The organism is Nocardiopsis sp. NPDC006938, assembly GCF_042869555.1.
Taxonomy (GTDB): Bacteria; Actinomycetota; Actinomycetes; order Streptosporangiales; family Streptosporangiaceae; genus Nocardiopsis.
Genome location: NZ_JBIAGA010000013.1, coordinates 56,401 through 171,743, shown reverse-complemented (window position 1 = coordinate 171,743; position 115,343 = coordinate 56,401). Strand labels below are relative to the sequence as shown.

The following is a 115,343-nucleotide window of genomic DNA, read 5'->3' as shown; positions in this document are numbered from 1 at the left end:
CCAGCAGCAGCCGGGGCGCGGTCGCGCCGCGCATCTCGGTCAGCCCCTGGTTGAGGATCTCCGCAGCCCGGGAGAGCGTGGCCGGACCCAACCGGGCGGCCTGGTCCCGCATCTGTTCCACGGACTCTGGCGAGACGTTCACCAGGCCCTTGTCGAGGGCGTCCGGGACGGCGGCCAGCACCACCAGGTCGCGGAAGCGCTCCAGCAGGTCCGTGGTGAAGCGGCGCGGGTCGTGCCCGCCCTCGACCACCCGGTCGACCAGGCCGAACGCGGCGGCCCCGTCGCGGGCGCCCAGGGCGTCGACCATCTCGCCGAGCAGGCTGGAGTCGGTGTAGCCAAGCAGGGAGACGGCGCCCTCACGGGTGATGCCGCCCTCGTCCGACCCGGCGATGAGCTGGTCCAGGACCGACAGGGTGTCACGGGCGGAACCGGCGCCCGCGCGCACGACCAGGGGCAGGGCCGACGGGTCGTAGGAGACCTCCTCCTGCTTGAGGAGGTCCTCCATGAGCTCCCGGAGGGTGCTCGGCGGGATGAGCCGGAAGGGGTAGTGGTGGGTGCGGGAGCGGATCGTGCCGATGACCTTCTCGGGCTCGGTCGTCGCGAACACGAACTTCAGGTGCGGCGGGGGTTCCTCCACCAGCTTGAGGAGCGCGTTGAAACCCTCGCGGGTCACCATGTGCGCCTCGTCGATGATGTAGATCTTGTAGCGCGAGTTCACCGGCGAGAAGAAGGCGCGTTCGCGCAGGTCGCGGGCGTCGTCGACACCACCGTGGGAGGCGGCGTCGATCTCGATCACGTCGATGCTGCCGCCGCCGTCGGGGGCGAGCGCCACACAGGAGTCGCAGGTGCCGCAGGGGTCGGGGGTCGGGCCCTGCTCGCAGTTGAGGGACCGGGCGAGGATGCGCGCGCTGGTGGTCTTGCCGCAGCCGCGGGGACCGCTGAAGAGATAGGCGTGGTTGATGCGCCCGCTGCGCAACGCCTGGCGCAGCGGGTCGGTCACGTGCTCCTGGCCGCGCACCTCACCGAACGTCGCGGGACGGTACTTGCGGTACAGCGCGATGCTCACGGTGTGATCACTCCCCTGGGTCCCTGCCTCGGTCCCATTCAACCCGCTGGCGGTGACAACTCGCACGTGGTCGGGGAAACCGGGAAGGGGGCGGCGCTGGGGCGAGGTTCCCCCAGAAACAAGAAAGGACCCCCCGCGCACCCGCCAGAGCCCACTTATCCTTGCTGCCTTCCGGCCCTGGGGAGGTTCATAGGGTGACGCCGCACGAGGGGTCTGCCCCGAGTGTATCCGAACCCGGGACCCCCGCAACCCGCCCCGCTCACCCCCGTACGGCCCGCTGCGGGCACGCCTCCGAGCGCCCCGGAGCCCGTTCGAACCACTGCCGTGGAGCCTGTAGAGTTGTCCACGGAGGATTCGCCTAGTGGCCTAGGGCGCACGCTTGGAAAGCGTGTTGAGGGCAACCTCTCAGGGGTTCGAATCCCCTATCCTCCGCCACAGAAGCGAGGGCCCCGACCGGGAGACCGGTCGGGGCCCTCGTCGTTTCCACCCCCTTCCGCGCCGGGGGACGCGGTGAGACCGGACGGCCCCGTCAGTCGAAGGGCGGTCCGGTGTGCGAGACCAGGTGCTTGAGTACCTGGTCGTTCTCGATCTCGATGGGCACCGAGGGGCTCGGCGCCATCGCCCGGAAGGCGTCGAGGGCCTCCCGCGACTCCCAGTGCTCGAAGTTGTTCACCCGCCCCGGTTCGATCGGGTCGGGGGAGATGGACAGGTCGAGGCAGCCCGGTTGGCTGCGAGCGGCCTCCACGACGGGACGGAGTCCCTCGACGAAGCGGTCCCTGTCCTTGGGGTCCACGTACAACTTGCCGGCGACGATGACCGTCACGCCGACCTCCCTCTCTCGTTCGTCCCCTGGGGGACGTCCTCCCGGGTTTCCGGATGGGCCCGGTCCCTGTGTGTGGACCGTCGCCGCCCGCCGAACTCATCGCCCCTATCGCCCCCATCGCCCGTGCCGTGATCGGGCGCGACCGGGGCGGCGGCTCCCGGCGGCGCCGAGGGATCGGGCGGCGGCCGGGCGTGGTTCGTCTCCCACGCGGTTCCGCCCTCCCCACGCCGGGACCGACTCGGCGACATGTCGACACGTCGATGCGCCGACGGGTCGACTACGGCCGGGGGATGTTGCGCAGGTTGGAGCGGGCGAGGTCGATCATCGACCCCACCCCGCCGCGCAGGACCGTACGGCCCGCCGAGAGGGCGAACCCGGTGACCTGATCGGCGGTGATCCGGGAGGGCATCGAGAGCGCGTTGGGATCGGTGACCACGTCCACCAGCACGGGTACGTCGGCGGCCAGGGCGTCGCGCAGGGCGTCGCGGACCTCCCTGGGGTCCTCGACCCGGATCGCCCGCATGCCGACGGCCTCCGCGATCCGCGCGTAGTCGACGGGCGCGTGGTCGGTCTCGAAGGGCGGCATCCCGTCCACCATCATCTCCAGCCGCACCATGCCGAGCGACGAGTTGTTGAACACCACCGTCGTGATCGGCAGGTCGTGCTGGTGGACGGTGACGAGTTCACCGAGGAGCATGCTCAGTCCGCCGTCCCCGGACAGCGACACGACCTTGCGGTCCGGGGCCGCGTAGGCGGCGCCCACAGCGTGCGGCAGGGCGTTGGCCATGGTGCCGTGGGTGAAGGAGCCGATCACGCGGCGGCGGCCGTTCGGGGTGAGGTAGCGGGCGGCCCACACGTTGTTCATGCCGGTGTCGACGGTGAAGACGGTGTCGTCGGGCGCCAGGGCGTCGAGGACGCTCGCCACGTACTCGGGGTGGATCGGCGTGTGGTGTTCGATGTCGCGTGTGTAGGCGTCCACGACCTTGGTCAGGGCGCGTTCGTGGCGGCGGAGCACGTCCTTCAGGAAGGAGTCGTCCTCCTTGGGCCGGACCGAGGGGCGCAGGGCCCGCAGGGTCGCGGCGACGTCCCCCTGGACACCGAGCCGGAGGGGGACGCGGCGGCCCAGGCGGCGCGGGTCGCGGTCGACCTGCACCACGTTGTCCCGGGGCAGGAAGTCGTCGTAGGGGAAGTCGCAGCCGAGCAGGACCGTGAGGTCGGCCTCCTGGAGGGCGTCGTAGCAGGCCCCGTAGCCGAGGAGGCCGATCATGCCGACGTCGTACGGGTTGTCGTACTGAATCCACTCCTTGCCGCGCAGGGTGTGGCCCACCGGTGACGAGATCCGCGACGCGAGCTCCATGACCTCGTCGTGGGCGCCTCGGGTGCCCGCCCCGCAGAACAGCGCGACCGTGTCGGCCTCGTTGATCCGGCGGGCCAGCTCGCGGACGTCGTCCTCGGCGGGCCAGCAGGTGGCCCTCCCCGCGGTGACGGGAGTGGTGTCGGCGGGGCCGGTGGCCTTCCTCCCGGCGACGTCGCCGGGCAGGACCAGCACGGCGACGCCGGGGGTGCCGAGGGCGTGCTGGACGGCGATCCGCGCCAGCCGGGGCATCTGGTCGGGGTGGGAGACCAGTTCGCGGAACTCGGTGACGTCGCCGAAGAGCCGCTCGGGGTGGGTCTCCTGGAAGAAGCCGGTACCGATTTGGCGGGACGGGATGTGGGAGGCCAGCGCGAGCACGGGGGCTCCGCTGCGCTGGGCGTCGTAGAGCCCCTGGACGAGGTGGGTGTTGCCGGGCCCGCACGACCCCGCGCAGACGGCCAGCCCGCCGTCGATCTGGGCCTGGGCCGCGGCGGCGAAGGCGGCGGTCTCCTCGTTGCGGACGTGCACCCACTCGATGCCGTCGGTGGTGTGGACGGCGTCGACCACGGGGTTGAGGCTGTCGCCCACGACCCCGTAGATCCGGGTCACTCCCGCCGCGACCAGGGTGCGGACGAGCTGTTCGGCGACGGTGTTCCTGCTCATGGCGGACCCTCCCGGGGCACGGCGCGGGCGGGGGCCGGACGTGTCGCCCCCGGACCACGCTAGGAGCGGCCCGGCGGTCTGTGCCGGACCGCCACGCTCGTGGCCCCGTCCATGCCGAATCGGGACCGGTTCGGGAGGTTGATCCGCGCCTGGGTGGTGAACAAGGTGATTAGTCGTCTTTTTGAGTATTGGCCAGTATCCGGGAAAGGTGCGGGACATGAGGTTGGACGGGAATCTGCGGTACGTCGCCCTCGGGGACAGTCAGACCGAGGGGATCGGGGACGGCGACGAGGGGTCGGGGTACCGGGGGTGGGCGGACCGGTTCGCGGAGCACCTGGCGGCGACGGGGGCGCGGGTGGACTACGCCAACCTCGCGGTGCGGGGCCGCCTGGCCGGGCAGGTGCGCGAGGGGCAGCTCAAGGACGCCCTGGAGCTGCGTCCGGACGTGGCGACGGTCTTCGCTGGGGTCAACGACCTCCTGCGCCCCGGCTACGACGCGGGTGCTGTGGTGGGCCATCTGGAGGTGATGTTCGCCGAGCTCACCGGGGTCGGCGCCCGGGTGGCCACGCTGACCTTTCCCGACATCGCGCGCATCGTCCCGTGGGCGCGGCCGTTGGTGCCGCGCGTGCTCGACTTCAACGAGCGGGTCCGGGAGGCGGCGGGGCGGCACGGGGTCGCGGTGGCCGACACCGCCGCCCACGCGGTGGCGGCGGACCGGCGCCTGTGGGGCGCCGACCGGCTGCACTGCTCTCCGGAGGGCCACCGGCGGATCGCCGGGGCGGTGGCGCACGCTCTGGGCATCCCGGGCAGCGACCAGACGTGGGCCGACCCGCTGCCGGAGCGCCCCGCCCCCGGTGTGTTCCGGTCGGCGGCGTCGGAGGCGGTGTGGCTGGGGTCGTTCCTCGGCCCGTGGGTGGTGCGCCGCATCCGGGGCCGCTCCTCCGGGGACGGCCGTACGGCCAAGCGCCCCGTTCCGCTTCCGGTGGAGGTCTGATGAGGCCCCCGGTCGGCCCCGGGGCGCCCCGCGACCCATTGTGCAACTTGTTGCATAATGGGGGCGGGCGGCAGGACACCGCCCCCGAGGCACCCCGCGAGGAGAGGTCATGAGCGAGTACCCCCACCTTCTGGAACCCCTGGACCTGGGCTTCACCACCCTGAGGAACCGCGTGATCATGGGCTCCATGCACGTCGGCCTGGAGGAGGTCCCGGGCGGGTTCGAGAGGATGGCCGCCTTCTACGCCGAACGCGCGCGCGGCGGCGTCGGCCTCATCGTCACGGGCGGCATCGCCCCCAACCCCGAGGGCGCCACCTTCACCGGCAGCGCCAAGCTCACCGACGACGCCGAGGTCGCCCAGCACCGCGTCGTCACCGATGCCGTGCACCGCGAGGGCGGACGGATCGCCATGCAGATCCTGCACACCGGCCGCTACGCCTTCAGCGAGGACTCCGTCTCCGCGAGCGCCCTCCAGGCCCCCATCAGCCCCTTCGTGCCGCACGCCCTCACCGAGGACGAGATCGAGCGCACCATCGAGGACTTCGCCCGCTGCGCGGAGCTCGCCCAGCGCGCCGGGTACGACGGCGTCGAGATCATGGGCTCCGAGGGCTACCTCATCAACCAGTTCGTCGCGCCCGCCACCAACAAGCGCGAGGACCGCTGGGGCGGCTCCTTCGACAACCGCGTCCGCCTCCCCCTGGAGATCGTCCGCCGCGTCCGCGAACGCGTGGGCGGGGAGTTCGTCCTCGTCTACCGGCTGTCCATGCTCGACCTCGTGCCCGACGGCTCCACCTACGACGAGGTCGTCGAGCTCGGCAAGCGGATCGAGACGGCCGGAGCCGACATCATCAACACCGGCATCGGATGGCACGAGGCGCGCGTCCCCACCATCGCCACCTCCGTGCCGCGCGGCGCCTACACCTGGATCACCCAGCGCCTCAAGAAGGAACTGACCGTGCCCCTGGTGGCGGTCAACCGCATCAACACCCCCGAGATCGCCGAGCGCATCATCGCCGAGGGCCGGGCCGACATGGTCTCCCTCGCCCGGCCGATGCTCGCCGACGCCGACTTCGTCGCCAAGGCCGAGGCGGGCCGCGCCGACGAGATCAACACCTGCATCGGCTGCAACCAGGCCTGCCTGGACCACACCTTCAGCCTCAAGGTGACGTCGTGCCTGGTCAACCCGCGCGCCTGCCACGAGACCGAGCTGGTCCTCTCCCCCACGAAGACCCGCAGGAACGTGGCCGTGATCGGCGCCGGTCCCGCCGGTCTCGCCTTCTCGGTCTCCGCCGCCGAGGTCGGCCACACCGTCACCCTCTTCGACTCCGCCGCCGAGATCGGCGGACAGCTCAACATGGCCCGCCGCGTGCCCGGCAAGGAGGAGTTCGACGAGACCCTGCGCTACTTCCGGGTCCAGCTCGACAGACACGGCGTGGACGTGCGCCTGAACACCACGGTGACCGCCGCCGACCTCGACGGCTACGACGAGGTCGTCGTCGCCACCGGCGTCACCCCGCGCACCCCGGACATCCCCGGCGTGGACCACCCCAGCGTGGTGAGCTACGTGGACGTGCTGCGCGGCGGCGCGGAGGTCGGCGCGCGGGTCGCTGTCATCGGCGCGGGCGGGATCGGCTTCGACGTGGCCGAGTTCCTCACCGACGGCGGCGAGGGCACCAGCCAGGACCCAGGGGCGTTCTTCCGCCAGTGGGGCGTGGACACCGAGTACCGGGAGCGCGGCGGTCTGGGCGCGCCCGAGCGGAACGCCCCGCCCCGCACCGTGCACCTGCTCCAGCGCAAGGCCTCCAAGGTCGGCAAGGGGCTCGGCAAGACCACCGGCTGGATTCACCGGCTGGAGCTGCGCCACCGGGGCGTGGAGATGGTCGCGGGCGCCGAGTACCGGCGGATCGACGACGAGGGCCTACACCTGACCGTGGACGGCGAGGAGCGCGTGCTCGCCGTCGACACCGTGGTGCTGTGCACGGGCCAGGAACCGCGCCGCGACCTGGCCGACGAGCTCACCGCCTCCGGCCGCCGCGTACACGTGATCGGCGGCGCCGACGTGGCCGCCGAACTGGACGCCAAGCGCGCGATCAAGCAGGGCACCGAGCTGGCCGCCGCCCTGTGACCACCCCTACCTAGAATGCGCTCATGTCCCTGCCCCACGCGATCCTGACCGCCCTGCTGGAGAAACCCTCCTCCGGACTGGAGCTCACCCGGCGCTTCGACCGCTCCATCGGGTACTTCTGGTCCGCCACCCACCAGCAGATCTACCGGGAGCTGGGCAAGCTGGAGAAGGCGGGGTTCATCCGGGCGCTGCCGACCGACTCGCCCACCCGGGGCCGGCGCAAGGAGTACGAGGTGCTGGTCCCGGGCCGGGAGGAACTGGGGCGCTGGGTCGGCGAACGGGAGGAGCCGCGGGCCCTCCGCGACCCCCTGATGCTGCGCCTGCGGGCCGCGGGGGTCGTGGGGGTGGGCGACGACCTGGTCGAGGAGCTGCGGCGCCACCGCGAGCTGCACTCCGCCCGGCTGGCGGAGTACCGGGAGTTCCAGCGGCGCGACGCCGAACGGGGGCACGGGACCGAGCGGGACCGTGTGCAGGCCCTGGTGCTCCAGGGCGGGATCGATCTGGAGCGCTTCTGGGTGAACTGGCTGGAGGGGGCGCTGGCCGACCTGGCGGGTCCGGCTCCGGCCCCCGGGGCGGCCGCCCCGGGGGCGTCTCCCCCGACCGCGCCCTAAGGCGGGCCCTGCGCCGCCGCCTCGGCGGACATCCAGACGACCTCCCACAGGTGGCCGTCGGGGTCCACGAAGCTCCGGCCGTACATGAACCCGTGGTCCTCGGTGTCGCGCGCCCGGCCCGCGCCGTGCGCCAGGGCGGTGTCGACCAACCGGTCGACGTCCTCGCGGTCCTCCGCCGAGACGGCCACGATCACCTCGGTCGAGGCCGAGGCGTCGGCGACGGGTGTGAGGGTGAAGGTCGCGAAGAACTCCTCCACCAGGAGCATCACCGAGACCTCGGGGCCGACGATCATGCGCGTGGCCTTCTCGTCGGTGAAGTGCGGGTCGAACGTGAATCCCAGCCGCGTGAAGAAGTCCACGGAACGGTCCAGGTCCTTCACGGGCAGGTTGAGGAACATCTGGCGGCCCACGGGACGGCCTCCTCCGGTCGGTGTCGGTCCTTTCCTCCAGTGGACACGCGACTTCGACAAAGGGCCGTAGCGTGCGGGGAAAGACTCGGCACGGTTTCACGGCACGGCCCACCGGGCCCCTCCCGGGCGCGCGGGCACCCGCCGGGCACACTCCCCCGGGCACACCAAAAAGCCGCCCCCGGCTGTGCCGGGGGCGGCTGGTGGCGGTGGATGAGGGATTTGAACCCTCGAAGGGTTGCCCCTTACCCGCTTTCGAGGCGGGCGCCATCGGCCACTAGGCGAATCCACCGAGAGGTACTCTACCGGACGCGGCGCCGTGCGAAAAACCCGACGAGCAGTTCCGAGCACCGGTCGGCGATGTCCTCGCTGATCAGATCGGGTGGAACGACTTCGGGGCGGTGGTTCTGCCGGGGGTCCCTGACCAGGTCCCACATCGACCCGACCGCACCCGCCTTGGCGTCGCGCGCGCCGTACACCAACCGGTCCACCCGGGAGAGCACCGTGGCCCCCGCGCACATCACGCACGGCTCCAGGGTGACCACCAGGGTGCAGCCCGAGAGGCGCCACTCGCCGCGCGCCTCGGCCGCCGCGCGCAGCGCGAGCACCTCGGCGTGACCGGTGGGGTCCCCGGTGGCCTCGCGCTCGTTGCGGCCCCGCCCGAGGACGGCCCCGTCCGGGCCCAGCACCACGGCCCCGACCGGAACGTCGCCGGTGGCCAGAGCCCGTTCCGCCTCGGCCAGGGCGGCGAGCATCGCCTCGTCGACCGCGCCCCGGTCGAGTGCGGGCAGACCGCTCACCCGGTCACAACCGCATCGTGTCGAGGAGGTCGACGAAGCCGGAGCGTTCGGCGACCACCGCGATCATGTCGCCGGGCAGCACACCGCCGCCCACGGACAGTTCGGCGAGCTCGTCCTCGGTCACACCGAGGTCGGAGAGGATGTGCCCGTCGCCGACCGGCCGGGGGTCGGGACGCGAGCCCGCGCTCTCCTCTGGCAGCGAGGCGCCCAGTCCTCCGGCCTCGGAGAGCACACCGGCCAGCGGGTGGTCGTGCACCACCCTCCCGTCCGAGAGGTACACCCTCGGGTCCGGGCCCGACTCGTCCATCCGGACGACCGCGAGCCACTCGTCGTCCGCGTCCACGAACAGGAGGGTCAGGTCACTGCCCCAGTCCGTGGCGAGGTCCAGCATGAGGTCGGTGACGTCGTCGATGGCCCCGACGTCACCGAGATCGACCTCGGTTCCCCGCCACGTCCCGCCGTTCGGAGAGAAGACCGCTGCGAAGGTCGACACCGCGTGCCCCCCTGATCTCTACCCTGGTCGTCTTCCAGGCGTGCCCTACCCCATACCGTCGAGGACACGCTGAAAGGCCTGCGCGAATCCCAGCCGTTCGGAGACGCTCGCGAGCACCTCGTCCGGGTACAGGTCCAGATCGCCCGCGAGGGCGCCCAGCTCCATCTCGTCCAGACCCAGGTCGGCGACCACGGACAGGTCGCCCGCGGGCAGGACCTGGTCGAGGTCGTCGTCCTCGGGGAGGTCGATGTCCAGGTAGTCCAGGGCGTCCCGCGCGACCTGCCAGTCGACCGAGGCGGTCACGTCCGACAGGAAGAGGGAGACCTCCTCGCCGTACACCCGGACGATGATGAAGAAGTCGTCGCCGACCGACACCAGCCCCAGGGAGCCGCTGATGCTCGGCTGCTGGCGCAGGGCGTGGATGAGCCCCTTGAGATCGTGTGTCAGCGCGACGGGAAGGAGGTCGACGTCCCAGTACTCCTCTTCCCTGTACGCGACGGCCGCGAAGTCACCCGAGTCGTCGTCACCATGATCGAGCACTGTCATCGTCACCCCAACCCGGACGGTGTTTCGGTGCGGACGAGTGGCGCCCGGCCCGCCCGTGCGAGTGCCATGGTAACGATCACCCTCACTTCGCCGTAGACCCTCGTTCGCCGTGGAACGCCCTAACGCTCTCACGAGACACGGGTCTCCCGCGCCCCCGTGACCGAACCCGTGCGCTCCCGTTTCCCAGTCGACGCCGCCGAAGCGGCGCCCGCGGGAGCGCGGCGGCCGCGGGGAGCCCTGGTTCGGGTGATACGCGCGGTTAGACTCGGGCTGACCCCTCTCCCCATCCACCGTCCCGTTATCCCAGCTCACCCGGAGAACGCTTTGGAAACCCTGGTCGTCGACCACCCCTTGGTCGCGCACAAGCTGACCACCCTGCGCGACGTGCGGACCGACTCGCCGACCTTCCGGCGGCTGACGGACGAGCTGGTCACCCTGCTCGCCTACGAAGCGACGCGGGACGTCCGGGTGACGGAGGTCACCATCGAGACGCCGCTCGTGGAGACCACCGGCACCCAGCTGTCGCGCCCCACCCCCCTGGTCGTCCCGATCCTGCGCGCGGGGCTCGGCATGCTCGACGGCATGACCCGCCTGCTCCCGACGGCCGAGGTCGGCTTCCTCGGGATGGCGCGCGACGAGGAGACCCTCCAGCCCGCGACCTACGCCGACCGGCTCCCGCAGGACCTGTCGGGCCGCCAGTGCTACGTGCTGGACCCGATGCTGGCCACCGGCGGGACCCTGGCCGCGGCGCTCAAGCTGCTCGTGGACCGGGGCGCGGACCACATCACGGCGATCTGCCTGCTGGTGGCCCCCGAGGGTCTGGTCGCCGTGGAGCAGAAGCTGGCCGAAACCCTGCCCGACGACCACGGCGCCACGCTGCGTGTGGTGACCGCGGCGGTGGACGAGCGCCTGAACGAGAACGGCTTCATCCTGCCGGGGCTGGGCGACGCGGGCGACCGCCTGTACGGCTGTTCCTGAGCCGCACTCCGCAACACGCGTCACGAGCGCCCGACCGGATCACCGGTCGGGCGCTTTTTCGGTTCTTTTTCGGCCGGGGTGAATGAACGTCCGAAAATCGGGCATTGGTCCCTTCGTGCACACGGAACCGGGTGGGTCACCCCAGGTGGACGCAGCCAGGACCGGCGACCGAACGAGGCGGCGCTGCATTAGCCGAATTCGTTTCGAGATGGGAACGTAACAGAGGAGAGTGATCATGGTTCCTGACGGCCCGTAACTGGGCGCACTCGCAGGACCGAAACACCCCAAAGGGGCCCAGCCCACTGATATCCGAACTCCGTCGCCTTTCCGGCGCGGCGTTCCGGCAACCCTCCAGTGGCTACACAACGCCCCCGACCGCACACGCGCCGTGCTGTTCCGCCCCCGCAGCCCCAAGGAGTGAGATGCCCGAGAACACCTCCCCCTCGACCGCCCAGGCCGCCCGCGACCCGCGCTTCGGTCCCGTCGTGAACCGCCTGTCGTCGGAGTTCTCCGACGTGCACCACTCCTCCACCGTCTCGCGGTGCGTCGACGCGGCCAGACACGGCGCCCAGGACGTGACCGGCCGGGCCACCCCCGACCTCGTGGAGCGGATCGCCAGACAGCACCTCCAGGTCCTCGCCCTGGCCTTCGCGGAACAGCGCTAGACACCCAAGGCACTCCCTTACCGGTTTCGGGCCCACACTTGCGCCCTCTTCGGATAGCGAAGAACCGGGCCTCTCGCGGGCCGCGCCGAGCTCCCGGCCCGTGCCCTCCGAAACCCGGCCTCGGGCCGTCGTGCCCGTTCCACGACACCAGACGGGCCACCGCGAGCCCGATTCCACCGCCCTGACCTGCGCCCGAACGGAAACTCTTTCCGGACCACCCGTCACCCGGTTACCAACACCACCGAAACCGGACACAGCCCGCAAGGGGTGAAGGTCCGACATACCGCCACGCCGAGAGTGCGCTCCAGGCTTTACGGGCAAGATGCTCGATGCGACAATCGCAGCTGGGTTGGTGGGTCAGGTGGATTCCAAGGGGAGTCAGTCGTGGCGAAGTTGAAGAAATGGGGCGGTTACGCGCTCATCGGTTTCGTGGCGTTTTATCTGCTCACGCAACCGGAAAGCGCGGCCGGAGTGATCCAGAGCGGGCTGGATCTCCTGGTGGGCGGCGCTGAGTCGATGTCCCGGTTCGTCAACACGCTGCTGTCGTAGGCGGGGACGGGTCGGGTTTCATGAAGCTCGTAGCCTCAAGCAACGCGGCTCCGGCATCGGTGAACCGCTATCTCCTGCCCCACGAGCAGGACGTCGTGACCATCCGTCGGCACCCCGCTGTCCTCATCGGACCGGTGGGGGCGGTTCTGGTGGCCCTGGTGTTCGCGGCGATCCTGAGCAGGACGATCGGCGCCAACAGCGCCGCGACCCTGGCCCTCGTGTGGTGGCTCTGGCTTCTGGTGCTGGTGTGGTTCGTCTGGCGGGTCGCCGAGTGGTCCGTGGACTACTTCGTGATCACGTCGGCGCGGCTGCTGCTGACCACGGGGCTGATCACCCGGCAGGTGAACATGATGCCGCTGGGCAAGGTCACCGACATGCGGTTCGAGCGCACCCTGCTCGGACGGTTCCTCGGATACGGCACCTTCGTGATGGAGTCGGCCGGTCAGGACCAGGCGCTCAGCAAGATCGCCTTCATCCCGTACCCGGAGCAGCTCTACCTCGAGGTCGTCGGGCTGATCTTCAAGGAGTAGCGGAACGGCACCCGACCACGGACGTTCACGGAGCACCCGCCACGACGGCGGGTGCTTCTTCGCGTCCGGCGCCCGCCGAGTGAACCGGGCCCGGACCGGGTAGTACCGGGTTACCGGTTCGTTCACCTTCCGTTCACTTTGGGGCCTGAACCAGGGCGCGGGACCTGCGCCGCGAGCCCGACACTGGAGAAGGAAATTGACTCTAAGGTGAACATAGGGTTAACTTGGGTCATCTGCTAAGGAAACGAGGAGGGCTTCATGGCACGCAGGACCGAACACGGGCCGCACCTCTCTCGCTCCGCGACCCCTTCTCGGCGCACCCGATCCGCCTCGGCGAGCCGCCGCCTCTCCGGCCTAGCTCCCGAGCCCGCACTGGTCCCGCGCCCCCGCGCGGACCAGGATGACGCCGACACGACCACTTCGGAGCACCCGATCATGCACTGGGTCCTGGTCACCGACGACAACGGCCGCACCCGGCCCGAGGCACGCTGGCTCTAGGCCGCGACGCCGACAACCTTCCACGAAGGGCCGCTCGCACGACGCGGGCGGCCCTTCGCCGTGTCTGACCGGAGCCGCGCGGGCGGGACGCTCCAGGGCCGCAGGGGCCGCCGACGAGCCGCGAGCACTCACGCTCCGCAACCCCCTCATCGCTATGTCGACAAATCGGCAAGACCATAAATCTAAATGCGGACGTCTCTATTTAGCGCCAGCGTCGCCCCACTGCGGTGATCCGTGTCTCACACCACAGGCTCGACGGCTTCAACAACGAGACGTATCGTCTTGCTCATGAGGCTGTATATCCACCTGTGACCCGCGCTGGACGCCCGCGTTCCGAGCACCCGCCCCGCCGCGCACCGGCCCGGGCCGCTCCGTTGGCGTCATGACACCGCGGTCGCGCACGGGCAGCCTCTTTCTCGTTGGTTCTGGTCCCTTGATGCACCCATGTGCGCTGGACCGAAACCCCCTGGCTCTCCCTGCGCTCCGTGGCACCCAGAACCGCCGGAACCACGCAGAACGGGGCCCGCATGCTCCGAACAGACATCCGACACCGATCCCAGCTCGCCCTGAGCGAGGTCGGCAAGCGCTACGGCGACCACACCGTCCTCGACCGCGTCAGCCTCACCGTCGCTCCCGGAGAGCGTGTGGGCGTGATCGGCGACAACGGCTCGGGCAAGAGCACACTCCTCCGTCTCCTCGCCGGGCTGGAGGCACCCGACAACGGGGAAATCACCGTCCGGGCCCCCGGCGGGGTGGGATACCTGCCCCAGACCCTGAAAGGGGTGTCCGGAGGGGTCCCGCTCGGCACCGTCGCCGACGCGATCGACGACGCCCTGCGCGCGATCCCGCGCAAGATGGACAAGGCGGCCTTCGGCCACGGCGCGTTCCGCCTGCGCGGAGCGGCGCACGGCTCCATGGGGCGGGTTCGCAACGCCAAAAAAAGGACCGCCACCCGGTGGCCCCGCCACCGGTCCCGCTGCGGATGAGCGCGGAGTTCACCGGACCGGACGCCGGTCCCGCGACCGCCCCGGTCGCGGAGCTGGAGGGGGTCAGAGTCGACCACCGCCTGGAGGTGCGGGCCCTGGCCGGCCCCCGGCGAGCGGACCCTGCTCACCGGACCGAACGGCGCGGGCAAGACCACCCTGGTCCGGGTGCTCTCCGGGGAACTGGTACCCGACTCCGGTCGGGTGTCGCTGCCCTCGAGCATCGGAGTACTGCGACAGGAGGACGCCCCGGTGCCCTCCGGGCGCACCGTGCTCCAGGCCTACGCGGCCGGGCTCGGCGGACACACGGAGGAGCACCGGGAGGAACTGGCCTCGCTCGGGCTGTTCCGGGTCGCCGACCTCGACCGGCCGGTGGCCTCGCTGTCGGCGGGTCAGCGCCCCCGGATCGAGGTGGCCCGGCTGACCTCCGGCTCCCACGACCTGTTGTTGCTGGACGAGCCGACCAACCACCTCTCCCCCGGCCTCGTCGAGGAGGTGGAGGAGGCACTGTCCCGGTACACCGGCGCGCTGTTGTTGGTGACGCACGACCGGAGGGCACGCGAGCGGTTCTCGGGGCGTCGCTGGAGCTCCGCTCAGGGGCCCTGACCAGCGACTCCGCAGCGTGATGTCGACGTATCTCTTTGTCGACATTACGGCTAGCACATAAGTCGACTAATTGATGGACCGATACAACGGGGTGTGACCGATGCGGCCAGACGGCGCCATCACGGTCACGCCCCGTACACCTCCCCGCCCCACCAGGACACCACCCGTAGGCTGACCGCATGCTCGACGGCACGTCCTCGACCCACCTGGGCCGCCTCGTGCGCGACACCGCCCTGGTGGTGGTGAACCCCGGCGTACGGGTCGGGGCCCGCTCCACGCGAGGGCTCCGGCCCGTCGACACGGTGACACGTCGACAGGTCGACACGTCAGCCCGGCGCCATGTCGACGAACCGGCTGTAGTGGCCCTGGAAGGCGACGGTCACGTCGGCCGTGGGGCCGTTACGGTGCTTGGCCACGATAATGTCGGCCTCGCCCGCGCGCGGGGACTCCTTGTCGTGCACGTCCTCGCGGTAGAGCAGGATCACCATGTCCGCGTCCTGCTCGATCGATCCCGATTCACGCAGGTCGGAGACCTGCGGGCGCTTGTCGGTCCGCTGCTCCGGACCACGGTTCAGCTGGGACAGCGCCACCACGGGCACCTCCAGCTCCTTGGCGAGGAGCTTGAGCGAACGCGACATCTCGGAGACCTCCTGCTGGCGGCTCTCCACCCGGCCGGGCGAGCTCATCAGCTGGAGGTAGTCGACGATCACCAGCTTGAGGTCGTGCTGCTGCTTGAGACGGCGGCACTTGGCCCGGATCTCCATCATCGACATGTTCGGGGAGTCGTCGATGAACAGCGGCGCGCTGGCCACCTCGCCCATCCGTCTGGCCAGCCGGGCCCAGTCGTCATCGGTCATCAGACCGGACCGCATGGTGTGCAGCGGCACCCGCGCCTCGGCGGAGAGCAGACGCATGACGATCTCGTTGCGCCCCATCTCCAGGCTGAAGAAGACGGACGCCATCTCGTGCTTGATGGACGCGGCCCGCGCGAAGTCCAGGGCCAGGGTCGAGTTGTGCGTGGGCACCATGGAACGCGTGGCGAGGAAGAGGTGATCCGGGTGGTCGACCTGGACGCACCGCACGGGGACACCGTCGATCGGGCGAACGTCGGTGACGAACCTCGTTCCAACGCGGGAGTAGGCCCGCCCAGCGGACCGCTCCCGGTGCGCGGCCCGTTTGCGTTCGATACCGAAGACCTCCCGCTCGGAACCGAAGGTCACGGTGTGACAGGTCGAACTCTCCTCCGAGCGCCCCCTGACCCGCTTGGTCGACAGACCGGTGCGGTACCCCAGACTGTGGGCCAGCTCCCGGAAATCCGCCGCCAGGCGCTCGTTGGTGACGGCGAACTGGACCGACCCACCCGCGTTGACGGTTCCGTCGCTGTCCAGGAGCCCCGCCAGGAGTGCCCGGCGTTGAGCGAGCGACGAACGCAGGTACGCCGCGGGAATGTGCTTGTCGCCCAGAACGCCCAGGGTCCGCAGCAGGGCCTGGACACTCCCGTGGCCGTCCCGGCACTGACGGCACCGAACGCTGGAGAAGCAGGTTCGGCCACAGTCGGGGCAGCTGGTGTGCGGAGCCGGTTCCGACACGAAGCGGGCCCGCCCGCCACAGGACTGGCCGCACGTGCGCACGTGCGGCAACTTCGGGACGAAGCTGGCCCCGCAGACCACGCAGGTCTTCTCCGCGACCTCGACCTCCTCCGCCGGGAGGAAGACACCGTAGGTGCACGAAGCGTTCCCCACAGGCTTGGTCACCAGACCGTCGGCCTCGATGTTGGTGAGGACCTCCGGATCGACGGTGGTGATCCGCGCCGAGTGAGAGGCACCGTCCCCCAGCCATATGCCCAGGAAGTAGGGCGGCAGTGGCAGCCGCCGTTCCGGCAGTTCCAAGGGTTCGGTGTTGCTCACCGAGTGGTTCAGTCTCCGGTCCGCGGTCTCCAGACGCACGGTACGGGCGATCTCCTCCGTGGTCCGCACGCCCGGCAGCACCCGGGGGGCGCCACCCCTCGCCCGGGCCTCCTGCGCCGCTCGGCGCGAGGCTCGCGTGTCGGTCAGCCACTGGTGCTGGGCGTCCGCCACCACCACCGTGCCGTCGTCGAAGGTGACCTCGTAGCAGGGGCGGTCCCGCATGACGTCGGTGGCCGCCACCACCCGAGTCGGGGTCCCGTCGGCGGCGAGCAGTTCGTCACCGACACTGACCTCCCCCATGGTCGTCCACCCCTCCGGCGTGGGCAGGGGGGTGTCCAGGGCCAGGGCCTTACCCACGGCCGGACGGGCGGCGATGATCACCATCTGGCCGGGGTGGAGGCCGTTGGTGAGGGCGTCGAAGTCGGCGAAGCCCGTGGGAACGCCGGTCATGCTGCCGTCGTTGGCGCCGATCGCCTCGATCTCGTCGAGGGCGCCCGGCATGATGTCGCCGAGGACCACGTAGTCCTCACCGGTGCGCTTCTCCGCGACCTTGTAGATCTCGGCCTGGGCGTGGTCGACGAGGTCGTCCACCTCGCCGTCGCCCGCGTAGCCGATCTGTGCGATGCGAGTGCCGACCTCGACCAGGCGGCGCAGGACCGCGCGGTCGGAGACGATCTTGGCGTAGTAGCCCGCGTTGGCGGCGGTGGGGATCGCCTCGGTGAGCGTGTGCAGGTAGGGGGCGCCGCCGACCCGGGTGGCCTCGCCGCGCTTGGTCAGTTCGGCGTTGACGGAGATGGCGTCGACCGGCTCGCCCCGTGAGAAGAGGTCCACCACGCTGTCGTAGATGATCTGGTGCGCGGGGCGGTAGAAGTCCGCGGAGCGGATGATCTCGACGACCTGGGTGATGGCGTCCTTCGAGAGCAGCATGCCGCCCAGGACGCTCTGTTCGGCCTGGATGTCGTGGGGTGGGGTGCGCTCGTATCCGCCCTCTTCAGGTGGTTGCTCAGCGACACTCACGAACTTCTCCCCCACACCGGCCGCGTGCGCCGACCCGGATCGGGCCGACTCTTCCAGGATGCCCCATCCGGGGTGGCGAAGACGCCGCTCGGCGCGCCTGTGGACAACCCTCTACCACCACGAGCCGCGCCCTGTGGGGCATGGTGCACAGAGGTTATACACATCACCTGTGGACAACTGTGGACCCCACCCACGACAACCCTCTTGAACTGGGAAAACACGGTTCGCAGTCAAGAGATGCAAGATGTCTCACAGGGTGGCTTTCCACAGGTTATCCACAGGCTTCGCCACCTTCGGTGCCCGACGCCACAGATGCCGTCGAACGCCTGTCCGGTACTGTGGCTCCGTCATGGCACAACTCCTCTCGGCGGCCCCCTTCCGGCACCGCCACGACCGCGAGATCTTCGCCCTCGCGATCCCCACGTTCTTCGCGCTCATCGCCGAGCCGCTCTTCCTGCTCACCGACGCCGCGATCGTCGGCAGTCTGGGTACCCAGGCGCTGGGCGGGCTCGGAGTGGCCGGACAGGTCCTGCTGACCCTCGCGGCGGTGTGCATCTTCCTCGCCTACGGGACCACGGCGGCGGTGGCCCGCAAGTTCGGCGCCGGCGACATCCCCGGCGGCGTACGGGACGGGGTGAACGGGCTCTGGCTCGCGATCCTCCTGGGGATCGCCGCCATCGGTATCGGTTGGCCGCTGGGGCCGTGGATGATCGACGTGCTGGGCGCCTCGCCCGAGGTCGCCCCCTACGCCCTGACCTACCTGCGGATCAGCCTGCTGAGCACCCCGTTCCTGCTCGTCATCATGGCCGGTACCGGGGTCCTGCGCGGTCTCCAGGACGCCCGCACACCGCTGGTGGTCGCGGTCGCCTCCTACGTGGGCAACGCCGTGCTGTGCGCGACCTTCGTGTTCGTGTTCGACTGGGGGATCGCCGGTTCCGCCTGGTCCACGGTGATCGCCCAGGGCGCCGGGGCGTTCTGGTACGTGGCCACCATCGCGCGGTCCGCCCGACGCGAGGGCGTCTCGCTCGTGCCCTCGGTCGCCGGTCTACGCGCCTCGGCCTCGGCGGGGTTCGCGCTGTTCCTGCGCAGCGTGTCCATGCGTGTGGTCGCGCTGGTGACCACCGCCGTCGCGGCCAGGCTCGGGGACGAGTCCATCGCCGCGCACCAGGTCAGCTACAACATCTGGGCTCTGCTGGTGTTCGCGATGGACGCCATCGCGATCGCCGGGCAGTCCATCGTGGGGCGCTACCTGGGCGCCGGTGACGTGCGCGGCACCCGGGACGCCACCCGCCGGATGGTGGAGTGGGGGGTGATGTCCGGGCTGGTGTTCACGGTCGTGGTGTTCCTGGTGCTGCCGTGGGCGCACGTCCCCTTCACCTCGGACCCGAGCGTGGCCGCGCTCATCATGGCGTCGCTGGTGGTCGTCGCGCTCATGCAGCCCCTCAGCGGGGTGACGATGGTGCTGGACGGGGTCCTCATGGGCGCCGGGGACCAGCGCTACCTCGCCTGGGCCTCCCTGTGGACGATGCTGGCCTTCCTGCCGTTCGCGCTGGTCGTGCCCGGTCTCGCCAGCACGGAGACCGGAGGGCTGGTGGGCCTGTGGATCGCCTTCGCGGTGTGGATTCTCGCCCGCGCCGTCACCCTGGGTCTGCGCGCCCGGGGCGGGGCCTGGCTCGTCACCGGCGCCACCCGCCCCTGACCCGGGCCGGGGCGAAGCTCGGGCCCCCAACGAAACCGCCCCTGCCACTCCTGGCAGGGGCGGTGGGGCGCGGGCCGCTAGAAACCGGTGTCGAGGTCGCCGACGGTGGGCCCGTGGTAGAACGTCGCGACCCGCTCGGAGCTGGGGACCCCGGGGTAGCTGGGCAGCTGTTCCAGGGTGAGTTCCCGCCCGGTGTGCCTGCTCAGGTGGCTGAGCTGTTCACGGAGCTTGCTGCCCACGTCGTTGCGGAGTTGGGGCAGCATCGAGTACAGCTTGTCGCCGGGGCAGGCGGTGGAGTTGTAGTCGCGGTGGCCGACGATGGCCTTCTGCGGGTCGAGCCGGTACACGAGGCAGAGCCAGGCGCAGGTGTCGACCAGTGATGACATGAGCGCGCCGGGCGGGGTGGCCGAGGAGTAGGTTCCCTCGTTCTCGATACCGATGGTGTGCGAGTTGTGGTTGGCGGTGTGGGCGCCCACCACGTGCCGTCCGTCGCGGATGGCCTGGAGCGACTTGTCCCGGCCCTCCATGATGTGGCCGCCCCGGCTGATGGTGAGCTGCTGTCCGGTGTCGCTCCAGCCGTTGTTGTCCATGTGGTAGCGCTGGATGGAACGTGAGAGCGCGGCGGCGTGTGTGGTGGAGGTGTCGGACACGTTGGAGGTCGCGGTGTGGTGCACGACGATGTGGGTCGGCCCCTTCGAGAGCACCTCGATACTGCTTTTGGGGGCGCGGGCCTTCCAGTCGGCCCGGGTGTAGACCTTGGGTGTCGCGGCGGCGGAGGCCTGGCCCGCCGCCGACACGCCGAGCGCCCCGCTCAGGAGGACTCCGCCCGCGGTCAGGGCGGCCCCTCGGAGTGCGGTCCTGCGGTCCACCGCGAAGGGGTGGTCGGTCTCGGGTCGTCTCTCAACGGCCATCGGTATGCTGTCCTCTCCGTGCGGAGCGTCGCTGAACGCGACGCGACACAGAGAACACGCTAGATTACAAAGAGTGACCAAAGGGTGCTTATCGTCCCCTCGGCGTGTTCCTGGGACAGGAAGAACCCCGCCCCTCCGAGGAGGGACGGGGTCCGGAGACCGAACGGTCAGTGCGAACTAGGCGCCGACGATGTCCAGCTTGATCGTCGCGGCGACCTCGGGGTGCAGACGGACCTGGACCTTGTGGGCACCGACGGACTTGATCGGGTTCTTGATCTCGATCCGGCGCTTGTCCAGCTCGGGACCGCCGGTGGCCTTGACGGCCTCGACGATGTCCGCGGGCGTGACCGAACCGAACAGACGACCGCCCTGACCGGCGCGCTGCTTGAGGCGCACGTTCAGCGCACCGACGCGGCCGGCGACCTGCTGGGCCTCGTCCAGGGTGCGGATGTCACGCGCCTTGCGGGCGCGCTGGATCAGGTCGATCTGCTTCTGACCGCCGCGGGTCCACCGGATGGCGAACCCTCGGGGCAGCAGGTAGTTGCGACCGTAACCGTTCTTCACCTCGACGACGTCGCCGGGGGCTCCGAGACCGTTGACCTCGTGGGTCAAAATCAGCTTCACGACAAAGACCTCCCTCGGATATCGCCGCTAGCGAGCGGTGCTGGTGTAGGGCAGCAGGGCCACCTCGCGCGCGTTCTTGATCGCGGTCGCGACGTCGCGCTGGTGCTGCGTGCAGTTGCCGGTCACCCGACGGGCACGGATCTTGCCGCGCTCGGAGATGAACTTACGGAGAAGCGTGGTGTCCTTGTAGTCGATGTAGGACTGCTTCTCCTGGCAGAAGAGGCAAACCTTCTTCTTGGGCTTGCGCGCTGCCGGCTTAGCCATCGTGGTGCTCCTTCGCAAGAGCCCCGGGGTCTTCCCGGGGATGGGCTGGGACAAGGAAAAAAGGTGACGCGGCCCCGGGAGGGGCCGGGTCGGGTGTTACGTGGGGAGGCCGCTGTCTAGAACGGGGGCTCGTCGGAGAATCCTCCGTTGTTGCCGCCGCCGAAACCGCCGCCGCCGCCGTTGGTGGCCCACGGGTCGTCGGCCGGGGCGCCGCCCCGGCCACCCTGCTGGCCACCGAAGCCGCCGCCCTGGTTGCCGTAGCCGCCCTGGGACTGTCCGCCCTGGGGCTGGCCACCGCCGAAACCGCCGCCGCCCTGGTTGCCGCCGAAGCCGCCGCCACCCTGGCGCTGCGTCTTCGTCACCTTGGCGGTGGCGCTGCGCAGGGCCGGGCCGACCTCTTCGACGTCGATCTCGAAGACGGTCCGCTTCTCACCCTCGCGGGTCTCGAAGGACCGCTGCTTCAGACGGCCCTGCACGATGACGCGCATGCCGCGCTGAAGGCTCTCGGCCACGTTCTCCGCGTACTGACGCCAGACGGTGCAGGAGAGGAACATGGACTCTCCGTCCTTCCACTCCCCCGACTGACGGTCGAAGGTGCGGGGCGTCGAGGCCACTCGGAAGTTGGCGACCGCGGCTCCACTGGGCGTGAAGCGCAGTTCAGGGTCGTCGACGAGGTTGCCGACGAGCGTGATCTGGGTTTCGCCTGCCATGGATCGGCTCCGGTTCGAGATAGTTCGGGATCAGGCGGTTTCGCCTGCTCCCCGCATCATCCATGCCACCAGGGACAAAAGCGGACGGGCGGGGTCAGGGGGTCAGGGCACCGGGTGCCTAGTGAACCTCGGGACGCAGAACCTTGGTGCGGAGCACGGCCTCGGCGATGCCGAGCTGGCGGTCGAGCTCCTTGACCGTGGCGGGCTTGGCGGTCAGGTCGATGACCGCGTAGATGCCCTCGGAGTTCTTGTCGATGTCGTAAGCGAGGCGGCGCTTGCCCCAGATCTCCGTCTTCTCGACCGAGCCGCCGTCGTTGCGGACGACGCCCAGGAAGTTCTCCAGCGACGGGGCGACGGTGCGCTCGTCGAGGTTGGGGTCGAGGATGATCATCAGTTCGTAACGACGCATGAGCGTACGTTCCTCCTCTGGACTGTCGCGGCCATGGAATCTCCATGGCAGGAGGGCAGGAACCCGGCGTTCGGCCGCCCGGTCCCACCGGGGGCATCGCTCAGGCTCTGAGCCATACGGGAACCAAGATTACCAGCAGCGGAACACCGCCGCGGCTGTCCCGGGAAGGCCCCGCCACCCCGGACCGCCGCGACGACGGAAGGGCCGGTACGCCGGGGTCTCCCCCTTCCGCGTACCGGCCCCTGGCCGTGGCTCCCGCCGTCAGTCGGTCAGTCCCTGGGTCTGATCAGACTGTTGTTGGCGTGGTTGCTCTGGTCACCGCCACCGCCCGGCGGCCAGCCGATACCCGGGCCGTTCTCTCCCTCGTCGTCACAGCTGGGGGGCCGGTTGGGGTTCCCGGGGTCGCATTCGTCCGGGGGGGGACTCTGCTCGTCGTCGCACATGCCCGGCCACAGCTCGACGCATTCCTCCGGCGACTCCCCGTCCTCGCAGCCGGGCTCGCCGGGCTCGCACTCGGACTCATCGGGTGTCTCGCTGGCCTCGTCGCTGGCGTCCTCGCTCGGCTCCGGGCTCTCGCTCGGCTCCGGGGTCGGGAGGAACCTCTGTTCGTCACCCACCCACTGCGGGGCGGGGAACTGCTGGTGCTCCCTGCCCTCCATGGCGACCTCCATGAAGGCCTTCCACACCGTCGCCGAGGTCGTGCCGCCGTAGACGTCGCCGAACTCGGTACCGAAGTCCAGCGGGTCGCCCTGGGCCCGGCTTAGTCCCACCGCCGTGGACAGCTGCGGCGTGTAGCCGACGAACCACGCGGAGACCGCGTCCGAGGAGGTACCGGTCTTACCGGCCACGGGACGGCCGTCGTCGAGGGCCGCCCTCTTCGCCCCGCCCTCCAGGACCGCCTGCTGCATGGCGTAGGTGGCGTCGGCGGCGACGCCCTCCTGGAGGACCCGCTTGCCCTCCTCGATCTCCGTCTCGTCGTCCGGGGTGATCGGCGTGCCGTCGGCGCGCAGGACCTCGGTGACCATGTGCGCCGGGAAGTGCATCCCCTGGGCGGCGAAGGTCGCGTAGCCGCTGGCCATGTCGAGCGCGTTCACCTGGTGGGTGCCCAGCGCGACCAGGGGACCGACGTCGGAGGTGGTCTGTCGGGCCGGGTCGACGCCCATTTCCACGGCGAGTTCGTCCACGCGGCCGGGGTCGACCTCGATCGCCAGGTCCACGTAACTGGTGTTGACCGAGTCCGCCGTGGACTTGATGAGGTCCACCTCGCCGTAGTCGACGTCACCGGAGTTGATGACGGGGTTGGCCAGGCCGGGGAAGTTCAGACCGCTGTCGCCGTCGAACACGCTGCGCAGGCCGATCCCGTCCTCGAGCGCCCGGGCCAGCACGTAGGGCTTGTAGGCGGAACCCGCCTGGGTCTGGTGCACCATCGAGTTGTTGATCACCGTGGCGACGTCGGGCCCGCCGTTGAAGGCGACGATCTCACCGGTGTTCGGATCGACCGCGGTCAGCCCGTGCATGGTGTCGTCGGCGGCGGCCTCCGGCAGGACGTCGAAGGCCGCCTCGGCGGCGTCCATCAGCTCCGGGTCCAGGGACGTCTTGATGACCAGGCCCTCGGTGGCGATGACCGCGCCGGTCACGTTCGAGCCCTCGTACCGCCGCTCGACCTCGTTGATGACGGCCTGGCGGACGTAGCCCTGCTTGGGGTCGTCCACGTCACCCTGGGGCTCGAACTCGATGGTCTCGGGGACCTCGAGCTTCTCGGCCTCGGCCTCGGGCAGGCCGCGCTCCCCGCCGGTGTTCTCGTACATGGCGGCCAGTTGCCGCTGGACGTACGGCCAGCGTTCCTTGTCGAGGTAGTTGGCGGTCCAGGAGTCCGGTTCGGGGTTCTCGAAGTTGCTGGGCATCTGGATGATGATGCCCAGGTAGGCGCCCTCGGCCCGGTCCAGCTCGCTCACGCTCTTGCCGAAGTACCTCTGGGCCGCCATCTCGATGCCCGAGGCGCCTCGGCCGAAGTAGATCGTGTTGAGGTAGGTCGTCAGGATCTCGTCCCGCGGCACCTCCTGGCTCAACTTGATCGAGATGAAGATCTCGCGGATCTTGCGGGTCAGCGGCGGATCGCCGTCGAGGTCGCTGTAGTAGTTGCGGGCCATCTGCTGGGTGATGGTGGAACCGCCGCCCGCCTCGCCTCGGGAGAGGATGGCTCGGCCGATGCCCTTGATGTTGATGCCCGGGTCCTCGTAGAAGGTGGCCTGCTCGGCGGCGAGCACACCGTCGACGACCTCCTCCGGGATGTCCTCGCGCTGGATCGCGACGCGCTGGACCTCGCCGGTGGTGACGGCGACCTCGCCCTTCTCCGCGTCGCCCTGGGCGGCCCAGAGGATCTGGGTGGCGGAGGCGTCCTTCTCGGCGTTCCTCTTGAGGTCGTCCGGGTGGGGCGCCATCGCGTACAGGACCGCGAAGGCGGCCACGCCACCGATGATCATCAGTCCGCAGAAGGCCAGAGCGGGCTTCCACGCCTTGGAGAGGAAGCGTTTGAACCAGGGGCGGTCGTCCGGCTCGTCCTCGCGGGGACGGCGGCGGCCTCCGCCGCCACGGCCGCCACGGCCGCCGGAGGCGGCGGCACGGGAGCCGCGCCCGCCCGAACGGGCGCCGTGCTCGCGGTCGCGGGGGTCGCGGGGGCCGTCGGGGCGGCGTCGGCCGCCCGAGCGCGCGTCGTCCGGCCTGCGCCGGGGACGGTCGCCGTCCTCCGGGCGGCGCGGTCGCTGGCCGTCGGGCCTGCGGCGCGGGCGGTCACCGTCGTCCTCCGGGCGGCGCCTGCGCTGGCCGTCGGGGCGACGGGGCCGCTCACCCTCGGCTCTGCGGCGTCCGCCCTCGGGGCGGGGGCGCCCCTCGGAGCGCGCCTCGTCGCCCGGGGGGCGGGCCCTGCGGGATCTCGGCGCGGGCCGGTCGTCCCCCCGGATACCGTCCTCGGAGTCAGGTCGGCGCCGTCCGCCCGCACGTTCTTCCCGGGGAGGGCCGCCGGCCCTGCGCCTTCCGCCGTCGCCGCGCGGACCGTCGCCCGGGCCGTCGGCCCGGCGACGGCCGCCGTCGGCATTCCGTCGTCGTTCGGTACTCACGTGGTCCTCGATTGCCTCTCACGGCCGCTCGGCCTGACGATTCCTTGGTGGAAACGGGGGTCGGTCCCCCTGGGGGATCGGTGATTCGCGACCTGTGGTGGTGAGCGGCGCCGCTCGGGTGTGGTTCGACCCGGTCCCGCCGCATTCGCCCGTCGTTCAAGGCTTGATAAAGAGACGCCCACTCGGGGGTGAAGGTTTTCAACAGGTCGCGAAGTCGTGGGCCGCTACTTCCTCCTGATCGTTGGCCTGCGGGCGCGCTTCCCCTGCCGCGTCGGTGCTCTGGGCCGACGTCAACGTCGCCGCGGCGTGGCTCCGTTCGGGGGTCTGTACCGGCTTCGCACGCAAATCAAAGGTCACGTTAGAGCGATCGAACGATATAGCACAACCCACGCGCGCGAGTATCTCGCACTATGGAAGATCTCGTCACGGTCTGCCGGGAACCGCCGATCCCTGCGGTTCGGGGGTTCACGGCCCCGAAGGGAGAGCGTGTGACTGCGGTCACCGACGCGGGATCGGCCCGGTGTCGGCCCAGGTCGGAGGCGTTCGCGTGGATCGCTTGGGCATGCGCGCGTCCCGACCCCCGCCCGGGGGTCACGGAGGGTCACCCCTGGGTCTCCGAGACCGCCGACCGCCTGCGCCGCCGTCGCGGGACGCGGATAGAGTCATAGCAGAACAAACCAGCCAGACATGGACAGTTCTCCCCGATTTCGACGGCACTGAGGGGGAACAGAACCGCCGTGCGCGCTGCTGACCACATACGGAATACGAACGCAGGATGACGAGCCCCGGACCGCCGTCGGCGCGGGCCCGTCGCCGTGCGCTGTGGAATCCATGTTCGCGGAGAAGAAGGAGCAAGGACCAATGGGTTCGGTACGTGTAGCCGTCGTGGGTGTCGGCAACTGTGCGGCGTCGCTCGTCCAGGGTGTGCACTACTACAAGGACGCCGACCCGGAGTCCCGGGTCCCCGGCCTGATGCATGTCCAGTTCGGCCCGTACCACGTGAGCGACATCGAGTTCGTCGCCGCCTTCGACGTGGACGCGAAGAAGGTCGGGCACGACCTCGCCGACGCCATCACCGCGAGCGAGAACAACACCGTCAAGATCTGCGACGTCCCGCCCACCGGCGTGACCGTCATGCGCGGCCCGACCTACGACGGCCTGGGCAAGTACTACCGCGAGATCATCCAGGAGTCCCCCGAGGACGCCGTGGACGTGGTCGCCGCCCTGAAGGCCGCCAAGGCCGACGTCCTGGTCTCCTACCTGCCGGTGGGTTCGGACGAGGCCGACAAGTTCTACGCCCAGTGCGCCATCGACGCGGGTGTGGCCTTCGTCAACGCGCTGCCGGTGTTCATCGCCTCCGACCCCGAGTGGGCCGAGAAGTTCACCAAGGCGGGCGTGCCGATCATCGGCGACGACATCAAGTCGCAGATCGGCGCCACCATCACCCACCGGGTGCTGTCCAAGCTGTTCGAGGACCGGGGCGTGATCGTCGACCGCACCTACCAGCTGAACTTCGGCGGCAACATGGACTTCAAGAACATGTTGGAGCGCGAGCGCCTGGAGTCGAAGAAGATCTCCAAGACCCAGTCGGTCACCTCGCAGATCCCGCACGAGCTCAACGCCGGTGCGGTGCACATCGGCCCGTCCGACCACGTGCCGTGGCTGGACGACCGCAAGTGGGCCTACATCCGGCTGGAGGGGCGCGCCTTCGGTGACGTCCCGCTCAACCTGGAGTACAAGCTGGAGGTGTGGGACTCCCCCAACTCCGCCGGGATCATCATCGACGCCGTGCGCGCGGCGAAGATCGCCAAGGACCGCGGCATCGGCGGTCCGATCCTGGAGCCCTCCTCGTACTTCATGAAGTCGCCGCCCGAGCAGTACAGCGACGCCGAGGCGCACGCCAAGGTGGAGAGTTTCATCGCGGGCGAGTAGCCGTACCCGCCCGGGGCCCGCGCGGCCCCGGGCGCGTCGACGTGTCGACGTGTCGACCGGTCCCCCTGTCGACACGTCTCCTTGTCGGCTATCCGCCGACGCCCTGGGCGTGCGCCCCTTCCTCGGTGGTCTCCCGGTACAGGCGCAGCCCCCGGGCCCGGTAGTTGGCGAGCGCGTGCTCGCCGTCCAGGGAGCAGGTGTGCAGCCACACCCTGCGCGTGGGGCCGCGCTCGGGTCGGCGCTCCCCCAGGTCCCAGCCCCGCCGCAGGGCCTCGGTGAGCATGTGGCCGCCCAGGCCGCGCCCGAGGAACCCGGGCAGGAGGCCGAAGTAGACCACCTCCACCGCGCCCTCGGGCTGGGACTCCAGCTCGGCGTAGCCGGCCGGGGTGCCCCGGTCGTACAGGACCCAGGTCTCCACCGCCGGGTCCGCGACCCGGTCGCGCCACTCCTCCAGGGTCCAGGGGGCCCGGTCCGTCCACTGGTAGTCGCCGCCGACGGTCGTGTAGAGGAAGCGGGAGAGTTCGGCGCTGGGGACCTCCGCTCGGACGAAGCGCGTGTCGCCGTCCGGTTCTCGGCCGGGTCTGAGCTCGGCGGGGTCGGTCGTCTCCAGGTACCAGGTGGTGAGGGTCATCGCGCCATCCTCGCACCGGTGGGCCCGACCAGGCCGTCCGGGACTTCCCGGGGGTGGTACCCGGTGCCCGCGGTCAGGAGTCGACACGTCGCCATCTCTATGAGTAGGCAAAACATCACTTAAAGTAGCTACCCTTAGGTAGGCGCGACACCAGGGGACGGTACCCATGAGCGACGGTCACGGACCGGTTGGTTCCACGAACGGGTCCGGAAGGGTCCCCGGGCGCTCCTCGGAGCGCCCGGACGCCGGGGACGGGACGGTCGCCAAACGCGTCCGCGCCGTCGCCCGCCAGCTCCCCGCACGGGGCGACCGGCTCCTGGACGTGGGGTGCGGCGACGGGGAACACACCGTCGCGCTCGCCGGAGGGTATGTGCGGGTCGACGCCATCGACACCGACCCCATGCTGCTCGACGCGCTCGGCGGACGAATCGCCGGGACCGCGCTGGAGGACCGCGTGGGACTCCACAAGATGTCCCCCGAGTCCCTGGCGTTCGACACGAACACCTTCGACCGGGTCACCGCGTTCGACGTCATCGAGCACCTCGACGACCTGGACGGCGCCCTCGCCGAGATCCACCGCGTCCTGCGGCCGGGCGGCGCGCTCTCTGTGACCACCTCCAACCGGTGGTTCCCCTTCGAGACGCACGGGGTCCGCTGGGGCGGGCGCCGGCGCTCCGCCCTCACCGCTCCGTTCCTGCCCTGGGTGCGCCCTCTGCACGGACGGATGTCGGACACCCGATCCTTCACCAGCCAGGAGCTGGGCCGGCTGCTGCGCGGCCACGGTCTGCGCGTGCGCGCGATCGACTACCTCATGCCGACCCTGGGACGGGTCCCCTCGACCGCACGCGTGTCGGACGCCCTGGAGAGCACCCCGCTGCGGGTCTTCGGGGCGGGTATGGCGGTCACGGCGGTCAAACCCGGGCTCTGAACACCACCGGGCCCCGGCACCCGCGCGGGCCGACCGGGGGCGGACGCCCGGTGGGGCGCGCGGCTACGCGTCCTGGCGGCCGTCCTGCTCCAGGTGGTCGACGGCCCAGGAGCGCAGCTCCGCCACGACCTTCTCCTTCTCCATCGGACCGTTCTCCAGGCGCAGCTCCAGGAGGTACCGGTAGGCCTTGCCCACCAGCGGTCCGGGCTTCACGCCCAGGATCTCCTGGATCTCGTTGCCGTCCAGGTCGGGCCGGATGCGGTCCAGCTCCTCCTGCTCGGCCAGCTCGGAGATACGGCGCTCGATGTCGTCGTAGGAACGCGCCAGGGCCGCGGCCTTGCGCCGGTTGCGCGTGGTGCAGTCGGCCCTGGTGAGGATGTGCAGGCGCTCCAGCTGGTCACCGGCGTCGCGGGCGTACCGGCGCACGGCCGAGTCCGTCCACTCGCCCCGCCCGTAACCGTGGAACCGCAGGTGCAGCGCGACCAGCGTGCTCACCTGGGTGACGACGTCCTTGGGGAAGCGCAGCGCGGACAGCCTCTTGCGGCTCATGGAGGCGCCCACCACCTCGTGGTGGTGGAAGGTCACCCGGTTGCCGCCCTCGAAGGCACGGGTCCTCGGCTTGCCGATGTCGTGCAGCAGGGCGGCCAACCGCAGCACGAGGTCGGGCTCGTGGCCCCGCTCGCGCTCCAGGTCCATGGCCTGGTCCAGGACGGTGAGCGAGTGTTCGTAGACGTCCTTGTGCCGGTGGTGCTCGTCGATCTCCAACCGCATCCGGGGGATCTCCGGCAGGACGTGGTCGGCGATGCCCAGGTCCACCATGAGCTCGATGCCGCGCCTCGGGTCCGGGCTGAGCATCAGCTTGGTGAGCTCGTCCCGGACGCGCTCGGCCGAGACGATGGTGAGCCGGTCCGCCATGTTCCGGGCGGCCTCGGCCACCTCGGGGGCCAGGGAGAAGCCGAGCTGGGCGGCGAAGCGGACCGCGCGCATGATACGCAGCGGGTCGTCGCTGAAGGAGTCCTCCGGACGGCCCGGGGTGCGCAGCACACCGGCGTCGAGGTCGGCCAGGCCCCCGAAGGGGTCGACGAACTCGCCGCTCGGCAGGTGCACCGCCATGGCGTTGACGGTGAAGTCGCGGCGCAGCAGGTCGTCGTGGATGTTCGTGCCGTAGGCCACCTCGGGCTTACGGGACTTGGGCGAGTAGGACTCGCTGCGGTACGTCGTGATCTCCAGCTGGAGACCGCGCTTGCGCAGGCCCACGGTGCCGAACTCGATACCGACGGTCCACACGGAGTCCGCCCAGCCGTCGATGAGTTCGAGGACGCGCTGGGGGACGGCGTCGGTGGTCAGGTCCACGTCGTTGGAGGCGCGGCCGAGGAGGGCGTCGCGGACCGGCCCCCCGACGACGGCCAGCTCTTGACCGTGGGAGTCGAAACGCTCGCCCAACTCGTCGGCGACCGGTTGGATCGACTCGACCAACGCGGCGACCGCCGCTCGCCGAGCGCCGCTGAGCCCGCCCGAAGGCGGGTTCACCTCGGCGGACGGGTCCCTGTCGGCGTCGTTCTCTCGCGAAGGATCTGTGTTCGGCACACCACGCAGGTTAGGCGGCCACACGGGGTCACCGCGAATCGGTTTCACCCGCCCGAGGGCCTGTGGCGGCCCTGGTGTCGGGCCCCGGCGGATGAAAGGGTGGGCCGACCACGTCCGCGATCAACGGTCCGCACCAGAACCGGGGTTCGGGGAACGCGGTATCTTCGGGGGGAGTGGTGGCACGTCACGGTCGGCCCGCGGCCACCAGCCCCGCTGGGGCCGAGCGCACCGCGCGGGCACCCCGACCGACCCCGCCCCACCTTCCGTATCCCTGGCGGGACGGACACCTGGACCCGAATCAGGAAACCAAGCGTTGCGTCGAACTGCTTCCGCGGCCGCGGTCATGGCCATGACCGCCGCTCTGCTTCCGCTACCGGCCACCCTCTCCCCCGCGTCGGCCGAGCCCGACGAGGAGGGGGCCGCCGCCCCGCTCGTCGTGGACCGGATCACCCCGGACTCCGTGGACGAGGACAGCACCCTGCGGGTGGCGGGCGAGGTGACCAACACCACCGGGGAGACCGTCAGGGACGTCACCGTCCGTATGCGGTACTCGCGGCACCCCTTCACCTCGCGCGACGAGCTGGACGACTTCGCGGGCGGCGAGGACTGGCAGCCCAGTGCCAGCGGGCCGGACCAGGAGTTCGAGGGGAGGCTGGAGGCCGACGGCACCCTGGAGTACGCGCTGAGCACCAAGGCCGAGGACCTCGGCCTGACCGCCTACGGCGTGTACCCGATGGTCGTCGAGGCCCTCGACGGTGACGGCGACGTCCTCGGCGCCCAGTACACCTTCCTTCCCTACACGGCCGACGACGACGCGCCCTCCCTGGACCTGGCCTGGGTCTGGCCGCTGATGGCCGCCCCCCAGCGCGCCGACGACGACACCTTCCTCGGCGACGAGCTGCACGGTTCGGTCGGCGCCGACGGCCGCCTGGGGAGGCTCCTGGAGGCCGGTGCCCAGGTCCCGGTCTCCTTCGACCCCGGTGACGAGGACCTCGTCAAGGAACTCGGCCTGGACCGGGACGAGCCGTCCCCGGAGGGTTCGCCCTCACCCGGTGAGAACGCCACCGCCGAGGAGAGCGCGGACTCGGCCTCCCCCGAGGCCACCGACGAGGGCGGGGACGGCCCGGAGGAGGACTCGGACGACGCGGACGGGAACGGGGACGCGGACACCGCCGAAGAGGAGGCGCCGTCGCGCTCCGAGGGCGTCCCGATCGCCTGGGCCGTCGACCCCGGCACCCTCGACGACGTCCTGCGCATGGCGGCGGAGGACCACCAGGTCCTGGCCGACCTGGAGGAGGACCCCGCCCAGGAGCCGGTCCGCGTGGAGCGGGAGGCGGACGTGGCCGCCCAGGTGTGGTTGCGCGAGGCGCGTGAGGTCCTGGCCGCCGACACCGTCGTGGCCACCCCCTACGCCAGCGCCGACCTCGTCGCCCTGCTCCTGAACGACATGAACGGCGACGCCGAGGCCTCACTGCGGCTCGGGCAGGAGGCCACGGCGCGCGCGCTCGGCCTCGACGCCGACGACAGGTTCGCGCTTCCGCCGGGCGGGCTCATGGACGAACGGGTCCAGGAGCTCTACACCGAGCACGGCGCCCGGCGCTTCCTGCTGTCCGAGGAGGTGCTCCCGCCCGCCTCGTGGATCTCCACGACCCCGGGGGCGCAGGCACCGCTGCCCGCGAGCGGCGAGGACGAGGGTGAGGAGTCCTTCGCCCTGGTCACCGACCCCGGTCTGACCAGCGTGCTGTCGATGCCCTCGTGGGAACCGGGCGAGTCCGCCCTGGCCCTCCAGCGCTTCGCCGCGGAGACCGCGATGATCGCCGGGGAGAACGGCGGCGGCGACCGGGTGGTCGTCGCGGCGCCCGAGCCCGGGTGGGACCCGAGCCCCGAGTTCGCCGCCGGGGTGCTCGCGGCCACGGACGACCTGCCCTGGCTCTCCCCAGAGCGCCTGGACCGGATCGAGCTTCCCGACGCGGAGGAGCGCGAGGACACCCGCGAGGAACTCGACCTGGCGGACGACGCCTACGGGGAGGGGCTCAGCTCCACCTATCTCGGCCAGGTCGAGGACGTCAGCCGCGACGTGCGCCTGTTCAACAGCATCCTGGTCGGTGACCGGGACCCGTTCCGGCCTTCGCTGGTGCGGCTGGAGTCGGTCTACTGGCGGGACCGCGAGGCGCTGGCCGGGGCCACGCGTTCGCTGGTGGTCCGGGCGGTGCAGAGCCGCAGGGAGGACGTGCGCGTCATCCCGGGCGAGCCGGTCACGTTGGCGAGCAGCACCGGGACCACCGGTGTGCTGGTCGCCAACGACCTGGAGGACGAGACCGTCTACGTGTACCTGTCGCTGTACTCGGAGAACTCCGAGCGGCTGAGCATCGGTGAGTACACGCACCACTTCGAGATCGCCCCGGGCGCCAAGACCACCGTGTACGTGCCGTTGTCGGCCAGGATCAACGGCAGCACGAACGTGCACGTCAGTCTCCAGAACGCCGACGGCGAGCCGATCAGCTCGCAGGACACACTGATCCAGGTGAACGCCACGGGACTGGGCACGCAGGCCCTGCTGATCAGCGGGATCGGCCTGCTGATCCTGATCGCGGCGCTGGCTCCCCGGGCACTGCGCAAGTGGGCCCGCAAGCAGGCGGCGAAGGCCCGCGCGGCCGAGTCCGGCGACGGGCCCGGGGACGGGCCCGGGGACGGTGGAGAGGGCTCCGCGAAGGACGGCGGTACGTCCGCCGACGACGGCTCCGCGCCCGGTGACGACGCCACCGACGACGACGCGAACGGCGACACGGCCACCGACGAGGCGGCCGCCACCCGCGACGACGAGCCGCCTCACGACGGAACGGCCCCTTCGGACCCGCCCCCCGCGGACGACGCCCCCGCGGCCTCCGACACGTCGGACGGCACGGCGGACGACACCCCCTCGGCGGGGGAACGCCCCGACGACAGCGGCTCCGGAAAGTGACCGCCACCCCCTGAACCGCGGAGCCGTGCCCGCGGCGCCGCGGCCCGCCCCCTCCCCGTCAGACGAAAGGAACCCTGATCCACGGTGGTCACCGACTCCCCGAACGGCGACGAACAGTCCCCCCGTTACACGCCCCGGCACAGTAGGAACCCCCATGAGGGGCCCATGCCCGGTGACAGCGCCGTCCGGCCCACCGGCGGCCCGACCCCCTCCCACGAGGAGGGCGAACTCCCCGAACCGGACGGCCCCGCCCCGCAGGAGGGCTCCGACTCCGGTTCCGGTTCCGGTTCCGGGGGCATGATGCGCTCCAGCATGATCATGGCCGTGGGCACCATGGCCTCACGTATCACCGGGTTCGCCCGCACCATCGTGCTGGCCGCCGCGATCGGCACCCACCTGCTTGGTGACGCCTACCACACCGCGCACACGATCCCCTTCATCCTCAACGACCTGCTCATCGGCGGCCTAATGGCCTCCGTGGTCATCCCGTTCCTGGTCAAGCGGCGCAAGCGCGACGCCGACGGCGGCAAGGCCACCGAGGACCGCCTGTTCACCTCCATGGTGCTGGCGCTTCTGCTGGTGACCACGGTCGCGATCCTGGCCGCCGAGGCCCTCATCTGGCTGTACGGCTCCCGGTTCACCCCGTTGCAGTTCGAGGCGTCGGTCTACCTGGCCCGCTTCCTGCTCTCACAGATCTTCTTCGTGGGCCTGAGCGGCCTGCTGAGCGCCATGCTCAACACCCGCGGCAAGTTCGGGGCCGCCGTCTGGGCCCCCGTACTCAACAACGTCGTCATCATGGGCGTGGCCGCGATGTTCCTGGTCGTGGCGGGACCGGGCCGCACCCCGGAGACCGTCAGCACCGGCGAACTCACCCTGTTGGGCGCGGGTACCGCCGCCGGTATGGCCCTCCAGGCCCTGGTGCTGTTCGTCGCGCTGACCCGCACCGGTTACCGCTGGCGGCCCCGCCTGGACCTGCGCGGCTCCGGGCTCGGCGAGGCGCTGCGCACCGCCGGGTGGATGATGCTCTACACCCTCCTGACCCAGGCGGGCCTGTGGATCACCACCAACATCGCCAACGCCGCCAACGTGGCCAGCATCGAGCAGGGCCTGGACGTGGGCGCGGGTATCAGCGCCTACAACCTCGCGTACCAGCTCTTCCAGCTCCCCTACGCGATCATCGCGGTCTCGCTGATCACCGTCCTGCTCCCCCGCATGAGCGCGCACGCCGACGACCGCGACTGGGACTCCGTCCGCTCCGACTTCTCCCGCACGCTGCGGATCTCCGCTTTCGTCCTGGTCCCGGTCGCGTTCGCGGTCGCCCTGTTCGCCGAGCCCCTGTCGGTGCTGGCGTTCGCCCGGGGTTCGGTGTCGGTCGCCGACGCGGCCGCCATCGGCCAGATCCTGGCCGTGATGTCGCTCGGCCTGCTGCCGTTCACCGTCTTCCAGCTCATGCTGCGCGTGTTCTTCGCCATGGGCGACACCCGCACCCCGGCCCTGATCGGCCTGGCCAACCTCGCCGTTCACAGCGGTCTGGCCCTGGTCGCCTACCTGCTGCTGCCGCCCGACCTGGTGGTCGTCGGCGTCGCCTCCGGCTTCATGCTCTCGTTCGTCTCCGGCCTGACCCTCGCTGGTCAGATCCTCAGCCGACGTATCGGGGGACTTGACGGAAAGCACGTGATTGGCACATTGTTGCGGCTGCACCTGGCCGTCGTTCCCAGCATCGCGGCGGGCTTCGGTGTGCTCTGGTTCTTCGAGACGCGGGTCGGTCCCGGTCTGGCCACCAACGTCGGCGCGCCCCTCGCGGGCTGTGCCGCCGGTGCCCTGCTCTTCCTGGTCTGCGCCCGGTTGCTGCGCGTCCCCGAGCTGAGCGCCGCCGTGGAACTCGTCCGCGGCCGCCTGCGTCGATAGATGCCGTGACCCCTTCCGGCCCCGCCCCCGCCGGAGACCCCAGCCGTAAGAGTCGAAGAAAAGGACCACCCCACGGTGTCCAGCGATCACCTCCGTCAACACGCCGACGGTCCGGAGCCCGGACCCGAGGACACCCGCGAGGGCGCGTCCCGTCACCACCTGGTGATGCCCGAGGACGTGCTCGACGCCTACGAACGCGTCGAACCCCGGACCGAGCCGGAGCCCGGCCTGAAAACGGTCCGGGACCCGAGCGAGATCGGTGACGTCGGTACCGCCGACCGCGCGGGTCTGGAGGACGGCGACGAGATCGGCGGTGCCACGCACACCGGTCCCGGCAACATCGCCAGGTCGACGGCGATCATGGCGGTCGGCACCATCGCCTCGCGTGTGACGGGGTTCGTCCGCACCATCGTGCTGGCGGCCGCGATCGGCACCCAGCTGCTGGGCGACGCCTACCAGACCGCCGGCATGGTGCCGTACATGATCTACGACCTGCTCATCGGCGGGTTGCTGGCCAGCGTGTTCGTCCCGTTCCTCGTCAAGCGGCGCAAGCTGGACGACGACGGCGGCGACCGGACCGAGCAGCGGCTGGTCACGCTGATGCTGCTCGCGCTGTTCGTGCTGACCCTGGTGTCGGTGCTGGTCGCGGAGTGGTTCATCCGGATCTACGCGGGCGGGTTCAGCGGGGCGCAGTACGAGGTCTCGGTCATCCTCGCGCGGTACCTGGTGCTCCAGATCTTCTTCATCGGCGCCAGCGGCCTGGCCAGCGCGATGCTGAACGCGCGCAACAGGTTCGGTGCGCCCATGTGGGCTCCGGTGCTCAACAACGTCGTCATCATCGGCGTCTGCCTGTGGTTCCTGTCCGTGGCCGGTCCCGGCCGCACCCCGGACACGATCACCTCCGGCGAGCTCGCCCTGCTGGGCCTGGGCACCGCGGTCGGCCAGGTCGTCCAGGCCGCCGTGCTGGTGTGGGCGCTCGCCGCGGCGGGCTTCCGCTGGCGGCCCCGTCTGGACCTGCGCGGTTCCGGGCTGGGCGAGGCGGCCAGTGCCGCCTCGTGGATGATGCTCTACATCGTCGTGGCCCAGGTGGGCGCGCTCGTCTCCACCAACGTCGCCACCCGCGCCGGATCGATGGCGGCCGACCTCGGTTACGAGACCGGCTCGGGCATCGCGGCGTACAAGTTCGCGTCGATGCTGTTCCAGCTGCCGTACGCGATCATCGCCGTCTCGGTGATCACGGCCCTGCTGCCCCGGATGAGCGAGCACGTCGCGGCCGGGCGCAAGGACCAGGTGCGCAGCGACTTCTCCCGGGGCTTCCGGCTCTCGTCGGTCCTGATCGTGCCCATCGCGGTGGCGATGATCGTCTTCGCCGTCCCGTTCTGCGTGATGATCTACGCGCAGGGCAGCACCAGCGCCGAGGACGCCGCCGCGATCGGGCGCATCCTCATGGTCTTCTGCGTGATGTTGATCCCGTTCACGCTGTTCCAGCTCCAGATGCGCGTGTTCTACGCGCTGGGCGACACGCGCACCCCCGCCCTGGTGTCGATCCCCTCCGAGATCGCGCACGCGGTCACCGCGCTCAGCCTGCTGTACTTCCTGGCGGACCGCCCGCAGGACATCGTGGTGTGGTTGCCGGTGCCCTACGGTCTCTACTACGTGGTCGGTTCGGTCATCATGTGGTATCTCCTCAACAGGAGGCTGAACGGTCTCGACGGCCGCAGGACCGCGGCGACCCTCGTCAAGCTGCACGTGGCAACGGTTCCGGCGGCCGCGTTCGGCGTCCTGATGATCTACTCCCTCGACGGTCTCCCCGGCGACGTGTGGCCCGCGCTCGCGTCGATGGTGGCCGGAGGTCTGGTCGGTGCCGTACTGTTCGTTGTCGCCGCCAAGTTCCTCAAAGTGACAGAAGTCACAGCTTTCCTGGATGTGGTCAGAACCAGGTTGCGACGCCGCTGATCACCTGTAATGGATGATGTTGGGTACCCGCGCCCGGGTATGTCCCGGAAGATGGAGTGGCATCCGATGTCCTCCAAAGGGCCTGTTCACGCGTCCTAGCATGGACAGGCACCGCTTTACCGCCAGAGCATCGTTTATCCGAGCTGCCCGAAGGGAGGCTGGGGACAGCAGACAGGGCCGAACCCCCGCGCGTGCGTCCGCGACGGCGGCACGCGAACAACGGCACTGTCACCCGTCACTCCCATCATGAGCACCTTCCTGATCGAACCCGGGGCGAAGCTGGCCAACCGCTACCGACTCGACACCGTGGTGAGCGAGACCGGAGGCGCGACCCGCTGGAAGGCCACCGACGAGACGCTCGCGCGCCCCGTCGCGGTGTGGACCTTCGCTGAGGGTTTCCCCCGCACGTCAGAGGTGGTGCGCGCGGCCCGCGCCACGAGTCGTATCCCGGACGCCCGCGTCACCCAGGTCTTCGACGCCGACGACACCACTCCCGTCCCCTACGTCGTCGAGGAGTGGGTCATCGGCTCCTCCCTCGCCGAACTGCTGGCCCAGGGCCCCATGGAGCCCGAGCGCGCCGCGGGCCTGGTGGCCGAGGCCGCCGAGGCCATCGCCGCCGCGCACGCCGGCGGCCTGCACCACCTGTGCCTGACACCCGGCAAGCTCATGTGGAGCAGCGGCGGGGCCGTCAAGGTCACCGGCATCGGTGTGGACGCCGCGCTGCTCGGCAACAACGTCCCCAACCCCGGGGCCGTGGACGCCCAGGGCCTGGGCAACCTGCTCTACGCGGCCCTCACCGGGTACTGGCCGACCGGCCCGCAGAGCGGCCTGCCCGGCGCACCCCAGGGCCCCATGGGCCCCTACCCGCCCGGGCAGCTCCGTCAGGGGGTGGGCGAGCCCCTGGCCTCCATCACCACCCGCGCGGCCCTGCCCCAGCTCGTGGGGCAGATGGTGCCCGGCCCGCCCATCGCGACCCCGGCCGAGTTCTGCGCGGCGATGGCGGACGTGCCCCGGCTCATTCCGCTGCCGGTCTCACCCGCCGAGACCGCACCGCCCGAGCCGGGGACCTCCCGGCGCACGGGCGAGTTCGACGCCACCAACAACCAGCGGCGCACCAGCCGCACCTCCTCCGCGGCGGCGGCCGCACCGGCTCGCGCGGGCTCGCGCCCGGCCCCCTCACGCATGGACCAGCGGGAGGCCCGTGAGGGCGGCCTGTCCGCCAAGCGCGTCCTGGTGGGGGCGATGGCGCTGGTGGTGTTCGTGGCGGTCGTCGTCGGCGCCTGGACGTTCGGCTCGATGATGAACTCGGGCACGGACGGCGAGGCCGACCCCACCGCCAACGCGACCGACGAGGTCCCGGAGGAGGCCGAGCTGGTCGTCCTCGACATCGCGGGCTCCGACGGCTTCGACCCGCTCGGGGACAACACCGAGCACGGCCAGAACGCTCCGCTGGCCCATGACGGCGACCCCGGCACCGCCTGGAACACCGAGGGCTACAACGACCCCATGGGCACCAAGAAGTCCGGTGTCGGGCTGATCCTGGACCTGGGTTCCAGCCAGGAGGTGCGCGAGGTCGACCTCGCGCTCCCCTCCCGCGACTACGGGGTACAGATCAGGATCGGTGACAGCGACTCCGCCTCCGACGACGCCAGCCTGGACTCCAGCCTCCCCGCCGTCTGGGAGGGGCAGGTCAGCGGCGAGCAGACCGTCACCCTGGACGAGGCCGTGACCGGCCAGTACGTGGTGGTCTGGTTCACCGCCCTGCCCGCCGACGGTTCCAAGTACCGTGGGACGATTTACGAGGTCGAGGTTCGCGGGACCTAAGTTCTACTGTGTGGGGTATGTGATCAGCGCTGATGGACGCGGCCCAGGAGCTTCCTGACCGGGAGCTGTTGTCGAGGCACGCTCAGGGTGACGACCAGGCGTTCGCGGTTCTGGTTCGCCGTCACCGTGAGCGCCTCTGGGCTGTCGCCGTCCGGATGATGGGCGACCCCGAGGAGGCCTCGGACGCCCTCCAGGACGCGTTCATGTCCGCGTTCCGCGCCGCCGACCGGTTCCGGGGTGAGTCGCAGGTCAGCACCTGGATGCACCGCATCGTGGTGAACGCCTGCCACGACCGCCTCAGACGCCGCAAGGTGCGTCCGGCGACCCCGACCGAGGACGAGACCCTCGACGTCATCTCCAACGACCGCCTGAGCCGTTCCGGCGGCGGGCACGACCACGCCTCGCAGACCGAGGCCCGTCTGGACGTGCACGCCGCCCTGGAACTCCTCCCGCTGGACCAGCGGATGGCGCTGATCCTGGTGGACATGCTCGGCTACCGCGTGGACGAGGCCGCGCAGATCCTCGACGTGGCCGCGGGCACGGTCAAGAGCCGGTGTGCCCGAGGTCGCGCCAAACTTCTTCCCACACTCGCCCATCTAAGGAACCCTCAGCATCCGCGAGACGTCACATCTGGGAGAGGAGGTGCCAACCCATCGTGACGTCCCACCCAGACGTGGAGGCACTCGCCTTCTTCGCCGAGGACCTCCTGGACCCCGACGAGGAACGCTCCGTTGCCGCACACATAGAGACCTGCGCGACCTGTGCCACGGTCCTCGACGACCTCTCCGGGGTCACGCGCGTCCTCGCCGACGCGCCCGCCCCCGCGCTCCCACGTGACGTCGCGGACCTCCTCGACGACCGGATCGCCGATGCCGTGGCCGCCCGTGCCTCGGACCGGGAGACCGGGACGCCCTCCTCACCCACCGCCTCCGAACCCCCCGAGGGGACGGAAGACGACGACACCGCCGACGGGACCGGGGCACCCGAACGGGAGCGCCTGGCACCGGTGGTGCCCCTCACCGGACGGCGCGGGTTCGGCCTGCCGCACCTGATGGCGGTCGCGGCCGCGACCGTGTTCGTGGTCGGCGGCGGCGCCGCGATCCTCAACGGGCAGATGAGCGGGCACGAGGACTCCGGTGCCGCCTCTCCCCTGCTGGAGGAGAGCGCCCCCGAGTCCGCTCCCGACACCGCCCAGTCCTACTCCGCGACCTCGCTCAGCAGCGGAACCGTCTACACCGAGGACGGCCTCGCCGACCAGGCGGCGGAGGTCGCGGCCTCGGCACGGGCGTTGGAGGGCTCCGAGGGGGCGGGCGCCCAGGCACTCCCCCAGCTGAGCCCCGAGCTCCAGGAGTGCGTCACGGGATTCGAGAGCGAGAGCGGCCTGCGGGTCACCCTGGTCGACGAGGCCCTCTACGACGGCGGCGGGACACCGACGCCGGTGTGGGTCCTGTTCACCCAGGACACCAAGGGCGCCGGGGTGGTCGTCCTCGACCGCTCGAGCTGTTCCGGCGGCGCCCCCGTCGGCGACGGCGTGATCGCGCAGCGCCCCCTGTAGCGGACCTTTCTCCGGGGCGGCGCGCGGGCGTCGCCCCCTCGCCTTCGGCGCGGACACCGGCCCGACCTCTCAGCGGTTTCCCCCCGCGCGCACCAGACCGGTCTCGTAGGCCAGCACCACCAGCCCGACCCGGTCGCGTACCCCGAGCTTGGCCAGCAGACGGCCCACGTGGGTGCGGGCGGTCGCCGGGCTGAGGTGCAGTTCGGCGCCGATCTCCTGGTTGGTCAGCCCCCGGCCGACGAGCCCGAGCACCTCGCGTTCGCGGGGGGTGAGCCCGTCCAGCCGCTCACCGGCACCGGGCGGGGGGCCGGTCCCGGCCAGCCGCTCGATGACCCTCCGGGTCACCCCCGGCGAGAGCAGGCCCTCGCCCGCCGCCACGGTGCGGACCGCCTCCCGCAGCTCGCGCGGTCCGGCGTCCTTGAGCAGGAACCCCGCGGCCCCCAGGCGCAGCGCGGAGAAGACGTTGTCGTCCTCGCCGAAGGTGGTGAGGACCACCACCCGCGTGTCGACATGTCGGCGCCCCGACGTGTCGACACGTCGACGTTCCAGCTCCCGCAGCACGCCGAGGCCGTCCATGACGGGCATCTGGAGGTCCAGCAGCACCACCTCCGGCCGGAAGCGGTCGATCTCGACCAGCGCCCCGCGTCCGTCCCGGGCCTCCGCCACCACCTCGATGTCGCCGTCGCGCTCCAGCAGGGCGCGTACTCCGGCGCGGACGAGCTCCTGGTCGTCCACGAGCAGCACCCTCGTGGCCCCGTTCACGCGCCGCCACCGATCGGCAGTCGGACCCGTACCCGGAACCCGCCGCCGGGCACCGGCCCCGCCTCCAGAGTCCCCTCCACCATGCGCACCCTCTCCCTCATTCCAGCCAGCCCCGTTCCTCCTCGCCCGGTGTCGGGCGCGCCCCCGTCCGCGGTGTTCCCCGGCACCACCGACCCGTCGTCGGCGACCGTCACGATGAGTGCCTCCTCCGTGCGGACGAGCACGACCTGGGCGCGACGGGCCCGCGCGTGCCGGAGCGTGTTCGTGAGCGCCTCCTGCACCACCCGGTAGGCGGTCGCGTCCACCAGCCCGGGCAGGCCCTTGCCGCCCTCTCCGACGACCTCCACGTCCAGCCCGGCCGCCCGCACGGAGGCCGTCAGCCCGTCCAGGTGGGCGAGCCCGGCGACCCGGCCGGCCCCGCCTCCGTCACCGGCCCCGGTTCCGTCCTCCGGCTCACGCAGCGCCCGCACCGTGGCGCGCAGGTCCCGCAATCCCTCGCTCGCGGCCTGGGAGACGTGCTCCAGCTCGGCGCGGGCCACGGGGAGATCGGTCTCTCCCTCCTCCAGGGCCTCGGCCGCCACCGAGGTGTGCAGGGAGACCACCGACAGGTGGTGGCCGACCGCGTCGTGCAGGTCGCGGGCGATCCGGGCGCGTTCTCGGGCCAGCAGCTCGGCCGACTCCGCCTCCCGCGCCTGGGCGTCCAGGGCGGCGATCAGCGCGCGTTGGCGGGCGCCCTCCGCCCGCTGCCGGGCGCCGTCGCCGAGGGCGATCGCCGCACCCATGACGGCCATGGTCGTCACCAGCTCGTACCCGAGGAGGAAGGCCGGGTCCTGCCCCTCGGACAGCCGCGCGGTCGTGGAGACACCGACCAGCGCCGCCGCGACCCCGACCGCCCACCGGGTGCGGTCGAAGGCCGCGGCGGAGTACAGCGCGGCCGACACGGGCACCGCGAGCCCGATCACCGGCAGGTCCGCGACGTAGTAGGCCACGAGGAGGACGGCGGTGACCACGAGGACCGCCAGGGGCCAGCGGCGCCGGACGAGCATGAGCAGACCGAGCGCGGTCGCGAAGCCGTAGGCGACGGCCGGCGGGAGGTCGCCCCCTCCGATGCCCGCGCCGATGGCGATCGCCACCACCGCGAACACGGCGAACCCCAGGAGGGCGTCGACGACGACGGCCTGGCGGCCGGACGGTTCCTGTGGGCCGGGGCGCTCGGACATGCCGCGATTCTACGGAGACCGGACCGGCGGCACCCCGGTTCCCGGGCGCGTCCGCGTACGCGTCTCGACGTACCGCCCTGGGCCCGTTGGCGGACGCCCCGCCGGGGCGGGGCTCCGTAGCCTCCGGATGACCGGGCGGAGTCCGCCGTCCGGTGTCCGCCGCCGGACCTCCGCGAGGGAGCCCCATGAACCGCCCACCGTCCCCGGCCCCGGCGCCCCCGCCCGGTGTGCCCTGGTCCCTGGTGCTCAGCCTGGGCGCGCTCGCCCTGGTGCGCCCCCTGGCGAACGCCACGGGTGTCGCCGAAGCGGTCGGAACGCCCTGGGCCCAGGTGGGGACCACCCTGCTCGTGACGGCCACGTGGGTGGCGGCCGTGGTCGTGGCGCACGTACCGCGGCCCTTCGTCACCCTGGTGTGCGCGGGGGTGGCCTACGGCGTGCTCGCGATCCTGCTCGGCGCGGTGCTGTCGCCGCTCCTGGGAGAGGGGCTCCAAGGGCCGCTCGCCCGCCCCGTGGCCGTGCTCCCGGTACTGGCCCTGAACGCGATGTGGGGGGCCGCCGCCGGGGGCGTGGCCGTGGCGGTCGGCGCGGCCCTGGGCCGGGGGCGCGCCGGACGGCCGGGACGGGGCTGAGACCCATACCCCACCCCCGTACGCTGCGAGGATGTCGGACCGGGAATGGCGTGCGCCTACCATCGGTTGTGCTAACCATCTTTTCCCTGTCACAGCACTGTGGCCGGGCAGCGACTGTGTGAAGGGCCTAGAGCGTGAGTGACGTCCGCAATGTCATCATCATCGGTTCCGGACCGGCGGGTTACACCGCTGCCGTGTACGCCGCGCGCGCGGAACTGCGCCCGCTGGTGTTCGAGGGGTCCATCACGGCCGGCGGTGCGCTCATGAACACCACCGACGTGGAGAACTTCCCCGGCTTCCCGGACGGGATCATGGGCCCCGACCTCATGGACAACCTGCGCAAGCAGGCCGAGCGCTTCGGCGCCGAGCTGGTTCCCGAGGACGTCACCGACGTGGACCTGACCAAGCCGGTCAAGGAGGTCACCGCGGGCGGCGAGACCTTCCTCGCGCACACCGTCATCCTGGCCACCGGCTCCGGCTACCGCGAGCTGGGCATCCCCGGTGAGAAGGAACTGTCCGGCCGGGGCACCTCCTGGTGCGCCACCTGCGACGGCTTCTTCTTCCGCGACCAGGACATCGCCGTGGCGGGCGGCGGCGACACCGCCATGGAGGAGGCCCTCTTCCTCACCCGCTTCGCCAAGTCGGTGACGGTCATCCACCGCCGCGACGAGCTGCGCGCCAGCAGGATCATGGCCGAGCGCGCCCTGGCCAACGACAAGATCACCTTCCTCTGGAACACCGAGATCACCGAGGTCGTCGGTGAGGACCGCGTCAGCGGCCTGAAGCTGGTCAACAACAAGACGAACGAGACCAGCACGCTGGACGTCACCGGCCTGTTCGTCGCGATCGGCCACGACCCGCGCGTGGAGCTCTTCCAGAAGCAGATCGAGCTCGACGAGGAGGGGTACGTGAAGGTGGACGCCCCGTCCACGCGGACCAACCTCGAAGGCGTCTTCGCGGCGGGCGACGTCGTGGACCACCAGTACCGCCAGGCGATCACCGCCGCGGGCACCGGCTGCTCCGCCGCCCTGGACGCCGAGCGCTTCCTCGCCGCGCGAGGCAACTAGCTTCCGCTCCCCTCACCCGGTTTCGTCGACGCAAGGAGAACCAAGCAGTGTCCACCGTCAAGAACGCCACCGACGCCTCCTTCGAGGAGGTCGTCCTCAAGAACGACAAGCCCGTGCTGGTGGACTTCTGGGCCGACTGGTGCGGTCCCTGCAAGCAGATGGCCCCGGTCCTGGACAAGCTGGCCGCGAACCACGGCGACAAGATCGACGTGGTGAAGATCAACACCGACCAGAACCCCGAGACCCCGCGCGCCTACAACGTGCTGTCGCTGCCGACCATGAACGTGTACAAGGACGGCGAGGTCGTGAAGCAGATCATCGGTGCCAAGCCGACGCGCCTCCTGGAGAAGGAGCTCGCGGAGTTCCTGTAGCCCGGAGCGCCGCAGTCGCGCGAGAGGCCCCCAGGTCGCCCCTGGGGGCCTCTCGGCGTCCGGGCGGGCCCCGCCTCCACACGGACCCGCAACGCGGCGCAGCGGACGCCTGGGGACGCCGATGGCGGTGTTTCACGTGAAACACCGCCATCGCGCGTGAGGTGGAGGGGTCAGACCCCCCGGCCCATCTGGGCGATGATCCGCTCCAGGTCCTCCATCGTCGCGAACTCCACGACGATCTTGCCCTTCTTCCGGCCGATGTCCACCTTCACGGTGGTGTCGAGCCGGTCGCCGAGGCGCGTCGCCCACTCCTCGACCTGCGGGGGGTTGTCGACCCGGGCGGCGGCGGCCCGGGCGGGCCGCTCCGCGGCCGGAATCTCCCGGAGCGCGACGATCTCCTCCAGGGAACGGACCGACAGCCCCTCGTCGTTGACCCGCTGGGCCAGACGCTCCTGCGCCTCGGGGTCCTCGATCGCCAGCAGGGCCCGGGCATGTCCCGCGCTGAGCACCCCTGCGGCCACCCGCGTCTGCACCTTCCCCGGGAGGTTGAGCAGGCGCAGGGTGTTGGAGATGTGCGAGCGGGACTTGCCGACCTGCTGGGCCAGCTCCCCCTGGGTGGTGCCGAAGTCGTCCAGCATCTGCTGGTAGGCCGCGGCCTCCTCCAACGGGTTGAGCTGCTGTCGGTGCAGGTTCTCCAGGAGCGCCTCCCGGAGCAGTTCGTCGTCGTCCGTCTGCCGGACGATCGCGGGGATGCGTTCGAGCTCCGCGAGTTTGCTCGCCCGGAACCGGCGCTCCCCCATGATCAGTTCGTAGCGGGGCTCGTCCCCGCCCTCGACCCTGCGGACCACGACGGGCTGGAGCAGGCCGACCTCGATGATCGAGTCCCGCAGCTCGTCCAGCGCCTCGTCGTCGAAGTACGTCCTGGGCTGTCGGGGGTTGGGGGTGATCGAGGCGAGCTCGACCTCCTCCAGGTACGTCCCGTCAGGCATCTCCGTCGGCCCCTGCGCCGAGGGGGGTTCGGGGATGGACACCACCGTGTCACGGACGCTCTCCACCGGCGCGGGGACGGTCGGCCCCTGCGGGATGAGCGCCCCCAGCCCCTTGCCCAGTCCGCGCCGCTGCTGGCTCACCGGCAACTCCCTCCACACTCCTAGTGCGTCTCCGACCGCCCGGTCGGCCTCACGACCGGGCGGAGTGTTTCACGTGAAACAACCGCCGTCAGCCGGCGTTGAGCCCTTCGGCTCGGAAGGCGATCTCACGGGCCGCCTCCAGGTAGGCCATCGCCCCGGTCGACCCCGGGTCGTAGGTCATGACCGACTGCCCGTAGCTGGGCGCCTCCGACACGCGGACGCTCCTCGGCACCAGCGACTTCAGGACGAGTTCCCCGAAGTGCGAGCGCACCTCGTCGGCGACCTGCTGGGCGAGCCGGGTGCGGCCGTCGTACATCGTCAACAGGATCGTGCTGACGGACAGCCCGGTGTTGAGGTGGGACTTGACCAGTTCCACGTTGCGCAGCAACTGGCCGAGCCCCTCCAGTGCGTAGTACTCGCACTGGATCGGGATCATGACCTCGTCACAGGCGACCATCGCGTTGACGGTCAGCAGGCCCAGCGAGGGCGGGCAGTCGATGAGGATGTAGTCGAGGTCCGAGGTGTCGTAGGCGGCGAAGGCCCGCTTGAGCCGGGCCTCTCGCGCCACGAGGGAGACCAGTTCGATCTCCGCGCCCGCGAGGTCGATCGTCGCGGGAGCGCACCACAGGTTGGGGATGTCCGGAACCGGCTGCGCCAGCTTGCGGATCTCCTCGTCCTCGACCAGGCAGTGGTAGATGGACCGGGTCTGGTTGTCGCGCTCCATGCCGAGGGCGGTGGAGGCGTTCCCCTGGGGGTCGAGGTCGACCACCAGGACCCGCTGCCCGTTCATGGCCAGGGCGGCGGCGATGTTCACCGTCGTGGTGGTCTTACCCACGCCGCCCTTCTGGTTGGCGACGCTGATGATGCGACAGGACCGGGGGCGGGGCCACGGCTCCTCGTGACCGCGGCCCGCCATCGCGGCGCGGGCCGCCTGGGCGAGCGGAGTGTCGGGGACGCTGTCGGCGGTCGCCGCGCCGTTCCATGTTTCACGTGAAACAGGGGGCTGGCCCGCCGTGGGGTCCGCTGATGTCTCACCTGACACATCGAGCAGATCCCCATAGGCGCCTGCCGGTGTTTCACGTGAAACACCGGCGTTGTCGGCTGGGTTCTGGGGCACGAATGAGTTCACCTCTTCCGTCCGCGCTTCTTCTTGCCGTTCCGCGCCTTCTTCTGGGAGCCTCCCGGCGCGGGCGGACCACCGTCGGATGTCACCGTGACGCGAACGACCGTGGTAGCGGGATCGACTTTACCCCGCCCCACCCTGATCACATCGCTCACACCAGGACGCAGTTTCGAAACGTCCTTCTGGGCCTCGGCCAGTTCGGCCTCCGCCTGTTCCCCCTTGAGGGCCAACAGGCTTCCGTCCTTGCGCAGCAGGGGGAGCGACCAACCCGCCAGACGGGCGAGCGGTGCCACCGCGCGGGCGGTGACGAAGTCGGTGTACACCTCGCCGTGCGCCTCCTCGGCGCGTCCCCGGCGCACCTCCACGTTGGTCAGCCCCAGCGTCCGTACAGCCTCGTCGAGGAAGACCGTCCTCCGCAGCAGTGGCTCCAGGAGGGTCATGCGGATGTCCGGCCGCAGCAGACCGAGCACCAACCCGGGGAGCCCCGCGCCGGAGCCGATGTCCACCACCTCCGCGCCCTCGGGGATCAGCTCCTCGACGACGGCGCAGTTGATGAGGTGCCGCTCCCAGAGGCGGGGCACCTCGCGCGGGCCGATCAGCCCGCGACGCACCCCGTCGTCGGCGAGCAGCTCGGCGTAGCGGGTCGCCACGGGCAGGCTGTCGCCGAAAACCGCCACGGCCTGCGGGGGCGGGGCGGGGAGCGTAGCGCCGGGCTCCTCAGTGCCCGAGGTCATCGGTCACCACCTGTCGGAACTCGTCCATCGTCACTTCCATGAACCGTTGGGTCGCCATGTCGACCTGTCCACATGGGGACTGGTCGACGACGACGCGGAAAGCGCGCGTCGGATCGCGTCCGTCCGCGCGCACGGGGGTCGTCCCCTCCCCCACACGGGTCGCGTGGTTCGCGACTCCACTCGCGGAGCCGCCCTCGGGGACACCGGGGGCGGGACGACTCGTGGCGGGGAGGTCCCCGGAGACGATCCTACGCGGGGGGCACACCCGTGTTTCACGTGAAACACCCCCTGCGCCCGGGTCGGCTCCGTCGCGGAACCCGGACCGCCCGACGGGGTCTCCTTCACTCCGGGCATGACGAAGGGGCGGTGTTTCACGTGAAACACCGCCCCCGAACCTCCCGCGTTCCGACCTAGTCGGCGGGGTGGACCACCACGTAGCGGTGGGGCTCCTCGCCCTCGGACTCGCTGCGCAGGCCCGCCGCGGCGACCGCGTCGTGCACCACCTTGCGCTCGAACGGGGTCATCGGCTCCAGCGGGTGGACCTCACCGGACTGCTTGACCTTCTCAGCCGCCTCGGCACCGATCTGGAAGAGCACCTTGCGGCGGCCGTCGCGGTAGCCCCCGATGTCGAGCATCAGACGGCTCCGCTCACCGGTGGCCCGGTGCACGGCGAGGCGGGTCAGCTCCTGGAGCGCCTCCAGGACCTCCCCCTCCTCACCGATCAGCTCGTCCAGGGTCGCCCCGACGACGGAGACCATCGCGCGGTCGCCCTCGACGTCCATGTCGATGTCGCCGTCGAAGTCCGCGATGTCGAGCAGACCCTCGATGTAGTCCGCGGCGATGTCGCCCTCGTTCTCCAGGGCCTCGACGTCGATCCCGGCCTCAGGTGCGTCAGCCACAGCCACGCCACCGCCCTCTTCCTCGCTACTTCCCACAGCGATCCCGTCTCCTCAATCCGTCAGTCACTGGCCGCCGTACGCCTCAGGGGCATTCTCGCCTGCGCACTCGGAGGTCGTCGACGCCGACACGAAACCGGGAGGCCCTACTTGGGCCCGCCACCGCGCTTGGAACGCGTCTGCTTCTTCGGCTGTTTGCGTTCGATCTTAGGCTGTTCCTTCGGTTCCGGAGCGGATTCCGGAGCCTTCTTCCGGCCGAGCATGCCCTTGGCCGAACCCTTGGAGGAGGAGCCCTTCTCCGCGTCGGCGGTCTCGCCCGGGGCGGGCTGGTTCCGGTACAGGAAGTGCTGCTGCACCATCGTCCACACGTTGGAGGTGACCCAGTAGACCAGCACACCGATGGGCATCATGAGGCCGAAGAGCCCGAAGGCCGGCGCCATGTACATCATGATCTTCTGGGTCTGCATCATCGGGTTGTCGGGCTGCTGCGCGATGCTGCGCTTGATGCTCTGACGCATGGTGAGGAACGTCGTGACGCCCATGACCACACAGGCGATGGCGATGACGACCTTGGCCATGATGGGGTCGGTCGCGCCCAGGGCCCGCAGCTCCTCCGGCGGGGTGTTGAACTGCGCGGCGATCGGCGCGTGGAAGATCAGCGCCTCACGCGCGCTGTCGGCCAGCTCCTGGGTGAAGCCGAACTGCACCTTGCCCTCGGCGACACTGCGCAGCACGCTGAACAGGGCGAAGAAGACCGGCATCTGGAGCAGCAGCGGAAGACAACCCATGATGGGGTTGGTGCCGCTCTCCTGGTAGAGCTTCATCGACTCCCGCTGGAGCCGCTCCTTGTCGTGCTTGTAGCGCTCCCGAAGCTTCATGATCTTCGGCTGCACTTCCTGCATCTTGCGCTGCGTGTTCATCTGTTTGACGAACAGCGGCACCATCAGCAGACGCATCAGGCAGGTCAGCAGCACGATGGACAGGCCCCACGCCCACCCGCTGTCGGGGTTCAGGCCAACGATGGTCAGACCCTGGTGGATCCAGACCAACACGTGGCCGATGATGTTGTAAAGCCAGTCCAGCACCGGCCAACTCCTCGGTGATTCGGTTCAGCTACTGGTCCCCGGAAGCGGTGCCGGCGTGCCCGGTTCCGCCCGTAGACTCCTCGGACTCCTCGTTCCGGCGCCCCTTGGGCGGCGGAACCGGATCAAGACCCCCCGGGTTGAAGGGGTGGCAGCGGGCGATACGCCTGGCCGTCAGCCACAACCCGCGAAGTCCCCCGTGCACGCGCAGCGCCTCGACGCCGTACGCGCTGCACGAGGGGTAGAAACGACAGACCGGGGGGAAGAGCGGGCTGATGAAGCGCTGGTAACCGCGGATGGGCAGGATCAGCAACCGCGCGAACGACGTCGGTCTGTGCTCGGTCATTGCTTCGCCCACCGTTCTGCGCCCTCTGGGGGGCGACGGTCACCGTCTGCTTCACTCTTCGCCGACCCGACCGGATCGGGGCGCTGGCCCCCGCGGCCGCGTCGGCGCTTGTCGGCCCCACGGGGACGCTGCGCCGCGGCGATCGCGCTGTCGAGTTGTACCGCCAGGTCCTCCTGCCGCAGGTTCGCGGCCGCGGGCCTGGCCCGCACTACCAGCAGGCTACCGTTTGGCAGAACAGCCAACCGTGAGCGCATCAGGTGGCGCAGGCGGCGTTGGACGCGCTTGCGGACGACGGCGCCCCCGACGGCCTTGCTCACGACGAAACCGACGCGCGGCGGTGGCGGCGCGTCGGTGGTGTCGCTGTCGCGGGAAGGCTTCCGGGGGGCGAGGTAGACGACGCCCAGGGCGTCACGTGAGGAGCGCCGACCGGAACGCATGACCGTCCCGAACTCGGCGCTGTGGCGCATCCGGTTCTCCGGCGACAACATCGGGGTTCCTCCGGGAGAGGGGTGCGGCACGGCCCCCGGCTACCGGTTCCGTGCCCCACGACAAAGGGACCGACCGGCGAGAAGGCCGGACCGGTCCCAGTGAAGACTTGAGGCTTGACGTGGCCTAGTGGCTCACGGTCAGCGCGGCGCGTCCCTTGCGACGACGCGAGGCGATGATGGCGCGACCGGCGCGCGTACGCATGCGCAGCCGGAAACCGTGGACCTTCGCGCGACGCCGGTTGTTCGGCTGAAACGTACGCTTGCTCACTACTGGCTCCAGGGGCGTGTCAGGAAAGTACTACGACAGACCCCCAGGATATGCGGGGCCTTACAGTGCGTGCGACGGGGCCGCGACCTCGTGGTGGACACGGGTGCGGGCAGGATCGTCGGCATAAGCATAAAGAACATACGACCTGGTCGGGTCCTGGTCAAATCAGCCCTGCTGACCGTCCCCCGCGCGGGTGGAGCGGCCGGCACCGACCGTGTCGCCGCCACGGAGAGCAGTCTACCCGCGCCCTGTGGACAACTCGTTGTCCACAGCGTGTGAGACTTCCACAGGGAGTGGGAGCTGTGGATAACCTCAACCTGTGGATAACTCGCCCTCGGCGCTGTCCACAGCCACCGCCAAGCTGTGGAAAACCGCCGTACACACCCTGTGAACTGCGGATTGTGGATAACCTCCGGTCATACACAGGAAGCTGTCATCCTGTGGATAAACCTGTGGACAAGATGTGGACAACCTCCTGAAGCTGTGGATACCCCGAGGTAGTCAAACCCTTGGCCTCTGGCGGCCGCCCCGGTTGTCCACAGGCCGTGAACGCCCCGAACGACCGAACGCACACCGCTACCCCGGCCCGGCGCCTCCCCTGGGGGAGGACAATGGGGAGAAGGGGCCCCGCCGGGCCCTCCCTCCCCCCGCACGCCGGACCGCACTCCCCCGTCCCCTCACCGCCCCCCGACCGCACCGAACAGATCCGCACCGAAGGGACAGCAACCGTGGCAGGTCACCTTGGCTGAAGCACAGGTCAACCTCGCAATGGTCTGGTCGAGCGTGCTGGACGGGATCGACCACGACTCCCTCCCCGCACACCAGCGTGCCTGGCTGCCGCAGACCCGCCCGCTGGGTCTGATCGAGGACACGGCGCTGATCGCGGCGCCCAACGAGTTCACCAAGAAGGTCCTGGAGACACGCCTCTACCCGGCGATCAGCAAGGCGCTCTCCGCGCACCTGGGGCGGGAGATCCGTGTCGCGGTGACCGTCGACCCGACCGCCGTGCCCACCCCGCCCCCGACCCCCTCCCCGTACGGAGTGGGCAGGGACACCGGCGCGCACTCGGCGCTGTCGGCCCCGCCGGAGCAGCCCCCGTCGCCCGGTCGGCCCGAGCAGGCGACCGCCCACGAACCCCGGGGACAGCACGCGCGCCCGGCCGGACAGCACGTCCAGGCGCCGTCCCCGCAGCCCAGCGCACCGCACCCGTCGGAGGCGCTGGGCGCCCACCCCGACCACGTCCGCGCGCAGGAGGCCCGGGCCGATCTGCTCGGCCCCCCGCCCGCCTACCCGGAGCCGCGGGCGGACGGACGCGGCCAGGCGCCCCGGCAGCCGCTCCCCGGCCCCCCCGAGCCCGCCGAGCGACCCCGCGCCGGCCAGCAGGCCGCCTTCCCCGAACCCGCCGCGCCCGGCTGGGGCGAGCCCGCCCAGGGCCAGCTGTGGCAGCAGCAGAGCTGGGCCGACGCGTCCTGGGACGAACCCAACCGGTGGGAGACCCCGACGGCGCCCTCAGCGGCCCCCGCTCCGGAGCCCGCGCCCGTCCAGCCAGCTCCTCCGGCCGAGCCCGACTCCGCTCCGCCCTCCGTGGAACCGGTCGTGGAGCCCGCGGAGCGTCAGGAGGCCGTCCCGGAGGCGCCCGCCGCCCCCTCGACGGCCCCGGCCTCACCCCCGGGACGGTCGCAGGAGATCCCCCCGGGCGAGCACGCCCGCCTGAACCCCAAGTACACCTTCGACACCTTCGTCATCGGCTCCAGCAACCGGTTCGCGCACGCGGCCTCGGTCGCGGCGGCCGAGGCGCCGGCGAAGGCGTACAACCCGCTCTTCATCCACGGCGGCTCCGGGCTCGGCAAGACCCACCTGCTGCACGCCATCGGGCACTACACGCACCGGCTGTACGAGGGCTCCAGGGTGCGGTACGTGAGCTCGGAGGAGTTCACCAACGAGTTCATCAACTCGATCCGGGACGGCAAGGCGGACGGGTTCCGCCGCCGCTACCGGGACATCGACGTCCTCCTGGTGGACGACATCCAGTTCCTGGAGAACAAGGAGCAGACGCAGGAGGAGTTCTTCCACACCTTCAACACGCTCCACAACTCCGACAAGCAGATCGTCATCTCCAGCGACCGGCCGCCCAAGCAGCTGACGACGCTGGAGGACCGGATGCGGAGCAGGTTCGAGTGGGGCCTGTTGACGGACGTCCAGCCGCCCGAGCTGGAGACCCGCATCGCGATCCTGCGCAAGAAGGCCGCGCAGGAGGGGCTGGCCGCCCCGCCCGAGGTCCTCGAGTTCATCGCCAGCAAGATCTCCACCAACATCCGGGAGCTGGAGGGCGCGCTGATCCGCGTGACCGCCTTCGCCAGCCTCAACCGGCAGTCGGTGGACCTGGACCTGACCGGCCAGGTGCTGCGCGACCTGGTCCCCAACGCCGAGGTGCCCGAGGTCACGGCAGGAGCGATCATGTCCCAGACGGCGGCCTACTTCGGGCTGAGCCTGGAGGACCTGTGCGGGACCTCCCGTTCCCGGGTCCTGGTGACGGCGCGGCAGATCGCCATGTACCTGTGCCGTGAGCTGACCGACCTGTCCCTGCCCAAGATCGGGCAGCAGTTCGGGCGGGACCACACCACTGTGATGCACGCCGACCGCAAGGTCCGGGCGCTCATGGCCGAGCGCCGTTCCATCTACAACCAGGTGCACGAGCTGACCAGCCGGATCAAGGACCAGCCCTCGCTGAGCTGACCGGTGGCCGGTACGGACGACCGCGGAAGGGGCGGCCCCACGGGACGGTGGGCCGCCCCTCCGCCGTGTGCGGACCTGCGGAGCGCACCCCGCCCCGCGCCTTCCGCCCCGTGTCGACGAGGAGCTTGGTCGACCTGTCGCCGAGTCCGCCTGTCGACTTCTCTCCTCCCGGCTCTGGCCCCTACCGGGGTACCGCCCCGCCCGGACCCGGGCCCCCGGGCCGCTCCGAGTGGACGCCCCCGGATGTCCACAGGCTCCGAGGACCCCCCGGAACCGCCCGCACCGGGTTATCCACAGGCTTGTGGGGGTGTTGGCCCCCAAGAGCGGCGTACGTCCGTGTCGTACCCGCGCGGTAGCGTCCGTGCCGGACACGCACCGTTTCCCCTGCTTCACAGGGCCTTCGGAGGCTGTTGTCCTGACCACAGAGGCTCTGGTGGAGGTCGGTGTCGGCGACCGCGTGCGGAACGCGACCCCCGTTGGGGAGGGGCCTGTGGAAAACCCTGTGCACAGACTCTTTGTCCGTGTTCGCGAGGTGTGCGCCGTGCTCCGAAAAAAAGTTTCCGGGTTTCTCGGCGGAGTTATCCACAGGAGAGGGTCGAATTCTGTGGACAACCCTGTGGACAACCTGTGGACAACGGCCCCGATCCTGTGGGTAACCCAGGGTCGCCCTGTGGACACGGCTCCCCTTGGCCGGACCACCGAACCACAGGGCACTGTGGACAACATGGGGAAAACCTGTGGACGAACCTGTGGACGGCCTGTGGACACACTGAGGGCCCCTCGACTTGTCCACAGTGGGCCCGAGTTACACACAGGGTCATCCACAGGACCTGTGGACAAAAATTCGCAGTCTGACCTGCGAGAACAAGGGTTATCCACATTATCCACAGGCCCTACTACTACGACGCACCTTCATTAACCAAGATGTGGCGTCAAAACAGCTTCGCGGAAAATCTGTGGACAAACGGCTGAGATCGAGGTGACGGCTGGCCCGTGGCGAGCTGGCAGCGGCAGCGGGTGAATCCGGGTAACGTGTGGTCTCGCCCCTGTCCTCCGCCGCCCGGATCTGAGCGGTGACCCCTACGGAGTCCGAGACCGCTCCCGAGGCACGGTCCGCCCTCGCCGCGAACACCGTCCACACCCTGGGGACGGAACCCGCTGCGGACCCACGAGACACCCACGAGCTGCAACGTTGAGGCTGCGACCGGTCCACCGGTCGGGCGGAAAGTGAGTCGGAGAGTGAAGTTCCGGGTCGAACGCGACGTACTGGCCGACGCTGTCGCCTGGACAGCGCGCACACTGCCGACGCGCCCCTCCGTGCCGGTCCTGGCCGGCATCCTGCTGGACGCGGGAGAGACCGACGGCCGACAGCGCGTACGCCTGTCCGGCTTCGACTACGAGGTCTCCGCGCAGGTCTCCGTCGACGTCGAGATCGAGGAGCCCGGCCAGACCCTGGTCTCCGGCCGCCTCCTCGCCGAGATCACGCGCAACCTGCCGCCCCAGACCGTGGAGATCTCCACGGACGGCCCCAAGGTCGTCGTGAGCTGCGGTAGCGCCAAGTTCACCCTCAACACCATGCCGGTCGAGGACTACCCGTCCCTTCCGGAGATGCCCGGTGTCAGCGGCACCGTCGGCAGCGACTCCTTCGCCGCCGCCGTCAGCCAGGTCGCCGTCGCGGCCGGCCGCGACGACACGCTCCCGATGCTCACCGGCATCCGGGTGGAGATCGAGGGCGAGACCATCACGCTCGCCTCCACCGACCGCTACCGCCTGGCCGTGCGAGAGCTGAGCTGGAAGCCGGAGAACCCGGACCTGTCCGCCGTCGCGCTGGTCCCGGCCAAGACCCTCCACGACACCGCCAAGTCGCTCACCTCCGGCGCCGAGGTCTCCATCGCGCTCTCGGGCAGCGAGACCGGCGAGGGCATGATGGGCTTCGAGGGCGGCGGCCGCCGGACCACCACCCGCCTGCTCGACGGGGAGTTCCCCAAGTACCGCGCGCTGCTGCCGGACACCTTCAACACCGTGGCCGAGGTCAGCCGCTCCGAGTTCGTCGAGGCCGTCAAGCGCGTCTCGCTGGTCGCCGAGCGCAACACGCCCCTGCGCCTGGCCTTCTCCCAGGGCGCCCTGGTCCTGGAGGCGGGCACCGGCGAGGACGCCCAGGCCGTGGAGACCCTGGAGGCGAACCTGGACGGAGACGACATCCAGATCGCCTTCAACTCCGGGTTCCTGCTGGACGGGCTCGGCGCCATCGGCACCGACGTGGCCCGCCTGCACTTCACCACCTCGACCAAGCCGGCGATCCTCACCGGAAAACCCGCCGAGGAGGGTGCTGCCCCCGAGTACCGCTACCTGATCATGCCGGTCCGCCTCTCCGGCTGACCGGAGCGCCCGTCCCACCGGCGGGCGTCCGCCCCCGGCCCGTGCGCAGCGCCACGGGCCGGTCGGCTTCCACATGTCCACAGGTGCCCTAGGGGGAGTCCACAACATGCAACTCGGAATGATCGGCCTCGGCAAGATGGGCGGCAACATGGCCGGCCGCCTGCGCGAGAAGGGGCACGAGGTCGTCGGCTACGACGTCTCCCCCGGCGCCCGCGACGTCGAGACCCTGGCGGAGCTGGTCGACCGCCTCGCCGCGCCCCGCGTGGTGTGGGTGATGGTCCCCTCCGGTGAGCCGACCGCCACGATCGTCTCCGAGCTCGGCGACCTCCTCTCCGAGGGCGACGTCGTCGTCGAGGGCGGTAACACCCACTACGTCGACGACGCGCCGCGCGCCGAGGCACTGGCGGCCAGGGGCGTCGGCTACGTCGACGCCGGGGTCAGCGGCGGCGTGTGGGGCCGCCAGAACGGCTACGGCATCATGGTCGGCGGCCGCGAGGAGGACGTGGAGCGCCTGCGGCCCGTCTTCGACTCCCTCACCCCCGACGACGGCGGCGGCTTCGTGCACGCCGGAGCCGTCGGTGCGGGCCACTTCGTGAAGATGGTCCACAACGGTATCGAGTACGGCATGATGCAGTCCTTCGCCGAGGGCTACGAGCTGATGGTGGCCTCCGGGATCGTCAAGGACGTCCCGGGCACCTTCGAGAGCTGGCGCGAGGGCACCGTCGTGCGTTCCTGGCTGCTGGACCTGCTCGGCCGCGCCCTGGAGGAGGACCCGGACCTGTCCGAGCTGCGCGGGTACGTGCAGGACTCCGGTGAGGGCCGCTGGACCGTCCAGGCCGCCGTGGACCTCGCGGTCCCGGCCCCAGCGATCACCGCCTCGCTCTTCGCGCGGTTCGCCTCCCGCCAGGACGACAGCCAGGCCATGAAGGTCGTGGCGGCCCTGCGCAACCAGTTCGGCGGGCACGCCGTCACCAAGGCCGAGCCCCAGGACTCCGAGCGGGGCTAACCCCCTCGACTCCGCTCCCGGGGTCGGTCCGGGGTCCCCGGACCGACCCCGGGACCGTTGTCCGCGGTCCCTCCCCCACCGTTTCCGCTCCCCCGTTCCAGGAGGAAGGCCGGATGTACGTCGCCCACCTGCAACTGGCCGATTTCCGTTCCTACGAGACCGCTCAGCTGCGACTCCAGCCCGGCGTGAGCGTGTTCGTCGGCTCCAACGGCCAGGGCAAGACGAACCTGGTCGAGGCGATCGGCTACGTCGCCACCCTCGGCAGCCACCGGGTCTCGTCGGACACCCCGCTGGTGCGCCAGGGCGCCCCGCGCGCGATCGTCAGCGCCAGGGTCGTGCGGGACGGCCGCGACATGCTGGTCGACCTGGAGATCAACCCGGGGCGGGCCAACCGGGCCCGGGTGAACCGCGGCGCCGCCGGGCGCCCCCGTGACGTGTTGGGCATCCTGCGGACCGTGCTCTTCGCCCCCGAGGATCTGTCCCTGGTCAAGGGCGACCCCGGAGAACGGCGCCGGTTCCTCGACGACCTGCTGGTGGCGCGGACCCCCCGTATGGCAGGAGTGCGCTCGGACTACGAGCGGGTGCTCAAGCAGCGCAACGCGCTGTTGAAGTCGGCGTCGGCGCGGTTGCGCCAGCGCGCCACCCCCGACCTGAGCACGCTGGAGGTGTGGGACTCCCACCTGGCCGAGACCGGGGCCGAGCTCCTGGCGGCCCGGTTGGGCCTGGTGGAGGAGCTGCGTCCGCTGATCGCGCGGTCGTACGCGGGGCTGACCGACTCCGGCGGTCCGGCGGTGCCCGACTACCGGAGCGCGTCGGTCGAGGAGGGGGAGGAAATCCCGCACGACCGGCAGCGCCTGGTGGAGGTCCTGCGCGCCGCGATGGAGCGTACGCGCGACCGCGAGCTCCAGCGCGGCGTCAGCCTGGTCGGCCCGCACCGCGACGACCTGCACCTCCAGCTCGGGGACCTGCCCGCCAAGGGGTACGCGAGCCAGGGCGAGTCGTGGTCGTACGCGCTCTCGCTCAAGCTGGCCGCGTTCGAGCTGTTGCGGGCGGAGGGGGACGACCCGGTCCTGATCCTGGACGACGTGTTCGCCGATCTGGACGCCGAGCGGCGGCGCAGGCTGACCGAGCGGGTGCGCGACACCGAGCAGGTGCTGGTGACGGCGGCGGTGGCCGACGACATCCCGAAGGAGTTGGACGGCGCCCGGTTCGGGGTGCGGGACGGGGTGGTCGAGGATGCGTGAGGGTCGTCCACAGCCTGTGGATTCCCGCGCCGACCGGGACGCGCCCGGGCCCCGGGCCGAGGCGCCCCGTCCACACCCTGTGGACGACGCGGCCCCGTCCGCCCCCCGGACGCCCGCGACACCGGACGTCCCCCCGGTCTCCGGCGCGGACCTGGCACGCCAGGCTCTGGCCCGAGCCAGAGCCGAGGCGCGCGACCGCGGAGCGGTGCCCCGTGGCATGAACCGCAAGCGCGGGCGTGGCCGGTTGCGGTCACGCAACGAGCCGCAGCTGTTCGGTGACGCGGTGCGCACGTGGCTGATCGAGCACGGCTGGCAGGAACAGGTGGCCATCGGCGGGGTGTTCGGCCGGTGGGCCGACATCGTTGGCGACTTCAACGCCGAGCACCTGCGTCCGGAAAGTTATTCGGAAGGCGAGCTCGTAGTCGTCGCCGATTCGCCGACCATGGCAGCCCACGCACGAGCGATGGTGCGGGACCTGATGCGCCGCCTCAACGAGGAGTTGGGCGACGGCACCGTCATCGCCATCAAGGTGAAGGGGCCGGGTTTCCGGCGCCGGTGACCCCGTCCGGATCGTCCGGCTTCGTCCGGACACGGCTGTGACCTGGGGTCTCGTGGGACGTCCCGCGCCCCTCGGCGGATGCGGCTTTCCCGAGGGTGTCCCGCGTTCGGCGGGGGTGACGCGTCCGGCGGGCGGCGACGCCCCCTCGAAGGCCACTCAACCGCGCCGGGACTTGCGCAAGGGGTCGCCCGCGTGTAGGGACTCGGCTCCCGCCCCGAACGTTCGTTCTGGAGCGGCACAGCGCCGCCAATGCCACTTTGTCACACCGCTCGGGGTATCATGGAGACGGTTCTTCAGACGCCTGTAGCCGGTATCACGCTCCCATGTAGAGGGTGGGCGGACGGCCCGTGCGGCGAACGGTGATCCCCCAGGTGTCGCGGCACGTCGGCCCTCCGATCACCCTGCCGTGGGACGACCGTCGTTCGCTCGGCCGCTGCCGACAGGCGTCCCCAGCAGGAGGGTGTTCCCACTTGGCCTACGACGCAGGATCAATCACGGTTCTCGAAGGGCTCGAAGCAGTACGCAAGCGCCCGGGCATGTACATCGGCTCCACCGGTGAGCGGGGTCTGCATCACCTGGTCTACGAGGTGGTCGACAACTCGGTCGACGAGGCCCTCGCGGGCCACGCCGACGCCATCGAGGTGACCCTCCTCGCGGACGGCGGGATCAGGGTGGCCGACAACGGCCGCGGCATCCCGGTCGGCATCCACCCCGTGGAGAAGCGTCCGGCCGTGGAGGTCGTCCTCACCACGCTGCACGCGGGCGGCAAGTTCGACGGCAAGTCGTACGCCGTCTCCGGCGGTCTGCACGGCGTCGGCATCTCGGTCGTCAACGCGCTCTCCACCGCCCTGGACGTGGAGATCCGCCAGCAGGGGCACGTCTGGCGCCAGCACTACGAGATGACCGCCCCCACGGGCGAGCTCGTCAAGGGCGAGGCGACCGACGAGACCGGCACCCAGATCACCTTCTGGGCCGACGCCGACATCTTCGAGACCACCACGTTCTCGTTCGAGACGCTCGCCCGCCGGATGCAGGAGATGGCCTTCCTCAACAAGGGGCTGTCCATCACCATCCGCGACGAGCGGCCCGACCACACCGACGACGGTCCGGTGGTCAACACCTTCCACTACGAGGAGGGTCTGTCGGACTACGTCCGGCACATCAACGCCAAGAAGGAGCCGGCGCACGCGTCGATCATCTCCTTCGAGGAGGACGGCGACGGCATCGCGGTCGAGATCGCCATGCAGTGGAACCAGTCCTACACCTCGTCCGTGCACACCTTCGCCAACACCATCAACACGGCGGAGGGCGGCACGCACGAGGAGGGTTTCCGCTCCGCGCTCACCACGCTGGTCAACCGGTACGCCCGCGACCAGAAGCTGCTGCGCGACAAGGAGGACAACCTCACCGGCGACGACATCCGCGAGGGCCTGACCGCGATCATCTCGGTCAAGCTCGCGGACCCGCAGTTCGAGGGCCAGACCAAGACGAAGCTCGGCAACACCGAGGCCAAGTCCTTCGTCCAGAAGGTCACCAACGAGCACCTGCGCGACTGGTTCGAGCGCAACCCCGGCGAGGCCAAGGACATCGTCTCCAAGGCCAGCCAGGCCGCGCGCGCCCGCGTTGCCGCCCGCCAGGCCCGCGACCTCACCCGCCGCAAGACCCTCCTGGAGACCACCTCCCTCCCCGGCAAGCTGTCGGACTGCCAGTCCACCAACCCGGAGGAGTGCGAGGTCTACATCGTCGAGGGCGACTCGGCCGGCGGCTCCGCCAAGGGTGGGCGCAACCCGCACAACCAGGCCATCCTGCCCATCCGCGGCAAGATCCTGAACGTCGAGAAGTCGCGCATCGACCGCATCCTCAAGAACAACGAGGTCCAGGCGATCATCACCGCCCTGGGCACCGGCATCCACGAGGAGTTCGACGCCGAGAAGCTGCGGTACCACAAGATCATCCTGATGGCCGACGCCGACGTCGACGGCCAGCACATCAGGACGCTGCTCCTCACCCTGCTGTTCCGCTTCATGAAGCCGCTGGTCGAGGCCGGGAACGTCTACCTGGCCCGCCCGCCGCTCTACAAGATCAAGTGGGACCAGAAGGGCAGCGACGCGAGCTACGCCTTCTCCGACGCCGAGCGCGACCGGGTCATCGAGGCCGGGATCGCCGAGGGCAAGAGGGACCCGCGCCCGCGCGACATGGTGCAGCGCTTCAAGGGTCTGGGCGAGATGAACGCCAACGAGCTGTGGGACACCACGATGGACCCGGAGCGCCGCGTGCTCGACCAGGTCAACCTGGAGGACGCGGCCCAGGCCGACGAGATGTTCAGCGTGCTCATGGGTGAGGACGTCGAGTCCCGGCGCGCCTTCATCCAGCGCAACGCCAAGGACGTCCGCTTCCTGGACATCTAGGTCCCCCTTCCCGCCCGTGCTCCAGCAAGCTTCGTAGAAGGGATCGACATCCGTGACGGATGCGAACAACCCCGACGCCCCCGAGGGCGGTGACTCCAACGTCGAGTCGCTGCCGCGCCTGACCGACCGGATCGAACCCGTCGACATCCAGGTCGAGATGCAGCGCAGCTACCTCGACTACGCGATGTCGGTCATCGTCGGCCGCGCCCTCCCCGACGTCCGCGACGGCCTCAAGCCGGTCCACCAGCGCGTGCTGTACGCGATGTACGACGGCGGCTACCGCCCCGACCGCGGGTACTTCAAGTGCGCCCGCGTCGTCGGCGACGTGATGGGCAACTACCACCCGCACGGCGACAGCGCCATCTACGACACCCTGGTCCGGCTGGCCCAGTGGTGGTCGATGCGGATGCCGCTGGTCGACCCGAACGGCAACTTCGGCTCGCCGGGCAACGACCCCGCCGCCGCCATGCGCTACACCGAGTGCAAGCTCGCGCCGCTGGCCATGGAGATGCTCCGGGACATCGACAAGGAGACCGTCGACTTCCGGCCCAACTACGACGGCCGCTCCTCCGAGCCCGTCGTGCTGCCCGCCCGCTTCCCGAACCTGCTGGTCAACGGCTCCTCGGGCATCGCGGTCGGTATGGCCACCAACATCCCGCCGCACAACCTGCGCGAGGTGGCGGACGGCGTCAACTGGTACCTGGACCACCCCGAGGCCGAGGACGAGGAGCTGCTCGACCAGCTCATCGCCCGGGTCAAGGGCCCCGACTTCCCCACGCGCGGGCTCATCGTGGGCAAGCGCGGCATCGAGGAGGCCTACCGGACCGGGCGCGGCTCCATCACCATGCGCGCCGTGGTCGAGGTGGAGGAGGACGGCCGGGGACGCCAGACCCTGGTCATCACCGAGCTGCCCTACCAGGTCAACCCGGACAACCTGGCGCTGAAGATCGCCGACCTGGTCAAGGACGGGAAGATCACCGGCATCGCCGACGTGCGCGACGAGAGCAGCGGCCGTACCGGCCAGCGCCTGGTGATCGTGCTCAAGCGCGACGCCGTCGCCAAGGTCGTGCTGAACAACCTGTACAAGCACACCCAGCTCCAGGAGACCTTCGGCGCCAACATGCTGGCCCTGGTCGACGGGGTGCCGCGCACCCTGCGCCTGGACCAGATGATCCGCCACTGGGTCAAGCACCAGGTCGAGGTCATCGTCCGCCGGACGAAGTACCTGCTGCGCAAGGCCGAGGAGCGGGCGCACATCCTGCGCGCCCTGCTCCGCGCGATGGACCGGATCGACGAGGTCATCAGCCTCATCCGCAGCAGCGCCTCGGCCGACGACGCGCGCACCGGCCTCATGGGCCTGCTGGAGATCGACGACATCCAGGCCCGCGCCATCCTCGACATGCAGCTGCGCAAGCTCGCCGCGCTGGAGCGTAACGCCCTCACCGCCGAGTACGACGAGCTGATGGCGCTCATCACCGACTACAACGACATCCTCGCCTCCGACTCCCGCCAGCGGACCATCATCCGCGAGGAGCTGGGCGAGATCGTCGACAAGTACGGCGACGAGCGGCGCACGCACATCATCCCGTTCGAGGGTGACATGCGTATGGAGGACTTCATCGCCGAGGAGGACGTGGTCGTCACGATCTCCCGCGGTGGGTACGCCAAGCGCACCCGCATCGACAACTACCGCGCGCAAAAGCGCGGCGGCAAGGGCGTGCGGGGGGCCCAGCTCAAGCAGGACGACATCGTCCAGCACTTCTTCGTCACCACCACCCACCACTGGATTCTGTGCTTCACGAACCAGGGACGGGTGTACCGGACGAAGGCCTACGAGCTGCCGGAGGCCGCCCGCGACGCCCGGGGCCAGCACGTCGCCAACCTGCTGCCCTTCCAGCCGGGTGAGGAGATCGCGCAGATCATGGCGCTGCGCGACTACGAGGCGGCGCCGTACCTGGTGCTGGCCACCCGCGAGGGCCTGGTGAAGAAGTCGCGCCTGGAGGACTTCGACTCCGCGCGCGCGGCGGGCATCATCGCGATCAACCTCCGCGAGGAGGACGAGCTGATCGCGGCGCGCCTGGTCTTCCCCGACGACGACCTGCTGCTGATCTCCAGTGACGCCCAGGCGATCCGCTTCCCGGCCTCCGACGAGTCGCTGCGGCCCATGGGCCGCGCCACCAGCGGTGTGATCGGTATGCGGTTCCTGGAGGGCGACTACCTGCTCTCCATGGACGTCATCCGGCCCGACGACGGCTCCACGGACGTCCTGGTCGCCACCGAGAACGGGTACGCCAAGCGCACCCCCTCGGAGCAGTACCCGGTGCAGAACCGGGGCGGCAAGGGCGTGCTCACGGCCAAGGTCGTGGAGGCGCGCGGCAAGCTGGTCGGCGCCCTGATGGTGGACCCGGAGGTGGACGAGATCTTCGCGATCACCTCCGCCGGCGGGGTCATCCGCACCGGTGCCGCCGAGGTGAAGCGGTCGGGACGCACCACCATGGGCGTGCGGCTGATGAACCTGGACAAGGGCAACAAGATCGTGGCCGTCGCCGCGAACGCCGAGGCCGCCGAGGAAGCCGAGGCGGAGGCGACCGAGGCGACCGACGCCGACACGGTCGACGCGGTCGACGAGCAGGTCGCGGGTGAAGGCAACCCGGACGCCTAGACTGCGCGTTAAGCCCAGTACGTCCCGCGGGGAGCGTTTCGGCGGCCCCGCGGGACACCCGGATCGACCCGTCTCAACGAAAGTCCAGCGGTAGCGCTTCTATGTCTGAGAACCAGCGGAACACCACCAGCAACGAGTCCGACGCGGCTGCCACCGCCGGTGACGCGGACGTGGAGAACGCGGTCCCGACCGCTGAGGACTCCTCGGAGCCCGCGCGGGAGGAGCCCGAGGCGGCCGAGTCCCGGTCGGAGCCCGGGATGACGCCCCCGACCTCCGGGGAGGCGGCGGCCCCGACCGAGCCCTCCGCGGTCAAGGCGACCCTGTCGAGCCGCAAGGCCCACCTGACGGTCTCCCGCGTGGAGCCGTGGTCGGTCATGAAGTTCGCCTTCGTGGTCTCCCTCGTCTGCTTCATCATCCTGTTCGTCGCGGTCGCGGTGATCTACGCGACCCTGTCGATGCTGGGTGTGTTCGACGAACTGACCAACATGATCAACGCCCTGATGGAGGGCGACGGCGGGGACGACGAGTTGGGCCTGAACCCGGCCGCCTGGTTCTCCCCGGGCCGCGTCCTGGGCTACACGGGTGTGATCGGCGCGCTGAACGTCGTGCTCATCACCGCCCTGTCCACGGTGGGCGCGATGCTGTACAACCTGGTCTCCGACCTGGTCGGCGGTGTCGACGTGACGCTCTCCGAGGCCGAGTAGTCCCGAGCTCCCGTCCGGGCCCGGTTCCTCCGCGAGGGACCGGGCCCGACCCGTCCGGAGCACTCCCGAAACCCGCTAAAATAGGAGGTGAAGAGGGCGCTCGCAGGTCGGCGCACCCTCCTCCCCACCCCGAGGATTCCGGTTCGCTCCGCCCCACGGGATGCGGTAGAGTTCCACACGGAACGCGGGCGTATAGCTCAGTCGGTTAGAGCGCATCCCTGATAAGGATGAGGCCCCAGGTTCAAGTCCTGGTACGCCCACCAGCGAAAAGGCTCCCACACGGGGGCCTTTTTTCATGCCCGGACACGGGAACCCCATCCGTGGGCGCGGGCGACTCGTCTTCATGTCGACACCCCGCCGAATCGCCATGTCGACTCGGCGGGGCGCCCCGGCGGCACGCGACACCGTGCGGCGAACGCTCACCACAACCCGTCCCGGTCCTCCCCTCGAAGGACCCGGCTCGAGGAGTTGAGCGGATCGGTGAACTCCATCTTCCGCCCGTCTGCCAGCAGGGAGACGGCGACGTGCTCCCTGTCGGTCCCGCTGGGGACCGGGCAGGAGAACTCCAGGACCGCGGACGCGCCGAAGGCCCCTTCCGACGGGTGGAGTCCGCTCTGTGGGAGCTCCGCTCCCGCGGTCGCCTCGTGTTCCTCGCCGCCCGCTTCGCAGCGGACCTCGGGAAGCGTGTCCTCCCGGTAGTGGCTGGAGTCGTTGATGACGACGACCTCGAACTCCAGGTGGTCCCGGTCCCGCTGGTCCGACGTGGCCATGCGGGCCGCGGTGACCGTGTAGAGAAGGCCTTCGCGGGAGTGCCAGGAGTCCCTGTCTCGCGCGAGTTCACCGAAGTGGTGGGACGGTCCGAGGTTCGGGCTCGCCACCCCGGTCAGTGAGGCGACGAGCAGGGTGAGGAGGGCGGCCGCGACTCCGGAGCACACGGCGGTGTACTGACCGGGGACATTGATCAACCGCGTGAAGGGCGGCTGGTTGGCGCAGGCCGTGTGGGGTCGGTGATGGTTGTAGTGATGCAGCCATGACTCGAGAGCGTCGCGTCGTTCTGCCTCTGAGCAGTAGCAGCGGGCGTAAGCCCACCCGTCGGCCATTGTGCGGTGGAAGCGCTCGACCTTCCCGTTCGTCTGCGGGCGATATGGGCGCGTGTACCTCGGACGGATCGACAGCGCCTCGCAGGTACCGCGCCACAGATTCGACCGGTACGCACCGCCGTTGTCGGACAGTACTCGCTCGATCGTGACCCCACGCTCGGCGAACCAGTTGACAGCTCGTTGCAGGACGCCAACGGCAGTGACAGCAGTCTCGTCGTCGTGGATCTCGGTGTACGCGACGCGGGAGTGGTCGTCGATCACGGTGTGGACGTAGGCGTAGCCCAGCTTGGGTCCGCCGTGCTGATTGCGTGGCTTGTCCGGCGTGGCGACGCGGTTGCGGTCGCCTTGGCGTCGGCCGACGTAGCGCCAGCCACCGCCGTCGGGGATGTTCCCCAGCTTCTTCACGTCCACGTGCACCAGCGACCCGGGGTGCGCGTGCTCGTAACGACGGATCGGTTCGCCGGTCGCCCGGTCGACGTGCGACAGCCGATTCAATCGAGCAGTGGTGAGGATGCGGTGGACGGTGGAGGGCGCGATCCCGAGCCTCGCTGATAGTTGAACTGGCCCTTCCCGCAACCTGATCCGCAGGTTGACGCACCGCTTCGTGACGGGCTTGCTCGTCTTGTTCGGCGAGCTCTTCGGGCGCGAGGACCGGTCGTGCATGGGCTCGCCGGCGCGGTAGCGGTCGACCCAGCGTTTCACGGTCGGCCACGAGACCTGGAATCGGGCGGCGGCCTCACTGATCGGCCAGCCCTCCTCGACGACGAGTTGGGCAACCTTCAGACGGTGACGCGGTGTGAGGGCAGCGTTGGGATGGGACATAGCATCTTTCGGTACGGGACGGCGCCGCGGCATCCGCCGCTGTCAGGCCGGATGCTGCACGTGGATGCGCAGGGCGTTCGCGGCGAACTGCGCGGCTTCTGGGCTGCCGAAGGTTTGGTGGAAGTCGGGGTTGGTTTCGTAGAGGTCGGCCATGCCTTGCACCATTGCGGCGGATCGTTCGGCATCGCCGGCGTGGGTGGGTGTCCCGGGGATGTCAGCGAACCAGGCCACGTGGTCGGCAGCGTGCGCTTGAGCAACTGGTGAGCCGGGTGTGTGGCCGGCTTCGTGGATTTCTGCCCACCGCGTGAGCAGGGCCTGGGCGTTGGCCTGCCAGTCGCGTTGCTGTTCCACGGACTTGGCATGCCACCACCGGTTCGACGCGTCGAAGGCCTCGCGTCCCCACCGTCGTACGACCTCGGCCTCGTAGCGGTCGTTGAAGCCTTCGAGCATCACATCCATGCGCGGTTCGCGGCCCTCGCGGCGCATCTGCAGGGTGTGCTTGACCGCGCTGATGCGCCGGTCCAGGGCCTCGCGGTCCTCGGCGAGCTGTGTCAGGTGGGCCTCGAGCGCTTCGACCTCGGCGGTCGGCGTCTCGGGGGCGTCGAGCACTGCGGCGATGTCGGCCAGTGGCATACCCGTGTCGCGGAGCAGAAGGATGCGTTGCAGGCGAGCGACCGCGTCGGGACCGTAGTAGCGGTAGCCGTTGGACCCGACGCGATCGGGTTCAAGCAGCCCGATGCGATGATAGTGGCGCAGCGTGCGGCCGCTGATGCCTGCGCGTTCAGCGAGCTCGTGCACCGTCCATTCCATCACCGGGCTCCTGTCGATCGACGTGCTGCTCAGTGTGCCGCGTCTGTGGTCAGGCCCAGCCGTGGCAGCGCAATGCGCAGGATATCGGACGCGGGAGTGCGGACGTTTTGGGCGGCCGTGGCGGCCGTGGCGTCGAGGTATTCGCGGACAAGCCGAGCACCGGCTGCATAACCGGCCCCGGTCGGCAAGCCGACAGGCTCGGCACCGAACAGTTGTGCGCTCGAGTCGCCCAGCACCCAGGCGGCGAAGTCTGCCATTCCTGTGACGCCCAGGCCGCTGGCAACCTTCGCCAGGACCTGGTCGTCGGAGCGGGTTTCATCGCGCACGAAGTGGGTGTAGCCGGCGGCGCCATACAACTCGGACGCGAAAACGTCGGCGAGCCCTTCGGACACAACGTGCTCGCCAACCATCACCGTCTGTGGGTCCCACACGATCCCGCCGGGTGAATAGCGCACGTTGTGGTGCAGTTCGTGGACCGCGATCGCCTCGAGGCGATCGAGAACGCGCGAGGTGGGCCAGACGGTGATGGCGATGTAGCCGCTGATGCCGCCGAACCCTGACATCCCTTGCACCTCGTCGACGAAGTGCTGGCTGGTCGGATCTCCCAGGACGAGCAGCACGTTCAGGTCGGGGATGGTCACACCCGGATCGGCAGACGTCAACGCTGCGACCCCGTCCTCGAGGGCCTTCTCGATGCGGGTCCACGCATCGGCCGCGACAAGGGATTCCAGACCTTCGCGGACCTGCTCGATCGCGGAGTCCGGACGGAAGCCGAAGTTCTGCTGGTGCACGGTGGCCATGTCCACGCCGCCGGGGATGAAGTGGTACATCCCGGCCATCGGAGCCCACATGTCACGGATGAGGTCGGCGCGATCCTTCGCGTCCGCCGTCAGGACTCGGTTCATGCCCGAGGCACTGTCAATCATTGAAATGGTCATGACAAGCGACCGTAAACATTGCCGCTACGACAAGGTCAACCGTTTCCTCGATCAATGTCCCCGGTCAGTACAGCTAGGGGGATGGTCCACGTGATCCTTCTGGTCATGGGGTGTCCGTCTCCGTTGAGGGGGCGGGCGCGTCGTCTCGGTCGAGGGCGCCTCACCGGGAGCGGTGATCCCGTGAGTGACTCGTCCGCGTTCCGGCGGGTGATCCTCCGCCACGTCCTGCGGCGGTTCGGTGACGTCGTCGATCGCTCCACATGTTCGGGGGTCGTTCACGGTATCCGGGAAGCCCGTGGTCCGGGGCGCCCGGACCGACGGAGACGGCGCGCCTACCCGGAGCCGCCTGTACCACCGCTCCCTTCCGGGGGACCCGCCAGTGGCAGCCGGAGTGTGAAGGTCGTGCCCTCCCCCACCGTGCTGCTCGCCGTCACCGTTCCGCCGTGCAGCTCCACCATGCCGCGTACGATGGCCAGCCCCAGGCCGCTGCCGCCGGTGCGCCGGTTGCGGGAGCGGTCCGCCCGCCAGAACCGGTCGAAGACGTGCGGCAGCTCCTCCTCGGAGATGCCGACCCCGGTGTCGGCCACCCGGATCACCGCGTGCTCCTCTGCCCGATCGGCCCGGACCGTGACGGTTCCGCCCTCCGGGGTGTGCCGCAGCGCGTTGCCGACCAGGTTCCCCAGGACCTGGAGCAGCCGGGTGCGGTCGGCGACGAGCGTGACCTCGCGCGCCTCGTCGACCAGGCGCACCCCGGCGTCCTCCGCGTGCAGCCCGTGGCCCGCCACCACCTGCGCGACGAGCGGCCCGACCTCCACCGGTTCCGGGGCGAGGCGCAACCTCCCGGCGTCGGCCAGGGCGAGGTCCTGGAGGTCGTCGATGAGCGCCTGGAGCAGCAGGGTCTCCCCGAGGAGCATCCGCACGCGGTCCGGGTCGGGGTCGACCACGCCGTCCTGGACGGCCTCCAACCAGCCGCGCAGGTTGCTCAGGGGCGTCCTCAGCTCGTGCGACACGTCGCTGACCATGGCCTTGCGCTGGTCCTCCGCCCGCTCCAGGTGCTCGGACATCTCGTTGAACGCCTCCGCGAGGCGGCCGATCTCGCCCGAGTCGCGGACCTCCACCCGGGCGGCGGGTCCGCCGCCGTCCCGCATACGGTTCACGGCGTCGGTGAGCGCGTGCACGGGGCGGATCAGCCGGGTCGCCAGGGTCGTGCTCACCACCACCGTCAACAGCAGGACGAGCAGCACGACGCCGCCCAGGCGCAGGGCTCCCTCACGCGAGAGGGACAGCCCGGCCTCCGGGCTCTCCCCGGGGTCGTCGATGAACAGGAGGGCGGCCGGAGCCACGTAGGGGTCGAGCTGGGCGCGCCGGGCGGCGTCCAGGCAGGCGGCGGCCTCGGGGCCCAGTTCCACCCTGGACAGGGTCAGGCCCTCGGCCACGGCGTCGGATTCGGAGCTGCCGGGCCAGGGCAGGGGCTCCGGGACCTCCTCTGGAAACTCCTCGACGGGGTACGGAGGGCGCTCGGCGGGGGTTTCGCCCGGTAGGGGGGCGACGGGCTCCTCCGTGGGCGGGAGCCCTGTCTCGGGGAGGGGCCCGGGATCGACGGTGTCCGCGGGCGTGTCGGGTTCCGCGCCGCCCGGATCGTCGGGGGCGGTGGGGGCGCGGGCCTCGTCCGGGGACGGTCCCGGTGAGTCGGGGGGAGAACCGGTGATCACGAGTCCGCCCGTGCGGCCGTCGACGGCGTAGGCGAGGTCCGTTCCGGGTGCGCCGCAGTCGGAGGCCCGGCCGTTCAGGTCGGCCAGCGCCTCCACCTCCGCGCCCACCGGCTGGTCCAGCGTGGGGAGACCGCAGTCGGCCCACATGTACGCGTCCCCGCGCTCCGCCTCGACGGCGGGGCGCCCGGTCGGCCCGGTCACGACCTCCGCGGTGAGGCCGTAGACCTCCTCCAGGCAGGACGCCACCCGGTCCGCGCTCGTACGCAGCGTCGCGCGCTCCTGGTCGGACAGGGCGAAGGGACCGACCACACGGGGGTCGATGCGGTCCCCGTCCTCGGTCGTCAGCGTCACGTCGACCGCGAGCGGGTCCACCACCGACGACGTGCGGGAGGGCGTCGGCGGGGCCTCCCCCTGGCCGCCGTCCGGCGGGGCGGCGGAGTCGGCGATCACCGCCCGGCCCTCGGTGGTGAGGACGATCCGGCGACCGGTCTCCTCGGCGAGGTCGGCGACGTCCTCGCCGACGCCCGCCCAGTCCCGGTGCGTGGCCGCGTATCCGACGAGGGTGTCGTGGATGTGCGTGTCCACCGTCAGGGTCTCCCCCTGCTGGTGGGTGATCGACTCCGAGGTCCGCTGCACCGAGAGCCAGGCCGTCGCGGTGATCGAGCAGACCGCCACCAGGACCGACCCCGCCAGCAGTCGGAACAGCAGGCCGTGCCGCAGGGAGGGCCGCCGCCGTACCCGGCGCGCGCGGCCGCGCCGGTGGCGCGGCCGCTCAGCGGACACGGTCGGGCCCCGCCAGCTTGTAGCCCACGCCGTAGACCGTGACCAACCGGACCGGTCGCCGGGGGTCGGGCTCGATCTTGCGACGCAGGTTCTTCACGTGGACGTCGATGGTGCGCCTGGTGATGTATCCGCTGATGCCGTGGATGGACTCCAGCAGCTGGGTCCGGCTCAGTACCCGCCCGGGCCGCGCCGCCAGGGCCTGGAGCAGCTGGAACTCGACGGGGGTGCACGGCACGGGTGCGCCGTCGACCCGCACCGTGTGCCGGGCCGGGTCCACGGTGATCGGTCCCGCGTCCAGGACGCGCTCGTCGTCGCGGACCGGGGCACGGGAGCGGCGCAGCAGCGTGCGCACCCGCGCCATCAGTTCGCGGGGGCTGTAGGGCTTGGTGACGTAGTCGTCCGCGCCCAGGTCCAGCCCGGCCAGCAGGTCCTCCTCGGTGGAACGGGCGGTGAGGAGCAGGACCGCCACGTCCGATTCGGCGCGCAGGGCCCTGCACGCCTCCAGGCCGCTCATCACCGGCATCATCACGTCCATGACGACGAGGTCGGGCCGGTCGCGGTGGTGCTCGTCCAGCACGGACCTTCCGTCGTGGACCACCCGGACCGTGTGGCCCTCGTGCTCCAGGTACCGGCGGATCAGCTCGGCCTGGTTCACGTCGTCCTCGGCCACCAGGACATGAGCGCACACGTGTCGGCCCTCCCGTTCTCCGGCCGGGGAAGGAGGCTCCCGGCCTCGTCGATCGTATGGCCGGCGGCGCCGGGGGGAGGCGGGGCGGTCACGAACGCCGCAGGTCACCACATGGGACGTGCACAGCGGGCACACGGGTTCTTCACATGGCCCGGCCAGTCTTCATGGTGTCCGGCGCGGAGAGTCCCGCCGGAACCCCTCGACCGGATGGAACCCATGCGCCGATCCCTGACACGCCGCGGCACCGTCGGGCCCCTTCCCGTGCTGGTCGCCGCCGCCGTTCTGGCAGCCGCCCCCGCCTGCTCCTCGCCGGAGTCCTCGGACGCGGCTCAGGAGGCCGCCGAGGTCCTCGAGGCGGAGGAGGCGAACGCGCCGGAGGGCGAACGCGTCGCGACGGTCCTCGCCGACGAGATCGAGGTCCGCTCCGAGCCGGGCGGCGGCGAGGTGGTGCACACCCTCGCCAGCCCGAACGATCTCGGCGCGGACCGGGCCTTCCTGGTCCGCGAGGTGCGGGGCGACTGGTTGGAGGTGTTCCTGCCGGTGCGGCCCAACGGCTCCACCGGCTGGATCGACGCCGACGACGTCGAGATCACCGTCACCGCGTACCGCGTGGTGGTCGACATGGCGGAGTTCTCCTTCACCGTGACCGAGGGCGGTGAGGAGGTCCTGACCGGCCCGGTCGGTATCGGCACGGGCGAGACCCCCACTCCCCCCGGTGAGTACTACTTCACCGAGCTGCTCCGGCCCTCGGACCCCGGCGGAGAGTACGGCGCCTACGCCTTCGGCCTCAGCGGGTTCTCCGACACCCTGGAGAGCTTCGCCGGAGGGCCCGGCCAGCTCGGGGTGCACGGGACGAACGACGAGTCGGGGCTGGGCGGCGAGGTCAGCCACGGCTGTGTCCGGGTGTCCAACGACGACATCGTCTGGATGGCCGAGCGCCTGCCGGTCGGCACGCCGGTCGAGATCACCGAATGACCGCTCACCGAGCGGCAACCCCCTACACCAACGACGAGAGGTCAACCATGCGCGTGAAGTTTCGAGTGCTCGCCGTCGCCGCCCTGACGGCGGCCTTCTTCGGCACCGTCCCGGCGTTCGCCTCGGACGACGCCCCGGAGGCCCCGGCCCCCGTCTCGGAGTCGGAGTTCCCGACCGAGACGCCCTCCGGTGAGCCGGAGGCCCCGGGCCCGGGGCAGCCGGAGGAGCCGGAGCCGAACGACCCGGCCGAGGCCGGTCCGGTCACCCCGATCGAGGAGGAGCCCGCCTACACCGGCTGACCCCGGCACCGGAGCTCAGCGGCCCCGTTCTCCTTCGTGGAGGGCGGGGCCCGCGCTGTCCGCGCTGTTGGTCGAGGCCGGGGACGCCGGGGTGTCGGTAGCCGCAGGGCGGAGCACCATGCGGTGCGCCAGGACGGAGAGGCCGAGGGCGGCCAGGGCGGCCGCGGCGGCGACGAGGGTGACGTACCGGGCCCCCAGCGCCTCGATCCCGCCCGCGCCGACGACGCCGGAGGCCGCGATGGCCAGGTAGAGCACGCTCTGGTTCAGGGACAGCAGGACGGGGGCGGCGGCGGGGTTCAGGGAGATGATCCGGTGCTGCTGCGGCGTGGTGATGGCGAAGGAGGCCGCGGCGTAGAACGCGACGACGGGGACGGCCAGGAACAGGGTCGTGGTGGAGAGGGGGACGAGCAGTAGTCCGACAGCGAGGAGGACGAGGGCGACGGCCACGACGCGGGAGCCGCCCCAGCGGTCGGTGAGGGAACCGGCGGAGAGGTTGCCGACGGCGCCGGCGATCCCGCCGACCATCATCAGGGCCGCCAGCGCGAGGCCGCTGCCGCCGGTGGCGGGGGCGTAGACGACGCCGATGTAGGTGTAGGGGACGAAAACAGCGGTGAAGGCCACCAACGTGGTCGCCAGCAGCATGAGCACGCGTCGGTCACCGAGGGGGCGGAGCCGGTCGCGGAACCCTCCGGCGTCGGGGACCTCGACGCGGCGGGGGACGGCCAGGGCCACACCCGTCAGGCCGACGGTGGCCAGCAGGGTCGCGAACCAGAGGGTCGCGCGCCAGTCGAGGAGCCCGCCCAGGGCGGTTCCGAGGGGTGCGCCGAACGCGACGGCGGCGGTGAAGCCGGTCACCACCAGCGCGATGGCGCGGCCCTGGAGGCGGGGCGGCACCAGGGCGGCCGCGGTGGCCGAGGCGTTCGGGATGTAGAGGCCGACCCCGGCGGCGGCGATGACCTGGGCGGCAAGGAGCTGGCTGTAGGTGTCGGCCATCGCGGAGCCCGCCGAGCCCAGGAGGTAGATCAGCGTCGCGGTCAGGAGCACGGTGCGGCGGGCCCACGCGGCGGTGAGCGCGGTCAGGACCGGCCCGCTCACGGCGCAGGTCAGGGCGAACACGGTGACGACCTGGCCCGCGCCGGCCACGGAGACGTCGAAGGCGTCGACGAGCATCGGGAGCAGTCCGGCGAGGACGAACTCGCCGGTGCCCACGGCGAAGACGCCCAGCGCGAGGATCGCGACCGGGGCCATCCCGGTGGCTGGTCGGGGGCCGTTCATCGGCGGGGCCTGGGGCGAACGAGCCATTGCGGCCACGTCCTTCCTGGTGGGGGGAGGTCCGTGGACGGGGTTTCGCGCACGAACTAGGATGGTACCGATCGGTTCCGTCTGAAACGGTACTGATCGGTTCCGTCTTGGTCAACACAGGAGTTCCGATGCCCGTCAAAGCCCGTGAGAGGCTCATCCAGTCCGCTGAGAGGCTGTTCTACGCCGACGGCATCCGCGCCGTCGGGCTGGAGCGCCTGCTCACCGACTCCGGTGTGGGGCGGGCGTCGTTCTACCGCCACTTCTCCAGCAAGGAGGAGCTGGTGGTGGCCTTCCTCGGCGCCTACGAACGCGCCTACCGGGACTGGCTGGTCGAGCGCACGGAGGCGTTGGGCGGCACACCGTTGGCGGTCTTCGACGCGCTCGTCGACCACGCGGAGAACTCCGACTTCCGCGGCTGCGCGTTCATCAACGCCGTCGCCGAGGTGGCCGAACCGGCGGACGAGATCCGTCGCATGGCGAGCGAGCACAAGGACGCCGTCGTGGGCTTTCTGCGCGAACTCCTGGTCCGCTCCGGTCACCCGGACGACCCGGACCTGGCCCGCCAGCTCCTGCTCCTGATGGACGGGGCCACGGTCACCGAGCTCCACGAGAGGTCGAGCCGGCCGGCGCGCCAGGCGAGGGAGATGGCCCGGGCGCTGCTGGCGGGTGCGGGCGCGGGCCGGGCGGCCTCGGAGCGGGACTGACGCCGGGGGCCCGGTGCGCGGGTCGTCTTGTCGACGACTCGACGTGTCGACCCGTCGCCTTGCCGATGCGGAGGGGCCCTCGTGTCGGCCTTCAGGGATGCTCCTCGGCGTGTGGCCGCCGGGCCCGCCGGGGATCAGGCCCCGTGTTCCGCCCCGATCCCCCGCACGACGAGGTCCAGCGCCTGGTCGAAGAACGTGTGCTCCACGGCCAGGGCGTCGGCCTCCGACACCGCCGTCGCCAGGGCGCCCTCGTGTTCCTCGGCGGGGCTCTCCTTGGCCGCGCGCATCGCGACGGCCGAGGTGGCCGCGCCGAGGATCTGGTTGGACACCGCCCGGATCGCGACCGCCCGGCGCTCCTCCCCGCCGCCGAGCCCGCCGAGGGCCTCGATGATCCGTCGCGACAGGGCGACCGCGTTGGGTCCGACGAGCGGGCGCGATCCGGCGAACTCCGCTGCCCAGGTGTGCTCGGTCAGTGCCGCGTAGAACCGCCGCGCGGTCTCCTTGACGGCGGCGTCCCACGGCAGGCCGTCGGCGGGCGGTGCGGCGGCGGCCCCGGCGAGGATCTCGTCCACGGCCAGGTCCACGAGGTCCTCCCGGCGCTCGACGTACCAGTAGAGGCTGGTCGCGTGCACGCCGAGCTCGGCGGCCACCCTGCGCATGGTCAGGGCGGAGGAGCCCTCGCGGTCGAGCAGGGTGATCGTCGCCGCGACGATCCTGTCCCTGCTGAGCGCGGGTTGGGTGCGCCGTCGGCGCGGGGCGCGGTGGAAGACGCTGTCGATCCGCTGGTCGGGGGGCTGTTCGTCCATGTCCGACAGCATACAAGTAATCATACGTTGTCGGATGCTCTCCAACAGTGTATGTTTCTCGGCATGGCAACCGAGACCCCCTCCTTCCGTCCGCACCCCTCCGCCCCCGCGGCCCCGTCCCCCGACCCGTCGCGGACCACCGCCGTCGACCCGCGCGGCCTCGCCGCCTTCCTCGTCGTCGCCTTCGCCTTCTCCTGGACCGCCTGGTGGCTCGTCCCGAGGTTCCTCGACGGAGGCGACCCGACCCCGGCCGTGCTCGTCGGCGGCTTCGGCCCGATGGTGGCCGCGATCCTCGTCACCGCCCTCACCCGGGGCCGCTCCGGGGTGGCCGCGCTCTTCCGCCGCCACTCGCTCCGCCGACGCGGCGGCGCGTGGCCCTACGTCATCACCGCGCTGATCGTCCTGGCCATCGCGGGATCGGCCGCGCTCCCCGTGTATCTCGGAACCGCCGAGGTCGAGGAGGCGGCGCTGCGGGCTGCGCTCCTGGGCGTTCCGGTCCAGTTCCTGCTCATCGCGCTGGTCGGCGGCGGCAACGAGGAGCTGGGGTGGCGCGGGTTCGCCCTCCCCCGCCTCCAGGGAGCGCTCCCTCCGCTGGCCGCCAACGTGACCCTCGGGGCGGTCTGGGCCGTGTGGCACGCCCCGCTCTTCGAGATGGCGGGCACCATCCAGTCCGAGGTCCACTTCCCCGCGTACGCCCTGCTCTGCGTCGGGCTCACCGTCGTCATGGGCCACGTCTTCAACTCCGCCAGGGGCGGGGTGCTCGCCGCCGTGGTCGCCCACGCCGCCGTCAACGTCGTCTCCGGGCTCAAGGGGATGCTCGTGGGTGACCCCGCCGGGATGTTCGAGGTCACCGCCGTCCTGGCCGTCGCCGTGTTCCTCGCCCTGGTCACCCGGGGCCGGCTGGGCCTGCGCCCCGCCGACGACGGCCGCACCCCCTCCGCAGGGGCTCCGGCCACCGTCGCGGAGCCGGTCACCGCCGGGGCCTGAGACCCCCACCGCCCTCCGGCCGCGGTCGCCCTCCGACCCGCCGCCCTCCCCGACCCGACCCGCCGCCCCGAACGGGCCGTCCCAGCACCGGGACGGCCCGTTCGTCGAGGCGGGAGCGCTGACCGGGTACATCTGGTGACATGACAGAGTTCGACGACCGCATCCGGGTGCGCGGCGCCCGCATCCACAACCTCAGGAACGTGGACACGGAGCTACCCCGTGACGCCCTGGTCGCCTTCACCGGCGTCTCGGGCTCCGGTAAGTCCTCACTGGCGTTCGGGACCCTCTACGCGGAGTCCCAGCACCGGTACCTGGAGTCGGTCGCGCCGTACGCCCGGCGCCTCCTCCAGCAGCTCCCCGCGCCGGAGGTGGACGACATCACCGGGATGCCGCCCGCCGTGGCCCTCGCCCAGCCCCGCTCCGCGCCGTCGAGCAGGTCCACGGTGGGCACCCTGACCACGGTCTCCAACACGCTGCGCATGCTGCTGTCGCGGGCGGGCACCTACCCCGACGGAGCCGAGCGCCTGGACTCCGACTCCTTCTCCCCCAACACCGTCGCCGGGGCCTGCCCGGTCTGTCACGGGGAGGGCATCGAACACGAGGTCACCGAGGGGTCGTTGGTCCCGGACCCGTCGCTGAGCATCGCGCGGGGGGCGGTCGCCTCCTGGCCCGGCGCCTGGCAGGGCAAGAACCTGCGCGACATCCTCGACGCCCTCGGGTACGACATCCACCGGCCCTGGCGCGACCTGCCCCGGGCCGAGCGCGACTGGATTCTGTTCACGGACGAACAGCCGGTGGTCACCGTCCACCCCGTCCGGGAGGCGGGCCGTGTCCACCGCCCCTACCAGGGCAAGTACAGCAGTGCCCGCCGCCTGGTGCTCAAGGCGTACGCCTCCTCCGCGAGCGAGGCCCGCCGACGCCGGGCGGCGGAGTTCATGGTGGACCGCGACTGCCCCGAGTGCGGCGGACGGCGGCTGCGGCGCGAGGCCCTGCGCGTCACCTTCGCCGGGCACACCGTCACCGAGCTGGCGGCGCTGCCCCTGTCCGGGCTGGCCGCGCTGCTGCGCCCCTGGCGCGCGGAGTCCGGCGCGGCCGGGACCCTCGCCGAGGAGATCACCGCGCGGGTCGGGGTTCTGGAGGAGTTGGGCCTGGGCTACCTCAGCGCGGACCGCCCCGCGCCGACCCTGTCCACCGGCGAGTTCCAGCGGATCAGGTTGGCCACCCAGCTCGGTACCGGGCTGTTCGGCGTGGTCTACGTGCTCGACGAACCCTCGGCGGGGCTGCACCCGGCCGACTGCGAGGCGCTCACGGGCATCCTGCGGAGGCTGCGCGACGGCGGCAACACGGTGTGCTTCGTCGAGCACGACCTCGACCTCGTGCGCGGCGCGGACTGGATCGTGGACGTCGGCCCGGACGCGGGCGAACGCGGGGGCCGGGTCCTGTACAGCGGTCCGGTGGACGGTCTGCGCCGGGTCCCGGAGTCGGTGACCCGACGCTACCTGTTCGAGGAGTCCGCCCCCGAACGCCGCCCGCGCGAGCCGCGCGCTCACCTGGAGCTGAGCGGGATCACCGGCAACAACCTCCGGGGGCTGGACCTGGACGTGCCCCTCGGCGTGTTCACCGCCGTCACCGGGGTGTCCGGCGCCGGCAAGTCGACGTTGCTGGCGCGGATCGCCGACGGGGCCGCCGGGCGGGGGCGCGTGGTGTGGGTGAGCCAGCAGCCCATCGGCCGTACCCCGCGCTCCAACCTGGCCACCTACACGGGGCTCTTCGACACCGTCCGCAAGCTGTTCGCGGGTACCGACGACGCCCGCGCGTACGGCTACGGACCGGGCCGGTTCTCCTTCAACGTGGTCGGGGGGCGCTGCGCGACCTGTGAGGGCGAGGGGTTCGTGTCGGTGGAGCTGCTGTTCCTGCCCACCGCCTACGCGCCCTGCCCGACCTGCGGCGGCTCCCGCTACAACGACGACACCCTGCGGGTGCGGTACCGGGGGCTCACCGTCGCGGACGTGCTTGCCCTGTCGGTGGAGGAGGCGGCGGCGTTCTTCACCGAGGAGGCGCCGGTGCGCCGGGCCCTGGACACCCTGGCCGGGGTCGGCCTGGGCTACCTGCGGCTGGGGCAGCCCGCCACCGAGCTGTCCGGCGGGGAGGCCCAGCGGATCAAGCTCGCCACCGAGCTCCAGCGCCGCAGGGTGGCCGACACGGTGTACCTGCTCGACGAGCCGACGACCGGTCTGCACCCGTACGACACCGACGTCCTCATGGGGCGGCTCCGGGACCTGGTGGAGGCAGGCGCCACGGTGGTGGCGGCCGAGCACGACATGCGCGTCGTGGCCACGGCCGACCACGTCGTCGACCTGGGTCCGGGCGGAGGGTCGGAGGGCGGACGGGTCGTCGCCCAGGGGTCCCCGGAGCGGATCGCGTCCGTGCCGGACAGCCGGACCGGCGCGTACCTGAAGGAGCTGCTGTGACCCCGGCGGGTGCCGACCGGGAGTCGTCTCCGATCGACGTGACGACGAGTCGACACGTCGACGAGTCGGCATGAGGGCGAGCCAGGGCGACGAGGCGTCTCACCAGGTGGACCAAGCGTGGGGTTCTCCGGTTCGTGACCGGCTGGTCGCGAACCGCCAGCCTCCCTCGTCAGAGGGGGTTCCCCACCGACCGTTCGGTCAGTACAGGTGTATCTAGCTGGGAAAAGTGAGCCCCAGTGTAGAAAGTGCACTGCATCACATGGCATGGTGTGCTGGGGCTCGTGATCTGTCCCGGTATCCACCGTTCCGTCTACGGGCAGGGGGCCGACGACACGGGCCCGGCAGAGAACTCGGCCCCCCGGCCGGTAGAGAACCTACGGAGCAGCAATGGCGACTTCCGACGCCACGGTCCCAGGACCCGGTGGAACACTCGACCCCAAGGAGAAGCGCAAGGTCCTCGCGGGGACCATGGTCGGGACCACCATCGAGTGGTACGACTTCTTCATCTACGCCCAGGCCGCGGGCCTGGTACTGGCACCCCTCTTCATGGCGCCGCTGGCCGACGCCAACCCGGGCGTGGCGCAGGTGCTCTCCTTCGCGACCATCGGGATCTCCTTCCTCTTCCGCCCCCTCGGCGCGATCGTGGCCGGACACCTCGGGGACCGGTTCGGCCGCAAGAGAATCCTGGTGTTCACCCTCGTCATGATGGGTGTCGCGACCTGCGCCATCGGTCTGCTGCCCACCTACGCGCAGATCGGCATGGCCGCGCCGGTCCTGCTCATCCTCCTGCGCATCGCACAGGGCTTCTCCGCCGGAGGCGAGTGGGGCGGAGCCGCCCTGATGTCCGTGGAGCACGCGCCGGTCGACAAGCGCGGCTTCTTCGGCGCCTACCCGCAGATCGGCGTCCCCTGCGGCATGATCCTGGCGACCCTGGTCCTGTGGGGCATCACCACGGCGATCGGCCAGGACGCCTTCCTCGAATGGGGCTGGCGCATCCCGTTCCTGCTGTCCTTCCTGCTGATCATCATCGGCCACCTCATCCGCAAGACCGTGGAGGAGTCGCCGGTCTTCAAGGTGATGCAGCACCGCCGCGCCAAGTCGTCCGCCCCGCTCGGCCAGCTGTTCCGGAAGAACACCAAGGAGGTCGTGCTCTCCGCGCTGATCTTCGTGTCCAACAACGCCGCCGGGTACCTGGTGATCGCGTTCCTCGCCACCTACGCGTCGCGTCCGGTGGAGGAGATGGGGCTCGGCATGGAGCGGGGCCCGGTTCTGCTGGCCACCGCCCTGGCCTCCTTCGGCTGGTTGATCTCCACCCTGTACGGTGGCTGGATCTGTGACCGGATCGGCCGGGTGCGCACCTTCCAGATCGGTTACGTCCTGCTCGCCGCGTGGGCGGTCCCGATGTGGTTCCTGGTCGACACCGGCGACATCTACATGTACTTCCTGGGCGTCTTCGTCTTCACACTGACCTTCGGCCTGAGCTACGGCCCCCAGTCGGCGCTGTACGCGGAGATGTTCCCGGCGGAGGTCCGCTACTCGGGCGTGTCCATCGGCTACGCCCTGGGCGCCATCCTCGGCGGCGCCTTCGCCGCCATGATCGCCGAGATGCTGCTGTCGGCGTACGGGGTGTCCTGGACCATCGGCGTCTACATCATCGGCCTGTCGGTGATCTCGTTCGTCGCGGTCTCCCTGGTGCCCAAGAGCATCCAGGGTGTCGACCTGCACGTCGACGACAGCGACCCCGCCCCCGCCGAGTAGGGGGAGCGGGGCCCGCGCGGGCGGGGCGGCGGCCGGTGCCGCCGCCCCGCCCGTTCGCCGTTCCGGGCCCCGGTGTGCGGGGAGCCGTGTCGACACGTCGCCATGGTGACTCGGCGACACGGCGACACGGGAGGTCCCGGTGCCCTCAGCTGGAAGCGGGTCAGCTGACGACGCCGCGCACGTGGTCGATGACCTCGCCGTTCCACATCAGGGAGATGTGTTCGACGCAGCCGACCCGGATGTTGTCGGCCCCGGGCAGCGAGGTGCTGTCGGTGGGTGAGATGACGATGTCGCAGGGCGAGCGCAGGGTCGTGTACCGCACCGGTCCGGGCGTGGGGTCGCCGCCGTTCAGGCCGTTGAGGAAGTCGGACCCGTGCCGCATCTCCTGGCAGGGTGTGATCGGGGACGGGCACAGGTTGGCGATGTTGGTCCCGTTGTTCGGGCCGCCGATGGAGATCCACTGGTCGACGGTCTCCGTGCCGCCGAGGTTCTTGATGTAGTAGCGCGACGACAGGCCGCCCATGGAGTGGGTCACCAGGTGCACGCGGTCGGCGCCGTGCTGGGCGCGCACGCCCTCGATGTGGTCGCCGAGCAGCCCGGCGATGGTGGTGTTGGACCGGGCCCAGTCGTAGGAGAAGACGTGCAGCCGGTCCTCGGGGTAGCCGGAGTCGACGAGGGCGGCGCGCATGGCGTCCCACTGGCCGCCCTTGCCCATGAACCCGTGGACGAAGACGATCGGGGCGGGGGCGTTCGCGGCGGCGGGCGCGGCCTGGAGCGCGGTGGTGAGTGCGAGGACGAGTCCGCACAGGAGCGCGGTCAGGCGTCTCATGTGACCTCCGGGGGTGGGGGAAGCGGGGAACCCCGATTGTGTGCCACGGGTCACACGGGCGCATCGGCCGAATCGCCGGTCTCTTTACTCGGACTTAACTCGCGAGTAACTTGAGGGTGTGATCAGCGTGAACCCGCTCACACGCACGACGCGCCTCCACGGGCGCGACCGCGAACTGCTCACCGTCCGCCGACTGCTCGACGCCGCCCGCTCGGGGAGCGGCGGCGGCCTGCTCGTGACCGGCCCCTCCGGCATGGGCCGCACCGCCCTGCTGGAGTGCGCGGAGGAGGGGGCCCACGACCTCGCCGTGCTCAGCGCCCGCGCCGCCCCCGGCGAGGGACGGCTGCCCCTGGCCGGTCTGCACCAGCTCCTGCTTCCCGCGCTCCCCCTGCTCCCCCGCCTGCCCCGCGCCCAACGGGAGACGCTCGCCCGGGCCCTGGACACCGGGGACCCCGGAGAGGCGCTCCCGCTCGCCAACGCGGTCCTCGGGCTGTGCGCCGAGGCCGCCTCGGAACGCCCGCTCCTGTTCCGCGTGGACGACGTCCACCTGCTCGACGCCCCCTCGCGTGAGGCGGTGGCGTTCGTGGCGCGCAGACTCACCCACGAGGGGGCGGCGGTGCTACTCAGCGCCAGGGACGCCGACCCCGACCGGCTCACCGGGATCCCCGTGCTCCGGCTGCGCCCCCTGGAGGCGGGCGCGGTGCTGGACCTTGTGGCGGAGGCGGCCCGGGACGGGCGTCCGGAGGGACTCGCGGACCCGGTGGCGGCGGCGCTCGCGGAGGCGGCGCAGGGCAACCCCCGCGCCGCCCTCGAACTGCTGGAGGGGACCGACCCCGAACAGAGGTCGGGCGCCGCGGCCCTGGAGCAGCCGCCGCGATCCCGGGGCGAGCTCACCGACGCCTTCACCCGGGCGCTCGCCCGGATCGACCCGGCCACCCGGCTCGCGCTCGTCCGGTTGGCGGCCGACCCCCGCGCCCCGGCGGCTCCGGTGCTGGGAACCGACCCGTTGAACGCCGGTGCCCACGCTGGTGCCCACGCAGATGCTGCCAGCGGTGCCGGAGCCGGTTCCGGTCGCTCCGGCCCCCGCCGGGACAGCGCCGACACGGGTGGCGCCGCGCTTTCCGACCCACCGCACACCGTGACCGGCGGCATGGAACCCGGTGGTGTCACCCCCGCCGACCCCGACCCCTGCGCCCCCGACCCCTGGGCGGCCGCCCGCGACGCGGGGCTGGTCACCGACCCCGGCCGGGCGACGGCCTTCACCCACCCGCTGGCCCGGTCCGCCGCCTACCACCGCGCCTCCCCCGCGCAGCGGCGCTCCGCCCACCTGGACCTCGCCCGCGCGTACGCGGCGGCCGGGGACACCGGGCGCGCGGTCTGGCACCGCGCCCTGGCCGAAGGCGTGCCCGACGAGCGGGTCGCCGCCGCCCTCCACGAGGAGGCTCACCGGGCCGTCGAGCGGGACGGGCACGCCCCCGCCTCCCTGCTCCACGAACACGCCGCCCGGCTCACCCCGGACCCGGCCCTGCGGGGCCTCCGGCTGACCGACGCCGCCCGCTCCGCGTGGCTGTCCGGAGACCCGGCCCGCGCCCGTCGGGTCCTCGCGCGGGTTCGCCCGGCCCCGCCCGCTCGCCCCGTTTCCGGGGACGCCTTACCGCACCGGGACCGCGACACCCGGGTCCGCGACGTCCAGGACCGCGCCGACCTCCTGCGCGCCGAGATGGACCTGCGCTCGGGGGTGGCCATCGACGCCTTCGCGCGCCTGGGGCCCGCCGCCGACCGGTTGGCGCGCAGCGACCCCGGCGCGGCGCTACGGGCACTGCTCCAGGCGGGTGAGGCCAGCTGCCTGTCCGGCGACCACGAACGGTTCTTCGCCACGGTGCGCCGGGCCCGTGACCTCGCGGAGGGCGTCACCGCGTCTCTCGCGGCGGACACCCGGGACGGGCCGCGCGGTGCCGACCGCCCCTGGGACCGGCTGGTCCTCGACTACATGACCGGCAAGGCCGCCATGTTCCAGGGACGCCACGGCGAGGGCGCGGCCCTCCTGGAACGGGCGGTGGAGACGGCCGACCGGATCGGCGACCCCCAGGCGCTCGTGCTGGGCGGGATCGCCGGTCTCCTGCGTGGCGACCACCTGCGCACGCGGGCCCTTGCGGGGCGGGCGGTGGCGGTGGCCCGCCGCACCGGGGCGTACACGCTGGTCCCGCAGGCGCTGGAGTTCCTGACCTACGCGGAGATGTGGTTCGGTCGGCTGTCCCTGGCGCAGGGCAGCGCCGCCGAGGGCCTGCGGGTGTCCCTGGAGTCCGGGCAGGACAACTGCGCGAGCCACCACCGGGGCGCGCTGGCCTTCGTCGCGGCGATCCGGGGCGACGAGGACGCGTGCCGTGAGCACGCGGGGACCGCTCTCGCCCTGGCCGGGGAACACGACGTCGGGCTGCCCGCCGGGCTGGCGGCGTGGGCGCTGGCGCTGCTCGACCTCGGCTCGGGGCGTACCGCCGAGGCGGCCATGCGGCTGCGGACCCTGGCACGGTCGGGGCCGGGTAGCGGTCACGCCGCGGTGCGGCTGCTGATCACCCCGCACCTGGTGGAGGCGTCGGTGCGCGGCGGGGTGGCGGTGCGTGTCGACGGCGCGGTGGAGACCTTCGCCAGCTGGGCGGAGGCCACCGGCCAGGACACCGCGCGGGCTCAGGTGATGCGCTGCCGGGGGCTGCTCGGTGCGGGGGCCGAGGCCGACCGGTACTTCGAGCGCGCGCTGGACCTGCACGCGTCCGGGTACTGCGACTTCGAGGAGGCGCGCACCCGGCTGCTGTACGGCGGGCACCTGCGGCGCTCCCGCCATCCGGGGCGGGCCCGAGAGCATCTGCGCGCCGCGGTCGAGGTCTTCGACCGCCTGGACGCACGGCCGTGGGCGCGTCAGGCCCGGGAGGAGTTGCGCGCGGCGCGTGGCAGCACGGCGGCGCGGACGGGCGGCGGGACGGACACGGGGGCGGTCGGCGGCGTGGACCTGCTCAGCCCGCAGCAGATGCGGATCGCCCGACACGTCGCGGAGGGCGCCACCAACCGGGAGGTGGCGGCGCGGCTGTTCCTGAGCACCCGCACGGTCGACCACCATCTGCGCAACATCTACAGCAGGCTGGGTATCCGCTCCCGGGTGGAGCTGGCCCGTCTGGTCGGCGGATAGCCCATCGGCCGTTCGCGGCCCCTGCCCGCATCCGCGGCCCGCATCCGCCGTCCCTCCGGGGCTGCCGCCGCGCCTGCCCGTCGGCGACCCGCCGCCGAAGCGGGGACCGCCGTGCTCCGGTGCGGCCCGCCGAGGCGAGAAGGGGTGTCTCCCGGGGCGGTCCGGGCGTCGACATGTCGACCTGTGGCTTCGTCTCCAGATCGCCCCGTCGACGTGTCGAGGGTGCGACGGGTCGACTCGGTGCGGGTGTTTCACGTGAAACATCCGCCCGGGGGAAGCCGGTGGGTGACGCGTGGAGCTTCGGCGCCCACCTCGTGAACTCCGCCCTGCCCACCACGCGACGCCGAACCGGCCCGCGCGCTGGAAGTACCGCCGGGACCGTGCGCTGTCAGTCCGAGGCCCCGGTCTCACGCGCACCGTCTGCCCCCGCTCCCCCGCGCGCCACTTGTCCCACCGGGTCGTGAAGCACCTCCCCCACGCATCGCCCGTACCCCTCGGCCCCCTCAGTTCCCGACCGGGGCGGCGGAGTGGCGCCGCACCGCCTCCTCCAACGTCGCGACGAAGGCGTTCGGGCTCGGTTGGGTCAGGGCCTCCTCCCGCAGACGCAGCGCCCCCCGCTGATATCTCCCGTCCGAGAGCAGAGCGTCGACCGCGTCGCGCACCCGCTCCCCGGTCGCCTCCGGCGGCGCGATCCACGTCCCCGCCCCGGCCTCCTCCACTCGGCGGCTGAGGAAGGGCGCGTCGAGGTCGTTCGGGATGAGCAGCTGCGGGACCCCGGCCGCCACCGCGCTGTTCACGGTCCCCCACCCGCCGTGGTGCACGATCGCCGCACAGCTGGGCAGCAGGGCCTGGAGCGGCACGAACCCCTCCACGCGCACGTTCTCGGGCAGGGGGCCCAGGGCCTCCTGTTCGGTCTCGGCGACGGTGGCGACGATCTCCGCGTCCAGCTCCGCGAGCCGGTGGACCAGCGACCGCACGGACAGCGCGTGGTCGCCGAAGCGCTCGGCCTCGGTGGTGCCGAGGGTGAGGCACACGCGCGGCCGCTCCGGCGGCGCCCACAGCCATGGGTCGACCACCGACCTCCCGTTGTGGGGGACGTACCGCAGGCCCAGGTACTCCAGGCCGCCATCGATCCGCAGCGGCGGGGGCAGCTGCTCGATGGTGAAGTGCCCGTGGGTGAGCCGTTCGTCGAAGGCCACCCCGTGCCGGGCCGCGCTCCGGCGCAGCCAGTCGGCCAGGGGGTCGACCCGCTCCGCCTCGGGCTGCTCCGCCATGAACTCCAGGTAGGTCCGGCGCACCCACCCGTACAGGTCGGCGCCGCAGGTGACCCTGGCGTGCACGGCGCCGACCGCCTCGGCGGCCACGGAGGCGGCGTAGGTGCCGGGCTCCCACAGGACGGCGTCCGGGCGCCACCGGCGGCAGTACTCGACCAGCTCGTCGCGGATGGGGTCGTTGACCATCCGGAACCACCAGGGCACGAGGTTGGCGTAGCCGTCTCGCAGGTACTCCCAGGTGATGTCCTCGGGTGCCATGTCGACGACGTCGAAGGGGACGGACTGGCCGGCCCGGGCCGTCTCCCTGCGGTCGGGGAACAGCCGCAGCAGCCGCCAGAAGTCGTGGTCGCTCCCCACCGGGACGCAGGTCAGCCCCGAGGAGGTCACCGTGTCCACGAGCTCGGGCTGGCAGGCGACCCGCACCTCGTGGCCCGCCGTCCGCAGGGCCCAGGCGAGCGGGACCATGCTCAGGAAATGCGTCTTTTCCGATCTGGTCGCGAACAGGATTCGCACCGATGCCTCCGGGTTCTGGAATTCACTGGTGAATGGGAACTGTAGGGCGTTCCGTCGTTTCCGCTCGCCCTGTCGGCGGATTCCGGAATCGCTAATGCCATCACATCCGCTCAGGCATTGACCCGCAAGAAGTGCCGGGGCTAGGTTCGACCCGATTCCTCACCATTGCCCACGTCCCGCTGGCGGGACGGTGTGACGAGGTGCGTCCGAATGACGCCTCACCCGAAGAACGGAGCTGTCCCTTGCTGTTCCCGCACGTCGAGACCCGTCGGCTGAAGCTCGTCCCCTCGACGGCCACTGAGGAGACTTTCGACATCCTCCTGAGCGGCGGCGTGGAAAGCCTTTCCGACATCGACACCTACCTCGCCGACCACCGGCGGTCGGACATCAACGCCTACTTCCTGGCCGTGTCGAAGGCGACCGGGAAGACGGTCGGCTTCACCACCCTGCACGAGCTCAACCAGCCCGCCGGGCACGTCCAGGTCGGCCTGTACAGCGACATCCGCCAGGAGAACCTCGGGCTCGGCGGCGAGTCCGCGATTCTCACCATCAACTACGCGTTCGCGATGTGGAACGTGCGCAAGGTCTACGTCCGCACCACGAAGGCGACCATCGCCAACTTCGGCCCCCAGGTGGAGAAGGCCGAACCCGAGGCGACTCTCCGTGACCATTTCTATTTCTGTGGCCGACTCTGGGACGTCCACATCTACTCGATCAGTCGTGACGACTGGGCCGAATGGGGAATGCCGGAGATGATCGAACGATTCCTGGTGACCGGAAAGGCGGGGAGGAACATCCCGAAGAAGGTCCGGGAATCGCTGTCCTAGGTAGCGACGAGACGCCCAGTGGGAACCTGGGGTCCGGGGAAGGTCCTGATCCGATGAATAACCGTCCACCTCAGGGAGTGCTCTCCACGGTCGGAGGCACACCCCTGATCCGGCTGGGCCGTCTCTTCGCCGACCGCGAATTCGATGTCCTGGCGAAGATCGAGGGGATGAACCCGGGCGGCAGCATCAAGGACCGGGCCTCCGTCAGCATGCTCGTCGGGCGGGTCCGCTCCGGTGATCTCGTCCCCGGGCGTTCGGTGGTGGTCGAGTCCAGCTCCGGCAACCTCGCCATCGGTATGGCCCAGGTGTGCGGCTGGTACGGCATCCGCTTCGTGTGCGTCGTCGACAGCAGGACCACCAGCCAGAACCTCGCCATCCTGCGGGCCTACGGCACGGAGGTGGACATGGTGGACCGGCCCGACCCGGCGACCGGCGAGTACCTGCCCGCCCGCATCGCTCGGGTCCGCGAGCTGGTCGACCGCATCCCCCACGCCTACTGGCCCAACCAGTACGCGAACGAGCTCAACTCCCGGGCCCACCACACCACCATGGCCGAGATCCTCGAGCAGGCCGGGGGCCCCGTGGACTACCTCTTCGTGGCCACCAGCTCCTGTGGGACGGTCACGGGCTGCCGCGAGTACCTCGCCGAGCACAGCCCGCACACCCGGGTCGTCGCCGTGGACGCGGAGGGCAGCGCCATCTTCGGCCGCCCGCGCGGGCCCCGGCTGCTCCCCGGGCACGGGGCGGCGGTGCCCCCGGCCCTGTACCGGAAGGGGGTCGCCGACCAGGTGGTGCACGTCAGCGACCTCGACGCCGTGGTGGGCTGCCGTCGCCTGATCCGCCGGGAGGCGCTGCTGGCCGGGGGGTCCTCGGGGGCCGTGGTCAGCGCCGTGGAGCGGCTCGCCCCCGAGCTGCCCCCGGGCGCCACGTGCGTGGCCGTGCTGGCCGACCGGGGCGAGCGCTACCTGGACACCATCTACGACGACACGTGGGTGCGCGACCACTTCGGTGAGGTCGCGCACCTGTGGAAGGAGAACGACCGATGAGAGTGCTGCGCCGCGCCGACGTCCGAGCCGTCCTGGACGGCGAGGAGAAGACGGTCCTGGACGTGGTGGCCCGTACGTACGCGGCCCACGACCGGGGGGAGGACGCGCTTCCGCACTCGGTGTTCCTGCGCTTTCCCGGCAACACCACCGACCGGGTGATCGGCCTTCCCGCCTACGTGGGGGGTTCCGAACCGGCGATCGGGATGAAGTGGATCGCCTCCTTCCCGGGCAACGTCGCACGGGGCGGTGAGCGCGCCACCGCCGCGATCCTGCTCAACTCCCCGCTGGACGGGAGCCCGGTCGCCCTGGTGGAGGGCGCGGTGGTCTCGGCGCGCCGGACCGCCGCGAGCGCCGCCCTGGCCGCGGGGCTGCTCCTGGAGGGCGCGCCGGAGGGGTACGACGCGGGTGTGTCGCTGGTCGGGTGCGGGGTCGTCAACCGCGAGGTGCTGCGCTTCCTCCGGGCGCGGCTGCCCGCCCTCCGGAGGGTCACGCTCATGGACCACGACCGGGGTCGGGCGGCGTCCTTCGCGGCGTCGTGCCGCACGACCTGGCCGGAGCTGGAGTTCTCGCTCGCGGACGACCACGAGGAGGCCCTGCGCGCCCACCGGCTCGTCTCGCTGGCCACGACGGCGGGCACCCCCTACCTGTCGTTGGACGCCTGCGCCCCGGGGACCGTCGTCCTGCACCTGTCCCTGCGCGACGTCCTGCCGGAGTCGATCCTCAAGGCCCGCAACGTCGTCGACGACACCGACCACGTGTGCCGGGCCGACACCTCCCTGGACCTGGCCGCCCGCGAGCGCGGGGACCGGGGGTTCGTGGAGGCCGAGATCGGTGCGCTCGTGCGGTCGGGGGCGGCGCACGACCCGACCAGGACGACCGTCTTCTCACCGTTCGGCCTGGGCACCCTCGACACCGCGCTGGCCGCCCACGTGCTCTCCGAGGCCCGGTCCCGGGGGCTGGGCACCGACATCGCCGACTTCCTGACCTGACCTGACGCCCGTCCCCACCAGAACCAAGGAGGAGCCCCGTGTTCCCGAACGAGGAGTTCGACGTCGTCCTCAACCACGAGGAGCAGTACTCGCTGTGGCCCGCCGACCGGGAGCCGCCCGAGGGGTGGACGCGGGAGGGCACGCGCGGCACCCGGCAGGAGTGCCTCGACCACATCGAACGGGTCTGGACCGACATGCGTCCCCGCAGTCTTCGTGAACGGATGGCCCCCGGCCGCGCCTGAGAGCGGCGGCCGGGAGGACCACACAATCCAGGTAGAGGTCCCATGAACCACCAGTCCCCCGTACCCCAGCGAGGTGGCGCGGACCCGGCCGTCGGGCCGGACCCCGCGCACGCCCCCGTCCTCGTCCAGGAGCTGGTCTCCGCCCGGGCGGAGACCGACCCCGACGCGGTGGCCGTGCGCGGCGGCCGGACCGCGCTCACCTACCGGGACCTGGAGTCCGCGGTGAACCGGCTCGCCCGTGGCCTGATCGGCCGGGGGGTGGGCCGGGGCTCCCTGGTCGCGGTTCGGCTCCCCCGCTCCCCGGAGCTGGTGATCTGCCTGCTCGCGGTGCTCCGCGCCGGGGCGGCGTACCTCCCGCTGGACCCCCGCCACCCGGTCGGCAGGGCCGAGCGGGCGCTGCGGGAGTCGGGGGCGGGGCTGCTGGTCGCCGAGGCGGGCACGGCGGTCCGCGCCGACGTGCCCGTCCTGCTCCTGGACGACCCCGCCGAGCGGGCGGCCGGTGCCGCGCGCTCGGTCGCGCCGGTGCGGGTGCCGGTGGACCCGGACGAGCTCGCGTACGTGATCTACACGTCCGGGTCGACCGGGCTTCCCAAGGGGGTGATGGTTCCGCACCGGGGGCTGGCCGCGTACACGGAGTGGGCGCTGCGGGAACTGGGTCCCCAGCTCGCCGCCGGTTCGGTGCTGCACACCTCGGTGGCCTTCGACCTGGCCCTGACCTCGCTCTACCCGGTGCTGGCCGCGGGCGGGGCGGTGACCGTGGTGGACGGCGCGGGTGTGGAGCCGCTCGCCGACGTCCTCGGTGACACCCCGTACGGCCTGCTCAAGCTGACCCCGACCCACCTGGACGCGCTCGTGGAGACCGTCCCCGGCCCGGGCCTGGCCTCGGCCGCGCGGGTGCTGGTGGTGGGCGGTGAACAGCTGCGCGCCGAACAGTTGCGCGCGTGGGCGGAGCTGGCTCCCGAGACCCTGGTGGTGAACAGTTACGGGCCCACCGAGACCACGGTCGCGTGCTGCGCCCACGTGGCCCGCGCCGGGGACCTCGCCGCCGGGAACGTCCCGGTGGGGCTGCCGATCGCGGGAGCGCTGGCGCGGGTGCTCGACGCCCGGTTGGCGCCGGTGGCAGACGGGGCCGCCGGAGAGCTGTACGTGTCCGGCCCCGGTGTGGCCCGGGGCTACCTGGCGGCGCCGGCCCTGACCGCCGAGAGGTTCGTTCCGGACCCGTTCGGTCCGCCCGGGACGCGGATGTACCGGACGGGCGACGTGGTGCGCCGCCGCGCCGACGGCGTGATGGAGTTCCTGCACCGGGCGGACCGCCAGGTCAAGGTGGACGGCCACCGGATCGAACCGGCCGAGGTGGAGCAGGCCGCGCGCGAGGTCCCCGGGGTCCGGGCGGCCGCCGCCGTCGCGGTCGTGCGCGACGGGCGCACCCGCCTGGCCCTGCACCTGGCGGCCGAGACCGGGACCGACCCGGGTCGGGTCCGGGCGCACCTGGCCCGGCGTCTGCCCGAGGCCTGCGTCCCGAGCCTGTGGACGGTCGGCCCCGCCCTCCCGCTCCTGGCCAACGGGAAGGTGGACCGCTCCGCCCTGCCCGAGCCCTCGCCCCTGGCGCGTGGCTCCGAACCCCCGCGCGGACCGTCTGAGGAACGGGCCGCCGACGCGTGGCGCGACGCCCTGCGCCTGGACGCGGTCGGCCGCCACGACGACTTCGTCGCGCTCGGCGGCCACTCCCTGCTCGCGGCCCGCGTCGCCCGTCGCCTGACGGAGGCGACCGGGACCGCCGTCACGGCCGGAGACGTCCTGACGTCCCGCACCGTCGCCGCCCTGGCCGCGTTGCTCGACGAACGCGCACGCGCGGGGCGGCGGTCGGCCGCGCCCCTGGTGCGCTCGGCGGAGAACGGTCCGGCCCCGCTCTCGGCCGCCCAACGCGGCCTGTGGTTCCTCGACCAGCTGCACCCGGGGCGGACCGAGTACCTGGTCCCGGTGGTGCTGCGGCTGCGCGGGCGGCTCGACACCGACGCCCTGGACCGCGCCCTCACCCGGCTCGTCCGACGGCACGAGGCGCTGCGCACCCGCTACCGCACCGACGACGCGGGCGATCCGGTCGCGGTCGTGGACCCGCCCGCGCCCCTCGTGGTCGAGGCCGAGCGGGCCGACCCCGGGACGGTCGTGGACGAGGAGCTGTCCCGGCCCGTCGACCTCGAACATGGACCCGTCCTGCGGGTCCGGTTGGTCAGGACCGAGCCCGAACGCCACGTGCTCGTGCTCGTGATCCACCACATCGCCACGGACGGGTGGTCGACCGGGCTGATCGCCGACGAACTGGCTCGGGCCTACGCGGCCCCGGCCGGGGAGGGCGAGCCCGCTCCGCCGCAGGTGCGCTACTCCGATTACGCGCGCTGGCAGCGCGATCGCCTGGCCGGACCGCGGTTCGAGGAGGAGCTCGAGGCCTGGCGGAACCACCTCTCCGGCGCCCCCGTCGTCGAACTCCCCACCGACCGCCCCCGGAGCGCGGTCCGCGACACCGCGGGCGCCTCCCACCGCTTCACCGTCCCCGCCGACCTGGTCCGACGCCTGTCCGACCTGGGCGCGGCCCGGGGCGCGACCCCGTTCGCGGTGCACCTCGCGGGGTGGCTGGCGCTCACCCACCGCCGTACCGGGGGCACCGACCTGTGCGTCGGCGTTCCGGTGTCGGGGCGCTCGGCCCCCGGCAGCGAGGACGTGGTGGGGTTCTTCGCCGACACCGCAGTCCTGCGCACGCCGGTGTCGGCCTCGTCCGGCTTCGGCGAGCTGGTGGACCGGGTCGCGCGGGAGTCCGCGCTGGCCCACGGCCGCGACGGGGTGCCGTTCGACCGGCTGGTGGAGGCGGTCGCCCCCGAGCGCGACCTCGCCCGCACACCGCTCTTCCAGGTCATGTTCGCCTTCCAGCCCGCCGGGGCGGAGCGCTTCGCCCTGCCCGGCCTGGAGGTCGTCCCCGAGGAGGTGGACGCCCGGTCCGCCCGGTTCGACCTCACCCTGGAGCTGGTCCCGGCCCCGGACGGTTCGCTGCGCGGGCACCTGTCCTACGCCACCGCGTTGTTCGACAGGGCCACGGTCCGCACCCTGGCCGACCACTACGTGCGCCTCCTGGAGGGTGCCGCCGAGGACCCCGCGCTCCCGGTGGGACGGCTGGAGGTCATGGCGCCCGGAGAGCGCGCCGCCCTGGTCGACCTGGCCTCCGGGCCGGTACGACCCCGTCCGGACGCCGGGGTGCCCGAGCTGGTCGCCGAACAGGCGGCCCGCACCCCCGGGGCGGTCGCCGTCAGAGGGGTCGGCGCGCCGCTGACCTACGCCGAGGTCGACGGGGCCGCCAACGGTGTGGCCCGCGCGCTGGTGCGCCGGGGCGTGCGGCCGGGTGACGTGGTGGGCCTGTGCGTGCGACGGGGCCCCGCTCTCGTGACCGGGATGCTGGGCGTTCTGCGGGCGGGCGCCGCCTACCTGCCCCTGGACCCCGAGCACCCCGCCGAACGGCTGGCGTTCGTCACGGCGGACGCCGGTGCCCGCCTGACCGTCACCGAGACCGGCGCGGCCGACGGGCTGCCCGGGGGGCCGCTGCTGTTCCTGGACCGCGAGGAGTGCGCGCCCGTGGCGGCGGCCCCGGTCGCGACCGACCCCGACGCCCCCGCGTACGTGGTCCACACGTCCGGTTCGACGGGGCGGCCCAAGGGGGTCGTCGTCCCGCACCGGGGTATCCGCAACCGGGTCCTGTGGGCGGTGGACCGTTTCGGGATCGGCCCCGGCGACCGCTTCCTCCAGAAGACCACCGCCACCTTCGACGCCATGGCCTGGGAGGTGATGGCGCCGCTCGTCGCGGGAGGCACCGTCGTCCTGGCCGAGCACGGCGCGGAGGCGGACCCGGCGCTGGTCGCGGGGCTCCTGGTGCGGGAACGGATCACCCTCCTCCAGGGGGTCCCGTCGTTCCTGCGCCTGCTCGCGGAGGAACCCGACCTGGGCCGCGCCGACGACCTACGGCTTGTATTCTCCGCGGGGGAGCCACTGCCCGTCCGGCTGGCCGACCGCCTGGCCGACGCGGGCGGTGCCCGGGTGGTGAACACGTACGGGCCCACGGAGTGCTCCATCGACGTCACCTTCCACGTCCGCGAACGTTCCGACGACGGCCGCGACGGCCGCGACGGCGCGGGCACCGTCCCGATCGGCCGCCCCCTGGACAACACGACCGTGCTGGTCCTCGGACCGGACGGGCTGCCGGTCGCGCCGGGCGTCCCCGGAGAGCTGTACGTCGCGGGCGAGGGTCTCGCGCACGGTTACGCCGGCCGTCCGGCGCAGACCGCCGAGCGCTTCGTCCCCGACCCCCACGGCCCGCCCGGCGGACGCCTCTACCGGACCGGCGACGTCGTCCGCCACGCCCCGAGCGGAGAGCTGGAGTTCCTGGGCCGCGCCGACGACCAGGTGAAGATCCGGGGCGTGCGGGTCGAGCCCGGGGAGGTGGAGGCCGTGCTGCGGGAGCACCCCGGGGTGTCCGCGGTGGCCGTGACCGCCCGCCCGGGCCCGGACGGCCAGACCCGCCTGCTGGCCTACGCCGTGCCGTCGCGGGAGCGGCTGGACGAGGCGTCGCTGCGCGCGCTGGCCGCCGACCGCCTGCCCGGGCCCTGGCGCCCCTCGCTGTACGTGCCGATGACGGCCCTGCCCGTCACCACCAGTGGGAAGGTGGACCGGGCCGCGCTGCCCGACCCCGGCGGCGCCTCCCCGGACGGTGGGTCCCGGGAGCCCCGCACCCCGATGGAGCGGGTGGTCGCCCGGGTCTGGTGCCGGGTCCTGGAGCGGGACGCGGTGGGCGCGGAGGACGACTTCTTCGATCTGGGCGGGCACTCCCTGCTGGCCACCCGGGTCACCGGGGCGCTCGGCGCCGAGCTGGGCGCGCGGGTACCGGTGCGGGCCCTGTTCGAGGCCCGCACCGTCGCCGCCCTCGCCCGCGCGCTGGAGGAGGCCGGGGCGGCGGGGGCCGGTCACGGTCCCGCCGACACCGCCGACACCGCTGGCGCCGCCGTCGACGCCCCCGAACCCGTGGCGGAGGGCCCGGTGCCGCTCTCCCCCGCCCAGGAGCGCATGTGGTTCCTGGACACCCTGCGCCCGGGGACGGCCGAGTACACCATCACGTGGGCGCTGGAGATCGGGGGCGGCCTCGACGTCCGCGCCCTGGAGCGGGCCCTGGGCGACGTGGTGGAGCGCCATCCGGCGCTGCGCACCCGCTACCCCACCGGTGCCGACGGAGTCCCCCACCAGGTCGTCGAACCCCCGGCCCCGTTCCGGCTGCCGGTGGCCGACACCGGGCGCCCGCTCGCGGAGGAGCTCTCCGAGCTGGCCGCGACCGGATTCGACCTCGCCGCCGCGCCCCCGGTGCGGCCGCGCCTGCTGCGTCTGGCGGAGGACCGCCACGCGCTCGTGCTGGTCGTGCACCACATCGCCTTCGACGCCTGGTCGGAGGAGGTTCTGGCACGCGACCTGGCCGCCGCCTACACGGCCCGCAGGGAGGGGAGGGCCCCCGACCTGCCGACCCCGGCGACCGATCCGGCCGCGCACGCCGTCCGGGAGGTGCGCCGCGCCCGGGGCGGGGACGCCCGGCACGACCTCGCGTACTGGACGGAGCGGCTGGCGGGGCTGCGCCCCTCGGAGCTGGTCACCGACCGTCCGCGACCCCGGCAGCGGGACACCGGGGGCGCGGCCGTGGAGCTCGTCCTGCCCCGGGAGACCGCCGAGGCGGTGGACGCCCTCGGCCGGTCCCACGGGGCCACCCCGTTCATGACCTACCTGGCGCTCTTCACGGTGCTGCTCTCCCGCCACACGGGCGAGGACGACGTGGCGGTGGGCACCCCGGTGGCCGGACGGGGCGACTCCCGCACCGACGACCTCGTGGGGTTGCTGGTCAACACCCTCGTGCTGCGGGTGGACACCGGCGCGTCGGCGGGCGGCGGGACGTTCGGAGAACTCCTGCGCCGGGTGCGCGGCACGGCGTTGGACGCCTACGACCACGCCGGGCTGGCCTTCGAGCGCCTCGTCGAGGAGCTCGCGCCCGAGCGGGACCAGTCGCGGAACCCGCTCTTCGACATCATGTTCGAGCTGACCGAACGGCCCTGGGACGGCGCGCCCGACCTCCCGGGCCTGTCCGTGCGCCGGGTCCGCACCGACCGCGTGACCGCCAAGTTCGACCTCACCCTGGGCCTGTCCGCCGAAACCGGGGGTGGCTACCGGGTACGGATCGAGTACGCCACGGCGCTCTTCGACGAGGCCACCGTGCTCGGGCTGGGGCGGCAGTTCGTCCGCCTGGCTCGCAGCGCGGCCGCCGACCCGGGCGCGCGCCTGGCCGAGCTCGACATGCTCGGCGCCAGGGAGCGGGACCTCGCGCTCGGCCCGTGGTCCGGGGAGGTCGCCCACACCCCGGCCGAGACCGTGCACGAGGCCTTCCGCGCCCAGGCGGAACGCACTCCGGAGCGGGTCGCCGTGGAGTGGGACGGGGGACGCCTCACCTACGGCGGGCTGCTCGCCCGTTCCGACGCGCTCGCCGACCGGCTGGTGCGCGAGGGCGTGACCCCCGAGGCCCCGGTGGGCGTCTACCTCGACCGCTCGCCCGACGCCGTGGTGGTGCTGTTCGCGGTGCTGGCGGCCGGGGGCGTGTACGTCCCGCTCGACACCGCCCACCCGGTCGAGCGCACCGCGTTCATGCTGGGCGACCTCGGTGCGGCCGCCGTGGTCGCGCACGACTCCCTCGCGCACCGCCTGGCCGGTCTGGACGTACCCGTGGTGCGCCTGACCGCCGAAGGCGGAACCGCCGCACCCACCGGCCCCGACTCCGCGGACCCCGTTTCCGCGCCCCGCGTGCCCGCGCCCGCCCGCCCCGTGCGCGGGCACTCCGACCCCGACCGCCTTGCCTACGCTATCTACACCTCGGGCTCCACCGGCCGCCCCAAGGGGGTGATGATCGACCACCGGGCGTACGCGCACCACTGCCGAACGGTCGCGGACGCCTACGACATCCGCCCCGGCGACCGGGTGGTGCTGCTCTCCGCGCTCACCTTCGACGTGTCCATGGACCAGATCGCCGCGCCGCTGCTGCTGGGGGCCTCGGTCGTGGTCAGCCCCCCGGGGTTCACTCCCCCGGAGGAACTCCCCGGCTTCCTCGGACGGCACCGGGTCACCCACATGGAGATCACCCCCGCCTACTACCGGGAGATGATGACGCACGTCGGCGTACGCGACCCGCGCCTGGACCACCTGCGGCTGGTCGTGGTGAGCAGTGACGTGGTCACCGCCGACGACGCCCGGATCTGGCGGGACGCGGACCTGCCGGGCCGGTTCCTGCCCACCTACGGGCCCACCGAGGCCACGGTCACCTGCATGACCCACGCGTTGGAGGGCCAGACGCGGGCCCGGCCGGAGTCCGCGCTCCCCGTGGGGAGGCCCATCCCGGGGACCCGCACGTACGTGCTCGACCCGTTGGCGCGCCCCGCGCCCGTGGGCGTGCCCGGCGAGCTCTGCGTGGGCGGCGACCGGCTGGCCCGGGGCTACCTGGGCCGCCCCGCGACCACCGCCGAGCGGTTCGTGCCCGACCCGTACGGGCCGCCGGGGAGCCGTCTCTACCGGACCGGAGACCTGGCCCGCTACCGCGCGGACGGGGTCGTGGAGTTCCTCGGCCGGATCGACACCCAGGTCAAGGTGCGGGGGTTTCGGATCGAGCTCGGCGAGGTCGAGGCGGTCCTGGCCGCGCACCCCGGTGTGCGGGCCGCGGCCGTCACCGCCCCCGTCGTGGGAGGTGAACGCCGACTGGTCGGCCACGTGGTGCACGGGGACTCCCCCGCGTCGGTCGCCGAACTCCGCCGCCACCTGGCCGACCGGCTGCCCGACTACATGGTCCCCGGCCTGTGGACCGTGCTCGACGCGATGCCCCTGACCCCGAGCAAGAAGGTCGACCGCAGGGCCCTGCCCGTGCCCGACCCCGCCGAGCTGGTGCCCGACACCGCGTACGTCGCGCCCCGGGACGAGATCGAGCGCGCCGTGGCGCAGGTGTGGGAGGAGGTCCTGGGCCGCGCGTGCGGCGTGCTGGACGACTTCTTCCTGCTGGGCGGGCACTCGATCCTCGCCACCCGGGTGATGGTGCGCCTGCGCGACCTCACCGGACTGGAGGTCCCCCTGAGCCTCCTCTTCGACGCCACCACGATCGCGGACCAGGCGGCCGCCCTGATCCGGCTGGCCGACTCCGAACCCTCCGACGACGAGAGCCCTAGGTGATTGCGCGATGCTCACGAGAACCGAGAACCCCGGGCGTGGGGCGGCGCTGCTGCTGGACCGCCTCTCCCGCCGCAACGGGGCGTCCGCTCCGGAGGGGGTCGTGCCCGTCCCCCGGGACCGCTCCCTGCCGCTGTCGTTCTCCCAGGAGCGCATGTGGGTCCTGGACCGCCTGCGCCCCGGGGGCGTGGACTACCAGGTGCCCGTGGTCCTGCGGTTGCGGGGCCCGCTGGACCGGGAGCGCCTGGCCGCGTCGCTGAACCGGCTCGCGGAGCGGCACGAGGTGCTGCGCACCCGCTACGGGACCGACGACGACAACCGGCCGACGCAGGTCGTCGACCCGCCCTCCCGCGTGCCCGTGGCCTTCGACGACATGGGCGCCCTGCCGCCGGAGCGCGCCCGCCGTTACGCGGACGACCTCGTCCGCCTCGACCTCCGCCAGCCCTTCGACCTGGAGTCCGGCCCGGTGTGGCGCGCCCGCCTGGTGCGGTTGGGCGATGAGGAGCACCTGCTGGTGCTGGTCCTGCACCACGTCGCCGTCGACGGCTGGTCGGTGGGCCTGCTGGTGGAGGACCTCGCCGAGCGCTACGCCGACGGCGGCGCGGACGCCCCCGCCCCGGCGCTCCAGTACGCGGACTACGCGCACTGGCAGCGTTCGGAGGCCTTCGAGGAGCGCGCGCGGGCGGGCACCGAACACTGGCGCGAACGCCTGGCGGGGCTCCCCGCCCTGGAACTGCCCACCGACCGCGGCCGTCCCGCGGTGTGGGAGCCCGACGGCGCCACGGTCGGCTTCGAGGTCCCCGCCGACCTGGCCGACACCCTCGCCGCCCTCGGGCGCGAGCACGGCGCGACCCCGTTCATGGTCTATCTGGCCGCCCTCCAGGCGGTGATGGGCCGCTACTCCGGGCAGGCGGACTTCGCCGTGGGCACCCCGGTGGCGGGGCGCACGCGCGCCGAGCTGGAACCCGTGGTGGGCGTCTTCATCAACATGCTGGCGCTGCGCGCCGACCTGTCCGGCAACCCGTCCTTCGCGGGACTGCTGGAGCGCACCCGCGACACCGCCCTGGACGCCTTCGACCACCAGGAGGTGCCCTTCGAACGGGTCGTCACCGCGCTGGTGACCGACCGCGACCTGGCCCGCAACCCCCTCTACCAGGTGGGGTTCGTGATGGGGACCGGGGAGCCCGCCCGGTTCCGGTCCGGGCCACTGGTCGGCGAGGAGGTCGCGGTCCCGTCCTCGGCCGCCAAGCTCGACCTCAACTGGGCCCTGGAGCGGGGTACGGACGGGTCGTACACGGGCACGGTCACGTTCCCGCACGCCCTCTTCGACACGGCCACGGTGGAGCGCATGGCCGCCCACCTGGTGCGGTTCCTGGAGAACGTCGCGGCCGACCCCGGGACCCCGGTGGGCCTGGTCGGCCTGCTCGGCGACGACGAGCGGGACGCCGTGCTGCACCGGCCGCGCGCGTGGGCTCCGGACGCGCCCGTCCTGCACGAGCGCTTCGCGGCCCGTGCCGCCCTCACGCCCGACGCCGTGGCCCTCACCGCGAACGGCGCCCACCTCACCTACGCCGAGCTCGACAGCCGGGCCAACCGGATCGCCCGGCGCCTCCTCGGCGAGGGCGTGGGGCGGGAGGACCTGGTCGGCGTGCACCTGAACCGTGGCGCGGATCTCGTCCCCGCCCTGCTCGGAGTGCTCAAGGCCGGTGCCGGGTACCTGCCGCTGGACCCGGTGCACCCGGCGGATCGCGTCGCCTACATGGTGCGCGACTCGGGGGTGCGCGTGGTGCTCACGGAGAAGGCGCTGGCCGACTCCCTGGACACCGCCGGAGGCGATCCCCGTGTCGTGGTCCTGGACTCCCCGCACGAGGAGGGCGTCCTCGCGTCCCTGCCCCGGACCGCGCCCAGGGTGGACTCCGACCCGGGGGACCGCGCCTACGTCATCTACACCTCCGGATCGACGGGCCGCCCCAAGGGGGTCGAGGTCACCCACGGCAACGTGGTCCGCCTCGTGACCTCGACCGACGACCGGTACCGCTTCGACGCGGGCGACGTGTGGCCGCTCTTCCACTCGTTCGCCTTCGACGTCTCGGTGTGGGAGATCTGGGGCGCGCTGCTGCACGGCGGCCGCCTCGTCGTGGTCCCGCAGGAGGTGACACGCTCCCCCCGCGACCTGCTCGACCTGCTGGTCGACGAGGGCGTCACCGTGCTCAACCAGACCCCCACGGCCTTCCGCGGCCTGGTGGAGATGGCCGGACGGGACGTCCCCGAGATGGCGCGGCTGCGCCTGCACACGGTGGTCCTGGCCGGTGAGGCCCTGGACGTGGAGTCGCTGCGCCCCTGGTGGCGGCGGTTCGGCGACCGGGTGCGCGTGGTCAACATGTACGGGATCACCGAGACCACCGTCCACACCACGTACCGCTCCCTGACCCCGGGTGACCTGGACGGGGTGCGCAGCCCGGTCGGACCGCCGGTGGACGACCTCGCCCTGTACGTGCTCGACCCGGCCCTGAACCCCGTGCCCGTCGGGGTGCCCGGCGAGATCCACGTGGGCGGGCCGGGGGTGACCCGCGGTTACCTGAACCGTCCGGCGCTCACCGCCGAGCGGTTCGTGCCCGACCCCTTCGGCCCGGCGGGTGCGCGCATGTACCGCTCGGGCGACAAGGCGCGGGTGCTGGCCGACGGCGAGATCGAGTTCCTGGGACGCTTCGACGACCAGGTGAAGATCCGGGGCTTCCGGATCGAGCTGGGCGAGGTCCGGGCCTGCCTGGCCTCCGCGCCCGGTGTCGCCGAGGCCGTGGTGCTGGTCGACGACCGGGACGGCGATCCCCGACTGGCGGCGTACGTCGAGCCGGAGCCGGGCGGGGCCACGTCCGCGTCGGTGCGGGCCCACGCCGCCCGGGTCCTGCCCGGCTACATGGTGCCTTCGGTGGTGGTCGAGGTGGAGCGCATGCCGCTGACCGCCAACGGCAAGGTGGACAAGCGGGCCCTGCCCTCCCCGGACTTCTCCCGCGCCTCGCAGGAGACGGAGTACGCGGCGCCGCGCACTCCGGGGGAGCGGGCGGTCGCCGAGGTCTGGGCCCGGGTCCTGGGTGTCCCGGAGGTGGGGGTCCACGACAACTTCTTCGCGCTCGGTGGCGACTCCATCCGCGCGGTGCGCCTCGCGGGGGCGCTCGCGGCGGCGGGTCACGACTACTCCGTGCCCGACCTCTTCCTGCACCAGAGCGTCGCGGAGCTGACCGCCGCCCACCGCTCCGGCGGCGTGCGGGAGGAGGTCACGGGCACCGCGCCGTTCGCCCTGCTGTCCGAGGACGACCGGGCCCGCGTCCCGCTCGGGGCCGCCGACGCCTACCCGATGTCCATGACGCAGGCCGGCATGGTGTTCGAGATGGTCGCCGACTCCGAGGCGAACCCGTACCACAACGTGACCGACTACCTGGTGCGGGACGAGGACGGCTTCGACCCGCACGCGCTGCGGGAGGCGGCGGCGACGGTGGTGGCCCGGCATCCGGTCCTGCGCACCTCGTTCGACCTCACCTCCTTCGACGAGCAGGTCCAGCTGGTGCACGAGCGCGCCGAGGCGGTCGTGGGCTGGACCGACCTGCGGGGGCACGACGAACCGGAGCGGGTGCCCCTGGTGCGCGCGTTCGGCGACCGCGAGCGGACCACCCCCTTCGACCTGGCCGTTCCACCGCTGGTCCGGTTCCACGCCCACGTCGTCGGCGACACCCGCTGGTACCTCACGCTGACCGAGTGCCACGCGGTCCTGGACGGTTGGAGCCACAACTCCACCCTCACCGAGCTGCTCGACTGCTACCGGGAGATCCGGGGCGGCGGCGTCCCGGACCGGTCGGTCGCGGCGGGGGTCCGGTTCGCGGACTTCGTCGCCGAGGAGCGGCTGAGCGCCGCCGACCCCGGACAACGCGGGTTCTGGGCGGGGAGGGTGGGCGCCGCCGAGCGCCTCGACCTGCCCGAGCTGTGGGGGGACCCCGACGACTCCCGCCAGGACGAGGTGACCGTCCCCTACGCCGACCTGGAGGAGGGCCTGCGCGAGGTCGCGCTGTCGGCCAGGGCGTCCCTGAAGAGCGTGCTGCTCGCCGCGCACCTGTCCGTGTGGCGGGCCGTGCACGGTGAGGGCCCCTTCCTGACCGGGCTGGTCTGCAACGGCCGACCGGAGGTCGAGGGCGGTGACACCGTGCGCGGCATGTACCTGAACACCGTGCCCCTGGTGTCGTTCGAGCCCGGGGCGGACTGGCTCACGGCGGTCTCCGACGTGTTCGCCGAGGAGGTCGCGGTCTGGCCGCACCGCCGCTACCCGCTCCCGCTCATCCAGCGCGAGCACGGCGGCTCCGAGCGCCTGTTGGACGTGGTCTTCAACTACCTGGACTTCCACGTCCTGGACCGCGAGACGGTGGACACGGCCGCCGGTCACGACGCCAGCCCCAACGAGTTCGCGCTCAACGTCACCACCGAGCCCGGCGCGCTCGTGCTGACCGCCCGCTCCGCGCGGGTGTCCCCCGACCGGCTCCGGCAGCTGGCGGCCCTGTACCGATCGGCCCTGGAGTCCGTGGTGGCCGACCCGCGGGGCCCGGCCGTCTGCCCGGTGCCCGCGCCCGCGCGCGGAGCCCGGAGCGCGGCGGCCGCGCGGTCCGTGGTGGAGTCCGTCGCCGCGCTGGCCGCGAGCCGCCCCGGCGCCGTCGCGGTCACGTCGGTCGGCGGCGACACCGACTACGGGACCCTGTGGGGCCGTGCCCTCGCGTGGGCCCGCCACCTCGGGGAGCTGGGGGTGGGCCGGGGCGACCTGGTCGCGGTGTGCCTGCCCCGAGACGCCGAGCTCGTGGCCGCCCTGCTGGGGGTCATGGCGGCGGGGGCGGGCTACGCGCCGCTGGACGCCGCGCACCCGGACGGCCGGATCTCCTGGATTCTGGAGGACACCGGCGCCCGTGCCGTCATCACCGCTCCCGAGCTGGCCGAACGGTTCCGTTCGCTGTCCCGGGCGGTGGTCCTTCCCGAGGAGGTGGGCGACCGCCCCGGCGGCGCGCCGGTGCGGGTCGGCGCCGACGACGTCGCCTACGTCATCCACACCTCCGGTTCCACGGGGCGGCCCAAGGGCGTCGTGGTCGGGCACGGGTCGCTGGAGGCCCTGGTGCGGGCGATGGGCCGCAGGCCCGGGCTCGGCCCGGACGACGTCCTCGCGGCGGTCACCACCCCGTCCTTCGACATCGCCGCGCTGGAGCTCTTCGGGCCGCTGGTCCACGGTGGCCGGGTCCTGCTCGCCGACGAGGAGCAGGCCGCCGACCCGGGGGCGCTGTCCGCACTGCTCACGGCCGGGCGGGCCACCGTCCTCCAGGCCACCCCCACCCAGTGGCGGACCCTGGTCGACTCGGGGGAGCCGCTGCCCGAGGGCCTGCGGGCCCTCTGCGGCGGCGAACGCCTCGACCCGGCCCTGGCCGCCGCGATCGGCGGGCGCACCGGGGAGCTGTGGGACCTGTACGGGCCCACCGAGAGCACCGTGTGGTCGGCCGTCACCCGGCACGGCCGGGCGGGCGAGCCACTCGACTGGGAGCCGGTGGACGGTGACGAGGTGCTGGTCCTGTCCGGCGACCTCTCCCCCGTCCCGGACGGCGCGGTGGGCCAGGTGTGCGTGGCCGGGGCCGGTCTGGCCCACGGTTACGCCGGGCGTCCGGGGCTGACCGCCGAGCGGTTCGTGCCCGACCCGTGGGGCGGGGGCGGCCGCCTCTACCTCACCGGCGACCTGGGCCGACGCCACCCCGATGGCAGGGTGGAGATCCTCGGGCGCGACGACCACCAGGTCAAGATCCGGGGCTTTCGCATCGAGACCGGCGAGATCGAGGCCGTCCTGGCCGCGCACCCCCGGGTGCGTTCGGCCGTGGTGCACCCGGTCCCGGGGCCGGACGGCAGCCCCCGCCTGGTCGCCTACCTCGTCCCCGAGGGCGGGGAGGCGACCACCGCCGAACTGCGCGCCCACGCGGCCCGCACGCTCCCGGAGTACATGGTCCCGTCCCTGTTCACGCACCTGGCCGCGTTCCCCACCACGCTCAACGGCAAGGTGGACCGCGCGGCGCTGCCCGCCCCCGGCACCGCCTCCGCCTCCGCGTCCGACCGCTTCGTCGCCCCCCGAGGGCGGCTGGAGGAGGCGCTGGCGCGGGAGTGGGAGCGGGTCCTGGAGGTCGACCGGGTGTCCGCCGACGACGACTTCTTCGAGCTGGGCGGCCATTCGCTGCTGATGATGCGGGTCATCGCCGCCATGCGCGAGCGCACCGGGGTCGGCCTGGGGCTGCGGGACTTCGTGGAGCACCGCACCATCGCCCGCATCGTCGCGGAGTCCAGGGGGGCGCGCGAGCGGTCCCCGCTGGTCCGGTTCGGTGGCGAGGGACCCGGCGCCCCGCTGTACTGCGTCCACCCCGGCGGTGGCAGCGCGCACTGGTACCGCCACCTGGCCGAGGAACTGTCCGGGCGGCGCGAGCTGGTCGCCTTCGAGTGGTCCTCCGGCGAGTCCGTGCCGGAGATCGCGGCCCGCTACCTGGCGGCGATGCGGGCCGAGCGTCCCGAGGGGCCGCACCTGCTGCTGGGGTGGTGCGGCGGCGGGGCGATCGCCTGGGAGATGGCCCGCGCCCTGCGGGACGAGGGCGAGGAGGTACGTCTCCTCCTGCTCGACCCGGTGGGCGTCTCCGACGAGGGCTACCTCTCGATGCCCCGTGAGCTGGAGCTGCTCACACGCGGCGAGGAGATCTGTCGACTTCTCGACGTCTCGACTCCTCGACCGGAGCGGGACGCCCCGGATACGGGTGCCCCGGACGCAGACTCCCTGCGCGCCGAACTCGGCGCGATCCTGCGGGAGGTGGTGGAGGACGACGGCGGCCACGCCGTCACGGACCGGGACGCGGGGCCGGAGTGGCTGCCCCGGCTGTCCGCCTGGCGCGGCCTCCTGCGGGCGCGCATGGACTACCGGTTCACCGCCTTCGACGGCGACCTGGACCTGCTGGTGGGCGACGAACTGGCCGAGGAGCGCCACGTGGCGATCGAGGGCCAGGACTACGCCGCCTACCTGCGGCACTGGCGCGAGCGGGTGACCGGAGACCTCCGGGTCCTCCGGGTTCCCGGAGACCACCTGGGCGTCCTGCGGCCCCCGCACGCCGAGGCCCTCGCCGACACCCTGGAGCGGGTGCTCGGCGGTACCGCCGCCGAGGACGGCGCCATCGCCGCTCCCTGATCCCGCAACCGGTCCGGCGCCGCGCACGACGGCGCCGGACCGCCCGCCGGGGGCACCGCCCCCGGCGCCGATCCCGGCCGGGGCGGTCCCCGGCCCCGTCACGACCCTGGAGCCCCCCGTGCCCGAGATCCGCCACCTGCTGTCCCTGAACGACCTCTCCGTGTCCGAGATCGAGGCGATCGCCCGCCGTGGTGTGAGCGTGTCCCGAGACCCCGGTGTCTGCGGCAGGCCCCTGTCCGACCGGATCGTGGGCGTCTACTTCAGGGCGACCTCCACCCGTACCCGGACGTCCTTCACCACGGCGGCGATGCGTCTGGGGGCGCAGGTCGTCTCCTACGGCCCCGCCGACCTCCAGCTCAACACCGGGGAGACCGTGGAGGACACCGCCCGGGTGCTCTCCGGGATGCTCGACGGGCTGGTGGCGCGTACCGTGGGCCCCTTCCACGAGCTGCGGGCGCTCGCGGACCAGCCGCGCATGGCGGTGGTCAACGCGATGAACAGCGACGAGCACCCCACCCAGGCCCTCGCGGACCTCACCACCCTGCTGTCGCGTTTCGGGGGGTTGGAGGGGCTCAGCCTGCTCTACGCGGGCGAGGGCAACAACACCGCGGTCGCCCTGGCCCGCGCTCTGCCGCTGTTCCGGGGCGTGCGGCTGGAGCTGCGCACCCCGCCCGGCCACGGCCTGGACCCGGTGGTGCTGGCCGAGTCCCTGGCCCTGGCGGAGCGCCACGGGTCCACCGTCGTGGAGCGCCACGACATGGAGGAGCTCCCGGGGCACGTGGACGCCGTCTACACCACCCGCTGGCAGACCACCGGAACGACCAAGGCCGACCCGACCTGGCGGGACCTGTTCGTCCCGTTCACGGTCGACTCGGCTCTGATGGACCGGTGGCCCGAGGCGCTGTTCCTGCACGACCTGCCCGCCCACCGGGGGGACGAGGTGACCGCCCGTGTCCTCGACGGACCTTCGAGCATCGCCTTCGAGCAGGCCCAGAACAAGTTCAACAGCGCCGTCGCGGTCCTGGAGTGGTGCCTGTCCTGACGGTTCAGTCGGAGGTCACCCGCACCTCGGGCACGTAGGTGATCCACCTGCCGCCCGAGGCGCGGAACCCCTCCTCCTTGCCGCGGATCTCCTCCGCGTGGTTCCAGGCGAAGAGCAGCGCGTAGTCGGGGTAGGGGTCCTGGAACCGTTCGGCGGGGACGACCGGGATGTGCGAGCCGGGGGTGAGACGGCCCTGCTTGGCGGGGGTGGTGTCCACGACCGCCTCCACGAGGTCGGGGCCGATGCCGCTGTAGTTGAGGATGGTGGCGCTCTTGGCGGTGGCGCCGTAGGCGACCACCCGCCTGCCCTGGTCGCGCAGGTCGGTCAGGAGCGCGGTCAGGTCGTCGCTGATCCGCTGGACCCGGGCGCCGAACCCGCGCAGGGTCTCCAGGTCGGTGAGCCCGGCCTCCACCTCCTCGGCCAGCAGAGCGGCGACGGCCGCCGAGGGGGTGAGGGCCCCGGCCAGGGCCAGCGTGTACCGGACCTCTCCGCCGTGCACCGGGAGGCGCTCGACGTCGACCAGCTCCAGGCCGTGCAGGGCGGCCATGGCCCGGACCGAGTGGGCGCCGAAGAAGTAGAAGTGCTCGTCGTAGATCTGGTCGAAGGAGGTCTTGGCCATGATGTCGCCGAGGTAGGGGTCCTCGAAGACGAAGACGCCCTTGGGGGCGAGCAGGTCGCGGACGCCGCGCAGGATGGAGCCCATGTAGGGGATGTGGCAGAGGGTGTTGGCGGCGAAGACCACGTCGGCGGGGCCGTGCTCGGCGCGGACCGACGCGGCCACGTCCTCCTCGAAGAAGTCCTTGCGCACCAGCACGCCCTTGCCCGCCGCGAGGTCGGCGACCCCGCCGGAGGGTTCCACCCCGAGGTGGCGCACGCCCGCCTTGGCGACAGTCTCCAGCATCACGCCGTCGTTGCAGCCCAGCTCGACCACGAAGGGGTCGTCCCGGTTGTCCTCCCGGTCGACGAAGCGCTGGGCGACCGCCTCCCAGTGGGCCTTCATGAGGACCGAGCCGGAGGAGAGGTAGGGGTAGTCCTCGTTGAACATGCGTTCGCGGGGGACCTCCTCCACCAGCTGGACCATGCGGCAGTCGGAGCAGAGGCCGACGGCGAGGCGGAAGAAGAACTCGTCCTTCTCCTCTCCTGGCTTGACAAAGGCGTTCGACAGTGGCTGTCGGCCGAAGTCGAAGAACTCCTCTACGGTTCCTTCACAGATTCGGCAGGACGTGGTGTCGGCCATTTCTCAGCAGCTTTCTTTCGGGGGGTTCCTGTTTCCGGTCGCCCGGTCTCCGGGGGTGTCCCTTCGGTTGTGGGGCCCCCGAACAGGGAAATTATGCGCCGTGGAATGTCCGGTCAAGGGTTCACCGGAAAACGGGTCCGGTCGCGGGGTTCGTCGTGGAGCCACGCAGGGCGCGCACGGCCGATTCGATCCGGGGAACGATCTCGTGGGGGCCGGGGAGCCCGGCGGCCTCCCGCCGCAGGGCGCCGGCCCGTTCGCGGTACGAGGGGTCGGCCAGGACACGGGCCACGGCGTCGCGCACCCGGGGTCCGTCGGCCTCGTCGCTGGGCACGTGGACGCCCGCGCCCTGGGCGGCGACGCGGGGGCCGATGGCCCGCGCGTCGAACTGCTGGGGGACGAGCACCTGGGGCACCCCCTCCGCCAGCGCGGTGAAGACCGAACCGAAGCCCGCGTGGTGCACCACCGCCGAGCAGGTCGGGAGCAGGGCCTGGAGCGGGACGAAGGTCTCCAGGCGGACGTTGTCGGGTACGGTCCCGATCCGTTCGCGCTCCTGGTCGGAGACGGTGGCGACGATCTCCGCGTCCAGTTCGGCGAGGGAGCGCACCAGGTCCTCGACGTCCACGGACCTGCCGTAGGAGCGCCCGGTGGCGCTGGTGCCCAGGGTCAGGCAGACGCGGGGGCGCCGGGGGCGCTCCCACAGCCAGGGCGGGACCACCGCGGGACCGTTGTGGGGCACGTAGCGCATGCCCATGTAGTCGAGGTCGGCGCGGAGCCGGAGCGGGGCGGGCAGCTGGTCGATGGTGAAGTGCCCGTGGGTCATGACCTCGTCGAACCCGAGGCCGTGCGCCTCGGCGTGCCCGGCGATCCACGCGGCGAGCGGGTCGCGGCGCTCGGCCTCGGGCTGTTCGTCCCACCGCTTGAGGAACCTCTGCCTGACCTTGCCGTAGACATCGATTCCCCAGGTCAGGCGGGCGTGGACCGCTCCGACGGCGGTGGCGGCGACGGGGGCGGCGAAGGTGCGGGGGTCCCACAGCACGAGGTCGGGGCGCCACGCGCGGCAGGCGGCGACCAGGTCGTCCACCATCGGGTCGTTGACGATCGAGAACCACCAGGGGACGAGCTTGTCGTAGCCGTCGCGCAGGTACTCCCAGCTGACCTCCTCCTCGGGCAGCACGGCCGTGTCCAGGGGCACCACGGGGTTGCCGCGGGCCACCCCGAACATGCCGAGGACGCGCCAGAGGCTGTGGTCGCGGCCGACGGGGACGGAGGTCAGGCCGGTCCCGGTGACGGTGTCGGTGAGTTCCGGCTGGCTGGCGACCCGCACCTCGTGGCCCGCGTTGCGCAGGGCCCAGGCCAGCGGGGCCATGCTGTGGAAAGCCGTTTTCTCCGCGTAGAGGGCGACGAGAATTCGCATATCCGCTCCTTGGGGGATTTCGGGGCCCGCCGGGGGCACCTGATTTCCGGTGCCGTGCGGGGTTTTTATGGCTGTCCCGCTGGCGAGACATTATCTGGGGTATTGTCTGCTTTGCTCCCTCACTGTAGACATGTGTGGGACGGGGGCTCAATGCCCTTGCAATTGGCCGGGCGGGCGGTAGTCCAATGTTCGCTCCCCGTGACCGACCCCGATTCCTCTTCTCCGTAACAGCGTGCCGCGCGCACGCTGTTTTATGTCCCCCGAAGGGACGGTTGGGTGATCGAATGAAAGGAATTGTTCTCGCCGGAGGCGGGGGGAGCAGGCTCCACCCCCTGACGCTGGCGACGTCGAAACAGCTGCTGCCGGTCTACGACAAGCCGATGATCTACTACCCGTTGTCCGTGCTCATGCAGGCGGGCATCACCGAGATCCTCGTCATCTCGACCCCCGAGGCGCTGCCCGCCATGCGCTCCCTGCTGGGCGACGGGTCGCGGCTGGGGATCTCGCTGTCCTACGCCGAGCAGCCCGAACCCCGGGGCATCGCCGACGCCTTCCTGGTCGGCGAGGACTTCATCGCGGGGGACCCCGTGGCCCTGATCCTGGGCGACAACATCTTCCACGGCCCGTTCCTGCCCAGCGCCCTGGCCGAGGCCAGGAACAACGAGAAGGGCTGCACGCTCTTCGGCTACCGGGTGCCCGACCCCGAGCGCTTCGCCGTCGCCGAGCGCGACGCCGACGGCCGACTGGTCTCCCTCGTGGAGAAGCCGGAGCACCCGGAGTCGGACATCGCCGTCACCGGCCTGTACTTCTACGACGCCGACGTCGTCGACACCGCCAAGCGCATCCGCCCCTCGGCGCGGGGCGAGCTGGAGGTCACCGACGTCAACCGCATCTACCTGGAGGAGAAGGAGGTCGACCTCATCGTGTTGGGCCGGGGCTGCTCCTGGCTCGACGCGGGCACCACCGAGTCGCTCAACGAGGCGATCCAGTACGTCCGGGCGCTGGAGTCCAAGCAGCGCCTGCACATCTCCTGCCTGGAGGAGATCGCCCTCGAACAGGGGTGGATCACCGCCGAGCAGTGTTACGAGCTCGGCAGCCGGATGCGCAACTCCGAGTACGGCAAGTACGTCATGAGCGTCTCCGGGCTGGCCGGACAGAGCATCTAAGGAGAGACCATGCGAGTCCTGGTGACCGGCGGCGCCGGGTTCATCGGATCGAACTTCGTCCGCAGAGCCCTGACCGGGGCCTATCCCTTCTTCGAGGGGGCGCCGGTGCGCGTTCTGGACGCGCTCACCTACGCGGGCAACCTCGACAACCTGGCCACGGTCGCCGACCGTCCGGAGCTGACCTTCGTCCGGGGGGACATCCGGGACGCGGACACCGTCCGCGAGGCCATGGAGGGAGTCACGCACGTCCTCCACTTCGCGGCGGAGTCGCACGTCGACCGTTCGATCGCGGACGGCGGCGACTTCGTCACCACCAACGTGGTCGGTACCCACACCCTCCTGGACGCCGCCGTGGCGGCAGGGGTCGAGCGCTTCGTCCTGGTGTCCACCGACGAGGTGTACGGTTCCGTCCCCACCGGGTCCAGCGTGGAGTCCGACCCCCTGCTGCCCAACTCCCCGTACTCGGCGTCCAAGGCGTCGGCGGAGCTCATGGCCCGCGCCTTCCACCAGACCCACGGGCTTCCGGTGGTGGTGGCCCGGGCGACCAACACCTACGGGCCGTACCAGTTCCCGGAGAAGCTCATCCCGCTCTTCGTCACCAACCTCTCCGACGGGGTCCAGGTGCCGCTGTACGGGGACGGCCGCAACGTCCGCAACTGGATTCACGTCGACGACCACTGCCTGGGCCTGTCCCTGGTCGCCGAGCGGGGGGAGCCGGGGCGGACCTACAACATCGGCGGCGAGGACGAGTGCAGCAACCTCCAGATCACGGAGCTGCTGCTGGAGCTGACCGGCAACGACTGGTCGGCGGTCACCCACGTCGAGGACCGCAAGGGGCACGACCGCCGCTACTCGGTGGACAGCTCCCGCCTGCGGGACGAGCTCGGCTACGCACCGAGGGTGGGCTTCCGCGAGGGGCTCGACCGCACCGTGCGCTGGTACGAGGAGAACCGCGGCTGGTGGGAGCCGCTGAAGAAGTCCGTCGACGCGCGGTAGCCCCTCGGGGCCCGCTCGGCAGTCACATCACACCAACGAACGAAGGGGGCCTCCGTGGCCGTCAAGGAAGACGTCGAGAAGAACATCGTGAGCATCCTCGGGGAGCTCTACCCCGACCGGGAGGACATCTCCATCGACCTGCGGATGGAGGACCTGGACTCCTTCGGGATCGTCCAGCTCCTGCTCGCCCTGGAGGAGGTCTACGACGTCGCGGTGCTGGAGGGGATGAGCACCTTCCAGGGGGAGACCCTGGCCGAGTTCCGCGACTTCTTCCTCACCGTCCACGACCCCGAGAGCGCCCCCGCCTAGGGTGCGTCCGCGTTCCCACCCACTGGCAACCGGCTCACTTTCGGGACTCAACTGATGGAAATCGTGGGAAGGGGCTTCCTCGCTCGGAGCCTTCGGCCGATCAGTCACCTCCACCCGGACGCCGTGGTGGTGCTGGCCGCGGGGGTCTCCTGGGCGAGCGGGGTTTCGGAGGCGGACTTCACCCGGGAGCGGGACCTCCTGGACTCGGTCGCCGCCCGGTGCGCGGCGGAGGGCAGGCATCTCCTGTTCTTCTCCACCGCGTCGAGCGGCATGTACGGCCGGGTCCGGGGGCCCGCCCGGGAGGACGACGACGTCACCCCCTGTAGCCCGTACGGCACGCACAAACTCGCACTGGAGGAGCGGTTGCGCTCCTCGGGGGCGGCGCACCTCATCCTGCGCCTGAGCCACCTGGTGGGTCCGGGCCAGCCCGCGCACCAGCTGGTGCCCTCCCTCGTCGACCAGATGGGCCGCGGGTCGGTCACCGTCCAGCGCAGTGCCTCCAGGGACCTGGTGGACGTCGACGACGTGGTGCGCGTCATCGACCGCCTGCTGGCCCAGGGGTTGACGGGGACGACGGTCAACGTCGCCTCGGGGGAGTCGGTCCCGGTCGACCGGATCGTCGACCACCTCCAGGACCGTCTGGGGCTGTCCGTCGTGCGGGAGTACGCGGACGGCGGCTCGTGCCACCAGGTGAACGTGGACCGGCTCCGCGCGCTGGTGCCCGAGGTGGAGGACATGGGGTTCTCCCCCGACTACTACCGCCGGGTGCTGGACAGGTTCGTCTCCAGTGTCGGGCTGATCAGCGGATGAGGACCGGCGGACCCGAGGACGGGCCTCCGCGGGGCCGGGACCACCGGCCCCGCGGAGCGTACGGGGAGAGGGCGAGCACACACGTACAGACCAGAGAGGCGGGCAGGGGAGCATGAGCGACCTGAGGGAACGGATCATCGAGGACGTCAGGGCCTACCACCGGGAGCAGGCCCCCCGAGGCGAGTTCGTCCCGGGCGAGACGGAGATCTGGCCCTCCGGGGCCGTCCTCGACGAGGAGGACCGGGCCGCGCTGGTGGCGGCCGCGCTCGACCTGAGGATCGCGGGCGGCGCCCTGACCCGCAGGTTCGAGTCGCGTTTCGCCAAGCACAGTGACCGGCGCAAGGCCCACCTGACCAACTCGGGGTCCTCCGCCAACCTCTTGGCGATCACCGCTCTGACGTCGCACACCCTGGAGGAGCCCCTGCGCCCCGGTGACGAGGTCATCACGGTCGCCACGGGGTTCCCCACGACGCTGAACCCGATCATCCAGAACGGGCTCGTGCCGGTCTTCGTGGACGTCGACCTGGCCACCTACAACACGACCGCCGAGCGGGTGCGCGCCGCGATCGGACCCCGCACCAGGGCTGTCATGATGGCCCACACCCTGGGCAACCCGTTCCCCGCCCGGGAGATCGCGGAGCTCGCACAGGAGCACGGCCTCTACCTGGTGGAGGACAACTGCGACGCGGTGGGCTCCACCTACGAGGGGCGGCTGACCGGGACCTTCGGCGACCTGAGCACGGTCAGCTTCTACCCCGCGCACCACCTGGCCATGGGCGAGGGCGGCTGCGTGCTGACCTCGAACCTGCGCCTGGCCCGTGTCGTGGAGTCGCTGCGCGACTGGGGCCGCGACTGCTGGTGCGAGCCGGGGGAGAACAACCGCTGCCTCAAGCGCTTCCAGTACCAGCTCGGGACGCTCCCGCAGGGCTACGACCACAAGTACATCTTCTCCCACGTGGGCTACAACCTGAAGGCCACCGACCTCCAGGCGGCGCTGGGCCTGTCCCAGCTGCGCAAGATCGACGACTTCTGTGCGGCCCGCCGCGCGGCCTGGCGCCGGCTGCGCGAGGGCCTGGACGGGGTCCCGCACCTGATCCTCCCCGAGGCCACCCCCGGCAGTGACCCCAGCTGGTTCGGGTTCGCCATCACCGTCGACACCGACGCGCCCTTCGGGCGTCCCGAGTTCGTCGCCCACCTGGAGGCGCGCGGGATCGGCACACGGCAGCTCTTCGCGGGCAACCTCACCCGCCACCCGGCCTACGCCGACCAGCGGTACCGCGTGGTCGGCGGGCTGGAGAACAGCGACGTCATCACCATGCAGACCCTGTGGGTGGGCGTCTACCCGGGTCTGTCCGACGTGATGCTCGACTACGTCATCTCCTCGATCACCGAATTCGTGAAGGACCGCTCATGACCGTGACCCAGCCCCCCACCTCCGCCCCCACCACCCCCGTCTCCGGAACGACCGAGCCGGGCCGGACCGAGTACAGCGGCGACCACGCCGAGGTGTACGACGTCCTCCAGCGCGCCCGGGGACGCGGCCGCGTCTCCGAGGCCGACCAGATCACCGAGGTCATCCGCCGCTTCAACCCGTCGGCCCGGTCCGTGCTCGACGTCGCCTGCGGCACCGGCACCCACATCGTCGGCCTGCGCGGGGAGTTCGACGACGTCGAGGGCCTGGAGCTGTCGGAGCCGATGCGGGCCCGCGCCATGGCGAAGTCCCCGGACGCCGTGATCCACGCGGGCGACATGTTCGACTTCGCCCTGGGGCGGACCTACGACGCCATCACCTGCCTGTGCTTCGTGCTCGGGTACTCCCGTTCCCTCAAGGAGCTGGAGGCCCTCCTCTCCAACGTGGTGGCACACCTGGCCCCCGGCGGGGTGTTCGTGGCCGAGCCCTGGTGGTTCCTGGAGAACGCCGTCGACATCCCGGTCGCGGGGGCCCTGGCGGAGGAGCCGGAGCGGGTGATCAGCCGCCTGTCGTCCATTCGGCGGGATGGGCACACCATCCGGCTGGAGCTGCGCTACACGATCGCCGAGCCCTCGGGTATCCGCGAGTTCACCGAGGTGGAGGAGATGCACCTGTACAGCAAGGAGGAGCACTTCGCCGCGTTCCGGCGCGCCGGGCTGGAGGTGCGGCACCTGGAGGGTCCGCCGAACGGCCGCGGGCTGCTCGTCGGAACCCTGCCCCGCTGATCACCCAAGGAAGGAGCCGAGCATGATCCACCTCTTCCAGCCGCAGGTCGGCGACGAGGAGATCGCGGCGGTCAGAGAGGTCGTCGACGACCGGTGGCTGGGCCTCGGTCCCCGGACCCGGGCCCTGGAGGCGGCCTTCGCCGAGTACGTGGGGGTCGATCCGGCCAACACGGTCTTCCTCAACTCGGGGACCGCCGGACTGTTCCTCGCTCTGGAGTCGCTCGACCTGGGACCGGGCGACGAGGTCGTCCTGCCCACGCTCAGCTTCGTGGCGGCCGCCAACGCCGTGATGGCGACCGGCGCCAGGCCGGTCTTTTGCGACGTGGACCCGTACACCCTCAACCCCACGGCCGCCGACGTCGGCAAGGCGCTGGGGGAGGCGACCCGGGCCGTGGTCGTCCTGCACTACGGCGGGCATCCGGGCGAGATCCGCGAGATCGCCGACCTGTGCCGGGACCGGGGTGTGGCGCTGCTGGAGGACGCGGCCTGCTCGGTCGCCTCCTCCGTGGACGGCCGCCGGGCCGGCTCCTTCGGGGACCTCGCGATGTGGAGCTTCGACGCGATGAAGGTGATGGTCACCGGGGACGGGGGGATGGTCCACGCCCGCGACCCCGATCGGGCGGCGCGCATCCGCCGCCTGGCCTACCACGGGTTGGCCCACCCCTCGGGTCTGGGCCACGCGCGGCACGCGGACCGCTGGTGGGAACCGCAGGTGGAGGAGGTGGGGCGCCGCTACGTCGGCAACGACCTCACCGCCGCCATCGGGTTGGTCCAGCTGCGCCGCCTGCCCGAACTGATCCGTCGGCGGGCGGAGGTCGTCGCGCTCTACGACCGGGAACTGGCCGGGGTCGAGGGGCTGCGCCTGCCGCCCGCCCCCGAGCCGGGGCACGAGTCCTCGCACTACTTCTACTGGGTGCAGACCCGGAACCGGGACGGCTTGGCCAAGTACCTGTTGGAGAACGACGTGTACACGACGTTCCGGTACGCGCCCCTGCACGGGGTGGAACTGTACGGGGCGGGCGGGGACTTCCCGGCGGCCGAGCGGGCCGCGGCCTCGACGCTCTGCCTGCCGCTGCACCCGGGCCTGTCCGACGACGACGTGCGCACGGTCGCGCGGCTGGTCCGGGACTTCGTCGCGGCCGGGCACGGGGGGTCCCGATG

At 71.7% G+C, this 115,343-nt stretch carries 87 protein-coding genes, 3 tRNA genes, 1 other RNA gene and 2 pseudogenes (3 of these 93 cut by a window edge); 53 read left to right on the top strand and 40 right to left on the bottom strand.

The genetic code is table 11. The annotated features are described in order from the left end of the window. Positions 1–1,066, bottom strand: partial view of a DNA polymerase III subunit gamma and tau gene (locus ACFYL4_RS19890; protein ID WP_387519832.1) — the 5' end (the start) only. 1,247 nt of this gene lie to the left of the window's left edge; the window shows 1,066 of its 2,313 coding nt (coding positions 1–1,066); the start codon lies at positions 1,064–1,066; its stop codon lies off the left edge, out of view. Between the two features lie 121 nt (positions 1,067–1,187). Next, an RNA gene (gene ffs, locus ACFYL4_RS19885) (signal recognition particle sRNA small type) lies at positions 1,188–1,283 on the bottom strand. 130 nt (positions 1,284–1,413) lie between these two features. On the opposite strand from ffs, the gene ACFYL4_RS19880 reads away from it, so the two are divergent. Continuing rightward, positions 1,414–1,501 (top strand) — tRNA-Ser (locus tag ACFYL4_RS19880). 94 nt (positions 1,502–1,595) lie between these two features. On the opposite strand, the gene ACFYL4_RS19875 is transcribed toward ACFYL4_RS19880, so the two are convergent. Then, the gene (locus ACFYL4_RS19875) at positions 1,596–1,889 is read right to left on the bottom strand and encodes a putative quinol monooxygenase (RefSeq protein ID WP_387519830.1); all 294 of its coding nucleotides are present in this window, start codon (positions 1,887–1,889) and stop codon (positions 1,596–1,598) included. 277 nt (positions 1,890–2,166) lie between these two features. Then, positions 2,167–3,906, bottom strand: a complete 1,740-nt coding sequence (locus ACFYL4_RS19870; protein ID WP_387519828.1) for a pyruvate dehydrogenase — start codon at positions 3,904–3,906, stop codon at positions 2,167–2,169. 217 nt (positions 3,907–4,123) lie between these two features. Between ACFYL4_RS19870 and ACFYL4_RS19865 the strand changes: the two genes are divergently transcribed. From ACFYL4_RS19865 to ACFYL4_RS19855, 3 genes are all read left to right on the top strand, one after another. After that, entirely contained in the window at positions 4,124–4,900 is a 777-nt protein-coding gene (locus ACFYL4_RS19865) for an SGNH/GDSL hydrolase family protein (protein ID WP_387519826.1), read from the top strand. Positions 4,901–5,009: 109 nt separating this feature from the next. Continuing rightward, the gene (locus ACFYL4_RS19860) at positions 5,010–7,025 is read left to right on the top strand and encodes an FAD-dependent oxidoreductase (RefSeq protein ID WP_387519824.1); all 2,016 of its coding nucleotides are present in this window, start codon (positions 5,010–5,012) and stop codon (positions 7,023–7,025) included. 23 nt (positions 7,026–7,048) lie between these two features. Next, positions 7,049–7,636, top strand: a complete 588-nt coding sequence (locus tag ACFYL4_RS19855) for a PadR family transcriptional regulator (RefSeq protein WP_387519822.1) — start codon at positions 7,049–7,051, stop codon at positions 7,634–7,636. On the opposite strand, the gene ACFYL4_RS19850 is transcribed toward ACFYL4_RS19855, so the two are convergent. The 5 genes from ACFYL4_RS19850 to ACFYL4_RS19830 all read right to left on the bottom strand — a co-directional run bounded on the left by ACFYL4_RS19850 (position 7,633) and on the right by ACFYL4_RS19830 (position 9,882). After that, positions 7,633–8,046 (bottom strand): VOC family protein, encoded by a 414-nt coding sequence (locus tag ACFYL4_RS19850; protein ID WP_357769169.1) that lies wholly within the window; start codon positions 8,044–8,046, stop codon positions 7,633–7,635. The two genes, ACFYL4_RS19855 and ACFYL4_RS19850, sit on opposite strands and share 4 nt — an antisense overlap. A 201-nt stretch (positions 8,047–8,247) precedes the next feature. Next, positions 8,248–8,335, bottom strand: a tRNA-Ser gene (locus ACFYL4_RS19845). Between the two features lie 10 nt (positions 8,336–8,345). Continuing rightward, positions 8,346–8,798, bottom strand: coding sequence for a nucleoside deaminase (locus ACFYL4_RS19840; protein WP_357769180.1), 453 nt, complete (start codon positions 8,796–8,798; stop codon positions 8,346–8,348). A 49-nt stretch (positions 8,799–8,847) separates the two neighbouring features. After that, positions 8,848–9,336, bottom strand: coding sequence for a tRNA adenosine deaminase-associated protein (locus ACFYL4_RS19835; protein WP_357769170.1), 489 nt, complete (start codon positions 9,334–9,336; stop codon positions 8,848–8,850). A 45-nt stretch (positions 9,337–9,381) separates the two neighbouring features. Next, positions 9,382–9,882: a tRNA adenosine deaminase-associated protein gene (locus ACFYL4_RS19830; RefSeq protein WP_040694274.1), complete on the bottom strand. Its 501-nt coding sequence runs from the start codon at positions 9,880–9,882 to the stop codon at positions 9,382–9,384. Between the two features lie 324 nt (positions 9,883–10,206). Here ACFYL4_RS19830 and upp point away from each other — a divergent pair, with 324 nt between their 5' ends. From upp to ACFYL4_RS19800, 6 genes and pseudogenes are all read left to right on the top strand, one after another. Next, on the top strand, positions 10,207–10,860 hold the full coding sequence (gene upp / locus ACFYL4_RS19825; protein ID WP_357769171.1) for a uracil phosphoribosyltransferase: 654 nt from the start codon (positions 10,207–10,209) through the stop codon (positions 10,858–10,860). A 422-nt stretch (positions 10,861–11,282) separates the two neighbouring features. After that, entirely contained in the window at positions 11,283–11,525 is a 243-nt protein-coding gene (locus ACFYL4_RS19820; protein WP_357769172.1) for a hypothetical protein, read from the top strand. A gap of 384 nt (positions 11,526–11,909) precedes the next feature. Then, positions 11,910–12,074 carry a hypothetical protein gene (locus tag ACFYL4_RS19815; RefSeq protein ID WP_017545737.1) on the top strand — a complete coding sequence of 55 codons (165 nt, stop codon included), beginning with the start codon at positions 11,910–11,912 and terminating at the stop codon, positions 12,072–12,074. Positions 12,075–12,094: 20 nt separating this feature from the next. Beyond that, positions 12,095–12,604, top strand: a complete 510-nt coding sequence (locus tag ACFYL4_RS19810; protein ID WP_357769173.1) for a PH domain-containing protein — start codon at positions 12,095–12,097, stop codon at positions 12,602–12,604. Between the two features lie 258 nt (positions 12,605–12,862). Beyond that, positions 12,863–13,102, top strand: a complete 240-nt coding sequence (locus tag ACFYL4_RS19805) for a hypothetical protein (protein ID WP_357769174.1) — start codon at positions 12,863–12,865, stop codon at positions 13,100–13,102. A 527-nt stretch (positions 13,103–13,629) separates the two neighbouring features. Continuing rightward, positions 13,630–14,691: pseudogene (locus ACFYL4_RS19800) on the top strand (ATP-binding cassette domain-containing protein). Between the two features lie 326 nt (positions 14,692–15,017). Here the strand turns inward: ACFYL4_RS19800 and dnaB are convergent. Beyond that, a complete protein-coding gene (gene dnaB, locus ACFYL4_RS19795; RefSeq protein ID WP_387519818.1) occupies positions 15,018–17,615 on the bottom strand; it encodes a replicative DNA helicase in 2,598 nt (865 codons plus the stop codon). A 349-nt stretch (positions 17,616–17,964) separates the two neighbouring features. Here dnaB and ACFYL4_RS19790 point away from each other — a divergent pair, with 349 nt between their 5' ends. Further along, a complete protein-coding gene (locus ACFYL4_RS19790; RefSeq protein WP_387519816.1) occupies positions 17,965–19,314 on the top strand; it encodes an MATE family efflux transporter in 1,350 nt (449 codons plus the stop codon). 77 nt (positions 19,315–19,391) lie between these two features. On the opposite strand, the gene ACFYL4_RS19785 is transcribed toward ACFYL4_RS19790, so the two are convergent. The 6 genes from ACFYL4_RS19785 to ACFYL4_RS19760 form a co-directional block, all read right to left on the bottom strand. Then, positions 19,392–20,225, bottom strand: a complete 834-nt coding sequence (locus tag ACFYL4_RS19785; RefSeq protein ID WP_387519815.1) for a peptidoglycan recognition family protein — start codon at positions 20,223–20,225, stop codon at positions 19,392–19,394. A gap of 177 nt (positions 20,226–20,402) precedes the next feature. After that, the gene (gene rplI, locus ACFYL4_RS19780) at positions 20,403–20,849 is read right to left on the bottom strand and encodes a 50S ribosomal protein L9 (RefSeq protein WP_017545729.1); all 447 of its coding nucleotides are present in this window, start codon (positions 20,847–20,849) and stop codon (positions 20,403–20,405) included. A 27-nt stretch (positions 20,850–20,876) separates the two neighbouring features. Further along, the gene (gene rpsR, locus ACFYL4_RS19775) at positions 20,877–21,113 is read right to left on the bottom strand and encodes a 30S ribosomal protein S18 (protein WP_013155832.1); all 237 of its coding nucleotides are present in this window, start codon (positions 21,111–21,113) and stop codon (positions 20,877–20,879) included. 116 nt (positions 21,114–21,229) lie between these two features. Next, complete coding sequence (locus ACFYL4_RS19770) at positions 21,230–21,823, bottom strand: single-stranded DNA-binding protein (RefSeq protein ID WP_387519812.1); 594 nt, start codon at positions 21,821–21,823, stop codon at positions 21,230–21,232. A 118-nt stretch (positions 21,824–21,941) separates the two neighbouring features. After that, on the bottom strand, positions 21,942–22,232 hold the full coding sequence (rpsF, locus tag ACFYL4_RS19765; protein ID WP_357768979.1) for a 30S ribosomal protein S6: 291 nt from the start codon (positions 22,230–22,232) through the stop codon (positions 21,942–21,944). A 269-nt stretch (positions 22,233–22,501) separates the two neighbouring features. Next, positions 22,502–25,348 carry a transglycosylase domain-containing protein gene (locus ACFYL4_RS19760; protein WP_387519810.1) on the bottom strand — a complete coding sequence of 949 codons (2,847 nt, stop codon included), beginning with the start codon at positions 25,346–25,348 and terminating at the stop codon, positions 22,502–22,504. Positions 25,349–26,209: 861 nt separating this feature from the next. Between ACFYL4_RS19760 and ACFYL4_RS19755 the strand changes: the two genes are divergently transcribed. Further along, on the top strand, positions 26,210–27,280 hold the full coding sequence (locus ACFYL4_RS19755) for an inositol-3-phosphate synthase (RefSeq protein ID WP_357768975.1): 1,071 nt from the start codon (positions 26,210–26,212) through the stop codon (positions 27,278–27,280). An 88-nt stretch (positions 27,281–27,368) separates the two neighbouring features. Here ACFYL4_RS19755 and ACFYL4_RS19750 read toward each other — a convergent pair whose 3' ends face one another. Then, the gene (locus ACFYL4_RS19750) at positions 27,369–27,911 is read right to left on the bottom strand and encodes a GNAT family N-acetyltransferase (protein ID WP_387519807.1); all 543 of its coding nucleotides are present in this window, start codon (positions 27,909–27,911) and stop codon (positions 27,369–27,371) included. A 166-nt stretch (positions 27,912–28,077) separates the two neighbouring features. Between ACFYL4_RS19750 and ACFYL4_RS19745 the strand changes: the two genes are divergently transcribed. Continuing rightward, positions 28,078–28,839: a class I SAM-dependent methyltransferase gene (locus ACFYL4_RS19745; RefSeq protein WP_387519805.1), complete on the top strand. Its 762-nt coding sequence runs from the start codon at positions 28,078–28,080 to the stop codon at positions 28,837–28,839. A 63-nt stretch (positions 28,840–28,902) separates the two neighbouring features. On the opposite strand, the gene ACFYL4_RS19740 is transcribed toward ACFYL4_RS19745, so the two are convergent. Then, positions 28,903–30,426, bottom strand: a complete 1,524-nt coding sequence (locus tag ACFYL4_RS19740) for a CCA tRNA nucleotidyltransferase (RefSeq protein ID WP_387519803.1) — start codon at positions 30,424–30,426, stop codon at positions 28,903–28,905. Between the two features lie 313 nt (positions 30,427–30,739). Here ACFYL4_RS19740 and ACFYL4_RS19735 point away from each other — a divergent pair, with 313 nt between their 5' ends. The 6 genes from ACFYL4_RS19735 to ACFYL4_RS19710 all read left to right on the top strand — a co-directional run bounded on the left by ACFYL4_RS19735 (position 30,740) and on the right by ACFYL4_RS19710 (position 40,631). Then, the gene (locus ACFYL4_RS19735) at positions 30,740–33,388 is read left to right on the top strand and encodes a DUF6049 family protein (RefSeq protein WP_387519801.1); all 2,649 of its coding nucleotides are present in this window, start codon (positions 30,740–30,742) and stop codon (positions 33,386–33,388) included. A gap of 84 nt (positions 33,389–33,472) precedes the next feature. After that, entirely contained in the window at positions 33,473–35,296 is a 1,824-nt protein-coding gene (gene murJ, locus ACFYL4_RS19730; RefSeq protein WP_387519799.1) for a murein biosynthesis integral membrane protein MurJ, read from the top strand. Positions 35,297–35,461: 165 nt separating this feature from the next. Next, the gene (gene murJ, locus ACFYL4_RS19725) at positions 35,462–37,252 is read left to right on the top strand and encodes a murein biosynthesis integral membrane protein MurJ (RefSeq protein WP_387519873.1); all 1,791 of its coding nucleotides are present in this window, start codon (positions 35,462–35,464) and stop codon (positions 37,250–37,252) included. Between the two features lie 246 nt (positions 37,253–37,498). After that, the gene (locus ACFYL4_RS19720; RefSeq protein WP_387519797.1) at positions 37,499–39,076 is read left to right on the top strand and encodes a protein kinase family protein; all 1,578 of its coding nucleotides are present in this window, start codon (positions 37,499–37,501) and stop codon (positions 39,074–39,076) included. A 32-nt stretch (positions 39,077–39,108) separates the two neighbouring features. Further along, entirely contained in the window at positions 39,109–39,735 is a 627-nt protein-coding gene (sigM, locus tag ACFYL4_RS19715; protein WP_387519795.1) for an RNA polymerase sigma factor SigM, read from the top strand. Next, positions 39,732–40,631: an anti-sigma factor family protein gene (locus ACFYL4_RS19710; protein ID WP_387519793.1), complete on the top strand. Its 900-nt coding sequence runs from the start codon at positions 39,732–39,734 to the stop codon at positions 40,629–40,631. Before sigM ends, ACFYL4_RS19710 begins: the two co-directional genes overlap by 4 nt. A 69-nt stretch (positions 40,632–40,700) precedes the next feature. Here the strand turns inward: ACFYL4_RS19710 and ACFYL4_RS19705 are convergent, their stop codons facing one another. Together ACFYL4_RS19705 and ACFYL4_RS19700 are read right to left on the bottom strand one after the other, a co-directional pair. Continuing rightward, on the bottom strand, positions 40,701–41,393 hold the full coding sequence (locus tag ACFYL4_RS19705; protein WP_387519791.1) for a response regulator: 693 nt from the start codon (positions 41,391–41,393) through the stop codon (positions 40,701–40,703). Next, the gene (locus ACFYL4_RS19700; protein WP_387519789.1) at positions 41,390–42,613 is read right to left on the bottom strand and encodes a sensor histidine kinase; all 1,224 of its coding nucleotides are present in this window, start codon (positions 42,611–42,613) and stop codon (positions 41,390–41,392) included. Before ACFYL4_RS19700 ends, ACFYL4_RS19705 begins: the two co-directional genes overlap by 4 nt. A gap of 185 nt (positions 42,614–42,798) precedes the next feature. Here ACFYL4_RS19700 and ACFYL4_RS19695 point away from each other — a divergent pair, with 185 nt between their 5' ends. The 3 genes from ACFYL4_RS19695 (at position 42,799) to trxA (ending at position 44,680) form a co-directional block, all read left to right on the top strand. Further along, on the top strand, positions 42,799–43,242 hold the full coding sequence (locus tag ACFYL4_RS19695; protein WP_387519787.1) for a hypothetical protein: 444 nt from the start codon (positions 42,799–42,801) through the stop codon (positions 43,240–43,242). Between the two features lie 134 nt (positions 43,243–43,376). Beyond that, entirely contained in the window at positions 43,377–44,309 is a 933-nt protein-coding gene (gene trxB / locus ACFYL4_RS19690; protein WP_357768951.1) for a thioredoxin-disulfide reductase, read from the top strand. A 47-nt stretch (positions 44,310–44,356) separates the two neighbouring features. Further along, complete coding sequence (gene trxA / locus ACFYL4_RS19685) at positions 44,357–44,680, top strand: thioredoxin (protein ID WP_387519785.1); 324 nt, start codon at positions 44,357–44,359, stop codon at positions 44,678–44,680. A gap of 170 nt (positions 44,681–44,850) precedes the next feature. On the opposite strand, the gene ACFYL4_RS19680 is transcribed toward trxA, so the two are convergent. The 9 genes from ACFYL4_RS19680 to rpmH all read right to left on the bottom strand — a co-directional run bounded on the left by ACFYL4_RS19680 (position 44,851) and on the right by rpmH (position 50,747). After that, the gene (locus ACFYL4_RS19680; RefSeq protein WP_387519783.1) at positions 44,851–45,810 is read right to left on the bottom strand and encodes a ParB/RepB/Spo0J family partition protein; all 960 of its coding nucleotides are present in this window, start codon (positions 45,808–45,810) and stop codon (positions 44,851–44,853) included. A gap of 88 nt (positions 45,811–45,898) precedes the next feature. Continuing rightward, positions 45,899–46,927, bottom strand: a complete 1,029-nt coding sequence (locus tag ACFYL4_RS19675) for a ParA family protein (protein WP_387519781.1) — start codon at positions 46,925–46,927, stop codon at positions 45,899–45,901. Between the two features lie 8 nt (positions 46,928–46,935). Then, a complete protein-coding gene (rsmG, locus tag ACFYL4_RS19670; protein ID WP_357768945.1) occupies positions 46,936–47,667 on the bottom strand; it encodes a 16S rRNA (guanine(527)-N(7))-methyltransferase RsmG in 732 nt (243 codons plus the stop codon). Further along, complete coding sequence (locus ACFYL4_RS19665; protein WP_387519779.1) at positions 47,651–47,800, bottom strand: hypothetical protein; 150 nt, start codon at positions 47,798–47,800, stop codon at positions 47,651–47,653. The genes rsmG and ACFYL4_RS19665 overlap by 17 nt, the downstream gene beginning before the upstream one ends. Before the next feature lie 277 nt (positions 47,801–48,077). Continuing rightward, on the bottom strand, positions 48,078–48,566 hold the full coding sequence (locus ACFYL4_RS19660) for a R3H domain-containing nucleic acid-binding protein (RefSeq protein ID WP_357768943.1): 489 nt from the start codon (positions 48,564–48,566) through the stop codon (positions 48,078–48,080). A 143-nt stretch (positions 48,567–48,709) separates the two neighbouring features. After that, complete coding sequence (gene yidC / locus ACFYL4_RS19655; RefSeq protein ID WP_357768941.1) at positions 48,710–49,648, bottom strand: membrane protein insertase YidC; 939 nt, start codon at positions 49,646–49,648, stop codon at positions 48,710–48,712. Positions 49,649–49,676: 28 nt separating this feature from the next. Further along, a complete protein-coding gene (yidD, locus tag ACFYL4_RS19650) occupies positions 49,677–49,991 on the bottom strand; it encodes a membrane protein insertion efficiency factor YidD (protein ID WP_357768939.1) in 315 nt (104 codons plus the stop codon). Then, complete coding sequence (gene rnpA / locus ACFYL4_RS19645; RefSeq protein ID WP_357768937.1) at positions 49,988–50,479, bottom strand: ribonuclease P protein component; 492 nt, start codon at positions 50,477–50,479, stop codon at positions 49,988–49,990. Before rnpA ends, yidD begins: the two co-directional genes overlap by 4 nt. A gap of 124 nt (positions 50,480–50,603) precedes the next feature. Continuing rightward, a complete protein-coding gene (rpmH, locus tag ACFYL4_RS19640) occupies positions 50,604–50,747 on the bottom strand; it encodes a 50S ribosomal protein L34 (RefSeq protein WP_014909187.1) in 144 nt (47 codons plus the stop codon). A gap of 768 nt (positions 50,748–51,515) precedes the next feature. On the opposite strand from rpmH, the gene dnaA reads away from it, so the two are divergent. The 9 genes from dnaA (at position 51,516) to ACFYL4_RS19595 (ending at position 64,708) form a co-directional block, all read left to right on the top strand. Next, positions 51,516–53,483 carry a chromosomal replication initiator protein DnaA gene (dnaA, locus tag ACFYL4_RS19635; RefSeq protein ID WP_387519871.1) on the top strand — a complete coding sequence of 656 codons (1,968 nt, stop codon included), beginning with the start codon at positions 51,516–51,518 and terminating at the stop codon, positions 53,481–53,483. 1,239 nt (positions 53,484–54,722) lie between these two features. Continuing rightward, entirely contained in the window at positions 54,723–55,862 is a 1,140-nt protein-coding gene (gene dnaN, locus ACFYL4_RS19630) for a DNA polymerase III subunit beta (protein WP_387519775.1), read from the top strand. Between the two features lie 106 nt (positions 55,863–55,968). After that, positions 55,969–56,868: a phosphogluconate dehydrogenase (NAD(+)-dependent, decarboxylating) gene (gene gnd / locus ACFYL4_RS19625; protein WP_387519773.1), complete on the top strand. Its 900-nt coding sequence runs from the start codon at positions 55,969–55,971 to the stop codon at positions 56,866–56,868. Between the two features lie 113 nt (positions 56,869–56,981). Beyond that, on the top strand, positions 56,982–58,112 hold the full coding sequence (gene recF, locus ACFYL4_RS19620) for a DNA replication/repair protein RecF (RefSeq protein WP_387519771.1): 1,131 nt from the start codon (positions 56,982–56,984) through the stop codon (positions 58,110–58,112). Positions 58,113–58,191: 79 nt separating this feature from the next. Beyond that, positions 58,192–58,671, top strand: a complete 480-nt coding sequence (locus ACFYL4_RS19615) for a DUF721 domain-containing protein (protein ID WP_357769429.1) — start codon at positions 58,192–58,194, stop codon at positions 58,669–58,671. Positions 58,672–59,141: 470 nt separating this feature from the next. Continuing rightward, positions 59,142–61,079, top strand: coding sequence for a DNA topoisomerase (ATP-hydrolyzing) subunit B (gene gyrB, locus ACFYL4_RS19610; protein WP_357769431.1), 1,938 nt, complete (start codon positions 59,142–59,144; stop codon positions 61,077–61,079). Between the two features lie 52 nt (positions 61,080–61,131). Then, positions 61,132–63,741 (top strand): DNA gyrase subunit A, encoded by a 2,610-nt coding sequence (gene gyrA / locus ACFYL4_RS19605; protein WP_387519768.1) that lies wholly within the window; start codon positions 61,132–61,134, stop codon positions 63,739–63,741. 101 nt (positions 63,742–63,842) lie between these two features. Continuing rightward, the gene (locus ACFYL4_RS19600) at positions 63,843–64,445 is read left to right on the top strand and encodes a DUF3566 domain-containing protein (RefSeq protein WP_387519766.1); all 603 of its coding nucleotides are present in this window, start codon (positions 63,843–63,845) and stop codon (positions 64,443–64,445) included. Between the two features lie 186 nt (positions 64,446–64,631). After that, positions 64,632–64,708, top strand: a tRNA-Ile gene (locus ACFYL4_RS19595). 678 nt (positions 64,709–65,386) lie between these two features. On the opposite strand, the pseudogene ACFYL4_RS19590 reads toward ACFYL4_RS19595, so the two are convergent. The 5 genes and pseudogenes from ACFYL4_RS19590 to ACFYL4_RS19570 form a co-directional block, all read right to left on the bottom strand. Continuing rightward, positions 65,387–66,367, bottom strand: a pseudogene (locus ACFYL4_RS19590) (IS481 family transposase); the annotation flags it as partial. Positions 66,368–66,409: 42 nt separating this feature from the next. Continuing rightward, the gene (locus tag ACFYL4_RS19585) at positions 66,410–67,177 is read right to left on the bottom strand and encodes a MerR family transcriptional regulator (protein WP_030533471.1); all 768 of its coding nucleotides are present in this window, start codon (positions 67,175–67,177) and stop codon (positions 66,410–66,412) included. Positions 67,178–67,206: 29 nt separating this feature from the next. Then, on the bottom strand, positions 67,207–68,115 hold the full coding sequence (locus ACFYL4_RS19580; RefSeq protein WP_030533470.1) for a DUF2268 domain-containing protein: 909 nt from the start codon (positions 68,113–68,115) through the stop codon (positions 67,207–67,209). Positions 68,116–68,447: 332 nt separating this feature from the next. After that, a complete protein-coding gene (locus tag ACFYL4_RS19575; RefSeq protein ID WP_387519764.1) occupies positions 68,448–70,610 on the bottom strand; it encodes a sensor histidine kinase in 2,163 nt (720 codons plus the stop codon). Then, entirely contained in the window at positions 70,600–71,298 is a 699-nt protein-coding gene (locus ACFYL4_RS19570) for a response regulator transcription factor (protein WP_357769439.1), read from the bottom strand. Before ACFYL4_RS19570 ends, ACFYL4_RS19575 begins: the two co-directional genes overlap by 11 nt. A gap of 207 nt (positions 71,299–71,505) precedes the next feature. Between ACFYL4_RS19570 and ACFYL4_RS19565 the strand changes: the two genes are divergently transcribed. Beyond that, a complete protein-coding gene (locus ACFYL4_RS19565; RefSeq protein ID WP_387519761.1) occupies positions 71,506–72,273 on the top strand; it encodes a L,D-transpeptidase family protein in 768 nt (255 codons plus the stop codon). A 47-nt stretch (positions 72,274–72,320) separates the two neighbouring features. Further along, entirely contained in the window at positions 72,321–72,572 is a 252-nt protein-coding gene (locus ACFYL4_RS19560; RefSeq protein ID WP_387519760.1) for a hypothetical protein, read from the top strand. 15 nt (positions 72,573–72,587) lie between these two features. Here the strand turns inward: ACFYL4_RS19560 and ACFYL4_RS19555 are convergent, their stop codons facing one another. Beyond that, complete coding sequence (locus ACFYL4_RS19555) at positions 72,588–73,874, bottom strand: MFS transporter (RefSeq protein ID WP_387519758.1); 1,287 nt, start codon at positions 73,872–73,874, stop codon at positions 72,588–72,590. 128 nt (positions 73,875–74,002) lie between these two features. Between ACFYL4_RS19555 and ACFYL4_RS19550 the strand changes: the two genes are divergently transcribed. After that, complete coding sequence (locus ACFYL4_RS19550) at positions 74,003–74,578, top strand: TetR/AcrR family transcriptional regulator (RefSeq protein WP_387519756.1); 576 nt, start codon at positions 74,003–74,005, stop codon at positions 74,576–74,578. 134 nt (positions 74,579–74,712) lie between these two features. On the opposite strand, the gene ACFYL4_RS19545 is transcribed toward ACFYL4_RS19550, so the two are convergent. After that, a complete protein-coding gene (locus tag ACFYL4_RS19545; RefSeq protein ID WP_387519754.1) occupies positions 74,713–75,396 on the bottom strand; it encodes a TetR/AcrR family transcriptional regulator C-terminal domain-containing protein in 684 nt (227 codons plus the stop codon). Between the two features lie 39 nt (positions 75,397–75,435). On the opposite strand from ACFYL4_RS19545, the gene ACFYL4_RS19540 reads away from it, so the two are divergent. From ACFYL4_RS19540 to ACFYL4_RS19530, 3 genes are all read left to right on the top strand, one after another. Further along, complete coding sequence (locus tag ACFYL4_RS19540; protein WP_387519752.1) at positions 75,436–76,371, top strand: CPBP family intramembrane glutamic endopeptidase; 936 nt, start codon at positions 75,436–75,438, stop codon at positions 76,369–76,371. A 140-nt stretch (positions 76,372–76,511) separates the two neighbouring features. Then, positions 76,512–78,842, top strand: a complete 2,331-nt coding sequence (locus ACFYL4_RS19535) for an ATP-binding cassette domain-containing protein (protein ID WP_387519750.1) — start codon at positions 76,512–76,514, stop codon at positions 78,840–78,842. A gap of 387 nt (positions 78,843–79,229) precedes the next feature. Further along, entirely contained in the window at positions 79,230–80,600 is a 1,371-nt protein-coding gene (locus ACFYL4_RS19530; protein WP_387519748.1) for an MFS transporter, read from the top strand. 160 nt (positions 80,601–80,760) lie between these two features. On the opposite strand, the gene ACFYL4_RS19525 is transcribed toward ACFYL4_RS19530, so the two are convergent. Next, the gene (locus ACFYL4_RS19525) at positions 80,761–81,429 is read right to left on the bottom strand and encodes an alpha/beta fold hydrolase (RefSeq protein ID WP_357768141.1); all 669 of its coding nucleotides are present in this window, start codon (positions 81,427–81,429) and stop codon (positions 80,761–80,763) included. 118 nt (positions 81,430–81,547) lie between these two features. On the opposite strand from ACFYL4_RS19525, the gene ACFYL4_RS19520 reads away from it, so the two are divergent. After that, positions 81,548–84,610 carry a LuxR C-terminal-related transcriptional regulator gene (locus ACFYL4_RS19520; RefSeq protein ID WP_387519746.1) on the top strand — a complete coding sequence of 1,021 codons (3,063 nt, stop codon included), beginning with the start codon at positions 81,548–81,550 and terminating at the stop codon, positions 84,608–84,610. A 503-nt stretch (positions 84,611–85,113) separates the two neighbouring features. On the opposite strand, the gene ACFYL4_RS19515 is transcribed toward ACFYL4_RS19520, so the two are convergent. Then, positions 85,114–86,397 carry an activator-dependent family glycosyltransferase gene (locus ACFYL4_RS19515; protein WP_387519744.1) on the bottom strand — a complete coding sequence of 428 codons (1,284 nt, stop codon included), beginning with the start codon at positions 86,395–86,397 and terminating at the stop codon, positions 85,114–85,116. 242 nt (positions 86,398–86,639) lie between these two features. Between ACFYL4_RS19515 and ACFYL4_RS19510 the strand changes: the two genes are divergently transcribed. The 7 genes from ACFYL4_RS19510 (at position 86,640) to ACFYL4_RS19480 (ending at position 106,054) form a co-directional block, all read left to right on the top strand. Beyond that, positions 86,640–87,224: a GNAT family N-acetyltransferase gene (locus ACFYL4_RS19510; RefSeq protein WP_387519742.1), complete on the top strand. Its 585-nt coding sequence runs from the start codon at positions 86,640–86,642 to the stop codon at positions 87,222–87,224. Positions 87,225–87,277: 53 nt separating this feature from the next. Beyond that, positions 87,278–88,270 carry a 2,3-diaminopropionate biosynthesis protein SbnA gene (gene sbnA, locus ACFYL4_RS19505; protein ID WP_387519740.1) on the top strand — a complete coding sequence of 331 codons (993 nt, stop codon included), beginning with the start codon at positions 87,278–87,280 and terminating at the stop codon, positions 88,268–88,270. Further along, a complete protein-coding gene (gene sbnB / locus ACFYL4_RS19500) occupies positions 88,267–89,259 on the top strand; it encodes a 2,3-diaminopropionate biosynthesis protein SbnB (RefSeq protein WP_387519738.1) in 993 nt (330 codons plus the stop codon). Before sbnA ends, sbnB begins: the two co-directional genes overlap by 4 nt. Positions 89,260–89,297: 38 nt before the next feature. Further along, positions 89,298–89,501 (top strand): MbtH family NRPS accessory protein, encoded by a 204-nt coding sequence (locus tag ACFYL4_RS19495; RefSeq protein ID WP_357768160.1) that lies wholly within the window; start codon positions 89,298–89,300, stop codon positions 89,499–89,501. 42 nt (positions 89,502–89,543) lie between these two features. Beyond that, positions 89,544–97,781: an amino acid adenylation domain-containing protein gene (locus ACFYL4_RS19490; protein ID WP_387519736.1), complete on the top strand. Its 8,238-nt coding sequence runs from the start codon at positions 89,544–89,546 to the stop codon at positions 97,779–97,781. A 7-nt stretch (positions 97,782–97,788) separates the two neighbouring features. Then, the gene (locus ACFYL4_RS19485; RefSeq protein ID WP_387519734.1) at positions 97,789–105,012 is read left to right on the top strand and encodes an amino acid adenylation domain-containing protein; all 7,224 of its coding nucleotides are present in this window, start codon (positions 97,789–97,791) and stop codon (positions 105,010–105,012) included. Between the two features lie 118 nt (positions 105,013–105,130). Continuing rightward, a complete protein-coding gene (locus ACFYL4_RS19480) occupies positions 105,131–106,054 on the top strand; it encodes an ornithine carbamoyltransferase (RefSeq protein WP_387519732.1) in 924 nt (307 codons plus the stop codon). A 4-nt stretch (positions 106,055–106,058) separates the two neighbouring features. Here the strand turns inward: ACFYL4_RS19480 and ACFYL4_RS19475 are convergent, their stop codons facing one another. Further along, complete coding sequence (locus ACFYL4_RS19475; RefSeq protein WP_387519730.1) at positions 106,059–107,291, bottom strand: methyltransferase domain-containing protein; 1,233 nt, start codon at positions 107,289–107,291, stop codon at positions 106,059–106,061. Between the two features lie 121 nt (positions 107,292–107,412). Continuing rightward, a complete protein-coding gene (locus tag ACFYL4_RS19470; protein WP_387519728.1) occupies positions 107,413–108,705 on the bottom strand; it encodes an activator-dependent family glycosyltransferase in 1,293 nt (430 codons plus the stop codon). 284 nt (positions 108,706–108,989) lie between these two features. On the opposite strand from ACFYL4_RS19470, the gene rfbA reads away from it, so the two are divergent. Continuing rightward, positions 108,990–109,871 carry a glucose-1-phosphate thymidylyltransferase RfbA gene (gene rfbA, locus ACFYL4_RS19465; RefSeq protein ID WP_387519726.1) on the top strand — a complete coding sequence of 294 codons (882 nt, stop codon included), beginning with the start codon at positions 108,990–108,992 and terminating at the stop codon, positions 109,869–109,871. A gap of 9 nt (positions 109,872–109,880) precedes the next feature. Beyond that, complete coding sequence (gene rfbB, locus ACFYL4_RS19460; protein ID WP_387519724.1) at positions 109,881–110,867, top strand: dTDP-glucose 4,6-dehydratase; 987 nt, start codon at positions 109,881–109,883, stop codon at positions 110,865–110,867. 54 nt (positions 110,868–110,921) lie between these two features. Beyond that, positions 110,922–111,176, top strand: coding sequence for a hypothetical protein (locus tag ACFYL4_RS19455; protein WP_357768185.1), 255 nt, complete (start codon positions 110,922–110,924; stop codon positions 111,174–111,176). 54 nt (positions 111,177–111,230) lie between these two features. Beyond that, complete coding sequence (locus ACFYL4_RS19450) at positions 111,231–111,986, top strand: NAD-dependent epimerase/dehydratase family protein (protein WP_387519722.1); 756 nt, start codon at positions 111,231–111,233, stop codon at positions 111,984–111,986. A gap of 112 nt (positions 111,987–112,098) precedes the next feature. Beyond that, a complete protein-coding gene (rfbH, locus tag ACFYL4_RS19445; RefSeq protein WP_357768191.1) occupies positions 112,099–113,400 on the top strand; it encodes a lipopolysaccharide biosynthesis protein RfbH in 1,302 nt (433 codons plus the stop codon). Then, on the top strand, positions 113,397–114,182 hold the full coding sequence (locus ACFYL4_RS19440) for a class I SAM-dependent DNA methyltransferase (RefSeq protein ID WP_387519720.1): 786 nt from the start codon (positions 113,397–113,399) through the stop codon (positions 114,180–114,182). The genes rfbH and ACFYL4_RS19440 overlap by 4 nt, the downstream gene beginning before the upstream one ends. Positions 114,183–114,204: 22 nt before the next feature. Next, on the top strand, positions 114,205–115,343 hold the 5' portion of the coding sequence (locus ACFYL4_RS19435) for a DegT/DnrJ/EryC1/StrS family aminotransferase (RefSeq protein ID WP_387519718.1). The gene runs 1 nt beyond the window's last position; the window shows 1,139 of its 1,140 coding nt (coding positions 1–1,139); it begins with the start codon at positions 114,205–114,207; the stop codon is cut by the window's right edge — 2 of its three bases fall inside, at positions 115,342–115,343. After that, positions 115,341–115,343: the start of an activator-dependent family glycosyltransferase gene (locus ACFYL4_RS19430; protein WP_387519716.1), read on the top strand. Its footprint extends 1,299 nt past the window's final position; only the first 3 of its 1,302 coding nucleotides appear in the window; its start codon is at positions 115,341–115,343; its stop codon lies beyond the right edge, outside the window. The genes ACFYL4_RS19435 and ACFYL4_RS19430 overlap by 4 nt, the downstream gene beginning before the upstream one ends.

Coding starts and splice junctions, on each gene's coding strand:
- ACFYL4_RS19600 (WP_387519766.1), top strand. CDS start 63,843: ATGTCTGAGAACCAGCGGAACACCACCAGCAACGAGTCCGACGCGGCT.
- ACFYL4_RS19475 (WP_387519730.1), bottom strand. CDS start 107,291: ATGGCCGACACCACGTCCTGCCGAATCTGTGAAGGAACCGTAGAGGAG.
- ACFYL4_RS19485 (WP_387519734.1), top strand. CDS start 97,789: ATGCTCACGAGAACCGAGAACCCCGGGCGTGGGGCGGCGCTGCTGCTG.
- ACFYL4_RS19865 (WP_387519826.1), top strand. CDS start 4,124: ATGAGGTTGGACGGGAATCTGCGGTACGTCGCCCTCGGGGACAGTCAG.
- ACFYL4_RS19870 (WP_387519828.1), bottom strand. CDS start 3,906: ATGAGCAGGAACACCGTCGCCGAACAGCTCGTCCGCACCCTGGTCGCG.
- sbnA (WP_387519740.1), top strand. CDS start 87,278: ATGAATAACCGTCCACCTCAGGGAGTGCTCTCCACGGTCGGAGGCACA.
- ACFYL4_RS19700 (WP_387519789.1), bottom strand. CDS start 42,613: ATGTCCGAGCGCCCCGGCCCACAGGAACCGTCCGGCCGCCAGGCCGTC.
- ACFYL4_RS19545 (WP_387519754.1), bottom strand. CDS start 75,396: ATGCTGTCGGACATGGACGAACAGCCCCCCGACCAGCGGATCGACAGC.
- ACFYL4_RS19525 (WP_357768141.1), bottom strand. CDS start 81,429: ATGAGACGCCTGACCGCGCTCCTGTGCGGACTCGTCCTCGCACTCACC.
- ACFYL4_RS19745 (WP_387519805.1), top strand. CDS start 28,078: ATGAGCGACGGTCACGGACCGGTTGGTTCCACGAACGGGTCCGGAAGG.
- rsmG (WP_357768945.1), bottom strand. CDS start 47,667: ATGACCTCGGGCACTGAGGAGCCCGGCGCTACGCTCCCCGCCCCGCCC.
- rpsF (WP_357768979.1), bottom strand. CDS start 22,232: ATGCGTCGTTACGAACTGATGATCATCCTCGACCCCAACCTCGACGAG.
- recF (WP_387519771.1), top strand. CDS start 56,982: ATGTACGTCGCCCACCTGCAACTGGCCGATTTCCGTTCCTACGAGACC.
- ACFYL4_RS19530 (WP_387519748.1), top strand. CDS start 79,230: ATGGCGACTTCCGACGCCACGGTCCCAGGACCCGGTGGAACACTCGAC.
- ACFYL4_RS19720 (WP_387519797.1), top strand. CDS start 37,499: ATGAGCACCTTCCTGATCGAACCCGGGGCGAAGCTGGCCAACCGCTAC.
- ACFYL4_RS19755 (WP_357768975.1), top strand. CDS start 26,210: ATGGGTTCGGTACGTGTAGCCGTCGTGGGTGTCGGCAACTGTGCGGCG.
- rpsR (WP_013155832.1), bottom strand. CDS start 21,113: ATGGCTAAGCCGGCAGCGCGCAAGCCCAAGAAGAAGGTTTGCCTCTTC.
- yidD (WP_357768939.1), bottom strand. CDS start 49,991: ATGACCGAGCACAGACCGACGTCGTTCGCGCGGTTGCTGATCCTGCCC.
- ACFYL4_RS19490 (WP_387519736.1), top strand. CDS start 89,544: ATGAACCACCAGTCCCCCGTACCCCAGCGAGGTGGCGCGGACCCGGCC.
- ACFYL4_RS19580 (WP_030533470.1), bottom strand. CDS start 68,115: ATGACCATTTCAATGATTGACAGTGCCTCGGGCATGAACCGAGTCCTG.
- ACFYL4_RS19830 (WP_040694274.1), bottom strand. CDS start 9,882: ATGACAGTGCTCGATCATGGTGACGACGACTCGGGTGACTTCGCGGCC.
- ACFYL4_RS19855 (WP_387519822.1), top strand. CDS start 7,049: ATGTCCCTGCCCCACGCGATCCTGACCGCCCTGCTGGAGAAACCCTCC.
- ACFYL4_RS19695 (WP_387519787.1), top strand. CDS start 42,799: ATGAACCGCCCACCGTCCCCGGCCCCGGCGCCCCCGCCCGGTGTGCCC.
- rfbH (WP_357768191.1), top strand. CDS start 112,099: ATGAGCGACCTGAGGGAACGGATCATCGAGGACGTCAGGGCCTACCAC.
- ACFYL4_RS19585 (WP_030533471.1), bottom strand. CDS start 67,177: ATGGAATGGACGGTGCACGAGCTCGCTGAACGCGCAGGCATCAGCGGC.
- murJ (WP_387519873.1), top strand. CDS start 35,462: ATGCCCGAGGACGTGCTCGACGCCTACGAACGCGTCGAACCCCGGACC.
- ACFYL4_RS19450 (WP_387519722.1), top strand. CDS start 111,231: ATGGAAATCGTGGGAAGGGGCTTCCTCGCTCGGAGCCTTCGGCCGATC.
- ACFYL4_RS19560 (WP_387519760.1), top strand. CDS start 72,321: ATGCGCGTGAAGTTTCGAGTGCTCGCCGTCGCCGCCCTGACGGCGGCC.
- rfbB (WP_387519724.1), top strand. CDS start 109,881: ATGCGAGTCCTGGTGACCGGCGGCGCCGGGTTCATCGGATCGAACTTC.
- ACFYL4_RS19860 (WP_387519824.1), top strand. CDS start 5,010: ATGAGCGAGTACCCCCACCTTCTGGAACCCCTGGACCTGGGCTTCACC.
- sbnB (WP_387519738.1), top strand. CDS start 88,267: ATGAGAGTGCTGCGCCGCGCCGACGTCCGAGCCGTCCTGGACGGCGAG.
- ACFYL4_RS19535 (WP_387519750.1), top strand. CDS start 76,512: ATGACAGAGTTCGACGACCGCATCCGGGTGCGCGGCGCCCGCATCCAC.
- rfbA (WP_387519726.1), top strand. CDS start 108,990: ATGAAAGGAATTGTTCTCGCCGGAGGCGGGGGGAGCAGGCTCCACCCC.
- ACFYL4_RS19790 (WP_387519816.1), top strand. CDS start 17,965: ATGGCACAACTCCTCTCGGCGGCCCCCTTCCGGCACCGCCACGACCGC.
- ACFYL4_RS19750 (WP_387519807.1), bottom strand. CDS start 27,911: ATGACCCTCACCACCTGGTACCTGGAGACGACCGACCCCGCCGAGCTC.
- ACFYL4_RS19555 (WP_387519758.1), bottom strand. CDS start 73,874: ATGGCTCGTTCGCCCCAGGCCCCGCCGATGAACGGCCCCCGACCAGCC.
- ACFYL4_RS19770 (WP_387519812.1), bottom strand. CDS start 21,823: ATGGCAGGCGAAACCCAGATCACGCTCGTCGGCAACCTCGTCGACGAC.
- ACFYL4_RS19470 (WP_387519728.1), bottom strand. CDS start 108,705: ATGCGAATTCTCGTCGCCCTCTACGCGGAGAAAACGGCTTTCCACAGC.
- ACFYL4_RS19440 (WP_387519720.1), top strand. CDS start 113,397: ATGACCGTGACCCAGCCCCCCACCTCCGCCCCCACCACCCCCGTCTCC.
- gnd (WP_387519773.1), top strand. CDS start 55,969: ATGCAACTCGGAATGATCGGCCTCGGCAAGATGGGCGGCAACATGGCC.
- ACFYL4_RS19540 (WP_387519752.1), top strand. CDS start 75,436: ATGTTTCTCGGCATGGCAACCGAGACCCCCTCCTTCCGTCCGCACCCC.
- ACFYL4_RS19840 (WP_357769180.1), bottom strand. CDS start 8,798: ATGCTCGCCGCCCTGGCCGAGGCGGAACGGGCTCTGGCCACCGGCGAC.
- ACFYL4_RS19550 (WP_387519756.1), top strand. CDS start 74,003: ATGCCCGTCAAAGCCCGTGAGAGGCTCATCCAGTCCGCTGAGAGGCTG.
- rnpA (WP_357768937.1), bottom strand. CDS start 50,479: ATGTTGTCGCCGGAGAACCGGATGCGCCACAGCGCCGAGTTCGGGACG.
- ACFYL4_RS19565 (WP_387519761.1), top strand. CDS start 71,506: ATGGAACCCATGCGCCGATCCCTGACACGCCGCGGCACCGTCGGGCCC.
- ACFYL4_RS19785 (WP_387519815.1), bottom strand. CDS start 20,225: ATGGCCGTTGAGAGACGACCCGAGACCGACCACCCCTTCGCGGTGGAC.
- dnaA (WP_387519871.1), top strand. CDS start 51,516: ATGGTCTGGTCGAGCGTGCTGGACGGGATCGACCACGACTCCCTCCCC.
- ACFYL4_RS19820 (WP_357769172.1), top strand. CDS start 11,283: ATGCCCGAGAACACCTCCCCCTCGACCGCCCAGGCCGCCCGCGACCCG.
- sigM (WP_387519795.1), top strand. CDS start 39,109: ATGGACGCGGCCCAGGAGCTTCCTGACCGGGAGCTGTTGTCGAGGCAC.
- ACFYL4_RS19805 (WP_357769174.1), top strand. CDS start 12,863: ATGGCACGCAGGACCGAACACGGGCCGCACCTCTCTCGCTCCGCGACC.
- ACFYL4_RS19810 (WP_357769173.1), top strand. CDS start 12,095: ATGAAGCTCGTAGCCTCAAGCAACGCGGCTCCGGCATCGGTGAACCGC.